This is a genomic window from Anaerotruncus sp. AF02-27 (genome assembly GCF_003465835.1).
Lineage (GTDB): Bacteria > Bacillota > Clostridia > Oscillospirales > Ruminococcaceae > Anaerotruncus > Anaerotruncus rubiinfantis.
The window spans coordinates 168197-282292 of record NZ_QSBX01000002.1 but is presented as its reverse complement, the minus strand read 5'-3'; the positions used below and the strand labels follow the sequence as shown (position 1 = coordinate 282292).

The 114096-nt window shown below is 54.5% G+C and carries 114 protein-coding genes and 3 pseudogenes (2 of these 117 only partly in view); 83 read left to right on the top strand and 34 right to left on the bottom strand.

Annotated elements, in window-relative coordinates:
- From guaB to DWV16_RS03435, 3 genes are all read left to right on the top strand, one after another.
- On the top strand, positions 1-516 hold the end of the coding sequence (gene guaB / locus DWV16_RS03445; RefSeq protein WP_066459184.1) for an IMP dehydrogenase. Its footprint begins 957 nt before the window's first position; 516 of the gene's 1473 nt are visible here — the last part of the coding sequence; the start codon falls outside the window, past its left edge; the stop codon is at positions 514-516.
- A 120-nt stretch (positions 517-636) separates the two neighbouring features.
- On the top strand, positions 637-1416 hold the full coding sequence (locus tag DWV16_RS03440) for an NAD(P)-binding domain-containing protein (protein WP_158572766.1): 780 nt from the start codon (positions 637-639) through the stop codon (positions 1414-1416).
- An 11-nt stretch (positions 1417-1427) separates the two neighbouring features.
- Complete coding sequence (locus DWV16_RS03435; protein ID WP_066459187.1) at positions 1428-2414, top strand: diaminopimelate dehydrogenase; 987 nt, start codon at positions 1428-1430, stop codon at positions 2412-2414.
- A gap of 46 nt (positions 2415-2460) precedes the next feature.
- On the opposite strand, the gene DWV16_RS03430 is transcribed toward DWV16_RS03435, so the two are convergent.
- From DWV16_RS03430 to DWV16_RS03420, 3 genes are all read right to left on the bottom strand, one after another.
- A complete protein-coding gene (locus DWV16_RS03430) occupies positions 2461-3606 on the bottom strand; it encodes an alanine--tRNA ligase-related protein (RefSeq protein WP_118477784.1) in 1146 nt (381 codons plus the stop codon).
- A 178-nt stretch (positions 3607-3784) separates the two neighbouring features.
- Positions 3785-4531 carry a glycerophosphodiester phosphodiesterase family protein gene (locus DWV16_RS03425; protein ID WP_158572765.1) on the bottom strand — a complete coding sequence of 249 codons (747 nt, stop codon included), beginning with the start codon at positions 4529-4531 and terminating at the stop codon, positions 3785-3787.
- A gap of 168 nt (positions 4532-4699) precedes the next feature.
- Positions 4700-5908, bottom strand: a complete 1209-nt coding sequence (locus DWV16_RS03420) for an MFS transporter (protein WP_066459191.1) — start codon at positions 5906-5908, stop codon at positions 4700-4702.
- Between the two features lie 344 nt (positions 5909-6252).
- Between DWV16_RS03420 and DWV16_RS03415 the strand changes: the two genes are divergently transcribed.
- The 11 genes from DWV16_RS03415 (at position 6253) to DWV16_RS03365 (ending at position 19889) form a co-directional block, all read left to right on the top strand.
- Positions 6253-6801, top strand: coding sequence for a M48 family metallopeptidase (locus DWV16_RS03415; RefSeq protein ID WP_118477782.1), 549 nt, complete (start codon positions 6253-6255; stop codon positions 6799-6801).
- Positions 6802-6979: 178 nt separating this feature from the next.
- Positions 6980-9589 carry a bifunctional acetaldehyde-CoA/alcohol dehydrogenase gene (gene adhE / locus DWV16_RS03410; protein WP_118477781.1) on the top strand — a complete coding sequence of 870 codons (2610 nt, stop codon included), beginning with the start codon at positions 6980-6982 and terminating at the stop codon, positions 9587-9589.
- 150 nt (positions 9590-9739) lie between these two features.
- Complete coding sequence (locus DWV16_RS03405) at positions 9740-9985, top strand: (2Fe-2S) ferredoxin domain-containing protein (protein ID WP_066459193.1); 246 nt, start codon at positions 9740-9742, stop codon at positions 9983-9985.
- Between the two features lie 3 nt (positions 9986-9988).
- Entirely contained in the window at positions 9989-11683 is a 1695-nt protein-coding gene (locus DWV16_RS03400) for a [Fe-Fe] hydrogenase large subunit C-terminal domain-containing protein (RefSeq protein WP_066459194.1), read from the top strand.
- On the top strand, positions 11683-12861 hold the full coding sequence (locus DWV16_RS03395) for a SpoIIE family protein phosphatase (RefSeq protein ID WP_066459195.1): 1179 nt from the start codon (positions 11683-11685) through the stop codon (positions 12859-12861). Before DWV16_RS03400 ends, DWV16_RS03395 begins: the two co-directional genes overlap by 1 nt.
- Positions 12862-12876: 15 nt before the next feature.
- Positions 12877-14316 carry a 4Fe-4S dicluster domain-containing protein gene (locus DWV16_RS03390; RefSeq protein ID WP_066459196.1) on the top strand — a complete coding sequence of 480 codons (1440 nt, stop codon included), beginning with the start codon at positions 12877-12879 and terminating at the stop codon, positions 14314-14316.
- A gap of 155 nt (positions 14317-14471) precedes the next feature.
- Positions 14472-15344 carry a MurR/RpiR family transcriptional regulator gene (locus DWV16_RS03385; protein WP_118477780.1) on the top strand — a complete coding sequence of 291 codons (873 nt, stop codon included), beginning with the start codon at positions 14472-14474 and terminating at the stop codon, positions 15342-15344.
- A gap of 5 nt (positions 15345-15349) precedes the next feature.
- Positions 15350-16576, top strand: coding sequence for an NAD(P)/FAD-dependent oxidoreductase (locus DWV16_RS03380; protein ID WP_341423467.1), 1227 nt, complete (start codon positions 15350-15352; stop codon positions 16574-16576).
- A 19-nt stretch (positions 16577-16595) separates the two neighbouring features.
- Positions 16596-17270 carry a (d)CMP kinase gene (gene cmk, locus DWV16_RS03375; RefSeq protein WP_066459201.1) on the top strand — a complete coding sequence of 225 codons (675 nt, stop codon included), beginning with the start codon at positions 16596-16598 and terminating at the stop codon, positions 17268-17270.
- Entirely contained in the window at positions 17260-17859 is a 600-nt protein-coding gene (locus DWV16_RS03370; protein ID WP_118477779.1) for a 1-acyl-sn-glycerol-3-phosphate acyltransferase, read from the top strand. Before cmk ends, DWV16_RS03370 begins: the two co-directional genes overlap by 11 nt.
- Positions 17856-19889 (top strand): bifunctional 4-hydroxy-3-methylbut-2-enyl diphosphate reductase/30S ribosomal protein S1, encoded by a 2034-nt coding sequence (locus DWV16_RS03365; protein ID WP_066459209.1) that lies wholly within the window; start codon positions 17856-17858, stop codon positions 19887-19889. The genes DWV16_RS03370 and DWV16_RS03365 overlap by 4 nt, the downstream gene beginning before the upstream one ends.
- A 509-nt stretch (positions 19890-20398) precedes the next feature.
- Here the strand turns inward: DWV16_RS03365 and DWV16_RS18965 are convergent.
- Complete coding sequence (locus DWV16_RS18965) at positions 20399-20614, bottom strand: helix-turn-helix domain-containing protein (protein ID WP_158572764.1); 216 nt, start codon at positions 20612-20614, stop codon at positions 20399-20401.
- A 168-nt stretch (positions 20615-20782) separates the two neighbouring features.
- Between DWV16_RS18965 and recJ the strand changes: the two genes are divergently transcribed.
- The 6 genes from recJ to DWV16_RS03330 all read left to right on the top strand — a co-directional run bounded on the left by recJ (position 20783) and on the right by DWV16_RS03330 (position 28249).
- On the top strand, positions 20783-22852 hold the full coding sequence (gene recJ / locus DWV16_RS03355; protein WP_118477777.1) for a single-stranded-DNA-specific exonuclease RecJ: 2070 nt from the start codon (positions 20783-20785) through the stop codon (positions 22850-22852).
- A 59-nt stretch (positions 22853-22911) separates the two neighbouring features.
- Positions 22912-25104: a bifunctional (p)ppGpp synthetase/guanosine-3',5'-bis(diphosphate) 3'-pyrophosphohydrolase gene (locus DWV16_RS03350; RefSeq protein ID WP_118477776.1), complete on the top strand. Its 2193-nt coding sequence runs from the start codon at positions 22912-22914 to the stop codon at positions 25102-25104.
- 32 nt (positions 25105-25136) lie between these two features.
- Positions 25137-25595, top strand: a complete 459-nt coding sequence (dtd, locus tag DWV16_RS03345) for a D-aminoacyl-tRNA deacylase (RefSeq protein ID WP_066459220.1) — start codon at positions 25137-25139, stop codon at positions 25593-25595.
- 30 nt (positions 25596-25625) lie between these two features.
- Positions 25626-26255, top strand: a complete 630-nt coding sequence (locus DWV16_RS03340; RefSeq protein ID WP_118477775.1) for an MBL fold metallo-hydrolase — start codon at positions 25626-25628, stop codon at positions 26253-26255.
- Positions 26252-27700, top strand: a complete 1449-nt coding sequence (hemZ, locus tag DWV16_RS03335) for a coproporphyrinogen dehydrogenase HemZ (RefSeq protein WP_118477774.1) — start codon at positions 26252-26254, stop codon at positions 27698-27700. Before DWV16_RS03340 ends, hemZ begins: the two co-directional genes overlap by 4 nt.
- 105 nt (positions 27701-27805) lie before the next feature.
- The gene (locus DWV16_RS03330; RefSeq protein ID WP_118477773.1) at positions 27806-28249 is read left to right on the top strand and encodes a zinc ribbon domain-containing protein; all 444 of its coding nucleotides are present in this window, start codon (positions 27806-27808) and stop codon (positions 28247-28249) included.
- Positions 28250-28304: 55 nt separating this feature from the next.
- On the opposite strand, the gene DWV16_RS03325 is transcribed toward DWV16_RS03330, so the two are convergent.
- The gene (locus tag DWV16_RS03325) at positions 28305-28760 is read right to left on the bottom strand and encodes a flavodoxin domain-containing protein (protein WP_118477835.1); all 456 of its coding nucleotides are present in this window, start codon (positions 28758-28760) and stop codon (positions 28305-28307) included.
- A 210-nt stretch (positions 28761-28970) separates the two neighbouring features.
- On the opposite strand from DWV16_RS03325, the gene DWV16_RS03320 reads away from it, so the two are divergent.
- Complete coding sequence (locus DWV16_RS03320; RefSeq protein ID WP_066459228.1) at positions 28971-30350, top strand: MATE family efflux transporter; 1380 nt, start codon at positions 28971-28973, stop codon at positions 30348-30350.
- A 52-nt stretch (positions 30351-30402) separates the two neighbouring features.
- Here the strand turns inward: DWV16_RS03320 and DWV16_RS03315 are convergent, their stop codons facing one another.
- Positions 30403-31080, bottom strand: coding sequence for a 5'-methylthioadenosine/adenosylhomocysteine nucleosidase (locus DWV16_RS03315; RefSeq protein WP_066459230.1), 678 nt, complete (start codon positions 31078-31080; stop codon positions 30403-30405).
- A gap of 122 nt (positions 31081-31202) precedes the next feature.
- On the opposite strand from DWV16_RS03315, the gene DWV16_RS03310 reads away from it, so the two are divergent.
- The 17 genes from DWV16_RS03310 (at position 31203) to DWV16_RS18815 (ending at position 47874) form a co-directional block, all read left to right on the top strand.
- Positions 31203-32945: a polysaccharide biosynthesis protein gene (locus DWV16_RS03310; protein WP_066459232.1), complete on the top strand. Its 1743-nt coding sequence runs from the start codon at positions 31203-31205 to the stop codon at positions 32943-32945.
- A gap of 47 nt (positions 32946-32992) precedes the next feature.
- The gene (gene mazG / locus DWV16_RS03305) at positions 32993-33832 is read left to right on the top strand and encodes a nucleoside triphosphate pyrophosphohydrolase (RefSeq protein ID WP_187116735.1); all 840 of its coding nucleotides are present in this window, start codon (positions 32993-32995) and stop codon (positions 33830-33832) included.
- 24 nt (positions 33833-33856) lie between these two features.
- On the top strand, positions 33857-34135 hold the full coding sequence (locus DWV16_RS03300) for an HU family DNA-binding protein (protein WP_066459234.1): 279 nt from the start codon (positions 33857-33859) through the stop codon (positions 34133-34135).
- 72 nt (positions 34136-34207) lie between these two features.
- Positions 34208-34450 (top strand): RNA-binding S4 domain-containing protein, encoded by a 243-nt coding sequence (locus tag DWV16_RS03295; protein WP_118477772.1) that lies wholly within the window; start codon positions 34208-34210, stop codon positions 34448-34450.
- Between the two features lie 122 nt (positions 34451-34572).
- Complete coding sequence (locus DWV16_RS03290) at positions 34573-34854, top strand: YabP/YqfC family sporulation protein (RefSeq protein ID WP_066459238.1); 282 nt, start codon at positions 34573-34575, stop codon at positions 34852-34854.
- Positions 34855-34893: 39 nt separating this feature from the next.
- Positions 34894-35427, top strand: a complete 534-nt coding sequence (gene yabQ, locus DWV16_RS03285) for a spore cortex biosynthesis protein YabQ (protein WP_066459240.1) — start codon at positions 34894-34896, stop codon at positions 35425-35427.
- A gap of 15 nt (positions 35428-35442) precedes the next feature.
- A complete protein-coding gene (locus tag DWV16_RS03280; protein ID WP_066459242.1) occupies positions 35443-35733 on the top strand; it encodes a septum formation initiator family protein in 291 nt (96 codons plus the stop codon).
- Positions 35734-35800: 67 nt separating this feature from the next.
- A complete protein-coding gene (locus tag DWV16_RS03275) occupies positions 35801-36310 on the top strand; it encodes a S1 RNA-binding domain-containing protein (RefSeq protein WP_066459244.1) in 510 nt (169 codons plus the stop codon).
- Between the two features lie 64 nt (positions 36311-36374).
- Positions 36375-37526: an amidohydrolase gene (locus tag DWV16_RS03270; protein WP_066459246.1), complete on the top strand. Its 1152-nt coding sequence runs from the start codon at positions 36375-36377 to the stop codon at positions 37524-37526.
- A 2-nt stretch (positions 37527-37528) separates the two neighbouring features.
- Positions 37529-38365 (top strand): fumarate hydratase, encoded by an 837-nt coding sequence (locus tag DWV16_RS03265; protein WP_118477771.1) that lies wholly within the window; start codon positions 37529-37531, stop codon positions 38363-38365.
- A gap of 149 nt (positions 38366-38514) precedes the next feature.
- A complete protein-coding gene (gene hpf, locus DWV16_RS03260) occupies positions 38515-39051 on the top strand; it encodes a ribosome hibernation-promoting factor, HPF/YfiA family (protein ID WP_066459249.1) in 537 nt (178 codons plus the stop codon).
- Positions 39052-39567: 516 nt separating this feature from the next.
- Positions 39568-40839: a sensor histidine kinase gene (locus tag DWV16_RS03250; protein WP_118477770.1), complete on the top strand. Its 1272-nt coding sequence runs from the start codon at positions 39568-39570 to the stop codon at positions 40837-40839.
- Complete coding sequence (locus DWV16_RS03245) at positions 40836-41645, top strand: response regulator (protein ID WP_118477769.1); 810 nt, start codon at positions 40836-40838, stop codon at positions 41643-41645. Before DWV16_RS03250 ends, DWV16_RS03245 begins: the two co-directional genes overlap by 4 nt.
- 142 nt (positions 41646-41787) lie before the next feature.
- Entirely contained in the window at positions 41788-42267 is a 480-nt protein-coding gene (locus DWV16_RS03240) for a response regulator (protein WP_066459255.1), read from the top strand.
- Positions 42264-46433, top strand: coding sequence for an InlB B-repeat-containing protein (locus tag DWV16_RS19510; protein ID WP_243007266.1), 4170 nt, complete (start codon positions 42264-42266; stop codon positions 46431-46433). The genes DWV16_RS03240 and DWV16_RS19510 overlap by 4 nt, the downstream gene beginning before the upstream one ends.
- 163 nt (positions 46434-46596) lie before the next feature.
- On the top strand, positions 46597-47538 hold the full coding sequence (locus tag DWV16_RS03230; protein WP_147349419.1) for a class B sortase: 942 nt from the start codon (positions 46597-46599) through the stop codon (positions 47536-47538).
- 54 nt (positions 47539-47592) lie between these two features.
- A complete protein-coding gene (locus DWV16_RS18815) occupies positions 47593-47874 on the top strand; it encodes a hypothetical protein (protein WP_147349418.1) in 282 nt (93 codons plus the stop codon).
- A 115-nt stretch (positions 47875-47989) separates the two neighbouring features.
- Here DWV16_RS18815 and DWV16_RS03220 read toward each other — a convergent pair whose 3' ends face one another.
- Positions 47990-49279 (bottom strand): dicarboxylate/amino acid:cation symporter, encoded by a 1290-nt coding sequence (locus tag DWV16_RS03220; RefSeq protein WP_243007265.1) that lies wholly within the window; start codon positions 49277-49279, stop codon positions 47990-47992.
- Between the two features lie 14 nt (positions 49280-49293).
- Positions 49294-50169 carry a dTDP-4-dehydrorhamnose reductase gene (rfbD, locus tag DWV16_RS03215; protein ID WP_207734357.1) on the bottom strand — a complete coding sequence of 292 codons (876 nt, stop codon included), beginning with the start codon at positions 50167-50169 and terminating at the stop codon, positions 49294-49296.
- Between the two features lie 327 nt (positions 50170-50496).
- Here rfbD and DWV16_RS03210 point away from each other — a divergent pair, with 327 nt between their 5' ends.
- From DWV16_RS03210 to DWV16_RS03200, 3 genes are all read left to right on the top strand, one after another.
- Positions 50497-51285 carry a hypothetical protein gene (locus DWV16_RS03210; protein WP_147349417.1) on the top strand — a complete coding sequence of 263 codons (789 nt, stop codon included), beginning with the start codon at positions 50497-50499 and terminating at the stop codon, positions 51283-51285.
- A gap of 213 nt (positions 51286-51498) precedes the next feature.
- Positions 51499-52587, top strand: coding sequence for a tRNA 2-thiouridine(34) synthase MnmA (gene mnmA / locus DWV16_RS03205; protein WP_255420044.1), 1089 nt, complete (start codon positions 51499-51501; stop codon positions 52585-52587).
- Positions 52584-53012, top strand: coding sequence for an EamA family transporter (locus DWV16_RS03200; RefSeq protein ID WP_066459267.1), 429 nt, complete (start codon positions 52584-52586; stop codon positions 53010-53012). Before mnmA ends, DWV16_RS03200 begins: the two co-directional genes overlap by 4 nt.
- 75 nt (positions 53013-53087) lie before the next feature.
- On the opposite strand, the gene DWV16_RS03195 is transcribed toward DWV16_RS03200, so the two are convergent.
- The 4 genes from DWV16_RS03195 to DWV16_RS03180 are packed head-to-tail and all read right to left on the bottom strand — an operon-like array spanning position 53088 to position 55681.
- Positions 53088-53609 carry a hypothetical protein gene (locus DWV16_RS03195; protein ID WP_118477765.1) on the bottom strand — a complete coding sequence of 174 codons (522 nt, stop codon included), beginning with the start codon at positions 53607-53609 and terminating at the stop codon, positions 53088-53090.
- 19 nt (positions 53610-53628) lie between these two features.
- Positions 53629-54165, bottom strand: coding sequence for a hypothetical protein (locus DWV16_RS03190; protein ID WP_066459271.1), 537 nt, complete (start codon positions 54163-54165; stop codon positions 53629-53631).
- Between the two features lie 26 nt (positions 54166-54191).
- Positions 54192-54806 (bottom strand): DnaJ domain-containing protein, encoded by a 615-nt coding sequence (locus DWV16_RS03185; protein WP_066459273.1) that lies wholly within the window; start codon positions 54804-54806, stop codon positions 54192-54194.
- A complete protein-coding gene (locus DWV16_RS03180; RefSeq protein ID WP_118477764.1) occupies positions 54806-55681 on the bottom strand; it encodes a DUF5685 family protein in 876 nt (291 codons plus the stop codon). Before DWV16_RS03180 ends, DWV16_RS03185 begins: the two co-directional genes overlap by 1 nt.
- Positions 55682-55963: 282 nt before the next feature.
- On the opposite strand from DWV16_RS03180, the gene DWV16_RS03175 reads away from it, so the two are divergent.
- From DWV16_RS03175 to DWV16_RS03145, 7 genes are all read left to right on the top strand, one after another.
- The gene (locus tag DWV16_RS03175; protein WP_066459277.1) at positions 55964-57256 is read left to right on the top strand and encodes a phenylacetate--CoA ligase family protein; all 1293 of its coding nucleotides are present in this window, start codon (positions 55964-55966) and stop codon (positions 57254-57256) included.
- Positions 57257-57293: 37 nt separating this feature from the next.
- Positions 57294-59039 (top strand): indolepyruvate ferredoxin oxidoreductase subunit alpha, encoded by a 1746-nt coding sequence (iorA, locus tag DWV16_RS03170; RefSeq protein WP_187116734.1) that lies wholly within the window; start codon positions 57294-57296, stop codon positions 59037-59039.
- Entirely contained in the window at positions 59039-59620 is a 582-nt protein-coding gene (locus DWV16_RS03165; protein ID WP_066459279.1) for an indolepyruvate oxidoreductase subunit beta, read from the top strand. The genes iorA and DWV16_RS03165 overlap by 1 nt, the downstream gene beginning before the upstream one ends.
- Positions 59621-59675: 55 nt before the next feature.
- Positions 59676-60980 carry a phenylacetate--CoA ligase family protein gene (locus DWV16_RS03160; RefSeq protein ID WP_118477763.1) on the top strand — a complete coding sequence of 435 codons (1305 nt, stop codon included), beginning with the start codon at positions 59676-59678 and terminating at the stop codon, positions 60978-60980.
- 97 nt (positions 60981-61077) lie between these two features.
- Positions 61078-61509 (top strand): ACT domain-containing protein, encoded by a 432-nt coding sequence (locus DWV16_RS03155; protein WP_066459282.1) that lies wholly within the window; start codon positions 61078-61080, stop codon positions 61507-61509.
- A gap of 23 nt (positions 61510-61532) precedes the next feature.
- Positions 61533-62012 carry a YbaK/EbsC family protein gene (locus DWV16_RS03150; RefSeq protein ID WP_066459284.1) on the top strand — a complete coding sequence of 160 codons (480 nt, stop codon included), beginning with the start codon at positions 61533-61535 and terminating at the stop codon, positions 62010-62012.
- A gap of 20 nt (positions 62013-62032) precedes the next feature.
- On the top strand, positions 62033-62851 hold the full coding sequence (locus DWV16_RS03145; protein ID WP_118477762.1) for an aldo/keto reductase: 819 nt from the start codon (positions 62033-62035) through the stop codon (positions 62849-62851).
- Between the two features lie 20 nt (positions 62852-62871).
- Here the strand turns inward: DWV16_RS03145 and DWV16_RS03140 are convergent, their stop codons facing one another.
- The 4 genes from DWV16_RS03140 to DWV16_RS03125 form a co-directional block, all read right to left on the bottom strand.
- Positions 62872-63717: a metallophosphoesterase gene (locus tag DWV16_RS03140; RefSeq protein WP_118477761.1), complete on the bottom strand. Its 846-nt coding sequence runs from the start codon at positions 63715-63717 to the stop codon at positions 62872-62874.
- A gap of 12 nt (positions 63718-63729) precedes the next feature.
- Positions 63730-64065 carry a PqqD family protein gene (locus tag DWV16_RS03135; RefSeq protein ID WP_118477760.1) on the bottom strand — a complete coding sequence of 112 codons (336 nt, stop codon included), beginning with the start codon at positions 64063-64065 and terminating at the stop codon, positions 63730-63732.
- Positions 64066-64122: 57 nt separating this feature from the next.
- The gene (locus DWV16_RS03130) at positions 64123-66009 is read right to left on the bottom strand and encodes an OPT family oligopeptide transporter (protein WP_341423468.1); all 1887 of its coding nucleotides are present in this window, start codon (positions 66007-66009) and stop codon (positions 64123-64125) included.
- A 133-nt stretch (positions 66010-66142) separates the two neighbouring features.
- Complete coding sequence (locus DWV16_RS03125; protein ID WP_118477831.1) at positions 66143-67411, bottom strand: Sapep family Mn(2+)-dependent dipeptidase; 1269 nt, start codon at positions 67409-67411, stop codon at positions 66143-66145.
- 199 nt (positions 67412-67610) lie between these two features.
- Between DWV16_RS03125 and DWV16_RS03120 the strand changes: the two genes are divergently transcribed.
- The 4 genes and pseudogenes from DWV16_RS03120 to feoB form a co-directional block, all read left to right on the top strand.
- Positions 67611-68921 carry a putative DNA modification/repair radical SAM protein gene (locus DWV16_RS03120; protein ID WP_118477759.1) on the top strand — a complete coding sequence of 437 codons (1311 nt, stop codon included), beginning with the start codon at positions 67611-67613 and terminating at the stop codon, positions 68919-68921.
- Entirely contained in the window at positions 68900-69727 is an 828-nt protein-coding gene (locus tag DWV16_RS03115; protein ID WP_066460454.1) for a TIGR03915 family putative DNA repair protein, read from the top strand. The genes DWV16_RS03120 and DWV16_RS03115 overlap by 22 nt, the downstream gene beginning before the upstream one ends.
- Positions 69728-69934: 207 nt before the next feature.
- Positions 69935-70174 carry a FeoA family protein gene (locus DWV16_RS03110; protein ID WP_066459296.1) on the top strand — a complete coding sequence of 80 codons (240 nt, stop codon included), beginning with the start codon at positions 69935-69937 and terminating at the stop codon, positions 70172-70174.
- A gap of 19 nt (positions 70175-70193) precedes the next feature.
- A pseudogene (feoB, locus tag DWV16_RS03105) lies at positions 70194-71609 on the top strand (ferrous iron transport protein B); the annotation flags it as partial.
- 97 nt (positions 71610-71706) lie between these two features.
- Here the strand turns inward: feoB and DWV16_RS03100 are convergent.
- The 11 genes and pseudogenes from DWV16_RS03100 to DWV16_RS18960 form a co-directional block, all read right to left on the bottom strand.
- Positions 71707-72012 carry a hypothetical protein gene (locus DWV16_RS03100; RefSeq protein WP_118477757.1) on the bottom strand — a complete coding sequence of 102 codons (306 nt, stop codon included), beginning with the start codon at positions 72010-72012 and terminating at the stop codon, positions 71707-71709.
- On the bottom strand, positions 71991-72542 hold the full coding sequence (locus tag DWV16_RS03095) for a hypothetical protein (RefSeq protein WP_066459302.1): 552 nt from the start codon (positions 72540-72542) through the stop codon (positions 71991-71993). The genes DWV16_RS03100 and DWV16_RS03095 overlap by 22 nt, the downstream gene beginning before the upstream one ends.
- Before the next feature lie 298 nt (positions 72543-72840).
- Entirely contained in the window at positions 72841-73683 is an 843-nt protein-coding gene (locus DWV16_RS03090) for a tyrosine-type recombinase/integrase (protein WP_066459304.1), read from the bottom strand.
- Positions 73684-74055: 372 nt separating this feature from the next.
- Positions 74056-74736 (bottom strand): zinc-ribbon domain-containing protein, encoded by a 681-nt coding sequence (locus tag DWV16_RS19505; RefSeq protein ID WP_255420045.1) that lies wholly within the window; start codon positions 74734-74736, stop codon positions 74056-74058.
- Positions 74737-74851: 115 nt separating this feature from the next.
- Complete coding sequence (locus DWV16_RS03080; protein WP_243007269.1) at positions 74852-75697, bottom strand: hypothetical protein; 846 nt, start codon at positions 75695-75697, stop codon at positions 74852-74854.
- Between the two features lie 252 nt (positions 75698-75949).
- A pseudogene (locus tag DWV16_RS19500) lies at positions 75950-76021 on the bottom strand (zinc-ribbon domain-containing protein); the annotation flags it as partial.
- Between the two features lie 50 nt (positions 76022-76071).
- On the bottom strand, positions 76072-76458 hold the full coding sequence (locus DWV16_RS03075; RefSeq protein WP_066459311.1) for a hypothetical protein: 387 nt from the start codon (positions 76456-76458) through the stop codon (positions 76072-76074).
- 53 nt (positions 76459-76511) lie between these two features.
- Positions 76512-77606 carry a zinc ribbon domain-containing protein gene (locus DWV16_RS03070; RefSeq protein WP_118477754.1) on the bottom strand — a complete coding sequence of 365 codons (1095 nt, stop codon included), beginning with the start codon at positions 77604-77606 and terminating at the stop codon, positions 76512-76514.
- 13 nt (positions 77607-77619) lie between these two features.
- Positions 77620-78216, bottom strand: a complete 597-nt coding sequence (locus DWV16_RS03065; protein ID WP_158572763.1) for a zinc ribbon domain-containing protein — start codon at positions 78214-78216, stop codon at positions 77620-77622.
- Between the two features lie 193 nt (positions 78217-78409).
- Positions 78410-78781 carry a hypothetical protein gene (locus DWV16_RS03060; protein ID WP_118477753.1) on the bottom strand — a complete coding sequence of 124 codons (372 nt, stop codon included), beginning with the start codon at positions 78779-78781 and terminating at the stop codon, positions 78410-78412.
- Position 78782: 1 nt separating this feature from the next.
- Positions 78783-78923 carry a hypothetical protein gene (locus DWV16_RS18960; protein ID WP_154018892.1) on the bottom strand — a complete coding sequence of 47 codons (141 nt, stop codon included), beginning with the start codon at positions 78921-78923 and terminating at the stop codon, positions 78783-78785.
- Between the two features lie 339 nt (positions 78924-79262).
- On the opposite strand from DWV16_RS18960, the gene DWV16_RS03055 reads away from it, so the two are divergent.
- The 3 genes from DWV16_RS03055 to DWV16_RS03045 are packed head-to-tail and all read left to right on the top strand — an operon-like array spanning position 79263 to position 82680.
- Complete coding sequence (locus DWV16_RS03055; RefSeq protein WP_147349416.1) at positions 79263-80642, top strand: extracellular solute-binding protein; 1380 nt, start codon at positions 79263-79265, stop codon at positions 80640-80642.
- 33 nt (positions 80643-80675) lie between these two features.
- Positions 80676-82361, top strand: coding sequence for a response regulator transcription factor (locus DWV16_RS03050; RefSeq protein ID WP_118477751.1), 1686 nt, complete (start codon positions 80676-80678; stop codon positions 82359-82361).
- Positions 82342-82680, top strand: coding sequence for a helix-turn-helix transcriptional regulator (locus DWV16_RS03045; RefSeq protein WP_118477750.1), 339 nt, complete (start codon positions 82342-82344; stop codon positions 82678-82680). Before DWV16_RS03050 ends, DWV16_RS03045 begins: the two co-directional genes overlap by 20 nt.
- A 62-nt stretch (positions 82681-82742) precedes the next feature.
- Here the strand turns inward: DWV16_RS03045 and DWV16_RS03040 are convergent, their stop codons facing one another.
- Positions 82743-82937 (bottom strand): hypothetical protein, encoded by a 195-nt coding sequence (locus DWV16_RS03040; RefSeq protein ID WP_066459326.1) that lies wholly within the window; start codon positions 82935-82937, stop codon positions 82743-82745.
- A 160-nt stretch (positions 82938-83097) separates the two neighbouring features.
- On the opposite strand from DWV16_RS03040, the gene DWV16_RS03035 reads away from it, so the two are divergent.
- Entirely contained in the window at positions 83098-84780 is a 1683-nt protein-coding gene (locus DWV16_RS03035) for a recombinase family protein (protein ID WP_370218703.1), read from the top strand.
- Positions 84768-85502, top strand: a pseudogene (locus DWV16_RS03030) (nucleoside recognition domain-containing protein); the annotation flags it as partial. The gene DWV16_RS03035 and the pseudogene DWV16_RS03030, both read left to right, overlap by 13 nt.
- Before the next feature lie 59 nt (positions 85503-85561).
- Here DWV16_RS03030 and DWV16_RS03025 read toward each other — a convergent pair.
- On the bottom strand, positions 85562-86242 hold the full coding sequence (locus DWV16_RS03025) for a TIGR00266 family protein (RefSeq protein WP_118477748.1): 681 nt from the start codon (positions 86240-86242) through the stop codon (positions 85562-85564).
- Positions 86243-86438: 196 nt separating this feature from the next.
- On the opposite strand from DWV16_RS03025, the gene DWV16_RS03020 reads away from it, so the two are divergent.
- Positions 86439-86714: an HPr family phosphocarrier protein gene (locus DWV16_RS03020; RefSeq protein ID WP_158572762.1), complete on the top strand. Its 276-nt coding sequence runs from the start codon at positions 86439-86441 to the stop codon at positions 86712-86714.
- A 53-nt stretch (positions 86715-86767) separates the two neighbouring features.
- Positions 86768-87181: a hypothetical protein gene (locus DWV16_RS03015; RefSeq protein ID WP_066459335.1), complete on the top strand. Its 414-nt coding sequence runs from the start codon at positions 86768-86770 to the stop codon at positions 87179-87181.
- Positions 87182-87258: 77 nt separating this feature from the next.
- Here DWV16_RS03015 and DWV16_RS03010 read toward each other — a convergent pair whose 3' ends face one another.
- From DWV16_RS03010 to DWV16_RS02995, 4 genes are read right to left on the bottom strand one after another with little or no spacing between them, the layout of a single operon-like run.
- The gene (locus tag DWV16_RS03010) at positions 87259-88233 is read right to left on the bottom strand and encodes a hypothetical protein (protein WP_118477746.1); all 975 of its coding nucleotides are present in this window, start codon (positions 88231-88233) and stop codon (positions 87259-87261) included.
- Positions 88226-88819: a hypothetical protein gene (locus DWV16_RS03005; protein WP_066459339.1), complete on the bottom strand. Its 594-nt coding sequence runs from the start codon at positions 88817-88819 to the stop codon at positions 88226-88228. The genes DWV16_RS03010 and DWV16_RS03005 overlap by 8 nt, the downstream gene beginning before the upstream one ends.
- Positions 88806-89282: a hypothetical protein gene (locus DWV16_RS03000; protein WP_066459341.1), complete on the bottom strand. Its 477-nt coding sequence runs from the start codon at positions 89280-89282 to the stop codon at positions 88806-88808. Before DWV16_RS03000 ends, DWV16_RS03005 begins: the two co-directional genes overlap by 14 nt.
- Positions 89279-89788, bottom strand: a complete 510-nt coding sequence (locus DWV16_RS02995) for an RNA polymerase sigma factor (RefSeq protein ID WP_066459343.1) — start codon at positions 89786-89788, stop codon at positions 89279-89281. Before DWV16_RS02995 ends, DWV16_RS03000 begins: the two co-directional genes overlap by 4 nt.
- Positions 89789-89986: 198 nt before the next feature.
- Here DWV16_RS02995 and DWV16_RS02990 point away from each other — a divergent pair, with 198 nt between their 5' ends.
- The 10 genes from DWV16_RS02990 to DWV16_RS02945 all read left to right on the top strand — a co-directional run bounded on the left by DWV16_RS02990 (position 89987) and on the right by DWV16_RS02945 (position 98873).
- Positions 89987-90763 carry an HAD family hydrolase gene (locus tag DWV16_RS02990; RefSeq protein ID WP_158572761.1) on the top strand — a complete coding sequence of 259 codons (777 nt, stop codon included), beginning with the start codon at positions 89987-89989 and terminating at the stop codon, positions 90761-90763.
- A 10-nt stretch (positions 90764-90773) separates the two neighbouring features.
- Positions 90774-91637, top strand: coding sequence for a radical SAM/SPASM domain-containing protein (locus tag DWV16_RS02985; protein WP_118477744.1), 864 nt, complete (start codon positions 90774-90776; stop codon positions 91635-91637).
- Between the two features lie 19 nt (positions 91638-91656).
- Positions 91657-92439 (top strand): biotin--[acetyl-CoA-carboxylase] ligase, encoded by a 783-nt coding sequence (locus tag DWV16_RS02980; protein WP_158572760.1) that lies wholly within the window; start codon positions 91657-91659, stop codon positions 92437-92439.
- Positions 92436-92864: a DUF3842 family protein gene (locus tag DWV16_RS02975; protein ID WP_066459352.1), complete on the top strand. Its 429-nt coding sequence runs from the start codon at positions 92436-92438 to the stop codon at positions 92862-92864. Before DWV16_RS02980 ends, DWV16_RS02975 begins: the two co-directional genes overlap by 4 nt.
- A gap of 170 nt (positions 92865-93034) precedes the next feature.
- Positions 93035-93919 (top strand): amino acid ABC transporter substrate-binding protein, encoded by an 885-nt coding sequence (locus DWV16_RS02970; protein ID WP_066459357.1) that lies wholly within the window; start codon positions 93035-93037, stop codon positions 93917-93919.
- A gap of 172 nt (positions 93920-94091) precedes the next feature.
- Entirely contained in the window at positions 94092-94748 is a 657-nt protein-coding gene (locus tag DWV16_RS02965) for an amino acid ABC transporter permease (protein WP_066459359.1), read from the top strand.
- 13 nt (positions 94749-94761) lie between these two features.
- The gene (locus DWV16_RS02960) at positions 94762-95511 is read left to right on the top strand and encodes an amino acid ABC transporter ATP-binding protein (RefSeq protein ID WP_066459361.1); all 750 of its coding nucleotides are present in this window, start codon (positions 94762-94764) and stop codon (positions 95509-95511) included.
- 114 nt (positions 95512-95625) lie between these two features.
- Positions 95626-96147, top strand: coding sequence for a DUF4358 domain-containing protein (locus DWV16_RS02955; RefSeq protein ID WP_066459365.1), 522 nt, complete (start codon positions 95626-95628; stop codon positions 96145-96147).
- Positions 96148-96299: 152 nt separating this feature from the next.
- Complete coding sequence (locus DWV16_RS02950; protein ID WP_118477743.1) at positions 96300-97679, top strand: MBOAT family protein; 1380 nt, start codon at positions 96300-96302, stop codon at positions 97677-97679.
- Positions 97680-97691: 12 nt separating this feature from the next.
- Entirely contained in the window at positions 97692-98873 is a 1182-nt protein-coding gene (locus DWV16_RS02945) for a DHHW family protein (RefSeq protein ID WP_079988285.1), read from the top strand.
- Positions 98874-98886: 13 nt separating this feature from the next.
- Here the strand turns inward: DWV16_RS02945 and DWV16_RS02940 are convergent, their stop codons facing one another.
- Positions 98887-100125 (bottom strand): prenyltransferase/squalene oxidase repeat-containing protein, encoded by a 1239-nt coding sequence (locus tag DWV16_RS02940; protein ID WP_118477742.1) that lies wholly within the window; start codon positions 100123-100125, stop codon positions 98887-98889.
- Between the two features lie 298 nt (positions 100126-100423).
- On the opposite strand from DWV16_RS02940, the gene hprK reads away from it, so the two are divergent.
- The 14 genes from hprK to DWV16_RS02870 form a co-directional block, all read left to right on the top strand.
- Positions 100424-101383, top strand: coding sequence for an HPr(Ser) kinase/phosphatase (hprK, locus tag DWV16_RS02935; protein WP_066459375.1), 960 nt, complete (start codon positions 100424-100426; stop codon positions 101381-101383).
- A gap of 38 nt (positions 101384-101421) precedes the next feature.
- A complete protein-coding gene (locus DWV16_RS02930; RefSeq protein WP_066459377.1) occupies positions 101422-102144 on the top strand; it encodes a phosphatase in 723 nt (240 codons plus the stop codon).
- 44 nt (positions 102145-102188) lie between these two features.
- Complete coding sequence (locus DWV16_RS02925; protein WP_118477828.1) at positions 102189-103145, top strand: ROK family protein; 957 nt, start codon at positions 102189-102191, stop codon at positions 103143-103145.
- A gap of 21 nt (positions 103146-103166) precedes the next feature.
- Positions 103167-104087: a UDP-N-acetylmuramate dehydrogenase gene (murB, locus tag DWV16_RS02920; protein ID WP_066459382.1), complete on the top strand. Its 921-nt coding sequence runs from the start codon at positions 103167-103169 to the stop codon at positions 104085-104087.
- Positions 104088-104132: 45 nt separating this feature from the next.
- The gene (rapZ, locus tag DWV16_RS02915) at positions 104133-104999 is read left to right on the top strand and encodes an RNase adapter RapZ (protein WP_066459384.1); all 867 of its coding nucleotides are present in this window, start codon (positions 104133-104135) and stop codon (positions 104997-104999) included.
- A gap of 2 nt (positions 105000-105001) precedes the next feature.
- A complete protein-coding gene (gene whiA / locus DWV16_RS02910; protein WP_066459386.1) occupies positions 105002-105910 on the top strand; it encodes a DNA-binding protein WhiA in 909 nt (302 codons plus the stop codon).
- Positions 105911-105923: 13 nt separating this feature from the next.
- A complete protein-coding gene (locus tag DWV16_RS02905) occupies positions 105924-106244 on the top strand; it encodes a putative heavy metal-binding protein (RefSeq protein WP_066459387.1) in 321 nt (106 codons plus the stop codon).
- A gap of 20 nt (positions 106245-106264) precedes the next feature.
- On the top strand, positions 106265-109729 hold the full coding sequence (locus DWV16_RS02900) for a DNA polymerase III subunit alpha (protein ID WP_118477741.1): 3465 nt from the start codon (positions 106265-106267) through the stop codon (positions 109727-109729).
- Between the two features lie 172 nt (positions 109730-109901).
- Positions 109902-110891 carry a 6-phosphofructokinase gene (gene pfkA / locus DWV16_RS02895; RefSeq protein WP_066459393.1) on the top strand — a complete coding sequence of 330 codons (990 nt, stop codon included), beginning with the start codon at positions 109902-109904 and terminating at the stop codon, positions 110889-110891.
- Between the two features lie 90 nt (positions 110892-110981).
- Positions 110982-111512, top strand: coding sequence for a hypothetical protein (locus tag DWV16_RS02890; protein WP_118477740.1), 531 nt, complete (start codon positions 110982-110984; stop codon positions 111510-111512).
- A 3-nt stretch (positions 111513-111515) separates the two neighbouring features.
- Positions 111516-112229 carry a 2-C-methyl-D-erythritol 4-phosphate cytidylyltransferase gene (ispD, locus tag DWV16_RS02885; protein WP_066459395.1) on the top strand — a complete coding sequence of 238 codons (714 nt, stop codon included), beginning with the start codon at positions 111516-111518 and terminating at the stop codon, positions 112227-112229.
- 2 nt (positions 112230-112231) lie between these two features.
- Entirely contained in the window at positions 112232-112729 is a 498-nt protein-coding gene (ispF, locus tag DWV16_RS02880) for a 2-C-methyl-D-erythritol 2,4-cyclodiphosphate synthase (RefSeq protein ID WP_118477827.1), read from the top strand.
- Positions 112730-112821: 92 nt separating this feature from the next.
- Positions 112822-113049: a DUF3343 domain-containing protein gene (locus DWV16_RS02875; RefSeq protein ID WP_066460459.1), complete on the top strand. Its 228-nt coding sequence runs from the start codon at positions 112822-112824 to the stop codon at positions 113047-113049.
- 4 nt (positions 113050-113053) lie between these two features.
- Positions 113054-114096 carry the 5' portion of an aminotransferase class V-fold PLP-dependent enzyme gene (locus tag DWV16_RS02870; protein ID WP_118477739.1) on the top strand. It continues 106 nt past the right edge of the window, so the window shows 1043 of its 1149 coding nt (coding positions 1-1043); the start codon lies at positions 113054-113056; its stop codon lies beyond the right edge, outside the window.

Here is a 114096-nt window from a genome sequence, read left to right as displayed (position 1 = left end):
CCGCAGCTCACCGCGGTTTACGACGCGGCCTGCGCTGCGGCCAGGTACGGCATTCCGGTCATCGCGGACGGCGGTATCAAATATTCGGGCGATGTGGTCAAGGCGCTGGCGGCGGGAGCCTCCACCGTTATGCTCGGATCGCTGCTCGCGGGCTGTGCCGAAAGCCCGGGAGACATCGAGATCTACCAGGGCAGGAGCTTCAAGGTTTACCGCGGCATGGGTTCGCTCGCCGCGATGAACGAGGGCTCTGGCGACCGCTATTTCCAAGAGGACAAGAAAAAATTTGTCCCCGAAGGCGTCGAAGGCCGCGTGCCATACAAGGGACCTGTTTCGGATACAATTTACCAGCTGGTCGGCGGCTTGCGCGCTGGTATGGGCTATACTGGATGCGCGAATATCCTTGAGATGCACGAGAAGGCGCAGTTCATCAAAATCACCGGCGCCGGCCTTAAGGAGAGTCATCCGCACGACATCTATATCACAAAAGAAGCTCCGAACTATTCGATCAACCCGTAAGAGGGCTTATGGCGAAGCCAAAAGCCGCCGCAAATTTTTTGCGGCGGCTTTTTCCGGTCTTTTCGGCGGCTGGAAAATCTGTTATACTGAATACATATGGATAAAAGGGGGGCAAATGGGATGAATGTGGGGATCATCGGGCTTTCCCGTGACGGGAAAGCCGTGGCGGAGCATCTGCTCGGCAAGACCGCGTGCAACCTGTTTGCCTACGATCCGGACGGCCGCGCCCTGCCGGACGGCCTGCGGATGCTGCCGACGGCGGCGGAGCTTATTGACCGGTGCGGCAGGGTAATCCTCGCGCTCGAATCGCCGCGGGAGCTGACCCTGCTTTTAAATAGCGTGGCGGAATACATCCGGGAGGGGAAGATCTTTATCGACCTGACCGACACAAGCCCGGCGCTGGCACATATGATTGCCAATGAGATGCGCAGGCGCGGAGCGCTTTATCTCGACTGCGGCGTGTTTGGACGGGACGGGCTGGCAGATGATTTTCTCTGTTTCGCGGGCGGCAGCAGCAGGGCCTTTGCCGAAGCGCAGCCGCTCATCCGCTGTTTCGCGCCCGGTTGCCGCTATATGGGGCCATCTGGACGCGGCCGCGCGATGCGGCTGCTGTGCCGGTCGCTTGCGGCGCAGCTGCGGCGATCGGTCGGGGAGACCGGTGAATTGGCCGCGTCGTTCGGCATTGGGGAAGAATATCTGCTCGAGTGCCTTTCCGGCTTTGAGCGGATCGCTGACCCGTTGGCTGTCCTGCGCGGGGAACAGCCGCCGATGCCGGATGCTTTACTGGCGAAGGATGTGCGGCTGGTCGCGGAGATGGCGCGTCGGGCAGGCTTGGAATTGGGCGGCCTTCGATCGGCGGAAGAAGCATACAAATCCATGGACCCCATGGAATACAGATAGGGAGGAACTATATGGAAAACAAAATTCGGATTGGCATTGTGGGTTATGGCAACCTTGGACGCGGCGTTGAGCTTGCCGTCACGAAAAACCCGGACATGGAACTGACTGCGGTGTTCACCAGGCGCGACCCGTCGCAGGTGAAGCTTGCGGTAACAGGCGTCAAGGCGCTGCATGTGGATGACGCGGCGTCGATGCGGGATAAAATTGACGTAATGATCCTCTGCGGCGGTTCGGCAACCGACCTGCCGGAACAGGGCCCGCGGTTTGCAAGGGATTTTTGCACGATTGACAGCTTCGATACCCATGCGAAAATTCCGGAATATTTCGCGGCGGTGGACGCGGCGGCCAAGGAAGGTAATCACATTTCCATTATTTCGGTGGGCTGGGATCCGGGCCTTTTCTCCTTGAACCGCATCTATGCGGAATCGATCCTGCCGGACGGCGACACCTATACCTTCTGGGGACGCGGTGTCAGCCAGGGCCATTCGGATGCAATCCGCCGGGTGAAAGGGGTCAAAAATGCCGTTCAGTATACCGTCCCGGTTCCGGAAGCGATCGAAGCGGTCCGTTCCGGTTCGCGCCCCTCGCTTTCCACCCGGCAGAAGCACACCCGCGAATGCTTTGTGGTTGCGCAGGAAGGCGCTGACCTTGCGCGGATTGAAGCGGAGATCAAGGAGATGCCTAACTACTTCGCGGATTATGACACCAGCGTGACTTTTATCACCGAGGAAGAACTCCAGCGCGATCATGCAGGCATCCCGCACGGCGGCTTTGTGATGCGTTCAGGTGAGAGCAAAAGCGGCACCCGCCAGCTGATCGAATATTCACTCACTCTCGATTCGAACCCAGAATTCACCTCGAGTGTGCTCGTGGCCTATGCCCGCGCGGCCTTTCGGCTCGCGCAAAAGGGTGAGTCCGGCGCGCGAAGCGTGTTTGATATCGCACCCGCGCTGCTTTCTCCGAAAAACGGGGAGGAGCTGCGCAGGACGCTGCTTTAACCGGAAAAGGAAAGGCGTCTCCCAATAGAATCGGGAGACGCCTTTTTTATGTCCGAAGAAAGGATTCGATCGCTTCCCCGCGGCCTTGCAGGGAACCCTGCGCCAGCACGGCGGTGCCGCCTCCGCGGCCGGAGAAAGCTCCGTTCAATTTTTTGCAGAGCACGCGCACGTCCTGCGATTTTGAACCGAGCGCATATTTCCATCCGTCTGTTTCATTTCCGGACAGGACCGCGGCAAACCCGCCGCAGCGCTCAGAAAGGATCAGACAGAATCTGCGCAGTTCACCAGGCGTACAGTTTTCTTCAAAAACAACCAGATTTTCCGGTCCGGCCAGGCGGTCCGCCTTCAGCATGAAAAGCTGCTCCTGCAAAGCGGAGAACTCCTGTTTGCGCGCGGAAAGCTCGTCCGAAAGACGCACGACCGCATCGTAGGCTTCCGCGGGCTTTACCGAAAGCATGGCCGCGATGCGCGAAACGGTGGAGAGTTTCTCCTCGTAATCATTTACGGCGCGTTCACCGCAGAGTAGCCAGACGCGCAGGCCCCCTTTGTAGCGTTGAGAGGAGATCAGCTTGAGAATTCCAACCTCGCCGGTTCTGGCGCAATGCGTGCCGCAACAGGCGCAGATGTCGCTGCCCGGGATGGTCACGATACGCACCCTGCCAGAGAGCTCTTTTTTACTGCGGTAAGGCAGAGTTTCCAATTCCGTCGGAGAGGGATAGGAAACCTCTACGGGGAGGTCCGCGTAGATGGACTCATTGGCAAGCAGTTCCGCTTTGCGGAGCTGTTCGGCATTCAGCTCGCCATTTAAATCAATCGTGACTGCATCGTGTCCCATGTGAAAGCCGACATTATCAAGCCCGTAGAGCCGGTGCAGAATTCCGGAAACGATGTGTTCTCCGGTGTGATGCTGCATAAAACCGAAACGCCGCGCCCAGTCGATTTCACCTGTCACAAGATCGCCAGGCGTAAGCGGCCCGTCGGTATAATGGACGATCTCGCCGTCCTTTTCATGTACGCCGCACACCCTGACGCCGCCAAGCGTGCCGGTGTCGGATGGCTGTCCACCACCTTCAGGGTAGAAGGCAGTGCGGTCGAGCGTGACCGCGTAACCGCCCTCGCGCGGCGCGCAGCCGGTCACCGCGGCAGTGAAGGTTTTGCAGTAAGCATCCTGATAGAAAAGCTTTTCGGTCATGTCATTGATCATCCTTTGTTTGAATGTTTTTGGCGAGGGATTATTGCGCTTTGGGACGGCAGCGCCGCGGGCACGAATTTTCCTACGCATAAAGTGAATTGGCCATCGGGCAGGAAGCCGGAGCACCGGCGTATCTGCCTGGCCATAAGCCCGTGGTATAATAGCCGCTCTGCGGCTATTATACCACGGGATGCAAGGGCGTTTTTTCGTAAAGTTCCCGCGTGTAAGCGGGACGGTCAGTAATAACCGCCTGCACGCCTTTGCGGCGGGCGAAGAGCAGATCGCGGTCATCTTCGACCGCCCAGGTGTGCAGCGCGATGCCATATCGTTTGCAGTCCTCGGTAAAGCCGGGTTCCTCCAGCGCGTAGACCGGCGGATGCAGCGCATTCGCCGCAAGACGCAATGCAAACTGCTGCGCGTCAATCCAGCCGCCGATATAAAGAAATCCAATTTGGGCCTGCGGATCCTGTTCCCGCAGCCCCATCAGCGTGTATGGATTAAAAGAAGAATAGAATACGCGGCCGCGCATGCCCATCTGCCGTTCGAGTGCAATGAGTGTTTGCTCAAAGGCGGGATATGTGGTAAGACCACTTTTGACCTCCACGTTTATGATTAAACCAGTTGGATTTATAAGCTCGTAAACTTCCGCAAGCGCCGGGATACGGGCGATCCCGTAACCGGGGATTGGATTCGACACATCCAGCCGTTTGAGCTGTGCGAGTGTCCGGTCGTGCACCAACCCGATTTCACCGCTGACCCGCTCAAGGGTGCTGTCGTGAATGACGACGGGGATTCCATCCGCGCTCAGATGTACGTCCAGTTCGATTCCATCGGCCCCTTCACGAACAGCCTGTTCAAACGCTTCCATGGTATTTTCAGGCGCTTTTGAGGACGCGCCTCGATGTGCCCAGATTTGAGTAGCCATCGTTTGCCTCCGCTCATGATGTAATCCTGCCATTCTATGCGGACACGGCGCGTGAGGTGCGCCGGGCTGCCCCGCGGTCCCGGGTGGGACCGCGCAGGCGGCTGAGACGCCCGTAAATATTGGCCCCGGGTAAAAGGCATTTTACCCGGGGCCAATATCAGGGCAGCCCTATTGGTCGCAGTTGCGCACCGAAGGGACAAAGATGCACAGAACGCCGCTTGCGAGGACAACGATTCCAGCAAGTAAAAACCAGTTTTCAAGGCCGATGATTTCCGCAGTCGCGCCGGAAAGCGCCAGGCCGAGCGGTGTGGCGAGGGTCAGGATGCTTGTGGAAAGGGACATCACCCGGCCGAGATATTCCGGCTCCACCTTTTCCTGAAAAAGCGCGATCGAAACACCCGAGAAAAATGGACAGGCGAAGCCCATGACAGCCGAAAGAAAGGCGAAAATGACAAATCCGGACGGCGGAAGCAGCCCGGTGAGCACAAGCGCCACCCCCATGAGGAAGATCGAACCGATAATTGAAACGATTTTTCGGGAAAAGCCTCCCCACGCGCCGAGCAGGATCGAACCAGCCATCATCCCGACCGAAAAGACGATCTCCGCAATGCTTGCGTGGGTGGCAGTCCCGCCAAAATAATCCATCGAGAGCAGCGGGTAGAGCGCGCCGGCCGGGGAGAATGCCAGGAAGAAAAGCGCGCTCACAAGCAGAAGCCCGTAAAGCCCCTTATGCGAACGCAGGACGCGCAGGCCATCGAGCGCTTCCCGGATGATATGGGGCCGTTCGGTATGCCGCATCTCCAGTTTGGGGATGGTGCAGACGGCAAGAGAACCCATGCCGACCAGCGCGCCGAGCACGTCGAGAAAGACGATCGCTTCCAGATCCCACGCCGCATAAAGCATCGCGGCCAGCGCGGGCCCGATAATCATCGATACGGACTGCAGGGTCTGCGAGTACCCCGCGCATCGGGTGAGCTGATCCGCGGGGACGAGCAGCGGGGTGACGGCGGAGAGCGACGGCGCATGGAATGCCGAACCGGCCGACCGGATAAATAGGACAAGCAGGAAGAGCCAGAGCGGCAGGTCGGCGAAGATCCCGACAATCACGATCGCAAGGCAGGCCATAGCGATACAGAAGTCGGAGGTGAGCATGATCTTTTTGCGGTCCCACCGGTCGACCAGAACGCCGGCGAATGGCCCGAGCAGCCCCTGCGGCAGAAAACCGAGCAGGTAACCGACTGAGAGGACCATGGGAGAGCGGGTGGTATCGGTGAGATAGAGGACGATCGCGAACTGCACGATCGAGCTGGTCAGCAGAGAGACGGCCTGCCCCGACCAGATGGTGAAAAAGGTGCGTTTCCAGTGTGTCTGGTTCATAAAACTCCTTTGCGGGCGCAAAAAAAGCGCAAACGATTCCCATGCGGGCCCGCTTACGCATACCGGTCAAAAGACAGAAAGAGACAGCATTCCCATGAAGCGGTCAGCCGCGCTGATTCTCTGCTGAAATTTCCCGGATACGTAAAACAACAAAACCCGTCACAGGCCTTTTTGGTGTATGTACGGCGAGGAAACTTAGAAGAACCAGAATTGCAATGCCATCATAAACTCCTTCACGGTGAAATGTAAGGGATATTATAACTGAGGGGAGCTGTTTTGTCAATCCCGGTTGACAGAGTTTAATGGCAAGGTTTAAGATTGTAAAAACAAGGAGGGGGATCGCGATGCGGCGCAGCGTTGGCACAATCACTTATGAACTTACCTATAAGCGGGTCAAGAACCTGAACCTGCGCGTCACCGGGGAGGGGGAGGTGCGCGTCTCCGCGCCCAAACGCGCGCCGACCGGGGAAATCGACCGGTTTGTCGCCTCACGGGCCGCGTGGATCGAGGCGGCGCGCGCCCGGATCGCCGTGCGGAAGGCGCAGGCGCAGGCGGCGGACACAGAATATACCGACGCCCAGTGCTTGGCCGCGTTTAACGCGGTGAGTGATGAAATTTATCCGCTTTTCGCGGATATCCTGCCGGGGAAACCAAAGATCCAGGTGCGGCAGATGAAGACCCGTTGGGGCGTCTGCCATGTGGCAAAAAACTGCATCACCCTCAATAAGCAGCTGATAGCAAAACCGAAGGCGGCGCTCGAGTATGTGGTGCTGCACGAATATGTGCACTTTCTGCATCCGGATCACCAGAAAGGGTTCCACGAAACGATGGCCAAATTGATGCCGGACTACAAAGCGCGGCGCGCATTGCTGCGGGCGGTTCCAGTGAATTGAATTGTGCAAAGTTCCTATAAATAAAAACATATATTTGTTTATTTGTCTAATTGTCAAAAGTTTAACAATATGATATTATATTGACAAAGAATTAACAATCTCATTTTACAGCACCCCTGTTAATTCTGATAAAAAGAATTTGATTTCCGTTTATATCATTTTTAGGAGGAAGCATTTCATGGAAAAGGCAAAAGCAGCACAGAAGCCCGAAATTGACATCAACGCGATGATCAATGAGCTGGTGGAAAAGGCGGATGTCGCACTCAAACAGTATATGGAACTCAGCCAGGAGCAGGTGGACCAGATCGTCCACGCAATGGCGCTGGCAGGGCTTGACAATCACCAGATGCTTGCAAAGATGGCGGTCGAGGAGACCGGCCGCGGCGTCTACGAGGACAAGATCACCAAGAATATCTTCGCAACTGAATATATCTGGCATTCGATCAAATACGAAAAGACGGTCGGCGTGATCGACGAGAACGACCTCGAAGGCTATGTGGAAGTCGCGGAGCCGGTCGGCATCGTCGCGGGCGTCACTCCGGTAACCAACCCGACCTCCACCACCATGTTCAAGGCGCTCATCACCCAGAAGACCCGCAACCCGATCATCTTCGGCTTCCATCCCTCCGCGCAGAAATGCTCGGTTGAGGCGGCCAAAATCGTGCGTGACGCGGCCGTCAAGGCGGGCGCGCCGGAAAACTGCATCCAGTGGATTGAATATCCGTCGATCGACGCGACCAGCGCACTGATGCACCATCCGAAGGTCTCCCTGATCCTTGCCACCGGCGGCGCCGGCATGGTGAAGAACGCCTACAGCTGCGGCAAACCGGCGCTCGGCGTCGGCCCGGGAAACGTCCCCTGCTACATTGAGAAAACCGCGAACCTCGAGCGTTCCTGCACCGACCTGATGCTCTCCAAAACCTTTGACAACGGCATGATCTGCGCCTCCGAACAGGCGGTCATCGTCGACGAGGAGATCGCCCCGACGTTTGAGGCGTTCATGAAGAAGCACCGCTGCTACTTCCTCAATGACGAGGAGACCCTGAAGGTCACCGATTACGTCATGCCGGCTGAACGCGGCGCGGTAAACCCGGTGGTCGTCGGCAAATCGCCGGCCTGGATCGCTGAGCAGGCGGGGATCAAGGTCCCGGCTGATACCAAGATCCTGATTGCGAAGCTCCCCGAGCCTTCCCGGGAATACCGCCTCTCGCTTGAAAAGCTTTCTCCGGTGCTCGCTTACTTCACTGTCAAGGACGCCAAGCAGGGCTTCGATTATGCCAACCGGATGCTGGAGCTGGGCGGCCTCGGCCATTCAGCGGTCATCCACACCTCGGATATGGAGCTTGCGCGCGCGTATGGCGAAGCGATGAAGGTCGGCCGCGTCATCGTCAACTCCCCGTCCTCACAGGGTGCGATCGGCGACATCTATAATACCAACATGCCCTCTCTGACGCTCGGCTGCGGATCGTTTGGCCACAACTCCACCACTTCAAACGTCTCCTCGGTCAACCTGATCAACAAAAAGCGCGTCGCAAAAAGGAGAGTCAATATGCAGTGGTTCAAGATCCCGCCGAAGATTTACTTTGAGAACGATTCGATCCAGTATCTTGAAAAAATGCCGAACATCAGCCGCGCGTTTATCGTCACCGACCCGATGATGGTGAAACTCGGCAATGTCGATAAAATCCTCTACTATCTGCGCAAACGCCAGGAATACTGCCATGCGGAGATCTTCTCGGAGGTTGAGCCGGACCCGTCGGTCAACACCATCAAACGCGGCGTGGCGGCAATGAACGCCTTCCAGCCGGATGTCATCATCGCGCTCGGCGGCGGTTCCGCAATGGATGCCGCGAAGGGCATGTGGCTCTTCTATGAGCACCCGGACACCTCGTTCGACGGGCTGAAACTCAAATTCATGGATATCCGCAAGCGTACCTACCACTTCCCGAAACTTGGTGAAAAGGCGCAGCTGGTCTGTATCCCAACCACCTCCGGAACGGGCAGCGAGGTCACTTCCTTCTCGGTCATCACCGACAAGGAGCACGGCAACATCAAGTATCCGCTCGCTGACTATGAGCTGACCCCGGATGTTGCGATCATCGATCCGCAGTTCGTCATGTCGCTGCCGAAATCCGCGACCGCGGACACCGGCCTCGATGTGCTGACCCATGCGATCGAAGCGTATGTCTCGGTGCTTGCCTCCGACTATACCGACGGCCTGGCCATCAAGGCGATCGAGCTGGTCTTTGAATACCTGCCGCGCGCCTATAAGAATGGGGATAAGGATTTCGAGGCGCGTGAAAAGATGCACAACGCCTCCTGCATCGCCGGTCTTGCGTTCACCAACGCATTCCTTGGACTCAATCACTCAATGGCGCACAAGCTGGGCGGCGAATACCACATTCCACACGGGCGCGCCAACGCGGTGCTGCTGCCGCATGTGATCGCTTATAACGCTTCCGAACCCACCAAGTTCACCATCTGGCCGAAGTATGAAAAATTCATCGCGGACGTAAAATATGCCAAGATCGCCAAATATCTTGGCCTGCCCGCTTCGACCACCGAGGAAGGCGTCCAGAGCCTGATCAAAGCAATCCGTGATCTGATGAAGGAAGTCAACATGGTCATGAGCATCCAGGAGTGCGGTGTGGATGAGAAAACCTTTATGGCCGGCGTCAGCCAGCTCGCTGACCGCGCGTTTGAGGACCAGTGCACCACAGCCAACCCGCGGCTGCCGCTCGTGAGCGAGATCGCTGAAATTTACAAGAAGGCATACTACGGAAAATAAGGTTTTCTGAGAGAAAGATCCAGGGAAAAACGCTTGAAGAAACGGTAAGTTTGTAGTATCCTAAATAATATGGATGAGGGAAGCCGCATTGCAGTTGAATAGGTTGTAATGCGGCTTTTTTCTGCGAATAACGGCCACGGAGGAAATGGTATGGAAATTTATGTATGCATCGGAAGCTCCTGTCATCTGAAGGGTTCCTACGACATCATCAATGCATTCAAAAAACTGATCGCGGACCATGGGCTTGAGGAAAAGGTGAGCCTGAACGCTTCCTTCTGCCTTGGGCACTGCCAGAACGGCGTTACCATCAAGATTGGCGAACAGATCGTCACCGGGCTCAACCCGCAGAACGTGGAGCAGATCTTCAACGATATGGTTTTAAAGGAGCTGCAGTAACCGATGACCGATGTTTTGAGCCTCAAAAAGGCAAACTGTAAAAACTGTCACAAATGTATCCGCGCCTGCCCGGTCAAGTCGATCCGGTTCGCGGACGCACAGGCCAAAATCCTGCCGAACGAATGTATCCTCTGCGGGCGGTGCGTCGTCGTCTGCCCGCAGGACGCCAAAAAGCCGCGCAATGATCTGACCGAGGTCATCGGCGCGATTGGGGAAGGCAGGCGCGTGATCGCCACGGTCGCGCCCTCGTTCATCAGCCATTTCGATGTAGCGGGTATCGAGGCGTTTGAAGGGTATTTAAAAAAGCTCGGCTTTTTCAAAGCGTATGAGACCGCCGAAGGGGCGTATATCGTCAAAAGCGAATATGAAAGGATCATCGCCGAAAAAAGGCAGGAGGTCATCATCTCCTCCTGCTGCCACACGGTCGTGTCGCTGATCCAGAAATATCATCCGCTTTGCATCCCGTACATAGCGCCGGTTATCTCCCCGATGCTGGCGAGCGCAAAGAAGATCAAGGCGGAATATCCGGACGCTTATGTCGTGTTCATCGGCCCGTGCATCTCCAAAAAGGATGAGATCGCAAAGATCCCGGGACCGGTCGACTGCGTGCTCACCTATGAGGAGCTGGACCAGTGGTTCCAGAAGCGGGAGATCGTCCCGGAGCGAGAGGAAATTTCTGCCGCAGAGGGGCGCGCTTCGCGCTTCTTCCCAAAGACGGGCGGCATCATCGAATGTATGCACACCGAAGGCACCGATTACCATTACCTCACGGTCGATGGGGTGGAAAACTGCATCTCGGCGCTCCAGGAGATCGAGCGGGGCGGCCTCAAGGGATATTTTATCGAGATGAGCGCCTGCGAGGGCAGCTGCGTGAACGGCCCGTCCACCCGCGGCTTCGCGCATTCGATCCTGCGTTCGCGCGTGCGGGTGGACGAATACGCCCAGCCCGACCGTTCTGCGAAGCCGGACTTCGACATCACAGAAAAGATCGCGCTTACCCGCAGCATCCCGAGCGAATTTGTCAAGGAGGTCGAGCCGCCCGAGGAGGCGATTCGCGAGATTCTCCAGAAGATGGGCAAGACGAAACCGGAGGACGAGCTCAACTGTTCGAGCTGCGGCTATGCCACCTGCCGCGAAAAGGCCAAAGCGGTCTACAACGGCAAGGCGGACATCACCATGTGCCTGCCCTTTCTGCTTGCAAAGGCCGAAAGCTTTTCGGACAACATCTTTAATGTCAGCCCGAATGCGATCATGGTGCTGGACGAAAACCTCACCATCCAAAAGATGAATATGCCGGCCTGCCATCTCTTCAACATCCCTTCCCCAAAGGCGCTGCTGGGTTCGATGATCGTAGAGCTTCTGGATCCGAACGATTTTGAAGACGTGCTCGAAACCGGTAACGATATAATCGACAAACGGGTCTATCTTTCGGAATATAAAAAATTTGTCGAGCTGAGCATCGTGCGCGATGAGGAACATAACGCACTCTTCGCCATTCTCAAGGACATCACCGCCGACCACAACCGCCAGGAAAAATATAAGGAGCGCCGCGCCAAGACGATCGACATCACCGACAAGGTGGTCGAGAAGCAGATGCGCATTGTACAGGAGATCGCCTCGCTGCTTGGGGAAACCACCGCCGAGACCAAAGTCGCGCTCACCCAGATCAAGAATACGGTTCTCTCGGAGGACGAATGATGGACAGACTCTTTATGGAAAACGGCTACATCAGCCTGAACAAGATGGGGGAGGAGCTCTGCGGCGACCGGGTGGAGGTCAAGCCCGTAAACGCGAACGGCGACTTCACAATGGTGCTGGCCGACGGGCTTGGCAGTGGTGTAAAGGCGAATATCCTGTCAACGCTTACTTCAAAGATTATCGCGACCATGATGGACAGTGACATGCCGATTGAGGAATGTGTCACGACCATTGCCCAGACCCTCCCGGTCTGTTCTGTGCGGCAGGTGGCCTATGCCACTTTTACGATCATCAAGGTCTACCGCAACAAGGACGTCCATCTCATCCAGTACGACAATCCGGACGTCATCTGCCTGCGGGACGGGAAGAACTTCGATTACCCGAAGGAAGAAAAGGTGATCGCGGGCAAAAAAATCTATGAATCCCTCTTTAAGATCAAACTGGGCGACCTGTTCATCGCAATGAGCGACGGGGTCATCCACGCGGGGGTTGGGCAGTCGCTCAATTTTGGCTGGGAACGCCCAAATGTTATCGAATACGCTGAAAGCCGTTACCAGCCGGACATGTCCGCCAAAGCGATGGCTTCGGTCCTCAGCGACGCCTGTAACGACCTTTACATGGGAAAGCCGGGCGACGATACGACTGTCGCGGTGCTGCGCATCCGCGAGCGGCAGCTCGTGAATCTGATGATTGGCCCGCCGGTTGACAAGGCGGACGACGAAAAGGTGATGGAGCTCTTCTTCTCGAAGGAGGGCAAGCACATTGTCTGCGGCGGCACCACCTCGACGATGGTCGCGCGGTATCTCGGCACGACCGTCAAAACCAAGATCGATTATCTCGATCCGTCGATCCCGCCGATCGGCTACATCGACGGCGTTGACCTTTGCACCGAGGGAGTGCTCACGATGGGCCGCGTGGTCGAGATCGCAAAAGCGTACGCTTCGGCCACCACCGACGTCTCGACCGAATGGATCGGCAAGCGGGACGGCGCGTCGCTGATTTCACAGATGCTCTTCGAGGATGCGACCGACGTCAATCTATTCGTGGGCCGCGCGATGAACCCGGCGCACCAGAACCCGAACATGCCGATTGACCTTTCGATCAAGCTGCGGCTGATCGAGGACCTTGCCAAATATCTGGAACAGATGGGCAAGCATGTGAAGGTGAGCTTCTACTAAGGAGGAGGGACCCCTATGGAACCGACACGCAATTTTGATACAAACGTACAGCTTCTCAAATATAAGATTCTCAAATCGGTCGTCCGGCATTTTGACGACGGGACGCTGCGGGAGGCCTATCATGATATTCCCCTGGAAATTATTCCCGGACCAAAGCCGACCATGCGCTGCTGCATCTATAAGGAACGGGCGATCGTGGGGGAACGGCTCAAGATGGCGCTGGGCGGAGACCGGAACAATCCGAATGTGATCGAGGTCATCTCGATCGCCTGTGACGAGTGCCCGGTCAACCGTTTCCACATCAGCCGCGCCTGCCGCGGCTGTATTGCGCACCGCTGTGAGCACGCCTGCCCGAAGGGCGCGATCCATGTGGTCGACGGCCGCGCGCGCATCGACCAGGACAAATGCATTGAATGCGGGCGGTGCGCGTTTGCCTGCCCGTATTCCGCCATTATCGAATACACCCGGCCGTGTGAGAACGCCTGTAAGATCAAAGCGATCAGCATGGACGAGAACAAAGCGGCCAAAATTGACAACGACAAATGTATCTCCTGCGGCGCATGCGTTTACCAGTGTCCGTTTGGGGCGATCGTGGACAAATCCTTCCTGCTGGATGCGTTGCAGCTGCTGCGTGACAGCGCCAGCAACCGGAATTATCGGGTTTACGCGGTGGTCGCGCCGTCGGTTTCGAGCCAGTTCTCCTATGCAAAGACCGGTCAGGTGGTTACGGGCCTCAAGCGGCTCGGTTTCCACAGTGTGGTCGAAGCGGCGCTCGGCGCGGACATGGTGGCTTGGGAAGAGGCCGCGGAGCTTGCGGAAAAGGGCTTTTTGACCAGTTCCTGCTGTCCGGCGTTTGTTGCTTATATCAGAAAATCCTTCCCGCAGATGGCCGACAAAATTTCGCACAACCCATCCCCGATGGTGGCGATTTCGGATTTCATCAAAAAACTTGATCCGGGCGCAAAAACGATCTTCATTGGGCCTTGCACAGCGAAAAAGTTGGAATTCCAGGAGGAACCGCTGCACGCGGTCGATTGCGTGCTCACCTTCGAGGAACTGCAGGCGCTGTTCGACGCGCGGGGAATTGAAATCGAACACTTGGAGGAGGACCTGCTCGACAACGCCTCCTATTACGGCAGGATCTTCGCGCGCAGCGGCGGGCTTTCCGACGCGGTGGCCGAGGCGCTCAAGGAGCGCGGGATCACGCCGGAGCAGTTTGAGGTAAAGCCCCTTGCGTGCGACGGTATTGAGCAGTGCAAGGTGGCGCTCTTAAAGGCGAGCAGAAACCTGCTGCCTGAGAACTTTATCGAAGGCATGGCGTGCGTCGGCGGATGCATCGGCGGGGCCGCCTGCGTTTCACATGGGCCGAAGGACAAAAACGAAGTCAACAAATATGGCCAGCAGGCGCTTGAAAAGTCGATAACAGATGCGATTGCGGTCACAAAAATGATGTAAAATGCTCTGGAATGGGGAAATGAATGCAGGATTTTGCGAAAAATCCTGCATTTTTTCGTGCTATTTTCGGTTTCTCGCTTGATTTTCCAAGGGGTTTACGGTATCATATGAAAGGAAATTTGCTTTGCAAAAATTGAAACGGGAAGGGACAGACGATGGGCAAGGATTTGTTGACGGTAATCGGCCGGATGACGCCGGAATTTTCAAAAGGCCAGCGGCTGATTGCATCCTACATTATAAATCATTTTGATAAGGCGGCGTTCATGACCGCCTCGAAGCTGGGAACCACGGTCGGCGTGAGCGAATCCACTGTGGTGCGGTTTGCGTCGGAGATCGGTTTCGCGGGTTATCCGGAATTACAGAAGGCTCTGCAGGAGCTGATCCGCAACAAGCTGACGACCGTACAGCGCATGGACGTCACCAGCGACCAGTTGGAGAACACCAATGTGCTGGCCAAGGTGCTCAACAAGGATATCGAAAAAATCCGCCGGACGCTGGAAGAGGCGAGTGAAACCGACTTCGACTCGGCGGTCGAAACGATCTGCCGCTCGAAGGCGATCTATATTATCGGCGTGCGTTCAGCGGCGGCGCTCGCACAGTTTATGAGCTTTTACTTCACTCACATCTTCCCGAATGTGAAGCTCATCAACACCACAAGCCGCGCCGAAATGTTCGAGCAGATCATGCGTATCGGCCCGGACGACGTATTCATCGGGCTTTCGTTCCCGCGTTATTCAAAACGTACGGTGCAGGCGTCCCATTTTGCGCGCGCGAACGGCGCGAAAGTCATTGCCATCACAGATTCCCAGAAATCCCCGCTGGCGGACGTGGCCGACCACGTGCTTATCGCCCGCAGCGACATGGTTTCGTTCATCGATTCGCTGGTTGCGCCGCTTTCGCTTGTGAATGCGCTGATCGTGGCGGTCGGGCTCAAAAAGCACGACGAGGTTGCCAAGACCTATGAGCGGCTCGAACAGATCTGGGATGAGTACGAAGTCTACGAAAAACACGAGGAAGAGAAAATTTGAGCAATGTGATCGTGATCGGCGGTGGCGCGGCCGGGCTTCTCTGCGCGGGTTTTGCCGCGCGGGAGGGCTGCGCCGTCACCGTCCTTGACAGAAACACGCGGCCCGCGCGCAAGGTGATGATCACCGGCAAAGGCCGCTGCAACGTGACGAACAACTGTGCACCGGACGATTTCATTAAAAATGTCCGTACGAACGGGCGTTTTTTATATAGTGCGGTCAATGCCTTTGCGCCGCAGGACGCGATGGCGTTTTTTGAGGGCCTGGGGGTCCCGCTCAAAACTGAGCGGGGCAACCGGGTATTTCCGGTTTCTGATAAAGCCGTGGACATCGTTGACGCGATGACCCGCTTTGCGAAGGATGCGGGCGCAAAGTTCCTGCTTGGGGAGCGCGCGGTCGCGGTGGAGCGGCAGGATGGCCGGGTGAGCGGCGTGCGGCTGGAAAGCGGGGAGCTTCTTCCCGCCGGCGCGGCCGTGATTGCAACCGGCGGCCGCAGCTACCCGCTGACCGGGTCGGACGGAGACGGCTACCGGATGGCAAAAGCGCTTGGGCACACGATCGTGCCGCCGCGTCCGTCGCTGGTACCGGTCATTTGCCGGGAGAGCTTCTGCGCCGAATTGATGGGGCTTTCGCTCAAAAACGTCACGCTGACCCTCAAAAACCAGAAGGGCAAGGCGGTTTATTCGGAACTCGGCGAGATGCTGTTCACCCATTTCGGCGTGTCCGGTCCGCTGGTGCTTTCGGCTTCGGCCTATATGAAGGATGCGCCCGAAAGCTACCGGTTCGCAATCGACCTCAAACCGGGGCTCAGCGAACAGCAGCTGGACGCGCGGCTCCTGCGGGATTTTGCGGAGTATCAAAACCGCGATTTTGACAACGCCTTGGATAAACTTTTACCGCGCACGCTCATCCCGGTGGTGGTGAGGCTTTCCGGGATTCCGGGGGGCACGAAGGTGCATTCGGTCACAAAGGAGCAGCGGAAAAAGCTCGCGGGACTCATCAAATCCTTTCCACTTACCCCGAAGGCGCTGCGCCCGATCGATGAAGCGGTCATCACTGCGGGCGGCGTTTCAGTCAGAGAGGTAGACCCCAGAACAATGCGGTCGAAGCTTGTGCCGGGGCTCTATTTTGCGGGTGAGGTGCTCGATGTGGACGCTTTCACCGGCGGCTATAATTTACAGATCGCATATTCCACGGCATTCCTCGCGGCGCGGGGAATCTGTGCGGAAGAATAATTTTATTGGAGGTCCAGGGATGATCTCAATCGCAATTGACGGGCCGGCGGGCGCCGGCAAAAGCACCATCGCGCGGGCAATTGCCCGTGAGCTGGGCTATATCTATGTGGACACAGGCGCACTTTACCGCGCCATTGGGCTGTTCGCGACGGCCAACGGCGCGAACACCGCCGACGCCGGGCAGGTGGCAAGGCTGCTTTCGGGTGTGAAGGTGGAGCTGCGGTTTGTGAAGGACGAGCAGCGGGTGTTCCTGAATGGATACGACGTTTCGGAGGATATCCGCCGGCCTGAAATCTCAATGGCCGCGAGCAATGTCAGCGCCATTCCGGAGGTGCGCACCTTCCTGTTTGCTTTGCAGCGCAATATGGCCCAGGAGCACAATGTGGTCATGGACGGCCGGGATATCGGAACGGTTGTGCTGCCGCAGGCGCAGATCAAGATCTATCTGACCGCTTCGCCGGAGGAACGCGCGCAGCGGCGGTACGAGGAGCTCATCGCAAAAGGGCATCAGGTGGATTACGAGAAGCTTCTTGAAGAGGTGAAGCTGCGCGACCACAACGACATGACCCGTCCGATCGCACCGCTCAAACAGGCGGAGGATGCCGTTCGTGTGGAAACCGACGGCTGCACGCTGGAAGAAGCGGTTTCGAAAATGATGAAGGTCGTGAAGGAGAAGCTGAAAGATGCTGTATAAAATCGGCTGGTGCGCCTGCATGGCGCTGATCCGCATCCTGTTTGGCGTCCGCGTCACCGGCAGGGAAAATATTCCGAAAGATCAGGGCTATATCCTTGTCGCGAATCACCGCAGCAATTTTGACCCGCTTTTTGTGGCGGTGGGGATTCATAAGCAGGTCCACTATATGGCGAAGGCAGAACTTTTCCGCAACAAGCTGCTTGGATGTCTGCTCAAAGGCTTGGGCGCGTTTCCGGTTGAACGCGGAAAAGGCGATTCGGGCGCGATTGAATGGGCGGAGGAACTCATCCGGGAGGGACGGGTGCTTGGGATGTTCCCGGAGGGCACCCGCTCGAAAGACGGGAAGCTGCAGCGTCCGCGTTCGGGCGCCGCGCTCATTGCGATGCAGACCGGCGCGGATGTGCTGCCATGCGCGGTCTGCTACGGCGACAGGCTCGGGTTTCGCACCAAAGTGACCATCTGCTACGGGGAGCTTATCAAAAACGAACGGTTCGGTTTTACGCCGGGAGTCAATTCACCGCGGGAACTCAAGGATGCAAGCCATCTGATCATGGATGAGATTGTCAAGCTGATGGAGGGGATCGTTTGAAGATACGGGTAGCGGATACGGCAGGATTCTGTTTCGGCGTGCAGCGCGCGGTTGACGCGGCTTTCGCCCAGGCGAAAAGCGGGGAGCCGACCTGCACGCTCGGGGAGATCATCCACAATCCGCAGATTGTGCGGCAGCTGTCGGAACTGGGAATCCATCCGATTGAGAAGCTTTCTGATAACACGGATGGAAAATGCGTCATCATCCGTTCGCATGGCGTGTCAAAAGAGGTGTATGAGGAGCTCTCGCGGATGGGCTGCCGGGTGATCGACGCGACCTGCCCGTTTGTAGAGAAAATCCACCGGATCGCGGCGGAATATTCCGGGGAAAATATTCTGCTGATCGCTGGGAATCCGGAGCATCCGGAAGTGAAGGGGATTGCTGGATTCTGTCATGGCAAGATGATTGCGTTTCGTTCCGCGCAGGAATTGGAGGAAAAGCTCCCAGAAATTAGGGAAAATTGCGATAAATCGTTTACATTGGTAGCACAAACTACTTTTTCCCTGCTGGAATGGGAAAAATGTGTAGAAAAACTAAAAAAGGTGTGTACAAAACTCAAGATTTTTGATACAATATGTATTGCTACGGAAAAACGCCAGTTGGAAGCAAAGCGTCTTGCGGCCGAAAGCGATGCCATGATTGTGGTGGGCGGACGCAACAGTTCAAATACCCTGAAGCTTGCGCAGATCTGTGAAAAGTGTTGCGATACTTTCTTAATTGAAGATGCGCGCGAACTGTATGATCTCCATCTGGGCGGTTATAATAGCATTGGTGTTACGGCCGGCGCGTCGACTCCGGCTTGCATAATTAAGGAGGTACATAGGACAATGAGTGAGATTTTAAAAGATCAGGACGAGCTTTCTTTTGAGGAGATGTTGGATCAATCCTTCAAAACAATATATAACAGGGAGAAGGTAACCGCGGTCGTTACAGGTCTTGCGCCGAATGAGATCTCAGTGGATATCGGTACGAAGCATGCCGGTTATGTGCCTCTTTCTGAGTTGACGGATGATCCGAACGCGAAGGTGGAAGACCTCGTCAAGGTCGGAGATGAAATGGAACTGCTCGTCGTCCGCGTAAACGACGTGGAAGGAACCGTAATGCTCTCGAAGAAACGCCTCGATGCGATCGCGGGCTTTGAAAAGGTGATGGGCGCCGCTGATACCGAGGAAATCCTTGAAGGTACGGTTGTGGAAGTCATCAAGGGCGGTATCCTTGTCCTGACCAATGGTGTCAAGGTCTTTATTCCGGCTTCTCAGGCAACTCTTTCCCGCAATGACAACCTGGAAGACCTGCTCAAGCAGAAGGTCCAGTTTAAGATTCTGGAAGTCAACCGCCAGCGCAAGCGTGCCGTTGGTTCGATTCGTGCCGTTCTGCGTGAGCAGAAGAAGGAGCTTGAGGACAAGTTCTGGCAGGAAGTCGAAGTCGGTAAACATTATACCGGCGTTGTAAAATCCCTCACCAGCTACGGTGCGTTCGTCAATCTGGGCGGCGTGGATGGCATGGTGCATATTTCCGAACTGAGCTGGAACCGCATCAAACATCCGTCCGAGGTTGTAAACGTCGGTGACAGCATCGAAGTTTACATCAAGGATATTGATGCTGAAAATAAGAAGATTTCGCTTGGCTACAAGAAATCTGAGGATAATCCTTGGGAGATCATGAAAAACAAATATGATGTGGGAACCGTCTGCACCGTTAAGGTTGTTTCGATGACCCCGTTCGGCGCGTTTGCTCAGATCATTCCGGGTGTTGACGGTCTGATCCACATCAGCCAGATTTCCACCGAGCGGATCAATAAGCCTTCCGACGTGCTCGCAATCGGCCAGGAGGTCGAGGTGAAGATCACCGAGCTCGATACCGAGAAAAAGCGCGTCAGCCTTTCGATGCGCGCGCTGCTTGAAGAGGAAAAGAAAGCGCAGGAAGCCGCCGCTGAAGCGGATGTCCAAGCTGCTGAGGAAGCATCCGCGGTTGTGTATGAAGCCGGCCCGGACGGCGCCAAAGGCGAGGTCCCTGCCGAGGCTGAATAAGATGAAAAAGCCCTGCTCGAAAGAGCGGGGCTTTTTGCGTTTTGCAGTCGATGGGAATGCCTCCGGCGGCCCCATTTCTTGCTCGTGCAAGAAATGGGGGAAAGAACACGCGCGGGGACACCCCGCAACCCCGATCTACGGCCTAAGAGCCGCCGCTTTGCGGCGGTTGGCCTCCGAAATACTCGCTGCGGCTCGTAATGCGCGCCGTGAAGGCTGCCTTCGGCAGAAACGGCGCGCAATCTGCTTAGACAAAACGCGGTGTTCCGCGTGATAAAAAGCACGCGGGACGGGTTTTCGCAACCTTGCGAAAACCGGCTGCGCCGAAAGAGGACGAACGGATTGAAATGCGCTGCGCGCACAGCCAAAAGCTTTGATCAAACTTTCTCGAAAGTTTGCGGGGGAATGGGGGCTGCGCCCCCATAGCTTGCGCCACAGCGCCCCTTCAGGCGTTTTTTCGGTTCCTTTTTCAAGAAAAAAGGAACGAAAGGCGCGGCCTGTGGCCGCGCCTTTCATTTTGAGTAAGGACTCAGACTATCGGTCAAATCGAGAAGATAGTCGGCACTGACCTGATAGAAATTGCACAGTTTTAAAAGAGTATTGGAAAAGATCTCTTTTTTACCGCTTTCATATTTCTGATAGGTCTGAATAGTGCATCCCAAGGCGTCTGCAACTTCCCGTTCGGTAAGTCCGTGTTCTAGGCGCATTTCTTTCAGGCGTTGATACATTGGGCCACCTCCTAATCTGAATATTACCATAATTTTACTTGGAGAAGGACAATATGCCACTAGAAGGTGGCATATTGGAATGTGATCGGCAGCCGTTATTGTAATTTTCTGCAAAAAGTGGTACAATAAAAAATAGTCTGAAATTCTGTAACTACGGAGGAATACCAGGTGCCGATCAAACATTGGGATTTAAAACCCGGCGACGACGCGGCTGCGGGACAGCTTGCAAAGGAACTCAAGCTGCCGCTCATTGTTGCGCGGGTGCTTTTCGGCAGGGGATACGACACGGCGGAAAAGATGGCCGGATTTTTCCAGCAGTCGGAACAATTTTTCGATCCGTTTCTGCTGAAAGATATGGACCGGGCGGTAACGCGTATCCGCCGGGCGATAGAGAACGGCGAGCGGATCGCCATTTACGGAGATTATGACTGTGACGGGATCATGGCCACCGTCCTGCTTTACAGCTATCTTGAATCAGTCGGGGCGGATATCTGTTATTACATCCCGCAGCGCGATAAGGAGGGCTATGGGCTCAATCTTGACGCATTAAAGCTGATCCGTGACGACGGTGTTGGGCTGGTTGTCACGGTGGATAACGGCATCACCGCCATCGGAGAGGTCGAATATGCCAGCTCCATTGGCCTTGATATCGTGATCACCGACCATCATAAACCGCGGGAAGTTCTTCCCGAAGCGGTTGCGGTGGTTGACCCGCACCGTCTTGACGATGAGAGCGGCTGTGATTATCTCGCGGGCGTGGGCGTGGCTTTCAAGCTGGTCTGTGCGCTCGAGGAGGACGACGGCGGCATGATGCTTGATCGTTACGGCGATATCGTCGCGGTGGCGACCATTGCGGATATCGTGCCGCTGGTGGGAGAAAACCGGCTGATTGTCCGGCGCGGCCTGCAGATCCTTCAAAATACCGACAACGAAGGTCTCGCGGCTCTGATCCGCGTCTGCGGCATGGCGGATAAATCCCTTTCCTGTGAACAGATCGCCTATGGGCTGGTGCCGCGGATCAATTCCGCGGGACGGTTTGACAGCGTGGACAGCGCGATCGAACTGTTTGTGGGCGAGGGCGAAGGGCTTGAGGAACTTGCAAGCGGCATCAATTCGCTCAATGAGCAACGCCGCGCGGTGGAGGATGAGATTGTCACCGAAATCCTGGCGCAGCTGGAAAACGACCCGCAGGCGCTTTCCCAGCGGGTTGTGGTAATCCACGGGGAGAACTGGCATCACGGGATCGTCGGCATTGTTGCGTCGCGGATGGTCGAACGGTTCGGAAAGCCGTGTATTGTGCTTTCGGTCGAAGGCGATACCGCGCGCGGCTCGGCCCGCAGCGTGGAGGGCTTCTCAATCATCGATGCAATCAATGCCTGTTCACAGTATCTGGTCCGCTACGGCGGGCATAATCAGGCGGCGGGACTCACGGTGCGCGGCGGAGAACTTGAGAACTTTATCGCGGCCATCAACGAATGGGCGGCGCAGAACTACCCTGAAATGCCACAGCAGACGATCCACATCGACTGTGAGGTTTCCCCGAACGAGCTTGAAGTGAAGGATATCCTGCCGCTCTCCCAGCTTGAACCGTTTGGTTCGGGCAATGAGCTTCCCGTTTTTGCAATCCGGAACTGCACTGTCCAGGGGATCTATCCCATCGGGGATGGAAAACATCTGCGGCTGCGGTTTGCGGGGGACGGCACGGTTTTCTTTGCGGTCTATTTTGGAATGACCCAGAAAAATTTCCCTTATGCCGTGGGCGAAGTGGTCGACCTCGCGGTAACGGTGGATGTGAGTGAATGGAACGGGGAACAGCGGGTTTCCATCAAGGTGAAAGATATCCATCTCTCCGGGATGGATTATGATAAAATTCACCATTCGGAACAGGCGTACCAGCAGCTGATGCGCCGGGAAACACCGGCGCTGCCCGGGCGGGAAGCGCTGGTGCCGGACCGGGACGATATTGCGGTTGTCTACCGTTACCTGCGCGCGAAAGGGAACCTTTCTGCGCCGGACGAAGTGATTTATGCAAAACTCAGCGGGAATATCTCCTGCCTTTGCAAGGTGAAAATTGCAATCGACGTATTGGACGAGATGCAGCTCATCACCCGCAGGCAGGCGGGCGGCGCGAATCAGTTTTCGGTTGTTCCGAACCCGGCCAGGGTGGATATCTCCCAATCCAGGATTCTAAAAAACCTGCGGTCCGAAAACATGGACCCTGCCTGTGAAACAGGCTGATTCCCAGCGACGGGAAAGCGATGCTGGTTGCGGGCAATCGCCCGTGATGGAGGAACGCGATGAAATATTATGTGATAGATGAACTTTTGGAGAGCATCCAAAAGAGCGGAAAAAGCTATGACCGGGAAAAGATCATGGCTGCCTATGAGCTTGCATACGCGGCGCACGAAGGGCAGTGCCGTGTTTCCGGCGAGCCGTATATCTCCCACCCGATCGCGGTGGCGATCATTCTGGTGGACCTTGGCATGGACAGCGAGTGTATCACGGCGGCGCTTTTGCACGACGTGGTTGAGGACACCGAGACATCGATCGAACAGGTGCAGAAGCAGTTCGGCGAGGATGTCGCGCTGCTTGTGAACGGCGTGACCAAACTGGGCAAGATCAGCTTCACCTCCCGGGAGGAACAGCAGGCCGAAAACGTCCGCAAGATGCTGCTCGCGATGGCGCAGGATGTGCGCGTCATTATTATAAAGCTGGCCGACCGGCTGCACAATATGCGCACCATCGAGGTTATGCCGGAACAGAAGCGCCGCGATAAGGCGCTTGAAACGATGGAGGTCTACGCGCCGCTGGCGCACAGGCTTGGTATCCGCGCGGTCAAGGAGGAACTTGAGGATATCTCGCTGCGCTACCTTGATCCGGTCGCCTACCATGAGATTGAAAGTATGCTTGACCTCAAGAAGGCCGATCGCCTGCATTTTCTGGAAAAGATCAAGCAAAAGATCCGCGAGCGCCTTGAGAGCGAATACAGCGACGTCTATATCGACGGCCGCGTCAAGAGTGTCTACGGCATCTACCGCAAGGTCTATATCCAGGGGAAATCCTTTGAGGAGATCTTTGACGTCTACGCGGTGCGCATCATCGTCGATTCGGTGTTCGAGTGCTATAATATCCTCGGCATCATCCACGACCTGTTCCGGCCGATCCCGAACCGGTTCAAGGACTATATCTCGACCCCGAAGCCGAATATGTACCAGTCGCTCCACACGACGGTGATCGACAAGGAAGCAATCCCGTTCGAGGTGCAGATCCGCACTTGGGATATGCACCACACGGCGGAATACGGCATCGCGGCGCACTGGAAATACAAGGCTGGCATCACCGGCCGTGACAAGCTCGAGGAGCGGCTCGCCTGGATCCGCCAGCTCATCGAGAACCAGAAGGAATCTGACGACGTGGAGGACATCGTCCGTTCGATCAAGAGCGACCTGTCGCCGGAGGAGGTCTACGTATTCACCCCAAAGGGAGATGTTATCAGCCTGCCGGTCGGCTCGACCGTCATCGATTTTGCCTATGCCATCCACACCGCGGTCGGAAACCGGATGGTCGGCGCAAAGATTGACGGGCGGATGGTCGCGCTCGACACTGAGGTGAAAACCGGGCAGATCGTCGAAATTGTGACCACAAACGCCAAGGATCACGCGCCGAGCCGCGACTGGCTCAAGATCGTGCGCACTTCGGAAGCGCGCAACAAGATCCGCAACTGGTATAAAAAGGAGCGCCGCGAAGAAAACATCGTGCAGGGAAAAACCGAGCTCGAAAAGGAATTCCGACGCAACATGATCAATCTGCCAGAAGGCAAGGACAAAGAATTTCTCAGCATCATCGCCAAGAAACAGAAATTTGAAACAGTGGACGATTTCCTCGCGGCGATCGGGTACGGCGGCGTTCTGCTTTCAAAGATCATGCCGCGCGTCAAGGACGAATTTGTGCGGCAGTACCGCACAGCTGAGCCTGTGGACCCGACCGAGCGGGTGCTCACCAAGCAGCCGAAGAAGGGAAAGGGCGCCTCAAGCGGCGTAATTGTCGAAGGGCTGGACAGCTGCCTTGTGAAGTTTGCGCGCTGCTGCAACCCGCTGCCGGGGGACGAGATCATCGGTTTTGTCACACGGGGATTCGGTGTTTCGATCCACAAAAAGGACTGTCAGAACGTCCTTTCTTCGATCAGCGACCCAAATAACGCGGAGCGCTGGGTGAAGGCCGAATGGGCGATGGAATCGGCCAAAAAGGAGCATTTCAAGAGCACGATAGAAATTGTGACCGACGACCGCATCGGCGCGCTGGCCGATATTTCGGTGGCGCTTTCTTCGATGCGCATCTCTATTTCCACACTGATGGCGCGCGAGGTCAAACAGGGGATCAACATCGTGAGCGTGACCTTCACAGTCAGCGATATCGAACAGCTCAATTTCATTATCGGGCAGCTGCAGAAGATCCCGGGTGTGGAAAGCGTCACGAGGTCTGTGCAGTAACCTCCCTGAATAAACTTTTTAAAGGAGCTTTTATGAAAGCGGTATTGCAGCGTGTAAAAAGCGCGAAAGTGACCATCGCGGGAGAAACGGTGGGGGAGATCGGGCAGGGGCTCGCAATTCTGCTCGGCGTTGTGGACGGCGACGGCGTGGATGAGGCGGATTTTCTTGCGGAAAAAACAGCCAATCTGCGCATCTTTGAGGATGAAAACGGCAAGCTGAACCGTTCGCTCCTGGATATTGGCGGCGGGATGCTGGTGGTGTCGAATTTTACCCTCTGCGCCGATGCGCGGCATGGGCGGCGTCCGTCCTTCACCAACGCGGCCAGGCCTGAAACCGCCAATTCGCTTTATGAGCGGTTTGTGGCCGCGGCAAAGGATGCCGGCGCCGGCCTAGTACAGACCGGTTCTTTCGGGGCGGATATGCTCGTTTCGATCGAGAACGACGGCCCGGTGACCATCATTCTCGACACCAATGAGATCATGAAAAAATAAACGCATCCCATACGGACAGGAGGCATATGGATGAAACTTTATATCAAACCGGTCGGCCCGCTTGGGACCAACTGTTATATCGCAGCGGACGACAGCGGCAGATGCGCTGTGATCGACCCGGGCGCGCAGGCGGAAAAACTCATCTCATTCATCGAGGCAAAGGGCCTCACGCCGGAATATATTCTGTTCACCCATGGGCATCACGACCATATCGGCGCGGCGAAAGCGGTTGCGGAGAAATTCGGCTGCAAGCTGGCGATCGGGGAAAACGATGCGGAGCAGCTTGCCGACCCGGCGAAGAGCCTCGCACGCTCTCATGGCATGGGCGGCGCATATGTGATGACCCCGGATGAACTGCTGAAAGAGGGCGACGCCATCACAGTGGGTGAGCTGCGCTTTGAGGTTTTTGATACCCCGGGACATACCCGCGGCGGTGTGACCTACCGGTGCGGCGACCTGCTTTTCACCGGCGACACGCTGTTTTTGGAGGACATCGGCCGCGCCGACCTCTACGGCGGCGACTATGCGACCGAAATCCGTTCGGTTAAAAAGCTGGCGGCGCTCGACGGTGACTACCGGGTGCTGCCTGGCCATGGCCCGGAGAGCACCCTTTCCCACGAGCGTAAGTATAACCAGTACCTGCGGGAAACAATCGAATGATTCTGTATATTGAAAACCACACATTTGGTTACGAGCTGCAGCGGGTGGCACAGATGTTTTTCCCAGGTGAGAAGGTCACGGTGAGCGAAGGCGCGCCGCCCGCGGACGACAGGGACAGCCTCTGTACACGGCTTGCGGACGGCCTGCTCTTGGCCGAATGCCGCCGGTGGGGGCTTTCGGAGTTTGATGACCTGTCGCCGGCCGACCAGCCTGCGGATATTGAACACAAGTTCGGCGTGCTGCTTTACCAGATCCTTTCGCGGGCGACCGGCATCCGGCCGCAATGGGGCGTTCTGACCGGCATCCGACCGGTGAAACTGTTCCTATCGCGGATGGACGCGGGCATGGACGAAAAAGCGCTGCGCCGTCATTTCATTGACGGCTGCCTTCTGAGCGAAGAACGTTTTTCGCTCGTGCGGGAGACCGCGCTGGCCGAACGGCCGCTGCTCGCGCGTTCGACGCCGGACAGCTTTTCGCTTTACGTCTCGATCCCGTTCTGCCCGACCCGGTGCGCTTACTGTTCATTCGTGTCCCACACGGTGGAAAAGGCCGCGAAGCTGATACCAGATTATGTGGACCGGCTCTGTGAAGAGCTGATCCATACGGCAAAGATCGCTTCCGACCTGCATCTCAAGCTGCGCACTGTCTATTTCGGCGGCGGCACGCCGACGACCCTTTCCGCCGCGCAGCTTGGACGGGTCATGGGCGTGATCGCGGATCACTTCGACCTGCGGGAGCTTTGGGAATACACGGTGGAGGCCGGCCGGCCGGATACGATCGACGCGGACAAGCTCTCGGTCATCAAGGCGGCGGGCGCGGATCGAATCAGCATCAACCCGCAGACCCTTTCGGATAAGGTGCTGGGGGCAATCGGCCGCAAACATTCCGCCGCCGAGGTGCGCGACGCCTTTGCGCTGGCGCGGAACTGTGGTTTTGACAATATCAACATGGATCTGATCGCGGGTTTGCCGTCTGACACGCCGGAAGGGTTCCGGGCAAGCCTCGACGGTGTGGCCGCAATGGAGCCGGAAAATGTCACAGTGCACACGCTGACTGTCAAACGCGCTGCGCGGCTGGCTTTTGAGGAGGCGAAAAGCGAGCTTATGCTTGTAGGCGGCATGGTGGATTATGCACGGCGAACGCTCGCAGCGGCAGGATATGGGCCGTATTACCTCTACCGGCAGACCGGGTCGCTTTCGAGCCTTGAAAACGTCGGGTACGCCAAGCCTGGCAGAGAAGGGCTCTACAATATCTATATCATGGACGAAACCCACACGGTCCTTGCGGTAGGGGCGGGTGCGTCGACCAAACTGCGCCATCCCATGACAGGGGAGATCGAGCGGATTTACAACTACAAATATCCCTATGAATACATCGCCCGGCCTGAAGCCGCGCGGGAACGCAAGGATCGGGTCCGCGCCTTTTATGGACAGGGCGGGATCTGACAGGATCTGTGATAAAAGTTTACATTTTGCAGGTCATCGGTCCCTTGTATTGGCAGATGCGGTAGGGTATAATGTAACTAGAAAAATAATGGGAGGTCAACATAGATGAGCGGATTTGACGAACTGTTTTTGAAAGCGAAAGAACTGGCCAATGTGGCCGGAAACAAGGCGCAGGAACTGACCGAACTGGCAAAGCTGCGGATGCAGGCCACCCAGCTCAAGTCGGATATTGACGCGAATTACCTGAAGCTCGGTGAAATTATCTATGAGCTCAATAAGGCGGGTGCGGAGAATGAGGAACTGATCGACATGTGCATTGCGGAAATCACTGCACAGCTTGAGGAACTCGAGGCGCTCAACGCAAAGATCGATGAGATGAAAAACGTTGTAAAATGTCCGAACTGCATGGCGGCAAATCCGATTGGCGCGATTTACTGCGCGCGGTGCGGCGCGGCCCTGAAGACGGAAGAGAAGGCGGAGGAGCCTGCCCAAGAGGAACAGCCCGCTCCGAAAACAGATGCGCAGGATACGTCCGGCGCGGAGGAATAAACCGCGGTTTGAAAAGCGAAAAAGGCTTCGTCCCATGGGACGAAGCCTTTTTGTATCAAAGAAAGTGTAAAACCTGCTCCCGCATAAAATCGATTAAATCGTCGGCATCCTGTTTTGATGGGCGTCCTTTTGCAATGCCGCCAATCAGCTTCCACGGCCCGAAGGTATCGTACCCCTTACATTGGAAGGTCCCCAGGACCTGCAATCCCTTTTCACGCAGAGCCGCTTCAAATTTTGCGGCATATTTTTTCCCGCCGCTCCCGCTCGTATAGGCAAGGAAGGTTTTGGGGGGAAGAAACGGGTTTTGCGCCAGATAGGCATCGAGCGATTTATGGAAAGCGGACATGTAAATGCCGGATGCGAACCCGACTGCTTTGTAATGGGACAGATCCAGCGGGCAGTCCTGCGCGGCGTCATAGAGGTCGATTTCGAGCATCTGCGCGGCTTTTTCCAGCAGCTTTTTGGTGTTTCCGTGGTGGACCGATGCATAGACGATTGCAATATCAGCCATTTTTTCCTCCAGATCCGGATCTTCCGGCGGCATATTTGGGGTGCGGGACGGACGGGGCCAGGCCGGCGCCCTGCGGCTATGATACCACACCGTCCGCCGGTTTGCAAGGCAGGCCCCCTGGTGCGCGGAGCTTTCTGGAAAACAGTTTCTTTTTCTATGCGGCTATGTTATAATATATTGCCACTTATAGAAAAGAGGATTGGAAAAGGAATGGAAGAGAGAAAAGAAAATAAGATGGGTGTCATGCCGGTCGGGCCTTTGCTGCTGAGCATGTCGCTGCCGATTATCGGTTCGATGCTGGTGCAGGCGCTTTATAACGTTGTCGACAGCGTCTTTGTGGCGCAGATCAGCGAAAACGCACTGACTGCTGTTTCGTTGGCGTTTCCGGTGCAGAACCTGATCATTGCGGTGGCGGTCGGCACAGGTGTTGGGATCAACTCGCTCCTGTCCCGCAAGCTGGGTGAACGCAATTTTGCCGATGCAAACGCCACCGCGGAAAATGGTCTGCTGCTCGGATTGCTCAGCGGGCTGGTTTTTGCGGTGGCGGGACTGCTCTTTGCCGAGCCCTTTTTCCGCATGTTTACCGACAATGCGGAGATCGTTTCGATGGGAGCCGATTATCTGACCGTCTGCACGGTGATGTCGTTCGGCGTGTTTATGCAGTTTGCAGTGGAACGTATTATGCAGGCCACCGGCAATACGATTTTTTATATGCTCACCCAGGGCGGCGGCGCGATCACCAATATCATCCTGGACCCGATTTTTATTTTCGGGCTCTGCGGTATGCCGAAAATGGGGGTAAAAGGCGCCGCGATCGCGACGGTGGCGGGCCAGATCTTTGGGATGGCGCTGGGGCTTGTGCTGAATCATTTCTACAACCGGGAGATCAGGCTTGACTTCCGGCATTTTCGTCCAAGCGCGCGGATTATTGGGGAAATCTACAAGGTTGGCGTCCCTTCGATCATCATGCAGTCGATCGCGACGGTGATGACAATTGGGATGAATAAGATCCTCATTCCGTTCACCGAAACCGCCGCTGCGGTTTTCGGTGTCTATTTCAAACTGCAGAGCTTTGTTTTTATGCCGATTTTTGGACTTAACAATGGCCTTATCCCGATTGTGGCGTATAATTTTGGGGCGCGCAAAAGGGATCGGATCACAGCGGCCGTCAAACACGGGCTTTGCTATTCGACCTGCATCATGGCAGTGGGGACGGTGATATTCCAGATTTTTCCTAGGCCGCTTCTCCAGATTTTCAATGCATCCCCGGCGATGCTCCAGATCGGCGTTACAGCGCTTCGGATCATCAGCATCAGCTTTTTGGGCGCGGGAATCAGCATTGTCTTTTCCTCGGTGTTCCAAGCGGTTGGAAACGGGATGTTCAGCCTGCTCATGTCGGTGACGCGGCAGCTGGTCGTCATCTTGCCGGTAGCGTGGCTGATGGCAAAATGGATTGGGCTGGACGGCGTGTGGATCGCCTTTCCAGTCGCGGAGATCGCTTCACTTTTGATGGCGCTTGCCATGTACCGTTCGCTTTACAATAACCGGATTCGTGACCTTGTTCCGCTGGAAGAAACCGGCTGGGTCTAAAACGGTTCCAAAACATAGAAAAGTGCGCTTATTTTTAAGCGCACTTTTTTTGTCAGATCCGTTCAATCAGGGCAAGGGTGAGCTTTGCACAACGTTTGGCGGCATGTCCGACAAAGGTGTCATAATCCATATCCCCCTGGTCGTCCGCGCCGTCCGAAATGCACCGTACGATTGCAAACGGCACCTCGTTTAGATAGCAGACATGTCCCACCGCGCAGCCTTCCATTTCGATTGCGTCCGCGCTGGTCGCGGAAAAGATCCGATCCTTCACGGCGGAATCGGTGACAAACTGGTCCCCGGAGGTGATCCGTCCGGTGATGCAGGGGATCTGCTGTCCGGCGCAGATTTCCTGAACGAGCGCCTGCAAGCGTTTGTCCGCCTTGAAACGTCCGCAGCGCGGGAAATAATTTTCGAGCAGCCGTTCTTCCAGATCGTGATAAACAAGTTCGTCCGCAACCACGATGTCGAGGATATGCAGCCGTCCGGAAAGCGCGCCCGCTACGCCGCTGTTGAGAAAGTAGTCGGGCCGGTAGCCGGAGATGATCGCCTGCGTGCAGGCAGCGGCGTTTACCTTGCCCACGCCGCACAGGGAGGCGACCACCCGTTTTCCGCCATATTCCGCCACATAGAAAGTGAAACGCCCGGAGGTTTCGGTCTTCCCATGGGAGCAGGCCTGCTTGATGAGATCAAATTCGCTGTCCATTGCACAGATAATGCCGATTGTAACCATGTTTTTGCATCCTTCCAATTGTTCAGTGGTATCATTTTAACCGATCAAGCCGGGGAATGCAATCATAATTGCCGCTGTGCGTTCATAAAGCTATATTATCTTTTTCAGGCGGAGGGAAACGGATGAACCAGCAGCACAAACAGGGCTATCTGTACGGCACCATGGTGCTGGCGGCGGGAACGATGACTGTCAAAGTGATCGGGGTACTGTTCAAGATCCCGCTGACCAATATCCTCGGCGGTGTGGGCATGAGCTATTTCAATGTTGCTTATGACCTCTATTATCCGCTTTATGCGCTGTTTGTGTCGGGCGTACCGGTAGCGGTTTCAAAGCTTGTGAGCGAGAGCATCGCTTGCGGGCGTGCGCGGGACGCGCGCAGGCTCCTGCGTGTTTCCGCAACCGTATTTGTCTCAATTGGGAGCTGCGGAACAATCCTGATGTTTGTTGGGGCGCGCTGGTTTGCCGGCCTGGTTGACAACCCGGACGCCTGTTATGCCATCTGGATGCTTGCGCCCGCACTTTTTTTCGGCTGTGTGATGGCGGCTTTCCGAGGCTACTGGCAGGGGCTGCAGGACATGGTCCCGACCGCGGTCTCGCAGATTGTGGAAGCGGTGGCCAAGCTTATTTTTGGGCTGGCGCTGGCCTATCTGATCACCCTGGCCGGGATGCGTGAATTCGCACGGGCAGGGACGGTGTTCGGGACGGCCTGCCCATCGTCGGAGCAAGCGCAGCTCGCGGTGCTGCCGTTTGCGGCGGCGGGAGCGATCCTTGGCGTAACCCTCAGCACGGTTTGCGGCGCGCTTTATATGGTGGCGCGCCACAAACTGGGAAAGGTGGGAATCAGCAGCGGCCAGTGGCGGGCCGCGCCGCACAGTTCCCCGGCCGGGACGCTGGTGCGGCGGCTGCTGGCAATCGCCCTGCCGGTCTGTGTGGCATCGGTCATTGCGAATCTAACCACATTCATCGATCTTATCTCGGTTATGAACCAGCTGAATGAAGCGATTGCGGAAAACGCCCCGCTCATCACCGGGATGTATGCGGGAGCGATCCCGGAAGGGGTGGGGCTCGATAAGCTCGGCTCCTACCTCTACGGCTGCTATTCCGGCCTTGCGGTTCCGATTTATAATCTGGTGCCGTCGCTGACCACGACGATCGGAGTGAGCCTGCTTCCGGCGGTTTCGGCGGCATGGGCCTCCCGCGACCGTGTCCGCCTGACCCGCAACGTTTCCTCCGCTCTGCGCATCGCGTCGCTGATCGCGATGCCCGCGGGTTTTGGCATCTGCGCGCTGGCGGAACCAATCATGCACCTGCTCTATTTTACAAAACCGATGGAGGTTGCCGTGATCGCGCCCGCACTGCGCGTCATGGGGATCAGCGCGATCTTTGTGGCGCTTTCGCTGCCGGTCAACGCGATCCTGCAGGCGCTCGGCCATGCGGATCTGCCGGTGAAGCTGCTTTTTATCGGCGGGCTTCTCAAGCTTGCAATGAATTATCTGCTGGTGCCGGTTCCGCAGCTCAATATTCAGGCAGCGCCGATTGGAACACTGGGGTGTTACGCATTTGTTCTGCTGGTGAGCCTGTGGGTGCTCATCCGGACAACCGATGTTGAAATCCCGGTAATCGGGGTATTTGGCAAGCCGCTTTTTGCCGGAATTTTGTGTGGAATTGCGGCAAAATTAAGCTGGGAAATGTTGGCAAGTTTGCTTCCGGAGCGGCTTTCGACGCTGGTTTCCATCGGAATTGGGGGCATTGTGTACCTATTTATCATATTATTCACAAAAACATTGACAAAAGTCGATTTTTTAATGGTGCCGGGCGCAGAAAAGTTTGCGAAGCTACTTGAAAAGCTGTCCCTTTTAGGGTAGAATACTAATCGTAGCTGTAAAAGCGGCTGGGAAAGGACTTTGAGCGGATGCCGGTGGATTTTCAGAAGAAAACTTCGTATGATATAAACGACCTCGTTGCAATCATGAAGCTGCTGCGTTCGAAAGACGGGTGTCCTTGGGATGCAAAGCAGGATCACCACACCATCCGCAAGAACTTCCTGGAGGAAACCTACGAGGTTTTGGAAGCGATCGACACGCAGGACGCGGAGCTGCTCAAAGAGGAACTCGGGGACGTGCTCCTGCAGATTGTGTTTCATTCCCGCATTGAGGAGGAAGCTGGCCGTTTTGCGTTTGACGATGTCTGTGACGGAATCTGTAAAAAGCTGATCCTGCGTCATCCGCATGTGTTCGGTGAAACGCGGGTTTCCGGGACCGACGAAGTCCTCACAAACTGGGACAAGATCAAGGAAGCGTCAAAAGGGCAGACCACGGCGGCAGAAACGCTGCGGAGCGTTCCAGCGGTATTCCCGGCGCTGATGCGCAGTGAAAAGGTACAGCATCGCGCGGCAAAGGCGGGGTTCGATTATCCGGATACCGGTTGGACGATACGGGTTTTGGAAAGCGAGATCGCGGAGCTTAAGGAGGCGGTCGCACAGGGGAATCAGGCGCATATCGACGAAGAGCTGGGAGACCTCTTGTTCGCGGCGGTGAATGTGGCAAGGTTCGTGGGCAGCGATCCGGAGGACGCGCTCGCAAAATCCTGCGACAAGTTTATCGGGCGGTTTGAGCGGGTGGAAAAGCTGGCGAAAGAACGAGGCGTGGATATGAAGGCTTCGTCCATCGAAATACTGGACGGGCTCTGGAAGGACGCCAAAAACAATAAGGACGTATTATCACAGGCAAAATTGTCTGAAGATATAAATTAAAATTATATAACGGAGGTCATTAATATGACAAAAGCAGAGCTTATCAATGCGGTTGCAGAGAAATCCGGGCTTTCCAAGAAGGATAGCGAGAAGGCAGTCGGCGCGGTTGTAGACGCGATCACCGATGCGCTCAAAGCCGGTGAGAAGGTCGCACTGGTCGGTTTCGGCACCTTCGAGACCAAGAACCGCAACGAGAGAAAGGGCATCAACCCGATCACCAAAGAGGAGATCACCATCGCTGCTGCGACTGTTCCTTCCTTTAAGGCTGGTAAGGCTCTGAAAGACGCCGTTGCTGGTAAATAAAAACATTTATTTGGGAAAAAGGGACCTGCCGTATCAAAGATGCGGCGGGTTTTTTCTTTGGAAGGAGGCCCTATGAGGCTTGATAAATATCTCAAAGTAACCCGCCTGATCAAACGCCGCACAGTTGCGAACGAGGCGTGCGACGCGGGCCGGATCGTGGTGAACGGCAAGGTTGCCCGTGCGTCCTACGACGTGAAGGAGGGCGACCTCATCGAAATCAATCTCGGACAGCGACCGCTCAAGGTCAAGGTGGTCAAGGTGAGCGAATACGCCACCAAAGATACCGCTGCCGAAGGGTACACGGTTGAGGAATAGATCTGAAAGCAAAGCCGCCGGCATCTGCCGGCGGCTTTTTCCATGGGATTGTCCCGCGGGCGGTATATGCGGCGCGGCGCGCGCATAAATATTAGGGAATATCGTTATGGGAGGAAGCGGACATGGCGGAAGAGAAAAAAATTCCAACGCAGCACAATATCATTATGGAAGGCCGCAAGCGGCTTACCATTTCGGGCGTCACCGATATCGACAGCTTTGACGAACAGACGGTGGTCCTGTTTGTCGAGACCGGGGAACTGGAAATCCGCGGAGAGGGGCTGCACATCAACCGGATCGATGTGGACACCGGAGAACTCAACCTGGAAAGCGAACGGATCGACGCGCTCAGCTATGCGGACAATCATCCGGTACGGGGTGGTATTTTCGGCAAATTATTCCGGTAAAGCGTGGTATGATCGATTTCACGAGAGGAAGGGGATCGAATGGAGATCACGATTGCCGGACAGACCTGGATGTTCCTGTCATCGATCGTGCTGGGGGCGCTTTTGGGCGTGTGCTATGATATCTTCCGGATCATCCGGATCGCGGTCTATAACCCGCCCGCCGTGGTGGTGGCGGAGGATGTGCTGTTTGCAGGCATCTGCACGGCATCCACCTTTTTGTTTTTCATCATGATGGACTGCGGACAGATCCGGATGTTTGTCCTGATCGGGGAAGTTGTTGGTTTCACACTTTATTACTGCACGGTCGGTGCATTCATCATTGGGGTCAGCCGCAGGATCATTGCAGGCGTCAAATGGGTATTCCAGACCATCTGGCGGCTGTTGATCGCACCGGTTTGGCGCCTGGTAGAAAGAATTGGAAGATTTTCAGGTAGAATCATGAAGAATTTGGCAAATTGGCTAAAAAACAAAGCGAAAAATTCCAGGATGCACTTGAAAAAGCACAGCAGTTTATTGTATAATCTAAGAAAGCCGCCGAAATGGAAGCGGCAAAGGAAAAAGGTTGAGGGGTAGGGCAAAAAGCAGGATATGAAAACGACAAGAGCGCGAAAAAAGAATCTGTTGATCCGTCTCTGTGTATTTGCATTTACTGCATATGTCGTGGTTTCTCTGGTATCGCTGCAAATGGAGATTACCTCCAAGCGCAGTGAACTGGCCGGCCTGCAGACTCAATTGGAGGCGCAGCAGACCGCGGTGAAGGATATCGAACGCCAGCTCAGCTATGGTGACGACGAGGATTTCCTTGCCCGGATCGCGCGCGACAAGTTGGATATGGGCCGTTCGGACGAGCGGGTCTTTCGTGATGCCTCCGGTTCCTGAAGTATTCTATCGCGGATGCGATTCATGTATAAAACACCAGATCGTTAAGGAGGCAGCGTAACAGACTATGCAGCTTGAGGTTGGCAGTATTGTAGAGGGAAAAGTTACCGGCATTACCAAATTCGGGGCGTTTATCGAGCTACCAGGCGGCAAAACCGGAATGGTACATATTTCGGAGGTGGCTTCGTCTTACGTCAAGGAGATTTCCGATCATCTTTCCCAGAATCAGATGGTTAAGGTGAAGATTATCGGTATTACACCGGAAGGAAAAGTGAGCCTCTCGATCAAACAGGTCGCGCCTGCACAGCCCGTGCAACAGCCTGCTTCACGTCCTTTCAATCAGAATGGGCCGAATGCGCAGGGCGGCGAACGCCCGCAGCGTCCGGCTTTCCAGCGCCGTCCGCCGCGCGAGGTTTCCTATGGGTTTGACCGCCGGCAGGCCATTTCCAGTGAGAATATGTCCTTTGAAGATATGATGAGCAAGTTTAAGCAGACCAGTGAGGACAAGATCTCCGACCTGAAGAAGTACACGGACGTCAAACGCGGGACTTCCCGGAACAGGAACCCGCAGAGATAACGCAATGGAGAGGCGCTTCGGCGCCTCTTTTCGTGTATAAAAAAGGAAAGGCTGGGAATATGTTATGGTTATCATAAACGCAGATATCCGCACGATGGCTGGGAAAGATTATCCGTGGGGATATATCCAAATAGATGGAACAAAGCTCGGCGCGGTCGGCCCGATGCAAGCGTGTCCAAAGGACCCGGAAGTATTCGACGCGAAAGGCGCGGTTGCTTTGCCGGGGCTTATCGACCCGCATAGCCACATCGGCATGTGGGAGGACGGGCTTGGCTTCGAAGGCGATGACGGCAACGAGGATACCGATCCGTGCACGCCGCACCTGCGCGGCATCGACGGGGTGAACCCGTTCGACCGCGCCTTTTCGGAGGCGCTCGACTGGGGGGTGACCACCGTTGTCACCGGGCCGGGAAGCGCCAATCCGGTGGCTGGGCAGCTTTGCGCCGTCAAGACGTACGGCCGCAGGGTGGACGATATGGCGGTGAAGGCGCCGCTTGCGATGAAATTCGCGCTGGGTGAAAATCCCAAAACCAGTTACCATGAAAAGCAGCAGGGCCCGGCGACCCGTATGGCGATTGCGGCGCTTATCCGGGAGCAGCTTCATAAGGCGCAGAAATACCGGCAGCAGATGGACGAGGCGGCGCAGGATGAAGAGCTGGACGAGCCGGAATACGACGCGAAATGCGAAGCGCTGCTGCCGCTCCTGCGTGGGGAAATCCAGGCGCATTTCCATGCGCACCGCGCGGACGACATCTTTACAGCAATCCGCATTGCGAAGGAATTCTCGCTCGACTACGTGATCATCCACGCGACCGAGGGACATCTGGTGGCCCAGGAGCTTGCCGCCGAGCGTGCATCGTGCATTGTCGGGCCGCTCATTGGCGCGCGCACCAAGCCGGAGCTTGCGAAAGCGGACGCGGCGGGGGGAGGAATCCTTACAAAAGCGGGTGTGTCGGTCGCAATCTGCACCGACCATCCGGAGGTGCCGCAGCGGTATCTGCTCATGAGCGCTCAGCTCGCCGCCGATGAGGGGATGGACCCGCAGGCGGCGTTAAGAGCGGTCACCTGCGAGGCGGCGCGGATGGTACGGCTGGAAAACCGGATCGGCACGCTGGAGGCTGGCAAGGACGCGGACATCGTGCTTTTTGATGGGGAACCGATGCAAACCCATGCGAAACCCGTGGCGGTGTTTATTGACGGAAGGAAGGTGCGGTAAAGATGCGTGAAATCGATCGGAAATTGGTGATTGAAACGGTGAAGGAGCTGTGTATCGAGGCGAACAGGATTCTGCCGGAGGATATGAAGGACTGTCTGCGGGCGGCCTGCGGGCAGGAGGAATCCCCGCTCGGCCGGGAGGTGCTCGGCGACATCGTCCGCAACTTTGAAGTGGCGGAACAGAAGCAGATACCAGTCTGCCAGGACACCGGCATGGCAGTTGTATTTGTGCGCCTCGGGGAGGACGCGCATGTCAAAGATCTGCCCGGTGCGGTGAATGAAGGGGTCCGGCGCGGCTATCTCGACGGGCTGCTGCGCTGTTCGGTCGTGAGCGATCCGCTGAGGCGGGTTAATTCCGGCGATAACACCCCGGCGGTTCTGCATCTGGAGATTATACCGGGGGACCGGCTCGAAATCACGGTGGCGCCAAAGGGCGCGGGCAGCGAAAATATGTCCGCCATTAAGATGATGACCCCGGCCGCGAGCGAGGAGGACATCATCAACTTTGTGGCGCACACGGTTGAAACGGCGGGCGGTACCCCCTGCCCGCCGGTCGTGGTTGGCGTGGGGATCGGCGGGAATTTCGAAGGCAGCGCTCTGCTTGCGAAAAAGGCGCTCTGCCGCAGCACGGCTGTGCGCAATCCGGACCCGCTTTACCGGGATCTGGAGGAACGGATGCTAGAAGCGGTCAACCGCACCGGTGTCGGCCCGCAGGGCTTTGGCGGGCGTGTGACCGCGCTGGCGGTCAATATCGAAGCTGGCGCGACCCACATCGCATGCCTGCCCGTGGCGGTGAACATGGGGTGCCATGTGACGCGGCACGCGCACAGGGTGCTTTGATGCCGCCCATATATTGTGTCTAAAAAGTAAAATTTGGCATACCTATTGTAAAATCGACGAATGTGGTGTATACTATAGACAAGAAATCTAGCCACTTTGTTAAAAACAGGGACAAACCTGTTTTGATATAACGCAAAGGGGTTGAATGTATGAACGTCACCATTACAGCGCGTAAGACTTCGGTTCGTGATTCTTTTAAGGATCGGATCGAGAAAAAACTCCAGAAGCTCGATCGCTTTTTCGATGACACTGCGAAGGCGATCGTGACCGTGACCAATGAGGGTGACCGGGAAACAGTGGAGGTAACAATTCAGTCGCAGGGGATGTTCTACCGCGCGGAGAAAACGACCGCGGACCGCTTTGATTCGCTGGAGGCCGTTGTGGACTCCCTGTTCCGCCAGATTGTAAAGAATAAAAACAAGCTTGGCAAACGCCTGCGTGCATCGGCGTTTGACCCATCCAATCTGGAAACCGGAGAACAGGAGGAGAGTCCGGTGGGTGAGTATGAGATCGAACGCGTCAAGCGTTTCGTCATGCGCCCGATGGATGTCAAGGAAGCGATCCTTCAGATGAATCTGCTGTCCCATGAATTCTTTGTTTTCCTCAACGCGGAGACCAATGAGACCAATGTTGTCTATAAACGCCACAACGGAACCTATGGTGTGCTGGAGCCCACAAAAGGCTGATAGATGGAAAATAGAACCCCCGGGCCCAATACAAGTGGTCATAAAGACAAATTGTGAACCGAGGGTTTAAGGTAATCTAAATACAAAAAAACAAAGGCGCGTCAAGAGTAATTTTGGCGCGCCTTTGCTTTTACAAATTAAATATATGACAAATGGTTATTAGCGCATATTTGTTAGATAATTGGGTATCTGTCCTTTCTCATGAAAACCTTGAGTGTGAAAAAATTATTGCAAAAGGATCAGCGTAAGTTGTTTTCTTGTGCATATTCAAATATTCGTATATAATATAGTTCATATCATTATGTTTATGGAGGTTGAGCAAGTGCGCGGCTATATTTCAATTCGAGAAGCCTCCTGCAAATGAGATGTTTCAGAAAGGTGAGTAACACAATATTGTGCAGCGGAGCGTATTCCAGGTGTTTCGTACTTTGGGCGATTATGGTGCATTCCTGCCAATGCCGAAAAGTTCACTGATCCACAAAAGGCGAAGTACTTCCGCAAAGGAGATATAACACTTTGATCGGCAAAAGAAAAATGCAAGATAGACTGAATTACTGGCGTTATCTGGGATACAGCAAGGAAGTTCTTGCTCTCTATGACAGCCGGGTCGCGGCAGACAATCTGCAAATATTAAGCGGCGCGCTTGCTGTCGCGGTATCCGTAATTCTGCTGGAGCTGGCAGTTGTAAATTGGGGAGTGATCCGGATGGCGGGCACCGCAAACGTAGTTTCCCTGCGTAGCTCCGCAAAGGTACTCATTATGGCGGCCGTTGTCTGTGGCGCTATGCTTCTTGTTACTAAGGGAGTACGCCGCAGACAGCCGATGCCCTTTTATTCCAGAATACTTACCACGCTTTTTCTTTTCATATGGGTCTTGACATATAATATGATAGGTACGGTCCTTTATCCGCAAGATTGTGCGGTGATTGCCTGCGGAATGCTTTTGCTGGTACAGGTTGTTTTTGATTCATATCCGCTGGAGAACTTAGCGTTTGCCACCTTCGCCTATCTGCTTTTTATCACAATGAGCTTTCTTGTCAAGCCGTTTGAAATTTTTATTTATGACATATTTAACGCCATGCTCTTTTATCTGATTGGTGGATTTCTCTCGTGGATCAAATCTCGTTCAAAATGGTCGGCACTTATTCATGCGGATGCTATGGTGCAGTTTGAAACACAGAAGCTTGAAAACGAATTGACACAATTCCGTATTGTCGTCATGCTCAGCCAAATACAGCCGCATTTTCTCTATAACGCCCTCAGTTCCATTCAATGCTTATGCAGGGACGACCCAGCTGCGGCCGAAAAGGCTACCGCGGACTTCTCCATGTTCCTGCGGGGGAATATGGACTCGCTGACGATGGACAAGCCTATTGGCTTTGCCAAAGAATTGGAGCATACCAGGCATTATCTTTCGCTGGAAAAACTGCGTTTTCCGGATAAGCTGCATGTGGTCTACGATATCAGAACCACCTTGTTCCATCTGCCCACGCTGACCTTGCAGCCGATTGTAGAAAATGCCGTGCGCTACGGGGTCACAAAAACCAAAGTGGGCGGCACGGTGAAAATCTCCACCCGCGAGACGGATACGGCCTTTGTTCTGACTGTGGAGGACAACGGTGCGGGGTTCGATCCGATGAAACATCATGACGATGGACGCACCCATATCGGCATACAAAACGTCCGCGACCGCCTTGCCCGCATGAGCGGCGGTACGCTGACGGTTGAAAGTACACGGGGTGTTGGCACGGTTGCCGTGATTACAATTCCGAAGGGGGAAACGCCATGATTTTTTATGCAGTAGACGACGAGCCGCTTCAGCTGAAAATGCTGACTCGTGCGATTACCGACGCCGAGCCGAACTGCGAGTTGCACAGTTTTACCTATGCCGAGGAGCTGCTGACGGCAATGGACGAAGGATGTTCTGCCCCGGAGGTCGCATTTCTCGACATTGAGCTGCCCGATATGGGCGGATTGGAGCTGGCGTACCATATCAAGAAGCGAGCGCCGAAAACAAATATTGTGTTTGTCACCGGTTTTTCTCAGTATGCGCAGGAGGCCTATGCGCTCCGGCCCAGCGGTTACGTGATGAAACCGGTGTCCAAGGAAAACATTCGGACTGAGCTGGAGAATCTGCGCCATCCGCCTGATCGAACAGTCCCCAATAAGCGGATTCGCATTCAATGCTTTGGCTCGTTTGAAATTTTTGTGGACGATGTACCGGTATCCTTTAGCCGGACGAAATCCAAGGAGCTACTGGCTTATTTGGTTGACCGGCGCGGGACCAAATGCACGGCGGGAAAGCTGGCGGATATTCTGTGGGACGACGGGCTATATGACCGTTCACGGCAAAAGCAGATTGCCGCTTTTCGCAGTGAAATGATAAAATCGCTGAAAAAGGTGGGCGCGGCTCATATAATAAATGAAACAAACGATTCAATTATCATGGATCCGGAACAGTATGATTGTGATTACTATATGGCGCTGGCAGGCGACACGGTTGCAATCAACAGCTTTAACGGCGAATACATGACGGACTATTCCTGGGCGGAATTTACAGCGGCTGCATTGATGTCAAAGTTCGGTGAACAATAGTCGCTTCGATACAAAAAAATTTACGTAAGCCCTCGATTTCACAAGAAATCGAGGGCTTTTTGTTGTCGTTTTGTTGTCATGGCTCATTAGAATAATATAAAATGACTATCAATATTTGCTCTATGGGAAGGGGTGAAATTTTTTGATTATTCTTGCTGTTGATGCTGATCATGGAGCGCTGGAACAGCTCGAAGACAGTCTAAAAAGTGTGTTTACCACGGTGGAAGTCCAAACTTTCGATAATGCTCTGAACTCCTTCCGGTATTATCTCAGCCAAAAAGAAGAAGTTGCCGCCATCTTCTTTCCGCTGGCCATTAAGCCGTTCGATGGCTTTAAGTATTCCGAGCTGGTGATGCAATCTTCCTCGTCAGTTAAAATCGTTTTCACCACCCAGACAGACAGTGAGGAAATCAGAGAGCTGATTCGGCTCAATGGCGGCAATCGACATATGGTAAAGCCTGTCACGCCAGACAAAATTCAAATGATGGCAATACAAGAGCAGGAAATTTGTCTTGATGAGTCAGTCGAAGATGCCGATGGAAAATGTCAACGCTGCATTTACCACTGGTGCAAAAACTGGAAGAAAAATAAGAGTATCTTTGGCGAGGAGATAAGGATATGATGAAAAAGTTTTTAAGTAGTACACTTACACTTTGTATGATGTTGAGCTTGCTGCCTGCGGCGGCATTTGCGCAGGAGACGCAAATGGACAGCGGCGTACCTGCCAAGGCCTGTATATGTGAAAATAAGTGTATCGAAGAAAATGTGAAAAGCGAGTGTTTGGTTTGTTCAGAAAGTTATGCTGCGTGCACAATGCAGGCGCCCCCTGAAGCAGAGGATGGCGGACAACAGGCCGCATCAGACACGCAGACATCGGAAACGCAGGAATCTGTTTGTAGCTGTGAAAGAAAATGCAGCGATGAAAGCGTGAACAGCGCATGCGCGGTTTGCGCAGAAGGCTATGCTGCCTGCACAGCGCAGTCATCCTCTGAAGCAGAGGGTGGCGGACAGCAGGCCGCATCTGACCCACAGACACCGGAAACGCAGGAACCTGTTTGTAGCTGTGAAAGAAAATGCAGCGCTGAAAACATAAACAGTGACTGCGAAATCTGCAAGGACAGTTTTGATCAGTGTGAATTTATAGGAGAAATCCCCGTGGAAGAAACTTCCTATGAAAAAGCTGTGCGGCTGTTCCAAGCACTGCCAAGCGCGGACAGCATTGCTGTGGACATGACCGATGAGGAAAAAGATAAAATTCTGTCATTGGGGCAAGCGGCAATGGACGCCTATGAGAATCTCACTTTGGCCGAGCAGGAACTATTTGACACAGAGCATGGGAATTTGCTTTTGGCGGCGATGGCTCTGAATGATGTATTGACAGACCGTACAGCGGAGACTTTGGAGGCTGGCAGCGTAACGCTCTATGTTAACAGTGCTGCCCAAGACGATAGCGCCGCGCGTACCGAGGGAGCGGAGTATAAAACGCTTGGCGGCGCGATTGACAAGGCGGTGTCTGGAGACGCCATCGTTTTCCGCTCAGATAGCGCTGCAAGCAGCGTTTTTATAGAGACCAATCTGACCATCGATTTTAACGGTTATGTCCTCACCTTGAGCAGTAGCTCATACGGAATCGACGTCTCCGGCACAGCCAACCTCACCTTGAAGGACAGCTCCGGCGATAACAGCGGTGGCGCTACTCACACCAGAACATCAACGGAATGTATCCTGGTGGAAGACTCGGCAAATGTCACCATCGAGGGCGGCTCTTATACATCGCAGTACGGTTATTGTGTGGAGGCAGTCGGCACCGGACAGGTGGTAATAAACGGCGGCTCTTTTGCGGCAGTGACTTCCTGCGTATATAATGATAGCCGCAGCGCAAGAATTTTTCTGAATAACGGCACGTTTTCCGGGAACATCAATGGCGCCAGCGGCGGCGTCTTGCTGACGCCGGAGGTATTTGACCAGGTCTACACCCGAAATAGATTGTATAACAATATTTATATCCATTTTCCAAGCGGACAGCATAAACTGCAAAAAGACCTTGACCTTCGCGACTGGCAGCTGCGTATTCTGGAGGGTGAGGATACCACCATCGACCTGAATGGTTTTAACATTACGGGAAAGGGTATGATGGAAGCTCCCACAGAGGGCGGCACTGTTTCAACGGGCGGCGTTCAGAATCTCGCCTGCTTGATTCAGATACATGAATCCGGAAAGCTGACCCTTGAAAACACCGGCGCTTGCAATGCTTCCCGCGGAAGAATTTATAACACAAACGATAAACTGCGGTATACCATAAAAAACTACGGCGAGCTGGTTTTAAACGGTAATCTGAGAATCGAGGCCGAGCTTAATGCGCTTGTTACCACCCCATACGTATTTTCTGGAGCCATATATATGGAATCCGACTTTGGCGCCGCTGACCCGCAGGTAACGCTGACCGTCAATGAGGGCGTTGAGATAACCGCTAAAAAGGCGGGGACTGCAAATTCCGAATATCCGTGCGCTATACTTTCCTACTCGTCACAGAGAGTGGATACCGGCGATCAGGATAAAATCGACATCACTATCAACGGCGGCAGCTTTTGCGGCGATTATTGCGCCATGCAGCTGTGCGGAAAGCTGACCATCAACGGCGGAACCTTCGCAAATTCTCAGGACAGCGCCGCCGAGGTCTTTTACATCGGCTCTCCTGACGCCAATCTCACCGGGATATCCAATGCGAGCTTTGTTGGAAAAAATAAAGGAATGTACATCGGCAAGACGGCGTTCCATGGCAATATCGTCACGCTGCATAATACAACGATCAGCAACATCGGAGGCGCCCCGGTCGCCCATGCCGTGGCACAGCAGGGGGAAGGCAAAAATGTGGTCGTGACGGGGAAAGACACCTTTTGGGTGGCCGATGAGCTGACATTTACCAACAATTATTGCAAGGGAACGATTCAAATTCAATCCGGCATTTTCAGCGTTGACCCGGCGGACTATGTGCCGGATTCCAATAGCGACAGCATCAAGGATTACGCTGTTTTGGATTACAGTAACGACACCGTTTCCCAATATTTTCTGGTTGCCCCCTGGACAAGGGTGGGCGCGGACAATGTTGTCAGCCTTTACTATGCGGCAGGCGCGACCGCCGCCTCCGACCATGTAAGTATCCTGGCCCTGGACGACATCGAGAGCATTATCTCCGATTCCACACGGGTGCAGTCAAGGCACTTTACCCTGTCCGCTTACGAAGATGGCTTTACGGAGATTCCAGGCCTTAGTGTGACCGGGTTCCAAAACGGAAACCGGCTTACCGTGCAAAAAACCAAGGATTGCGCCGCATCGGAGGCCTATGTATGGTACGGCGGCAGGAGTATAGGGAAAATTATCATAGAGGACAAAAATAAACCGGCCTTTGACGTCGGCGGCGAAATCACTGGTGCGGGCGAGAAACCCACAGCCTATCTGATTCGGGACGGCGTGAAATACTATGCCGTCGTGACCGGCGAGGCGGATCCTTATGAATATATCGTGAAGAACGTTCCGGCTGGAATCTATAATCTGGTGGTTTCCTCCAAGTCTGGAGAGCATACCATCACGACCACCGTAATGGTGGATATTGTCGACCATTCCATTGCACAGAACGTGCGTCTGCCGGGCGGCATATACAACAGCGTCGTGACCACCAAGGGTGAAAAAACACCAAACGTGGAGGCCGGCGGCCTGGATGACATTGCCAAGACCATTGGCGCACCCAGCGCAAATACCCATGTTCTGATAGAATTGAAGGTGGAGGAAAACGAAAGCTCCACCCACGCCAGGGAAGTAAAAACCGCCATCTCTGACGACGGCATGGTCAAGGGCATTGTCATGGACACGGATATTTTTAAAACTATAAACAACGGGCAAGAGGAAAAAATCACGGTAATAGACGAAAGCAAGCACGGCGTTTCTCTTATCACAGTGGTGTTCCATTTGCCGGAGGATTTGCGGGGGAAAGACAGCTACGCCATATTCCGTTATCACGGGACGCAGGTAGATAAGATTATGGAGGTTCCCAACGAAAACGGCGAGTATATGACGGTCAACCCTGAAAAGGACACCATTACGGCATATTTGAGTAAATTCTCTACCTACTCTATTGCGTACACCCAAAAATATACGGTCATATTTAACGCCAACGGCGGCAGCGTGACCGTTTCCAGCGCCGAGACCAATGCCGCGCATAAGCTAGATATTCTGCCCACTCCAACCAGAAGTGGTAGCTACCGTTTTGATGGCTGGTACACCGAAGCAAAAGGCGGCACAGAAGTCACCGCCAATACAGTATTTGTAAGCGACAGTACAATCTATGCTCATTGGACTTACACCGGCGGCAGCGGTGGTGGCAGCGGCAGCGGTGGTGGCAGCGGCAGCGGTGGTGGCAGCGGCAGCGACAGCGGTGGCGGCAGCTATCATTACTACACCATCACAGCAACGGCAGGCACAGGCGGTAGCATCAGCGCCGGAAAATATGTTTCTGTACGTGAGGGAGACAGTGCAGGCTTCACCATTACGCCAGACAAAGGCTATGTCATTGCCGATATTAAGGTGGATGGCAAAAGTGTGGGTGCGATTTCAAAGTACACCTTTACCAATGTGAGAGCAAACCACACCATTGAGGCGACCTTTAAGGCTTCCGTCAGTCATAGCAATCCGCAGACCGGCGTGGAGCTGAACGTCACCGATCATTTTGCGGCCACAACACAGGGGCATTTGACACAGATAACAACACGACCCGTGACGAGGACATCGTGATTCTCTCCTGCTTGCTGACCGAGCAGATGAATATGAATACGACATATGCTTTCTCTTTGCTCGAGCCGAGGTGGTGACTGTTGCCCACGATTATACTTCCGATGCAGCCGGCGAAATTTGGACAGCTCTGCAATAAACTGTGTGATAGAAAAATCCGCATAAGGTGAAATCGTTCAAACTGGCGGCGGTGAGCAAATTGCTTGCCGCCGCCTTTTATCAACCTCATTCGGTGACTGCCAGTGTCACAGAAAGAAAAATAATGAAACAGCTTTATAAAATAATAACCGTTCTGCTTTGTATTCTGCTTTTTGCATCCTGTCATGGCAATACGGCGGATGTGAGCCAAGGTAAAACAGACGATCCCCAAATCAGTGTCGGTGAAAACAGCAGCCAAACCGAATCGTCTGCAAAGGAGCGGACTGTCAATGGTGAAGCAGAAAAAGAGCCTGTCTTGCACAAAAGATTTACACAGCTTGCATCTGCCAAAGAAGACAACTCCGACACAGTAGCTTGGCTGCGTATTCCCAGTACAGATATTGACAATCCTGTCATGCAGACTGCCAACAATGAGGACTATCTAAAGAAAAATGAAAATGGCAGGTACGATATATGGGGCTGCTACTTTGCCGATTATTACAGTGTTTTGATAGACCGTAGCAGCCTAAAACAAAATACTGTGATTTACGGACACTCCGAAAGTACCGAAAAAACCGATGGTAAGCGATTTACTCAGCTCTTTAAATATTTGGACATTGATTTCCTGAGGGAAAACCCCAATATTTATTTGACGATTGGTGAAGAAACCTTAATGTTTGAGGTGTTTGCCGTATTCTTCACAGATACGAATTTTTACTATATCGACCCAAATCCCTCGGACCAAGGCTTTGAAAATTTTAAAAAAACAATAGCGGAAAAGAACGAGTTTTTCTTTTACAGTAATTTGAGCGAGCAAGACAAGCTGCTTACCCTCTCCGCCTGTGCCTATCGGTACGACACAGAGAAAACAGGCGATCACAGACTTGTGGTAATGGCAAAGCTGATGCCGGAGGGCGCAGTTCCGCAAGCCGTGGCCGTTACTGCGAACCCGAATCCGCAAAGACCGTAAAAATTAGTAGCTGCCATTCATTGCAGGCAGCGTGTCATTGGATAAATTCAACACTTGGGTGGCGCACTGCCTCTACGGGGATGTTTGAATTCCCCATCATATTTGATTTTTCCAAAACAGCAGGGTAAATTCCTGCAAGGTATTGAACTTTTCAGCGGTTCTTTTGGTTCCCTCAAGCATAGCCATCGCACTGCATCGCAGAACATTTGGATTCATTGCCGTGATATCGGGATACTGAACGATGTAAATGCAGAATTTGACATCACACCAATTGAGGATATCTACGGTAATGACTTCGAAATAGTGTACGCAGAGCAACTTCCACAAGCGATTTAGGATGCAGCAAAAGGTGAACAGCTGAAACGGTCCGTCTTTTGTCCCGCATCTTAGGGTGGTTCACAAAGTATCTTTTTGAAGCTCGCTTAATGGTTCGGTAGTTTTTCGCTTTTTCTTATCTTCCTGTATCGGAATGTTCTGTCATGCGTCGGAACCGCTCCCGATCGACCGCTCTTTCCTGGGAAGCGACAATGGTGGTGCAGACCGCGTCGCCGGTTACGTTTACGGCGGTACGGGCCATATCAAGCAGCCGGTCGACTCCCATGATGAAGCCGATTCCTTCGACCGGCAGGCCGATCGAGGCAAACACCATCGAAAGGGTGATCAGCCCCACCCCGGGCACGCCTGCTGTGCCGATGGAAGCAAGCGTCGCGGCCGCAATGACCGTGAGATAGTCGGTGACAGCGAGCGGGATGCCGTAGGCCTGTGCGACAAAGACAACAGCCACCCCCTGCATAATGGCGGTTCCATCCATGTTGATCGTTGCGCCGAGCGGGATGGTAAAGGAGGATATTTTTTTGGCCACGCCCAATTTTTTGGTGAGCGTGTCGATCGAAAGCGGAATGGAAGCGTTGGAGGTGGCGGTCGAAAAGGCAAAGCCCATAACCGGGAAAAACTTGCGCAGAAAGGCGACAGGACTCAGTCCGGTGAGGCCCTTGAGCATTGCCATATAGACCAGAAAGCACTGCGCGGCCAACGCGAGAAGTACCGCGAACATATATTTTAACATTGCGCCGAGCGCGGAAAAACCGATGCCGGCAAAGGTTTTGGCAATCAGGCAGAAAACCCCGGCAGGTGCAAACCGCATAACCATCAGGGTCATTTCCATCATAATGTCGTTGCACTGGCTGAAAAAATTAGATACGCCTTCAGCGCGTTCGCCAAGTTTGGCGAGAATGACGCCGACAATGAGCGCGAAGAGGATGATCTGGAGCATTTCTCCCTTGGCCAATGCTTCGATGGGATTTTTCGGGATAATACCAAGCAGCGTGTCGGTGAGGCTGACCGTTTCGACCGGCGCGATTTCGACCGGCTGGAGTTCGGCCAGGTTCAGCCCCAGACCCGGATTGATCATCCGTCCAATCCCGATGGCGAGCGAAATGGCAACCGCGGTGGTAAGAAGGTAGAGCAGAAGAATTTTCCCCCCGATCTTGCCGAGCTTTTTGGTGTCGCCCACCGCCATGCTGCCGCAGACCAGCGAACAGAATACAAGCGGGACCACGAGCATCTGCATGGCGCGCAAAAAGCCGTTCCCAACGACATTGAGCACTCCGCCGACAAGAATCTGGTCCCGCAGTTCCCCTGCGGGCATGAATTCGTGCAGCAGGACGCCTGCCAGAGCGCCAAGCAGCAGACCTATGAAGATTTGTGCTGTCAGGGGGAAATTTTTCATTTTTTGATCCATGGATAGGTTCTCCTTCATCGTCCGCGGGGCAGGCGTTCCAAGGGCATTTCCTGTAAATATTCCCGAAGAGCGCTTTGCCAGTCTGCCATCCGGTGAAGCCCCGAAATACGCAGCATAAAGTTATCGAGCGCCGTATAGGCAGGCCGGAAAATGTGTTCCGACAGTTCGTGCGCCGCTGGGACCAGAAGGAGATCCTGTCCGGAAAGGCGCAGGATCTCCTTTGCGAACGCGAGACGGGTACAGGAGCCCTCACAAGCGGCATGATAGGTTCCGTATTCAGAGGTGTCCATCAGCCGGACAACCGCCCGGGCGAGCTCCTTTGCGCTGGTGGGGCAGCCGGTTTGATCATCTGCAACGGCGACAGGCTGACCCAATGGCACCTGCTGCAGAAGCCAGGTAACAAAGCTGTGTTCGTTTGCCCCATATACCCATCCGCTGCGGATGACGATATGCTTGGGTGCAAGCTCCCGCACAAAGTTTTCCCCCGCGAGCTTGGAGCGGCCATAGACGGTTATGGGGCAGGGGATGTCAAATTCGGTATAGGGCTGGTCCGCACCGTTTCCAAATACATCGTCAGTCGAAAGATGGATCAGCCGCGCGCCGATCTTGCGTGCGGCGATTGCGACGTTTCGCGCGCCCAGCGCATTCACCCGGAAGGCGCGTTCCGGGTCCTGCTCGCAGGCGGCGGTATCGGTCATGCCTGCGCAGTGGATAATGCGGTCTGGATGATTTCGGTCGGCAAATCCGAGCACGTCTTCCACATTGGTGACATCGACATCGTCGCAATCGGTGTCGAGCAGTTCAAATTCCCGCTGGTTGAGCATTCGGTTGAGCTCACTGCCGAGGCGTCCTTCGGCGCCTGTGATCCAGACCTTGGAGATAATTGACATATGGATGGGCTCCTCTGCGTGGATTTCATTCTTGTATGATGGGCCGGATTATGGTACAATAGCCGCAGAGCGGCTGTTATACGGGGGCTTATGGCCAGGCAGATACGCCGGCGTTGCCGGCTGCCTGCCCGATGGCCCATTATCCCACCGCGCGCTTTGCGCTTGTGGTATAATAAACACAATAGCAAGCGGCGCAAGCCGCTTGCCTCCCGCGTAAAGCGCGGATACGCCGCCGCGGTGATTTATTCACCGGGATCGCAGAAGGTGCCATTTTGGCGCTCTGCGGCTATGATACCGGCCTTATCAGTATGAACCGAAAGTGGGGAAATGATCCGCATGGTTTGCAAAAACTGTCAGAACAACGTCAAAAGTGATTTCAAATACTGCCCATATTGCGGTGCGCGGATCATCAGCGACTTTCAGGATCACTATGAAAACCTGACCCCGCCGCCGGTGCTCGCGGACGAAGCGGAGGATGCACAGGATCCGGCCGCGGCATTCTATGCCGCAGCGCAGGAAGAAAGCGAACCGGAATTTAGCCCGGAGGATGATCCGGAATATTATGAAGGCTATCCGATTTATGAGTATGAGCCGCCGCACAGCGGCAACCGGCCGGAGGAGGAAAAGCTGGAACCGCCGGCCGCGCCAAAAGCGCCTGAATCAGACGGGCCCGCGCCGTATTTTGTCTACTATCCGGACGAGCCGGTTCAGCCGTTTGCGGCTCCGCAGCCCATGGAGCAGGGGCCGTCCGCGCATTTTGCACAGGATGTCCCGCGGATTGATGACGAGTCCTCCCGCAGTGCCGCGCCGCCGCGCGATGGGGCGTTTGAGCGCGCTTATGAAGACCCATACCCGCCCGTACCGCAATATGACGAACCGCCGGTTTTGTCGCGTTATGACGACAGCTTTGACACGGGAACGCAGGTATTTTCGACGATCCCGCGTATCGACGACGCGGACGACCTGATTGCTTCCGCCGCATATGTTCCGCCGTCTCCGGAAAAGCCGGAAAATTCCGGCCCAGGGATTGGGCTCAAGCTGCTGGTGGTGGTATTGGTGGTTGCGGCGGCGGTTATAACAGGTTATTTTGGCTATCAGTGGTTTCTTGCACCGTGAAACATCGAAAAATACGTCTGATCCGCGCCGGAAAGAAAGTTTACACGATGTAAATTCTGTCGAAACCTATTGCAAATTGACAATACAGAGTGTATAATATAAATGAACCACATATGACCAACTGGAGATTCGGAGGGGGGCTTCCGCAGGGAGGCAGCCGAAACGCATGACTTCATATGTGTGTAAAAGGAACAGGCGGAAACCGTGTAATCAATGCGGGTTTCCGCCTGTTGCGTTTTGCTGGTCAGGGAGGGAATTATGAAGAAGAAAAAGGTTTTGGTCGCAATGAGCGGCGGCGTGGACAGCTCGGTTGCCGCGCTGCTTTTGCAGCGGCAGGGATACGAGGTCGGCGGTGCCACTTTTGAACTTTTCGACGGCTGCAATGAGGATAACGCCGGGGACGCGAAACGGGTCTGCGAAAAGCTTGGAATCCCGCATTATCTGTTCAATTACCGGGAAATTTTTGCAAAGCGGGTGCTCGATTACTTTGTCGAAACCTATGCCGCCGGCGCGACGCCAAATCCCTGCATCGCCTGCAACCGGAACATCAAGTTCGGAAAATTCCTGGAGGACGCGGACCGGCTCGGCTACGAATATATCTCGACCGGCCATTATGCCAGCGTGCGTTTTGACGCCCAAAGCGGTCTTTATCAGCTTTGGCGCAGCGCACAGGAGCGCAAAGATCAGTCTTATGTGCTCTATCATCTGACACAGGCGCAGCTCTCACGGCTGATCCTGCCGATTGAAAGTTATACGAAAGATGAGGTGCGCGCGATCGCGGCGGCTGCGGGGCTTCCGGTGGCGTCGAAATCGGACAGCCAGGATATCTGCTTTGTGCCGGATGGGGATTATGTTTCCTTCATTGAACGGTATACGGGCAACGCGTGCGTACCAGGGGACTATTTAGATGAAACCGGGAAGGTGATCGGCCGTCACAAGGGCGTGCTGCATTATACCATCGGCCAGCGCAAAGGCCTGGGTGTGAGCTTCGGAAGGCATCGGTTCGTGAGCAGGCTCGATCCAAAATTCAATACAGTCACCCTTTCGGATGAAAGCGCGGTCTTTTCAGACACACTCCTGGCGGGAGATCTGCGGATGATCGCGCCGGATGGCGCGGGCGCGCCGTTTGCGGCGCAGGCAAAAATCCGCTATGCCCATAAACCGGCGCCCGCAGAGGTTTACCCGCTTGAAGATGGCCGGGTTCAGGTGCGGTTTGAAGCGCCGCAGCGCGCGGCCACAAAAGGGCAGGCCGTCGTCTTTTATGACGGGAACCGGGTGCTGGGAGGTGCGACCATCGTATGAGCTATCTGATTCCGATTGTGATGATTGTGGCGTCAAACGTCTTTTATAACCTGTTCACCAAGGGAATGCCGGAAGCCGCAAACCCATTCGCGGCATTGGTTGTGACCTATTTGAGCGCCGCGGCACTTTCGTTTTTGCTGCTGCTGATGGATGTGCGGGGCAAAAGCGATGTGCTCACATCCTTCGGCGCGGTCAACTGGGTGAGCATCGGATTGGGGGTTGCGATCTTCTGGCTGGAGCTTGGGTACATTTTGGCGTTTCGCGCCGGATGGAACATCAGCACCTGCTCGCTGGTCGCGAACATCGCGCTGGCAGTGATCCTGTTGTTTATCGGGATGCTGTTCTTTCAGGAGAAACTCACCGGAAATCAGTTTATTGGAATTGCGCTGTGCCTTGTGGGGCTCTTTTTTATCAACCGCCACTGAAAAACGTGTGGTGTGGCTGGGCCGCGTATTGGCGTGGATACGAAAAAATGGACCGCTGCATGCGCAGCGGTCCATTTATTTAATTATGAGGTTCAACCGGCATTCAAATGCTTCCACGAGGTCAAGTGTTTTCGGGTCGACCGCGTTGATATACGCGGTGGCGGGATAGCCGCCGCTCTCCAGCGGCTTTTGCAGATCGATCTTTTCTATGTACTGGTTGGGTGCCAAAAACTGCGACTGGTAGAGAACATCACCGTTTTCGTCCGCGATTTCGAGCACCATGAGGTAATTGTTGAAGGCGGGATTCTGTACCAGGATGTTGCCTCCGGTGCCATCTGAAGCAAACGACGGGTTTAAATTGATCCGGTAGCCGAACTGGTCTGGGCCGGGGGATTTCTCATTGCGCGGCGTGCCGGGCATCCGGCCGGTCTGAGCCGCCGGGTCAAGTCCTTCCACACGGAAGGCGGGTTTAACCGTGTCGTCTCCACCGAGATTTCCCATGGCAAGATAGGCGGCGACCGCGACCAGCACGACGCAGAGGAAGGAAAGGAGGATCACAACAACCGGATTGGTTCGGGATTTTTGGCGAAGGCTCATGAAAGGCACTCCTTTCGGGTCAGGTAATTTTGCGCAGGATTTTGGGACGGAACCACGCGCGATAGATGTGCAGAACCTGCGTCAGGAGAAAATCGTACATCACAAAGGTAAAGTTGACCATCCCCATTGCGATATAAGCGGTAAATTTGCCAAAATCGCCCCATCCTTCGAGCAGATCGGGCAAGCCGAGGATGTAAAGGGAGACATAATAGAACGCGACGACCATGCCGTTGACCAGTATGAGCTTGACAAGCCAGGCAAAGACCGCCGGCAAACGCTCAATGATCGGCTTGAGGATGGGGTAGTAACCGAGCAGCATGATAAAAAGGGTCTTAGCTTCCGGATCAGGCACAATGAACATCGACATCACCGAAACCGCCACATAAACCATCAGAGCCGTTTTTTTGCCGTTTTCCTCAGCCACCGCGATAAGGACGATGCCCGCGAAAGCGGGGAAGGCATATGAAGAAAACGGGATCAGCCCGGTCATAAACATCATTAACAGGCACAATGCGGCGGATAAACCGCCGATGGCGACCTGTGTGCTTTTTTTCATAATATCATCCTATTTGTTCATTCGGCTCAGAAGCAGCCGGTGCCGCAGTCCATACAGCAGTTGGCGCAGTACATTGCGGCGCAGATGTCGCAGCAGCTGCAGCCCCCGACCTGGTTGGCCTGGTAGGGCCCGCCGCCATACTGCGGCCGGCCGGTCTGGCGCTGCCAGACGAGCTGGTTGTAGGCCGCGGCATATTCCTGGTTCTGGGGGTTCATGGTGCAGGCTTTCTGGAAGGACTGAAGCGCGTCATCGAGCCATCCGCGCGAATAGTAGATGCTCCCTTTGAGAAAATACCATTCAGCGTCGCGGCTGCCGGCGGACACGCCGTCGAGAAGCTCCTGCGCTTCGGCAAGCCGCCCGGCATTGATCATCCGGCGGATGTCCGAGAACTGCGAAGTGCCGCTGTAGTAAGATCCGCCCGAACCATAACCGCCCTGCGGCTGGCCGCCGCCCCGGCGCTGGTTCACAATGGTGTCGTAAGCCTGGTTGATTTCCTGCATCTTCTCCTCAGCCAGGTCGGAAAGGGGATTGCCCGCGTAATTATCCGGATGGTATTTCTTCGCAAGCTCCCGGTATGCGGCTTTCACCTGTTCATCGGTGGCGTTCGGGGATACGCCCAAAACCTTATATGGATCTGTCATCAGTGTTCAGTCTCCTTTTTTGGCAGAAGAATTCTTAGGACGGTATCATGAAGGCCGAGCTGGATCACGTTGTCCAGGATCGGTTTATAGCGATGAAGTTCCAAAAGCTCATAGGCTTTGATCAGTTCCCCGATGGTGAGGAAAAGCGAACCTTTTGCGTTTTCCCGCACCCGGGCGAGATCTTCCGGGTCAGCCCGGGTGATCTTGTCGCGCAGCAGGAAGGCGTTGTAGCTGTGATTTTTGAGATCCTCCTCGAGGTCATCGAGCGCGTCGCAGAGATAGACATACCGCCCGAGCAGATAGCCGAACCGTTCCAGCACCCTGCGCTGGTTTTCGTCGCGGGCAAGCAGCCCACAGATGCCGGAAAGCGCGAGGGCGGTCGGTTCACTGGCCTGATCCACGCTTTCACAGTTTTCTGCTTCGATGGCGCTCTGGCGGCTGATCGTTTCGTAAATCACCTGGGCCGCCTGCGGATATTGGTCAGCAGCCTTTTTATAGGCATGGCGCGCGAATGGCAAAAACAGAAACGACAGAACCTTCGAGCCGAAACCGGCGTCATTGAGATTATCGAGCGCCTTGTAGTAAAACATGATCATCGCAACGCCGGAAGAAAAGGAAAGCTCGCGGCAGTCGCCGCAGCACGGCATCTTTTTGAGGGGATTTAAAAGACAGCGTTTGCGGGCAAAGTCCTGCTCCTCTTGCGAAAGAGACATGTCCAACAGCGCGAGAAAGGTGAAGTCATAGCTCAGGGTAAAGCGCGAAAAGGGGCCGTATTGCTTCCCGAGCTGTTTGCAAAGCCCGCAATAGACCGCCTTATAGAGTTCATATTCACAGACCCGCAGCTGCGGCTTGCACGGCTTTATATAACCAAACATAGTTTGCTCCATTATTGCGCGTTCACGCCGGGAAATCAACAATATTTAACTTTATTAGTTTACACGAAAAGGGTGTCAATTTGTTTAATAATTTATGAATTCGTATGATTAATCGGAAAAATAGCCCTTCAAAAGCGCAAAATGTCCCCACAAGGGTTGATTTTAGCAGGTTTTCGCGGTATGATGAGAAGAACGGATTTAGCGAATAAATGCGTTGAAGCGCGGCAGTGCCTGTGCGCGGTAAAATGGACCCTTAACAAATGAAACGGAGTGAACGAATCCATGATTTTCAACAAAGAAGCGGAAACAATGTCTCGCAGCGGCATCGAAGCGCTCCAGCTCGAGCGCCTGAAGCGTCTTGTCCGATACTGCTATGACAATGTGAAGCTTTATCACGACCGGTTCGACGCGATCGGGCTGGATCCCGATAAATTCCGAACTCTCTCCGATATCCAGTATATCCCGCCGACAACCAAGGCCGACCTGCGCGACACTTATCCGTTCGGAATGTTTGCCGTTCCCAAAAAGGAGGTTGTACGCATCCATGCCTCCTCCGGCACTACCGGCAACCCGACCGTCGTCGGCTACACAAGGAATGACCTCGAAATGTGGAGCGAAATCATGGCGCGCATTATCGCCGCGGCCAACGTAACCGATGAGGATATTGCCCAGATCTGTTTCGGCTACGGCCTGTTTACCGGCGCGCTTGGCCTGCATTACGGACTCGAGAAGATTGGAGCAGCGGTTGTGCCGTCTTCCTCCGGCAACTCGGAAAAGCAGATCAAGCTGATGAAGGATTTTGGCACCACTACCCTGATCGCTACCCCCAGTTATGCGCTTTATCTTGGGGAGCTTGCGCATGAGATGGGCTATCAGCTTTCGGACTTCAAACTGCGTATCGGGCTTTTCGGCTCGGAGGGCTGCACCCCTGAAATGCGCGCCAAGATCGAAAAGAAGCTCGGGCTTTTCGCCACTGACAACTACGGTATGAGCGAGCTGGTCGGGCCGGGGGTCTCAGGCGAATGTGAATATCGCGACGGTTTACATATCAATGAGGATCATTTCCTGACCGAAGTGGTCGATCCCGAAACGCTTGAAGCAAAGGCGGAAGGGGAGGTCGGCGAGCTGGTCATCACGACCCTCACCAAGGAAGCGCTGCCGCTGCTGCGCTACCGTACCCGTGACCTTTCACGCGTCGTTTATACGCCCTGCAAATGCGGGCGGACCACCGCGCGCATGGATAAGGTCATGGGCCGCAGTGACGACATGCTCAAAATCAAGGGCGTCAATGTGTTCCCGTCCCAGATTGAAAGCGTGCTGATGCCGATTGCGCAGATCAGCCCGCATTACATGCTCTATGTCCGGCACGAAGGCTATACCGACACACTCGAAGTCAAGGTCGAGCTGATCGACGGCAGCCTGCTCGAACGGTATTCCGATCTGGAGAAGCTCACCCAGGATATCCGCCACAAGCTGCGCACGGTGCTCGGCATCGATGCGAAGGTCACGCTCGTTGAACCCAAGACGATTGAACGCTTCGCAGGCAAGGCAAAACGCGTGGTGGACCTCAGATAGTTTTTTGCAGAATTGAAGATAGAAAGGTAGAAAGAGTTTGAAACAGTTGATGTTGGGCAACCAGGCGGTTGCCAGAGGGCTTTACGAAGCCGGATGCAGGGTCGTTTCGAGTTATCCGGGCACCCCGTCCACCGAAATCAGCGAATTTGTCAGTACCTATGAAGAGGTTTACGCCGAATGGGCTCCGAACGAGAAGGTAGCCTGCGAGGTCGCGCTCGGCGCGTCGTTCGGCGGCGCGCGTTCCTTCTGCGCCATGAAGCATGTGGGACTTAACGTCGCGGCCGACCCGCTGTTCACCGCGTCGTATACCGGCGTGAACGGCGGCTTTATCATCGGCGTGGCTGATGACCAGGGGATGCACTCCTCCCAAAACGAGCAGGATTCCCGCCACTATGCGGTGTCCGCCAAACTGCCGCTGGTCGAACCCGCCGATTCGCAGGAGTGTGTCGATTATGTGAAGGCAGCGTATGAAATTTCCGAAACGTACGACACGCCGGTCATCTTCCGCACCTGCACCCGTGTCGCGCATTCCCAAAGCATTGTGGAGCTTTCCGAGCGTATGGAGCGGCCGCTCAAAACCTATGAAAAGAACCCGAAAAAATATGTCATGATGCCTGGCAACGCGATTGGACGGCATGTATTTGTGGAAGAACGGATGCGCAGGCTCGCGGAATTCGCCGAAACCACGCCGCTCAACCGGGTGGAAATGAACGATCCGAAAATCGGCATCGTCACCGCCGGCATCTGCTACCAGTATGTGAAAGAGGCCTTTCCGGATGCGAGCATTCTGAAGCTCGGACTGATTAATCCCTTGCCGGTAAAGTTGATCGCGGATTTTGCCGCGAAAGTTGAGAAACTCTATGTTGTGGAAGAACTCGACCCGGTCATCGAAACCCACCTGCGCGTACATAACATCCCGGTAGCGGGCGGCAAGGAACTCACCGGACTGCTCGGCGAACTTTCCCAGCGCAAGGTTGCGGCGGCGTTCGGCAAGGCGGTTCCCGCGCCGGAAGGTTTTGGCGAGCCGGTGCCGGTGCGCCCTCCGGTGCTCTGCCCGGGCTGCCCGCACAGAGGGCTCTTCTATACGCTTGGCAAGCTGAAGGTGATGGTCAGCGGTGACATCGGCTGCTACACGCTTGGCGCAATGCCGCCGCTCGGCGCGATGGACACCACCATATGCATGGGTGCTTCGATCTCCGGCCTGCACGGCTTCAATACCGCGCGCGGCGGTGATTCCGCGAAAAAATCGGTCGCGGTCATCGGTGACAGCACCTTTATGCATTCCGGAATCACCGGGCTCATCGATATCACCTATAACCGCGGCAATTCGACCGTGATCGTGCTCGACAATTCGATCACCGGCATGACCGGACATCAGCAGAACCCGACCACCGGGCTCACACTCAAAAACCAGCCGACCCCGCAGGTTTCGATTGAGAAGATCTGCGAGGCGGCGGGTGTTAAGCGCATCCGTGTTGTCGATCCAAACGAGCTTCAGGAGCTCGAAGCGGTCATCAAAGAGGAACTTGCGGCCGACGAGCCCTCGGTCATCATCGCCCGGAGGCCATGCGCACTCTTAAAATACGTTAAGCATAACCCGCCGCTTGCGATCGACCAGGACAAATGCAAAAACTGCAAAATGTGCATGAAGATCGGATGCCCGGCTATCAGCGCCACCAGCGGCAAGGTCGTCATTGACGATACACTTTGCGTCGGCTGCGACCTTTGTAAAAAGATGTGCGGCTTCGGCGCGATTAAATCTACCGCGGAGGTGGCGAAATAATGTCGAATGTAAAAAGTATTATGATTGTCGGCGTCGGTGGGCAGGGTTCACTGCTCGCCAGTAAGCTCATGGGCAATGTGCTCATGGCGCAGGGCTTTGATGTGAAGGTTTCCGAGGTGCACGGTATGGCTCAGCGCGGCGGTTCGGTTGTCACCTATGTCAAATATGGAGACAAGGTCTATTCGCCGGTCATTGCGGAAGGCGAAGCGGACGTCATTGTTTCGTTCGAGAAGCTTGAAGCCGCCCGCTGGCTGCCCTTCCTCAAGGAAGGCGGCAAACTGATCGTCAACGACCAGGAAATTGACCCGATGCCGGTCATAACCGGTGTGATGCCTTATCCCACAGAAATCTTTGAGAAGCTCACGGCAAAAGGGGTGCAGCTCGTGGCGCTCGACGCTTTGAAGCTCGCGCATGAAGCGGGCAGCGCCAAAGCGGTCAATGTCGTGCTGATCGGCGTGCTCTCGTCAATGCTGGACTTCTCGGATGAAGTCTGGCAGCGGACGATCGAAAAGACCGTCCCGGCAAAGTTCCTTGAACTCAATAAAAAGGCGTTTGCGCTTGGCCGCAGTTACAAAGGTTAAATTTTTACGGCAGCAGGCCGTTTTAGAAGACTAGAAACGAAAGGACGAAACATAAGTGGCAAACTATTACCAGCCCGAGATCGAATGCGCTTCCCGGGAACAGATCAAAGCCTGGCAGGATGAAAGACTGGTGGAAACGGTCAAACACGTTTACAATAATGTGCCGTACTACCGCAAGAAGATGCAGGAAAAAGGCTTAACGCCGGACGACGTGAAATCCACGGCGGACCTGCATAAGCTGCCGTTCCTCACAAAAGCCGATTTGCGCGATGCGTATCCATATGGGCTGCTGGCGGTTCCGCTCGAAGAGGCGGTGCGCATCCAATCCACCAGCGGCACCACCGGAAAACGCGTGGTCGCATTCTATACGCAGGACGACATCGAACTTTGGGAGGACTGCTGCGCGCGCGCGATCGTTGCGGCCGGCGGCACCAACAAGGACGTCTGTCAGGTCTGCTATGGATATGGACTTTTCACAGGCGGGCCGGGCCTCAACGGCGGTTCCCACAAAGTTGGCTGCCTTACCTTGCCGATGTCCTCGGGCAATACCGACCGGCAGATCCAGTTCATCCAGGACCTGCATTCCACCATTCTCTGCTGCACGCCGTCCTATGCGGCTTACATCGCGGAAACCTTCCAGGACAAGGGCATCCCGCCGGAGGAGATCAGCCTCAAGGCAGGTATTTTCGGCGCGGAAGCCTGGACCGAGGAGATGCGTCACGATATCGAGCAGAAGCTCGGCATCAAGGCTTACGACATCTATGGACTCACCGAGCTTTCCGGGCCGGGCGTTTCATTTGAATGCTCCGAGCAGACCGGCATGCACATCAACGAGGATCACTTCATCGCGGAAATCATCGACCCGGTCACCGGGGAGGTGCTCCCGGACGGCGAGAAGGGCGAATTGGTTTTCACCAGCATCACCAAAAAGGCCTTCCCAATGATCCGTTACCGTACCCGCGACATCTGCGTGCTGAATCACAAAGAGTGCTCCTGCGGGCGCACCCATGTCAAGATGTCCAAACCCATGGGCCGCAGCGACGACATGCTGATTATTCGCGGTGTCAATGTGTTCCCGTCCCAGATCGAGACGGTGCTCTTAAACCACGGCTATCCCGCGAACTATCAGATCTTGGTTGACCGTGTGCGCAACAGCGATACGCTCGACGTCAATGTCGAGATGACCCAGGAAATGTTCAACGATACGGTGAAAGGGATCGCTTCGCGCGAGCGCGAGCTGGTGGAAAGCCTCAAATCGATGCTGGGCATCCATGCCAACGTTCATCTTGTCTCCCCCAAAACGATCGAGCGCAGCGAAGGAAAAGCAAAACGCGTTATCGACAAACGGCATCTCGTGTGATATAATTACAATAAAGAAGGGGAATTTTCCCTTTCTTTTGGTCAGTATCATCATGAAACCAAATTTTAGCCAGTTAGGGCAGATTGGATGTTGAGATATGGCAAAGCCAGTGAAACAGTTATCGATCTTTGTGGAGAACCAGCCCGGAAGAACGGCGGAGATTTGCAATATCCTTGCCGAGCATGATATTGACATCCGTGCGCTTTCGCTTGCCGATACCACCAATTTTGGCATCATGCGGCTGATTGTCAACCACCCTTCCCGCGCGGAGTCCGTGCTCAAGGAGCAGGGATATACCGTTTCCCAGACCAACGTCATCGCGGTGGGCATTGACGACAAGCCCGGCGGTCTGGCAATCGCGCTCAATGTACTGCGGGACGCGGACATTGCCGTCGAGTATATCTACGCATTTGTTTCCCGCTCGGAAAAAACGGCGTTTGTCATCCTTCGTGTGGAGGACAATGCGGTTGCAATTGAGGCGCTGCAGGCAAAAGGTGTGCGGATCCTCGCGGGCGAAGAGATCTACTGATTCCCAGAAGGAGAAGTTAAAAAGTGTCTATCGAAAAGGTAAAAGCTTATTTTGCCACGGTCGGCCGGGAAGGGGATGTTTTGGAATTCCCGGTTTCCAGTGCAACAGTGGAATTGGCGGCGCAGGCCGCAGGCGTCATCCCGGCTCGGATTGCCAAAACCCTGTCCTTTAAGCGGCATGAGGATGGCTGCATCCTCATTGTCATGGCCGGAGATGCGCGCATCGATAACAGCAAGTTCAAACAGGAATTTTCGATCAAGGCAAAGATGCTTTCCCCGGATGAGGTGATCGCTTATACAGGATGTTCGGTGGGTGGTGTCTGTCCGTTTGCCATTGAGAACGAAGGTGTGGAGGTTTACCTCGACATTTCTCTCAAACGGTTTGATACGGTTTTCCCATCCGCAGGCAGCAGCAATTCCGCAATTGAGCTTTCCTGCGAGGAGCTGTTCGAGTATTCCAAGGCGCTCAAGTGGATTGACGTCTGCAAAGATTGGCAGGAATAAAGCGGGGGAGATGAAGCAGAATGCAGGAAGTTTCACTGAATAATGGCGTGAAAATCCCACAGTTCGGTCTGGGCGTTTTTAAGACGCCGGAAGGCGAACAAACGGTCAGCGCGGTGAAATGGGCTTTGGAAGCCGGTTATCGCCATATTGACACCGCAAAGGTCTATGGAAATGAGAAAGGTGTCGGCCTGGGAATCCAGGAGAGCAAAGTCCCCCGGGAAGAGATCTTCCTCACGACTAAGCTTTGGAACGATGATATCCGCGCGGGGCGCACCCGGGAAGCGTTTGCAGAAAGCCTCGCGGCGTTACAGACCGACTATGTGGATCTGTATCTGATCCACTGGCCTGCGGACGGTTATGAAAGGGCCTGGGCGGTTATGGAGGAGCTTTATCAGGAAGGCAAGATCAAAGCTATCGGCGTGAGCAATTTCCAGAAACGGCATTTGGAATGCCTGGAGAAAACCGCGAAGATCGCGCCCGCCGTCAACCAGATTGAGGCGCATCCGTATTTCAGCAACCAGGAGCTGATCGATTACTGCAAAGCCAGAAGGATCGTGGTGGAGGCTTACCGCCCGCTCGGCGGAACCGGGGGAAATCTGCTGGAGGATGAAACGCTGCGTGCGCTCGCCCAAAAGTATGAAAGGACGCCGGCGCAGATCGCTTTGCGCTGGGCGATTCAGCGCGATACCGTCGTGCTGGCCAAATCGACCCACCAGGAGCGGATCGTCTCAAACATGAAGATTTTCGATTTCGTGCTTTCGGATACCGATATGGAGACCATTGACGGTCTCAACCGCAACACCCGCCTGGGTTCGGACCCGGACAATTTCAATTTCTGAAAAATAAAAAGAACAGCCGCTCAGCGGCTGTTCTTTTTATTTTTGTCCGTTTTTTCCAGCGTCACAATTACCAGCTCCGGCCGGTTGAAAATTCGCAGCGGAAAAAGGCTGTTGCCCAGACCACGGCTCACCACAATCTGGGAGCCGGCTTTTTGGTGCAGGCCGCTGGTGAGCGGCGGGAAAAAACCCTGGGGCGGGGCGAGAATCCCGCCGATTCCCGGCAGGCGGATCTGCCCGCCGTGCGCATGCCCGGAGAAGATAAGATCCACCTTTTCGGCCGCATAGAGACTGAAAAGGTCAGGACGGTGGGCAAGTAGGACCCGAAAGCCGTCATATCGGCAACATAGATTGGAAAGGATCGGCGGAACGGCATCGCGGATGGCTTTGCGCAACGCGGTACGGTCCATCAGGCCGATGAGCGAAATGGCGCCGTCCGCATGGGAAAAGCTTGTCCCGCAGTCGTCAAGATTTTGGATGCCGAGCTCCTCCATCCTGCGCTTCAGCAATTCGTAGAGCGCGGGCCTGCGCTGTTCGTGGTTCCCACAGACATATACAACCGGCGCGATTTTGCGGGCGCCGGCCAGAAATTCAAAGGCAGGGGACATCCTGCGGGCAGCGGTGCGGCGCTTGTCGATGAGGTCGCCGGTGACGACGATGAGGCCGGGATCGGCCTCGCTAAGCTTTTGGAGCAGGCGTTTTTGTCCTTTACCAAAGCGTTTGTTGTGCAGGTCGGAAATCTGCGCGATCCGGAACTGATCAAATCCGTCTGGAACTTTAGGACTCTGGACCGGAATTTTGGTGATGGCGATGGCGTTGTCCTGCCACCAGAGGAAGGCCCCGGCGGCCAGAAGGATCATCCATTGCATAAAGGTTTCTCCTTATTTCCAGGTGATGAAGCGATTCTGCCTGAGGGTGATAAAAAAGGTGGAAAGACGTTCAAAAAGCGGCTCGGCGGCTTTCCCAAACTGTTTTTGTACGAGCAGCCCGATTTCATAGACCGTGCGCTGCCCGTCGATCTGCAGCCAGATAAAGGAGCCGAATTTGTCGAGACTGATCAGGCTTTGCGTGGGCTTATGAAACAGAAGTTGCGCAAGCCTGTCAAAAAAACCGGTGTGAGGGACGGTGACCGTGACCAGTCCATTCTCCTGCTGCTGAAAGGAAAAGGCGCGGATCGGGATAAAATCCAGAAGGTTCTGCTGTGCTTTTTTTGCCATAAAGGCCTCCGGTCTGAATTGGGCGCAGAACCGGCCGGTCCTGCGCCCGCATATTCTTTACTTTACAATTTTATCCTTTTTCCAGGCCGTACTCCGCAGAAGCGCCAGAATCAGCAGCGCAAAGAAACAAAGGCTTCCAATACTGCCCAGGGTGAACCGGTCGGAGATATCGAGGAAAGCGGCAAATGTGGATGCGGCCCCGTCCACTGTCATCGGGATGATGGCGCAGATTGCAAGCAACACCCCCAAAAGTCCTTCCCCGGCGATCATACCGGATGTATAGAGGATGCCGTTGTCAATCGCCGTCTTGCGGGTTTCCTCCTGCCGCAGCCGGCGGCGCTCCAGCCACAGGCGAACAAGGCCGCCGATCATGATCGGCATGGACAGGTAAATCGGCAGATAAAGACCGACCGCAAACGGCAGAACAGGAATTCCCAGCAAGGCTACTACAATGGTGATCCCAATTCCGGCGAAGATGAGCGACCATGGAAGGTTTCCATTCATGACACCTTCGACCAGCATTTTCATAAGCATCGCCTGCGGAGCTGGCAGGTCAACCTTGCCGAAACCGCCCCAGGCGGCATTGAGCAAGTATAACACGCTGCCAATGGTGAGCGCGGACACCAGCACCCCGATGAGCTCGCCTATCTGCTGCTTGCGCGGGGTTGCGCCGAGGATATAACCGGTTTTGAGGTCCTGCGAAGTATCGCCGGCGATTGCCACAATGATGCAGATGACCGAGGAGATTTCGATCGCTCCAACCATTCCGCTCGGCCCGGTATCCCCAAAGACTTTGAGCAGCAGCGCTGAGAACAGAAGCGTCACCAAGCCGATCCCGGAAATCGGGTTATTGGACGAACCGATCAAGCCGACCAGCCGGGAGGAAACCGCCGCAGAGAAAAATCCGAAAACAACGATAATCAGCGAACCGACCAATGTGACCGGAACCGCGGGTGAAATCCATACAACCATAATGGTGACGATGATCCCCACAACACAGTAGCGCATCGGCAGGTCGTCGTCGGTACGCAGGCCGCTTTGCTGCTCGCCATAACCGAAATAACCTTTGATCGCGCGGGCAAAGGTGCGCAGCAGCAGGGGTGCGAGTTTGAGCAATGTGATGATTCCGGCGGTAGCGATGGCAGCCGCGCCAATATAACGAATATAATTTTCCCATATATTGGTGGCGGACATGTCCGCAATCGACATGCTGGCCGGGAAAATGACCGTATCCCCGCCGAACAGCGAGATGAGCGGCATAATGATGAGCCAGCTGAGTATGCCGCCCGAAAATATGTAGGAGGAAACCTTCGGGCCGCAGATATAACCAACGCCAAGCAGCGCGGGCATCACGTCGACGCCGACGGCAGCGCCTTTATATCGGACGGTGCTTTCAAAATAGACGCGGCTCGGGAAGATATTGAGTCCATCGGCAAACAGCTTGTAAAGCGCGCCGATCCCCATGCCGGCAAAAACAGTGGAGGCTTTCGATCCGCCTTCCTCGCCAGCGAGCAGCACTTCGGAGCAGGCGGTGCCTTCCGGGTAAGGGAGCACGCCATGGTCGCGTACGATGAGCGCGCGACGCAGCGGGATCATGAACAGCACGCCCAGCACACCGCCGGAAAGCGCGATCAGAAAAATACCGATCTGGGATGGCCCCACATCATAGCCCCATTCGTTCATCCACATGAACAGGGCGGGGAGGGTGAAGATCGCGCCCGCCGCGACTGATTCGCCAGCCGAGCCGATCGTCTGAACCATGTTATTCTCAAGGATCGAGTCCTTTTTCATGATGCCCCGCAGTACGCCCATCGAGATGACCGCTGCGGGGATCGAAGCGGCGACGGTGATGCCGACACGCAGGCCGAGATAGGCATTCGCGGCGCCGAACACGACAGCGAGCAGGCAGCCAAGCAGCACCGATGTGAAGGTAAACTCGGGCATGACCTTCTCGGCCGGGACAAAAGGTTTGAATTCGTTTTCATTTTTCAGGAAAATCAGTTTTCCCTGGTTTTCATTCTTCAACGGGTACACATCCTCATAATTACGATATCGCGCCGGAAAACGGCGCAGGGCGCTATTGCGCCAGAGCGATCACGGCATTCGCCATGATCGTAAGATTTTTCTGCATCGAAGAGAGTTTCCATCGCTCGTTGGTCTGGTGGTAGGTGATCTCGTCGCCGGGCAGAAGAGCGCCGAACGAAACCGCATTCGGGAAGGCACGCGCATAGGTTCCGCCGCCGGTCATCGCGGGCGGATCGTCATAACCGGTGCAGGCGTGATAGACCTCCTGCAATTTTTGCACGAGGTCGGAATCCCGCTTTACATAAAGCGGTGGGGTGCAGCTCGTTTCCTCTACAGAGAATCCGAGCGGCGCAACCGCTCTGGCGATCGCTTCCAGTACCCGTTCGGTTCCCACCGTGACCGGTACGCGGATGTCGCAGGAAAGCTCGGCGGAGGTTTCGTCAACCTTTGCAATCGATGGGTTGATGGTGAGCCTGCCGGAAGCTTCGTCCTCAAAATCGATGCCGAGCGAACCGGCGTCCGCCATTGCACAAAGATCGATAAACGGATGTTTGACCCCGTTTTCAGAAAGATTTCTACAAAGCTTTAAGAGCGCGTTGTCACCTTTATGGGGTTCCATCGCATGGGCGGCCCTGCCTTCCGCGGTGTAGAGGACGCCGTCCGTGCGCGCCGAAGCGAACGCGGGCACGACGTTGATCGCCTTTCCACAGGACAAAGTAAGCGGCGTGATCCCCGCGCCGAGTGTGCGGAAGATCCGCACGCGCAGAATTCCTTTCTCCGCGTAAGTGGTCGGATAGGCTGCGTCGGGCGTAAAGGCGCAAGCCGGGATTTCTTCGGTCTGCTTATAGCGCTCCATACAGCGCCATGCGCCGCCTTCTTCGTCGCCGCCAAGGATGAGTCGGACACGTTTTGTGAGCTTTATGCCGCTGTCCGCGACCGCTTTCATTGCGTAGAGCGCGAGCAGAGCCGGGCCTTTGTCGTCGCTCACGCCGCGGCCGTAGATGCAGCCGTCAATGAGCGTGGCGCCGAATGGTTCGGCTGCCCAGCCGTCATCGACCGAGACGGTGTCGAGATGCGCGAGAATGCCGGCCATTTCGTCCCCTTCACCCATCTCAATCCAGCAGCAGTAGCCATCAACATTTTTGGTCCTGAAACCAAAACGGGTTCCGATTGCCATCATATAATCGATGGCGCGGGAAACCCCTTCGCCGAGCGGCGCAAAAGGGGAAACCGGGCCGCAGTCGCCGTTGACGCTCCTGATCCGCAGAAGGCCCGCCAGATCCTGCAGAAAAGCCTGTTCGTCAAGTGTGAATTGCTTCATGATTTTGCTCCCTTTTTCGATGTTCGCTTTGTTTAGAGACAATAAAGTTCCATGATCATTATATTGCCTCCAAAAACGTTTGTAAACCCTAAAGACGCGAAAAAACTTCCCAGCGGCCATTTCCGTGAAGATCGTTGACAGGACAGCGGGTTCGTGATAAACTGTAAAAAGAACAAATGTTCTTTTGGAGGCGGATACCATGGAGCTTATGGATAAACTGGAAATTCTGTCGGATGCGGCAAAGTATGATGTCGCATGCACCTCGAGCGGCGTTGACCGGCCTGCGCAGAAGGGCGGCATCGGCTCCTGTGTCAAGGCCGGCATCTGCCACAGCTTTGCTGCGGACGGCCGCTGCATCTCGCTGCTCAAGGTTCTGATGACCAACAGTTGCATTTATGACTGCAGATATTGCGTCAACCGCCGCTCGAACGATACACGCCGGGCGGTTTTCTCACCGCGCGAGCTTGCGGAGCTTACCATCCAGTTTTACCGCCGCAACTATATCGAAGGCCTGTTCCTATCCTCCGGCGTTCTGAAAAGCCCGGATTACACCTGTGAACAGATGATCATTGCGCTGGAGCTTCTGCGCAATGAATACCGCTTTGGCGGTTATATCCACGTCAAGGCGATTCCCGGCGCGGATGACGCGCTCATCACCCGCCTGGGGATGCTGGCCGACCGCATGAGCATCAATATCGAGCTGCCGAGCCAGAAGAGTCTTGCGCTTCTCGCGCCGGACAAGTCGAAAAACTCGATCTTGGGCCCGATGGGTTTTATCCGCGACGGCATCAAACAGAACAGTACTGACCTCGTCCGTTACCGCCACGCGCCGAAGTTCGCGCCTGCCGGTCAGAGCACCCAGATGATTATCGGAGCGACTCCGGATACCGACTACCAGATTTTGAACCTTACCCAGGGGCTTTACAAGAAATACAGCCTCAAGCGGGTGTTCTTTTCGGCCTATATGCCAGTGCAGGCGGACAGCCTTCTGCCCGCGATCGATACAAAACCGCCGCTTCTGCGGGAACATCGGCTCTATCAGGCCGACTGGCTGCTGCGCTTCTATGGGTTCGACGCGTCTGAACTGCTCGATGAGCAGCATCAGAGCTTTAATCCCCTGGTAGACCCGAAATGCAACTGGGCGATCAACCATATGGAACAGTTCCCGGTGGAGGTGAATACCGCGCCGTACGAAATGCTGCTGCGGGTCCCGGGCATCGGCGTGAAGAGCGCCCAACGGATTCTCGCGGCGCGCCGGAACAGCGCGCTCGATTTCGACGGGCTCAAAAAAATCGGCGTGGTATTAAAACGCGCGCAGTATTTCCTGCTCTGCCGCGGGAAGATGGCTGAGGGGCTCAAGGTCACGCCTGACGGGGTTTTGCGGGCGCTCATCTCCGAACGTGACTTCGAGCGTGCCCGTTTGCCGGAGGAAGCCCCGCAGCAGCTTTCGCTTTTTGACCGCAGCCCGACGAAGGAGGATTTTGCCCAATGCCTGACCGGACAGATTTAGCTTACAGCTTTGACGGAACCTTTGCCGGGGTTCTGTGCTGTATCTTCGACAGCTACACCCGCCATGAAATCCCGGCGGCAATCCTGCTGGACGGCGAGCCTTCCCTCTACCCGGTGCATTCGGTCATGACCGACCAGGCGCATGCCGCGCGGGTCTGGAAATCGCTTCTCAAGATCGGCGGGGAGGTGCCGTGGTGGACGTCCGACGCTTGGCTTTCCGGCGCGGACGGACGGGAAGAGGCGATCTGCGCTTTCGTACGCCGCGCCTATCAGTGCGGCGTACGGGTGACCGGTATGTACGCCGACCCGGCGGTGGACCGGATTTTTAAGCTTTCACGTGCGGTGCGCAACGAAGCGCATTATTATAAAGAATTCCTGCGCTTTTCGGATTATAACGGGGCGCTGGTGTCGGAAATCGAACCGAAGGCGATGGTGTTGCCGCATATCCGGCGGCACTATGCTGAGCGCCTGCCGGAAGAGACCTTCCTTATCTTCGACCGAACGCACGGACAGGCGCTGTTTTATCGTCCCTATGAGGCTGTGATCCAAGAAGTGGAGGATCTGGAGCTTCCGCCCGCAGACGAAACTGAACAGGCATTCCGAAAACTCTGGAGGCATTATTATGACACCATCGGCGTCGAAGGCCGTTATAATCCCGAATGCCGCCGCAACCACATGCCAAAGCATTTCTGGAAACACATGACCGAGATGTACGACAAGCGAGGGCTGCCGGAAAGTCCGCGCGCACCAAGGCCGCTGGAAGGGACAATGCTGCGCGGGCTTCCAGAGAAAGGGCGGGCCAAATGAATTTCTGCACCGTCCGGATTGCCAAAAATAAAAGATCACTGTGAAAACCGCGTGGCTGATGCCTTCGAGCCACGCGGTTTCTGCACACAGGCGTTTTAATAGGGCGGTTATTGGCAGGGCGGAATGGCAGTGTCAATCCCGCCTCCGGCTGAATAGCTTACTAAGGGGTAATACATCCCGAAAAATTTACGAGTGGAGATTATGACAATGAATCAAGATATGATACCGCTGAGTGCTGTCCCAGAAGGCAGCGTGGCAAAAGTGATCAATCTTTTTACAACAGGAAGCATGCGCCGCCGCCTGCAGGATATCGGCCTGATTGAGGGAACGGATGTGGAATGCCTGCAGAAAAGCCCCTCGGGCGACCCAGTCGCATATTACATTCGCGGGGCTGTGATTGCGCTGCGTTCGGAGGATTCCAGAAACATATTGGTTCAGTATCACTAACGCATGAGGGGGAATTACAGTGGGATTGACATCCTTTTCCACCGGCAAACATGCGGTGGACGGCGAATTCATCATTGACAGAAGAGAAGGGCAGCGTGTGATTGCCCTCGCGGGTAATCCGAACGTGGGAAAAAGTACTGTTTTCAATGAACTGACGGGCTTAAACCAGCATACGGGAAACTGGCCGGGAAAGACGGTCACAAACGCACAGGGCCGGTATACCCACAAAGGGACCGATTACATTATGGTGGATATTCCTGGTACCTATTCTCTTCTGGCCCATTCGGTGGAGGAGGAGGTCGCACGGGATTTTATCTGCTTCGGTTCCCCGGATGCGGTGATTGTCGTATGCGACGCGACCTGCCTTGAACGCAATATGAACCTTGTCCTTCAAACGCTGGAAATCACCGGCCGAGTGGTCGTCTGTGTGAATCTTATGGACGAGGCGCGTAAAAAACGGATCCGGATCGACTTTAAAAAGCTTTCCGAGCAGATCGGTGTGCCGGTAGTCGGCACAAGCGCCCGCTCACATGAAGGTCTGGAAGAGCTGATGGACCGGGTAGGGGAGATTGTGGAACATCCGGACTGCGCCGCGCGCCGTCTGCGATATCCGAAAGTGGTGGAACAGACGATCGCATTGCTGCAGCCCGCTATAGACGATCTGCAGATAGCGGGAATCCCATCCCGCTGGATCGCCCTAAAGCTTCTTTCTGAGGATACCCAGCTGATTGAAGCACTCAACAATTCCATGCAGATTGATATCCGTACGGATGAAGCTGTTTCCTGTGCGCTGGGAGAAGCGCGGGAACTGATGAATGAACAGAAGATTTCAGTGGAAAAGTTGCGTGACATCATCGTTTCTTCGATTGTCCTCCAAGCGGAGGAGGCCTGTGCCGATGTGGTATCCTTTGACAAGGCAGGTTACAATGATGGAGACCGGCGGCTTGATAAAATTTTTACCAGCCGCGCGACTGGAATTCCAGTGATGCTCCTTCTTCTTGCCCTAGTGTTCTGGCTGACCATCACAGGCGCGAACTACCCTTCACAGATGCTTTCCACCGGGCTCTTCTGGATTCAGGACCGGCTGACCGATTTCTTCCTTTGGCTTGGGACGCCCGCCTGGGTCGAGGGCGTTCTTGTTCAGGGAGTCTATCGGGTTTTGGCATGGGTTGTCGCAGTAATGCTTCCGCCGATGGCAATTTTTTTCCCGCTGTTCACGCTTCTGGAGGATTCCGGTTATCTGCCGCGCGTGGCGTTTAACCTGGACCGCAGCTTCAAACGCTGCTCCGCGTGCGGAAAGCAGGCCCTGACCATGTGTATGGGATTTGGATGTAATGCCGCGGGGATTACCGGAGCGCGCATTATAGATTCCCCGCGTGAGCGTTTGATCGCGATCGTCACCAACAATTTTGTCCCCTGCAACGGTCGATTGCCGCCACCATCGCCGTGGCAACAAAGTTGCAGGCTGCGGCTGGCAAGACGGCATCGCTGTCTGCATTACGGCTCGCGCCCTCATCGGCGGATATCACGTTTCAGCGCGTCTTAACGGTATTTTGGGGAAGATTTGCGTTTCCTGTGTATTCGGCCAACGCCCGCGTCAAGAATTGATAGGCCTGTGCCGCAGTGGGAAAGTCAGCGGGTTGTCCCAATATGTATCCGATCGCACGGTTCCACTCGCTGACGGAATAATCCTCAGCTGGAATCTGGGGCAGGACGAGGAAGAGGGGATAGCGGTAATACGGACAATGGCGCAGGTCGGAAAGATATTCGCATCCAGCCAGCTTTGCCAGATCATCCAGCAGACATCCGTTTCCTTTTAGTGGCAGTCTGATTTGCATACTATGGCACCCCCATCTTTTTTCGCTGTGATTGTATGAATCGCTTCTGCCGTCAGCTTTAAAAATTGCAGGGCGCTGACATAGTTGGCCGTTTTGCCCAACTGAGGGCAGCGGACAGTGCCCTGCCAACTGCCATTTTGCCGATAGCGCGTCTGAACAACCAATGTGAGCCCCGCTCTACCGTGTAAGTTCGGCGTGCTGCGCTTAAAATAACGTGGCTGATACGGGGCGAGCCGGTCATACTTCGGCTGTTTTTTCCAGGCGAAGGTCCGGTCCTCCCGGGTTGCCTGCGGAAAATCTAAAAAGTCATAGATTTGATCCATCTTGAGAAGCATGTCGCTGAGTCCGGTGAAAGAAACCGGTTTTTGGAGAAAGGCGTTAAACAGCTTTCCGGAAGGGATATCCAGTCCGCCGGCATCCATGCGAACAATGATATAAGCGGCATATTCCGGCAGGCTTTTGCGCTCGATTATTGACAGCGTCTCCGACTGGACATGTGTGCGAGACTTACTGGCGGATGTTGCTCCCATATTCAAACCCGCTCCTTGTTTTGTTACAAAATCAGTATTTTGAGATTCATCTGCACGTTTAATTAAAATACATACGATATAATTCGCATTTATTATATCATTTTATACTGACACCGGCAAGATCTTTTCGATTTCGGGCATAAAAAAACAGACCACAAAAGTATCTGCGCTTTGTGGCCTTACCCTTCTGATGCCTTTTTCTGTTTGATCAGTCTAATTTTGAGAAGCTGCTTATCGATTTTTCAAAAGAAGGCGAATGATTCTTCCGCAAGTAAATCTCAAAATACTGATTTCGTACTTAATGAACCAGTCCGAGCTGCTCCAGCTGTTTCACATGTTCCGCGCCGGTGGAAATCAGATAAATCCGGGTGGTTTCAATACTGGAGTGTCCCAGTATATCCGCGAGTTTAGCGATATCTCTGCACACTTTATAAAATGCTGTGGCGAAAAGATGCCTGAGATTGTGTGGGAATACCTTGCTGGCTTCAATTCCTGCGTGCCTGCACAGCTGTTTCATCTCATACCAAACCTGTCTTCTGGAAATTCCCCTTCCGCTTCTGGTGAGAAAGAGCTCACCGGAGGCGATTTTATTTTTTTGCGCATATTTTTGCAGCTTGCGGCAGAGCTTTCCTGGCAGCAGAATGGTGCGGATTTTTCCCTTGAGGGAGATCTGCGCCCGGCCAGTGCGGACCGCTTCTAGTGTGATATACTTCAATTCGCTCACCCGAATACCGGTGGCGCAGATCGTCTCCATGAGCAGATGCAGACGGAAATTTCCATGCGCTTTGGCGGCCTGCAGCAAGCGTTCATAGTCATTCCGGCTCAGGTCACGTGCCGGGTCGCGAAACAGATGGCGCTGAATCCGCAGAAACCTGACGCGGCAATCCTCCCGTCCGATGAAGCGCAGAAATCCATTGACCGCAGAGAGCATCGAGTTGATGGTGACCGGCATATATCCCGCGGCAAGCAGGTGCTCCTTCCAGCTTGCTGCCGATTCCTTATTGAGTTCTTGGTTATTCAGCCAGGAAGCAAACCCTTCCACGTCCCGCAGATATTTCTCGATGGTGCCTTGGCTGCGCTCTTCCGCTGCCAAGGCCTTTCCATACGCCTGGATCATATCTTTTTTTAAATAACTGCCCATAATAAAGCCTCCCAATAATGGTTTTTTGCTATTATGTCCAATGGCACAGAGATCATGAGCTGCCGCCAGGATCGAAAAATAATAAAGAAAGGCGCTGCGGGAGTATCCCACAGCGCTGTCAATTCTGTGTAGCCGAATGATGTCGTTGCCATTTTAAAAACTGGGGTAGAGAGAACGGTTGGCTTAGCTTTATTATAAAAAAACTTTGACAGTCATGCAATCACATATCCCTATCGATTCATATCTTAGGATGGATACTTATACAGGGAAATAATGAAAGATGAATCTGCCTGTGCGGCAGGTGGAAACCGCCGCTGCAAATTGGCAGGACAAAAACAGGCGGGACAAGACCGCCCCACCTGTTCACAGTACTTATTTCAGAATTTTGATTCCGCCGATAAGCGGCAGGGGTTTCATCTCGCCTTTACAGGCGTGGACGATGCCGATGATTGCAAATACGGTGAACACCCATCCAACCAGCCCCAGGATACCGGTCACGGCCAGTCCAAGCTGCCATGAGATAGCAAACAGGATGCCGCTGAGGACGCTGAACAGGACTCCATAGATGATCGCCCCGATCACCAGGATGATACCCTGGTTGGTATGAAACCGCGCGAATTTTGAATCTTTTGCCGCGAAGAGCGGAATCAGGAAAATGATGTAGGCCAGCACCGCCATGACCTTGTTGTCCTGCGCGTCCTGCAGGTCGGCCTGCATGGGCGAACCAGGTGCGGCCGGCTGCTGGTGTGCCGCAGGCGCCGCCTGCGGGGGAGCGTGGGTAGCGGTGGCTGCCGCCTGCCTAGGAGCGGCGCTTGCAGAGGGCGCCCCGCAGGAGGGGCAAAAGCGTGCCCCGTCTTCAAATTTTGTACCGCATTTTCCACAGAATGCCATTAGAATTCCTCCTCTCAAATTAAAACCGGGAACCGTACCGTCCGCAGAATTAGTGTCCCGCTTCAGCTTGGCTCCGCAATTTGTACAGATCCAAAAGCTTTTATCCGATGATTCTTTTTCGGCGCGTCTCGTTCTTTCTTCTCCGTTGCCGACGTTTTGAATTCGGCCGCTGTGAGGTTTGCCTGGATCAGCTTCATGTGTTCCGACGCGTCTCCAGAAGATTCCTGTAGTTTTATGAAATTAGGAATCGAAGTATCAGGAAGATCCCGGTTTATGCTCAGCCGCCCATCATTTCCATCAGGCTTTCCATCGTGGGCTTTTCGGTGAGATAATCCACAGTGACGACGCCGTCATAGTAGGAGATGCTGATATAGAGTTTTCCATCGGTAGCCCACCAGCCGTCCATCGAGCTGAGCATCTCCTCCTCGGTAAATCCGAACTCCAGAAAATCCTGGAAGACAAAGCCGTCGCTCTTGAGTGAACCGATGTAGGAAACCATCTCTTCACGGCTGGTTCCGCTGATCTCCGTGCGGTAATCCATCGGCTGCGAAACGTTTCCAAACGGATAGGGCCGCAGTCCTGCGGGCCAGCCTTTGGTGACTGCTCCGCCGCCGGAAGTCCCGTCGCCTATTCCATTGCCGGACGCGCCTTCCGCCGCATCAGCGGCGCCGGCGAGTGCGTTCAGGGCTTCCAAATCGAGGCCAGAGCCACCTTCACCGCCGGAGAGGGCTTCCAACCCGCCTAAAATACCGAGCAGGGAAGAAAGTTCGTCGAGGTCACTGGCTCCACTGTCATCGCTGCTGTTACTGCCATTTCCGCCCAGTCCGCTGAGCGCGCTCAGATCGCCGGCCCCGCTTTTTTTGCTTTCGTCTGCATCCCTGCCACCCAATAGACCGCTTAGGCCGGAGACTGCGGAAAAGCCGGATTCCTGAGCGGCCACGTCGATGGCTTTGTTGATAAAGCTGCGGGCCATCAGCCCAATGGCAAGGCTGAGGACAATTCCGACCGCCATCAAAATCAGGCTGGCACGTGCAAAGCTGCGCTTGGTGACCTTTTTGCAGCCGCCGCAAGCCCATACGATCAGTAGAATGATGTTCACGATTGGAATCAGCATCAACAGCATGATTCCGATCCATCCTCCCAGCCCAATAGGTGCGTATTTACTTCCTGCGGGGGGCGGAAGATCGCTGTCTGCGGCAGAAACCGGTATTGGGGCAGGCGGAGGGGGTGGTGTCTGCTGATAAACGGGTTGAGGCTGCTGATATAACTGGTAAGGAGGCTGTGCGGGCATGGGGTCCGGGGAGTGTGTCTGTGCTCCGGAAACAGCGGCGGCGGCCATTGCGGGTTCTTGTTCTGGTTTTCCCTCCGCTGGAGCCCCGCAGCTGGTACAGAACTTTTTATCATCCTCCAGCTGCGCGCCGCAGGACGTACAAAACCGATTTGCCAAAAGAATTCCTCCTCTTCTCGAAATGGATATACTTGTGGGGGAGGCGTATGTTATTTCAGACGTTTGTAGGTGGCGCCGTCGAAGACGAGCGTATCGCCATTAAGGGAGTAGCTGACCTCAATGGTTTCTTTTCCACCCAGCCCCATCAGAGCACTCATTGTAACCTCGATCACACTGTCACTTTTGATCTTGTATTTCATGCTCATGATAGCGCCCAGTCCCTTCATCACGTCGGCATATTCGTCGCTGTCCTCGAGCCCTGGGATGCCGAGCGTCAAGGTTCCGTCCTTTTCAAAGGTAAATCCCAGCCCAAATGTGGCCGATTCGCCGTCAGTCAGCTCCCAGCTGCCCACGATCGCTTTTTTGTTGCCGCTGCCGCAGGCGGCCAGTGTCAGGATCATCACAAGTGCCAAAGCGAAAGCCAGTATCTTTTTCATTCTAAATACTCCCTTTCCTATCAAACAGTTTTTGGGTTATTCCTCTTCTACAATTAAAGCTTTGCACCGCAGGAACCGCAGAACTTGGTACCGGAATCGTTTCGCGTGCCGCATTGGCCGCAGAACAGCGGTTTTGTTCCTCCCGCTGCGGCTGTCGCTGGCGTCGATGCCGCCGAGACAGCAGGGGTTCTCATGGCAGGGGCTGCGGCGGGTGCACCGCCGGCACCTGCCGTAGCGTAAGCCGGCTGCGGGCCGCCTTCCTCCTTGCCTTTCTGGAACAGCTCCCTAAATTTGACGGACAGGCCGCAGAGCTTGCTGTAAAGATCAAAGGTGATCCGGGTGGAAGGCGCAACCTCCATATAGGAGACCATCATCTTGATCATGATCCAGCTGTCGACAAACGCGAATTTGATGGTGAAAGCGACGAAGCAGGCCAACAGGAACGCCGCCAGCGGGCTCCAGCCCAGAAGCTTGAATATCAGTCCCAGTACGACGAACACCCCGATGATGATAGCGCCAGTGAGCAAAACGACCATGAGCATTGTTTTTGCCGCGCTTTTCAAAAGGTGTTTCCAGTTCTGCGCATAGATTACAACGCCGTCCGCCGCGCTTTTGAAGGCGCCCTGCTCCGTTTGATAGAAGGTCCAGCCGAGACAGCATTCGTCGATGTAACCAAGCGAGATTTCAATGAAGAATTTGCCCATTCCGGTGACTGCCTGCATACCAGGAATGAAATCGAGCGCGTTGCCTACCTTCTGCAGGGAATTCTGAAGCTGTTTGACCGCGCCGGACACAAGTTTATCGATGAGAAAATAGACGTTCGAGGTGGCAAAGCGTTCGATGACTTTGGCTTTGCCGTATGCCACCTGATTGTCCGGTACGCGGCCGGTTGCAATTGTTTCACTGATGACCGCGATATGCCCGGCCTTGACGAGGTATCCCATATAGTGCATGATGGCAAAGCGTATAAAGCCAGTGGCGCTGATCCAGATGATGAAGCTGATCAGCATGCCGTTTTCACCGAAGAGCCAACCGATTCCCATGAGGACAGCGAACAGCACTACAGAGATCAGAACCGTTGCGAGCCCCAGCAGCAGCTTTGCCCAGACGAAGGGCATGGTTTTGGAGAAGATTTGTTTTGCGGTCATTGTTAATGCCTCCTTATCCGATTTTAGTTCCACATTCGTTGCAGAACTTTATGCCCTGTTCAGCTGCGGTGCCGCAGTTTGGACAGATCCGCCGTTCTGGAACTTCCAGCTTGGAACCGCATTCGCAGCAGAATCTGGTATCGGGGGCGTTGGCCGCTCCGCATGCGGGACAGATGTCTTTGGAAGGTTCCGGGGGAGCTGGGGATTCCAACTTGCCGCCGCATTCGCAGCAGAACTTGGTACCGGGGGTGTTGACCGTTCCGCAGGCAGGGCAGATCGGTTCGCCGGAATCATCAGTGGAGGCGGGAATGGGATCTGCAGCAGCTTGTGCCGCTTCATTTTCCGCTTTGATGCGGTCGATTTCCGCTTGTGCCTGTGCTGATGCATCGTAATGAGCCTTGGCGTTTTGACAGAATTCCAGCACCTCCGGTGCCGCAGCGCCGTCCGTTGCAAAGAGCTCATAATAATACGCGCCTATTTTTTTTAATTCTTCACCCGCTGCGGCGTTTTCCGTGTTAATTTTGCTGTTCAGCTTATTGGTTTCAATTGCGTCTGAAGTCTTATCCCCGATATTCTTTGCCAGATCCCCCAATTTGTCGAAAAATGCCATAACAAAAACCTCCCAATATTAAAATTTAATTTTTCTCGATGACTTCGTGTCCGCAGCGGATGAGGCTCCGCCGGTTTCTGACTTGCGGCCAATGGCGGCGCAGACAGACGTTTTCACGCCGTTTATGTTCCGGGCCGGCAGCCGCAAACCGAAAAAACAAGGAGACGGCTTGTCAGAAAGACGGCCGCTTCTCTCATCCCGCGGCCACACGATTGCCCGGCTGCCGTCCGCATCGGGGACAGCGGTCCGTTCCGCTTTCCAGCGGGGAACCACAGTCGGTGCAGAAGCGCGGTATGATTTTATTAGGCGCGCATTCGATGCATTTCATTTCGTCGATGTTATAGGCTTCGTCCCGGATCCATCTCCCACATTCACTGCAGCCGTTAAAATAGGAGCGGGCCTGTCCCCAAGCAAGCAGCAATTCTGTTTCGGGAGAATCCGCACAGACCGGACCGGTAGTGAAAACCGCAGTCTTTGAGACATCACAGTAGAAGCAATACCGCCTGCCGTTCGCGGTCTCTTCCACAATTTTATACTGGCTGGTGGAGTGCAGTTTTTCAAACAACTCATTTCACCTCCATGCCGTTACCCTTTTGTTTTTGAAGCAGACTGAGAAATTCCAAAGTCTGCTTCAGTTCTTCCCGGTTCATCGATTGGACTTGTTCAAGAATTACCTCTTTCAAACCCTGCTTTTCGTTTTCGGTCATGGAAAACCACCCCCCATCTTTCTGCGAGCATCAAAAATCTTGTTTGAATAAAGGCTTTTGAGTCACAGGATTGTTTTTGTTTTCTGCACTTATTTTACGCTGTAAGACCGGAGAAGTCCCCACCCAACCGGTAAAAAATGGGGTGGTTTTCTGAAAATTGGACTGATTTTTGAAGTAAAAATGTAATTTAAAGATAAAATATGAATAAATAATTTTTTGAAATTACAAATCTGTCTCCTAAAAAAATATTGTTTGAAACAATATGATGTGCTATACTAAAACAGAGAGGGGAGTCTGCTGAAAAGAAAAACCTGTATTATCGAGAGGGAGGGACTCGAATTGAAAAGTAGATTGAAGCATTTTACAGTTCTGCTTGTTGCCCTTGCGCTGCTGACCGCCGGATGTGCGAAGGCCGCGGGGAAATCCCCACTGAACCCGAAGGAACCTGTGACTGTTTCCATGTGGCATAATTTTGGCGGCGAAATGCAGACGACCATAGATGCCTTGATAGATGAATTCAACAGTACCGTGGGCCGGGAACAGGGGATCATTATTAATGTCACGGCCATCACATCCAGCGCAGAGCTGCAAAAAAGCCTGAATATGATCGCATCGGGCGATCCGGGGGCTCCGGCAATGCCTGATATCGCAACTGCCTACCCCAAGACGGCGATCCTTTTTCAGCAGAAGGGGATGCTTGCCAATTTGGATGACTATTTCACAGAGGAAGAACTGGCTGGTTATGTGCCGCAGTTTGTGGAAGAGGGGCGTATAGGCGATGGCCTTTACGTCTTTCCAATTTCGAAATCAACCGAAATTTTATACCTGAATCAGACCCTGTTTGACCAGTTTGCGGTGGAAAACCAGGTTACGATGGAGTGTTTTTCCACATTCGAAGGGTTGGCGGACGCGGCACAGAAATATTACGATTGGACCGATGCAAAAACGCCGGACGTTCCCAATGACGGCAAGGCCTTTTACGCGGCCGATTCCTGGGTGAATCTGGCGCAGGCGGGCATGCGCCAGCAGGGAGATTCCCTGTTTGATGCGGAAAATCTAAACCTGGATGGAGACTCCTACCGCCGCATATGGGAAGCGGTCTGCCCGCCCGCCATAACGGGGGCGTTCGCTATTTATGACGGCTATTCCTCCGACCTTTCAAAAACCGGGGATCTGGTCTGTTCCACGGGATCCTCCGCGGGGATTCTTTTTTATGGGGACACCATCACCCATCCGGATGGACGGGTGGAGCGGGTGGAATACAGCATTTTGCCGTTTCCGGTGTTCGAAGGCGGGGAAAAGATCGCCATTCAACGCGGAAATGGTATGATGGTGTCCAAAAGCGATTTGACGCACGAATATGCCAGCGCGGTTTTTTTGCGCTGGTTTACTGCCCCAGAACAGAACATGCGGTTCATTGCATCCACCGGGTATCTGCCGGTAAGCAAGGAAGCCTTTGAAAACCGAATGGAAACGGAAATTGAACGTGTAGAGGACTACCGCATCAAAAAGATGCTGGTTGCGGTCACCGAAATGTACCGGGACTATCAGTTTTTTGTTGCGCCTGTCTTTGAGGGGTTTGACAGTATGAGCAAGGCCTATGAGCAGGATTTTAAGCAGCGAATGGTTTCACTGCATGAAAAGTGGATCGTGTCCGATGGAGAAGCGTCTCTGGAGAAGATGACCGCTGAAGCGCTGCGGGAGTGGCGCGGCCGTTAAACGACCCGGATAGCCGGCAAAGGAGGTGGAAGGATGGTTCAGGATGCGCTTGCCCTATGGAAAAAGATCAAAGCAAAAGGGGAGAGAGGAACTACCCTTTACCTGCGCCTGTTTGTGTTTTTTGCTTTTTTTGTGGTTGCGCTGGTGCTTGCATTCCTGCTGATCTTGAATATCGCTGGCGTTTTTCATATCGGCATCCATAAAAGCCAGGCGTGGTTTGAAAATGAATTGGAGCATCTTTCCCAGGACATTTCCAATGATTATGGAAATCTTTCGGTCCATGGCGTGAACCTTTCTGAAAAAATTTCCAAAAGCATGGAGAGCTATCTGAAAGAAGCACGGGTCGCGCCTTCGGGCCTGGCGGATCATCCGGAGCTATTGGAAGAACTCCTGTCCCTCCAGATGCCGGATCTTCTTTCTGCCCTGCAGAATAACAAATGCGGCGGCGCCTTTCTGATTCTGGATGCGAGCGTCATACCGCAGGCTCATATGCGGCAGCGCGCCGGTCTCTTTCTAAAACGCACCGAGCCCAATACAGTCGGCACTATGGGTTCCAAATTACACTGCCTGCGCGGCCCCGCAAACATTGCCCGTGAGAACAGTATTGAGCTGTTGGGGCAATGGCAGATGGAGTTTACCGGCTCGGAAACGGATTTCTTCAGCCTCGCGGTTGAAACCAGCCGTAAGCGTTCGGAATTGCCGCTGTCCCGCCTTTATTACTGGAGTCCCAGACGTTTGCTTTCCGGAAACAGCGAAGCCGGGATGCTTCTGTCGGTTCCGCTGATTACCAGTGATGGGACGGTTTTGGGCATCTGCGGCTTTGAGGTATCCAGTATGCTGTTCAAACAGTCCTACAGTCCGGACAACTCCGTCTATGCCCGGGTGTTTTCGGTTTTGGCCCCTGTAAAGGAAAGCGGCCTTCACATGGATGGAGGGCTGTTGGCGGGAAACAGTTATCTGAACAGTGCGCTGGGCGGAAATATCGCCGTAATCAGCGAAGAAGATGCTCCGTTCAATCGCTACCGGTCTGGGGAACAGGGAGATTACAGCGGCGTCCAGCGGACGGTGCGGCTCTATCCGGCGGGTTCCCCCTATCAGGAGGATATCTGGGCGGCGGCGGTGATGGCTCCCCGCGAGGATATGCAGGCGGCGGCTCGGAAAGGGATACTTGGCTTGCAGTTGGGGATCGGGGTTCTTTGTCTGTTGAGTCTGCTGGCGGCGGCTTTTGTCAGCCGCAGGTATATCTTGCCGGTGCTCAAAACGCTTGAAGGGATCAAAAATGGAAGCGGTTATGCCGCCCTTCCCAAAACGCAGTATCAGGAGATTAACGACCTGCTGGAATTTTTGGCGGCGCAGGACGAGGCGGTCAGCGCCGCGCTGGCTGAGGCAAAAACCGGAAAGACGCCGGCCTCTGTCGGGACAGAGCGGGAGAATTTAAAGCCGCCCGACCTTGACCCGGAACAATACCAGCGGTTCTTAAAATGCCTCGAGACGCTGTCGCCTGCTGAGCGCCGGGTATTTGACCTGTATGTGCGGGAATACCGCGCGAAAGATATCGCCGCCGAGCTGCATCTTTCGATGAATACCGTAAAATACCACAATGGAAATATTTATGGAAAGCTGGAAGTCGGCTCCCGCAAGGAGCTATTGAGCTATATCCGGTTTATGCATTGTCAGCAGAAACGGGAGGAGGAAGAGCATGATGAACACCTTAGCTGACCGGCTGAATCAAATTATTGCTGAGCAGAAGATCACCAAACGGGAGTTCGCCCAGCGTATCGGCGTAGGGGAAACCTACGTGTATGTAATCACCGGGGGCGGTCGCAAAAATAACCTGAACAAGAATATCTCTCCGGCTCTTGCCCGGGTGATCGGGACGGAATTCGGCTATGATCCCGACTGGATTTTGCATGGCTGCGCGCAGGATGCCAAAAATCTCGAGCAGCTTCGGCAGGATACGATTGGGCAGGTGGAAAAGCTTGGTCCGGAGGATTTGATTGCCCTGCAGAGATTTTTGTCGAAACTTCGGGAGAGGTGACAGGATGAAATAGATGAAACAGACGGAATAAGAAGCCCCCCGCCAGATTGGCGGGGGGCTTCTTATTCCGGGCTTTCAGAAAGCCGCTTTCTTATTTCAGAGAGCAGCTGTGCCTGTACATGCGCAGGAAAGCCGCTCCGGTCAAGCTGCCGTGCAACCGCCTGCGCATGGAAACGGTTCAAACGATCTGCGACCGTCCCGCCGTCCGGCGAGGGGAGAATGTGGACGCAAAGCTGCCGGATTTGATTTTTCTTCATCCCACCGCCTCCTTGCCTAAACCTATGCGAAGCGGATTTTGTCCCATGCGCAAGGACAGGCGCGTATGCAGAACTTTTTAAAGAAAGGGTTCCGAATTGGTGCGACAGGATTTCCCTTACTTTCCGCCCGTTTGCATGGTACCATTTTCGATAGGGGGTGATGTCTGTGCGGATTGCCGTCTATAGCCGAAAATCGGTCTGGACCGGCAAGGGTGAATCGATCGAAAACCAGGTGGAGATGTGCCGCCAGTATATCGAAAGCCGAATCGAAGGCGGGAAAGAGGCGGAAGTTTTTATCTATGAGGACGAAGGCTTTTCGGGGAAGAACCTTGACCGGCCGCAGTTCCAAAAGCTGCTGGCTGATTCCAAAAAGCAGAAGTTTAACTATATTGTCTGTTATCGGCTTGACCGTATCAGCCGCAGCGTTGGAGATTTCGCACCGCTTGTGGAGGATTTGATCGCCCGCGGGATCGGTTTGGTCTGTATCAAGGAACAATTTGATACGGCAACGCCAATGGGCAAGGCGATGATGTATGTTGCCAGTGTGTTTGCCCAGCTGGAGCGGGAAACCATTGCCGAACGGGTACGGGACAACATGATGCTTCTGGCGCGGTCGGGACGCTGGCTGGGCGGTACGCCGCCGACCGGATTTCTGTCCGAGCGGGTTGGGGAAGCGGTTTTGGAAGGGAAAGTCAAGACCTCCTGCAAACTTAAACCGAATCCAGCCGAAATCGGGGTGGTCAGGCTCATGTTCCAAAAATATCTGGAGCTGCGTTCATTGACCGGGGTGTCAAAGTTCCTGATCCAAAAAGGGATCAGGAATCGAAGTTTAGCCCCCTATTCGGTTCCGGGGATCAAAGACATCCTGCGAAACCCGGTCTACTGCATTGCGGATCGGGACGCACGGGATTATTTTATCAGCAGCGGCTCGGATGTCTGTTTCCCGGAAACGGAATGTTCCAAAACGCGAGGGCTGCTTTCCTATAACAAACGCAGTTACAGCCGTAAAACCGTTTCCCGGTTGGATAAATCCCAATGGATCATTGCAGTCGGAAGGCACCGCGGGATCGTGTGCGGTGCCGACTGGGTGAAGGTGCAGCGGCTTCTGAAGGAAAAAGCCGAGCACAACCCTCAAAAGCCGCCGCAGAGCTTTAACGGCTATTCTCTGCTCTCGGGACAGATTTTTTGTGCCAAGTGCGGTTCCCGCATGTTTGCCAAAAAACGCAGCAACAGTGACCTGCTGTTCGATTACATCTGTGGCAGCAAGTTGCGATCTGGAAACTTGTGCAGATGCCAGAATCTTGGCGGGCAACAGGCGGACGGTCTGGTTTGCGATTATCTGCTCGGATTTGCACACGGGGATACCGGAATTTTGGATCTGCTGGACGACCTGCAAAGAAAGTTCCAAAATGGAGATTCGGAGGCTCCTGTGCAGTTTTTGGACGCATTAATTGAAAAAACCTGCCGTGAGATGGACAGCCTGGTTGCGGCACTGGTTTCGGCAGGGGCAAGCGAGCCGCTCGTACGGCGGGTCAGCGCGCGGATGGAGCAGCTGAATGCGGAACTAGACAGGATGGAGGAAGAGAAAAAAAGGCTGGAGGCCGCGCAAAATTCAGGGAAACCGTCTCTTGCGGAACTTTCCGCCGCGCTTGCCAATTTTCCGGACTGCTTTGCACAGATGACCATTCACGAGAAGCGGGATTTCGTCCGTCTGTTTGTGGAGAAGCTCGTTTGGGATGGGATGGATCTGCACATTTACCTCTATGGGGATCCGCTGCGCGGAGCGGGTGAAATTACAAAGCAAAAAGTTTCTGTTTCCCGGGAGTGGCATTCCCAACGCTGATTGCAATCATCACGATGTTCTTTATCGGTGGGAGCACGGGGACATTTGCATCCGTCGCGTCGACCGTTCTGCTGACCGGCGTGATCGTCCTGGGCGTACTGATGACCTTTGCAGTCTCCGCGTTGCTTTCCAAAACAATCCTGAAGGGGGTTCCGTCCTCCTTCACTCTTGAGCTTCCGCCTTACCGCACGCCGCAGATCGGTAAAGTGATCGTCCGCTCGATTTTTGACCGGACGCTGTTCGTATTGGGCCGCGCGGTGGTGGTGGCGGCGCCGGCGGGGATGGTGATCTGGATTCTGGCGAACGTCACAGTGGATGGAGCGAGCCTGCTGTCGCTCTGCTCTGGGTTCCTGGATCCGTTTGCATCGCTGTTCGGGCTGGACGGGGTGATCCTGATGGCCTTCATCCTGGGCTTCCCGGCAAATGAAATTGTTGTCCCGATCATCATTATGGCGTACCTTTCGACTGGGGCAATTCTGGAGCTGGATGATCTCGCTCAATTGAAAAGCCTGCTCCTGGACAATGGATGGACCTGGTTGACGGCGGTGAATACGATGTTGTTTTCTCTGATGCACTGGCCTTGTTCCACCACCTGCCTGACGATCAAGAAGGAGACGCAGAGCCTCAAGTGGACGCTGGTGTCCTTTGCGGTCCCGACGGTGATAGGGCTGTTGGTTTGTCTGCTTGTCGCAACGGCCGCAAGACTTTTGGGTTTGGTGTAAATAACGATAAAAGGGGCCCCGCAATTGCGGGGCCCCTTTTATCGTTATAGGCGTAAATCCTATTTGGAGGCGGGGAAGAAGGGGCGCAGCGTGCCGGCGACGGCACTGATCGGCATGGTCTGCAGGATGACCTGCCCGGGACCCTTGACCACTGTGTTGAAAATGCCTTCTCCCCCGAAAAGCATATTCTTTACACCGGGGACCGAGACAATCTCGATGCCGCAGGAGGCGTCCATCGCCGCGAGATAGCCGGTGTCGACGATTATCTGCTCGCCCGCCGCAAGGTTATACTCGATGGCATGACCATCAATTTCGACAAAGGCGGTACCGCTGCCGGAAAGTTTCTGCATGATGAATCCTTCACCGCCAAAAAAGCCTGCGCCGAGCTTTTTCTGGAAAAAAACTGAGAGCTCCACAGTGGTTTCGCTCGCAAGGAAAGCGCTTTTCTGGACGATCATTGGGCGGTCAGGCAGGATGGAGAGGGCGCGGATCGAGCCCGGAAAGCTTGAAGCGAAGGCGATCATTCCCGGCCCGCCCTGTGCGGTGTAGCGGTTCTGGAAAAGCGCCTCGCCCGCGAACATCCGGCCGAGCGCCTTGCCCACGCCGCCGCCCGAGATGGTTTCCATCTTCATATTCGGGCTCATCCAACTCATGCTTCCGCGTTCGGTGATCATCTGTTCATTGGCCTGCAGGTTGCAGATAACAACCGGCAGCGGGGTTCCCTCGATCTGATACTGCATTATGAAATCCCTCCTGATAAAATCTGTTACCGTATCCATTTTACGCACAAAGAGACCCAATTGCAATAAATGAGACTATAAAAGTATGAAAAACCGCGTGAATACTGAAATGCAAAGGCTGATTATTTCCTTTATATGAGGCGCAGACTAAATAAAAAAGGACAGAAAAAAAGATTGCGAAAGGAAGTATCCACATTTGATCAATGAAAATATAAAGACGACCGCTTATCTGATCCGTTCGCCGTACGACCTTTATGGACGCAATGCCCAGCGTTTTCACAGCAAGGTTCATGAACTGGGCGGCGTTATCCTCATTGGAAAACCGGAAGAAAACCGCACCTGCCGTGCGGACAGCCTGCTGGGAATTTTATCCCTCGGTGTACACAAGGGTGATACGATCGAGCTGGTGGTGCGCGCCGACAGCGGCGTGCGTGCTGCGGAAGCCCTTTGGGAGATTTCGGAATCGCTTTAAAAAGGCATATTCCGCTCTGCCCCGCAAAGGATAATGCGGGGGGTGAATGGAAGATGACCAAATTGAAAGAATATGCGGCGGTCTGTACGGTCGGTTCGATGGGCTACAGCCTGATCGAAATTGTCTGGCGTGGGTTTACCCACTGGACGATGGCCGTCACCGGAGGAATTGGTTTTCTGCTGCTCTATCTGACCAATCTGCGCATGGCCGGGAAAACATTGCTCAGCCGCTGCGCCGCTGGCTGTGCGGTGCTCACTTCGGTGGAGTTTCTCGCGGGCTGCATCGTCAATAAGCTGTTCGGCCTGCAGGTCTGGGATTATTCAAAGGAACAGGGAAACCTGATGGGGCAGGTATGCCCGTTATATGCAATCCTCTGGTTTTTGCTCTGTGTGCCGGTGATGCCGTTGGCAAATGCCATCCGGAACAGGCTGTCACCGCCGCCGGCCAGCTGTGAGATCATCACCTGAAAAAATCTTTTTGCGAAACGAAACCGGCAGGGAAAACTCCTGCCGGTTTCGTTTTGGAGAGATTGGGAAAAATGATGTTATGCGGCCAGGGAATTGTCTGGAGCGTCCATTCCTTCGGGGGAAGCTTCTGTCGCCGCGGCGACGGGTGCTTCCGAGGATACGCCACTGGAAGATTCGGTGGTTTCCGGGATGGAGGCATCGGATTGCGGTTCCATATCTTCGTATTCCTCGTCGCTGTATTCCTCTTCATCATATTCATCATAGGTGCGTACCTCGACCAGTTCGGCCAGAGCAGAAGTTTTGAGGTTCAGCTGGAACTTGTCGTGCAGGTCGAGGGAGTATGTTTCGCCGTGATTGCCGCGGTCGTTGAAGTTAATCTGCCGGATACGGTAAGCGGTATCCGGGATCTTGTCCAGGATGCTGCGGCATTCGCGGGCGAAGTCCTTTTCGTTGCTGAAGGATCCTGCCAGTGAAATGGATATATAGGCGTTTGTTTTATCGGTGAGTGCAGCAGGATCCTCTTTGTAGTTAATCCGTTCATAATAGGGAAGTTCAATATTTACGTAGAGTGAACGGATATTTCCGTTCGTCTGTAGCCGTTCGTAAAGGTCATCCTCGATCAGATCGCTCACCTGATCACGTACGCGCCAGGTGTCGGGCCCGAAGTAGTCCCAGAAGGTGGGAATCAGGGACAGCACAACTCCGCCGCAGATGAGCACAAAGCAGACAAAACCACTGAGGAAGTCATATTTAAGCTTTTCTCCCTTATGGCGGAAATATCCGATGAGGATTTCAAGGCCGAGGAAAACAAAGATGATTGGAGACAGCTTCAGAACTGTAAAAATATCGAAGGCGGGATAAAAAGTCGCAACCAGGGCAATGATTCCGGTCACGATGAGCGCAAATCCCATCGTGAGGGTGCCGATACGGCGCGTGCGTGGAAGCGGCGGATAGGAATAAGAGTCCTGCGGCGTGGGAGGGGTCTGGGCCGGGTCTTCCGGCGTCTGCGGCGCGGCCGCTTCCTGGTTGGGATCAAAATTTTCGTTATTCATGGTTTTCTCCTTTATACTCTACGAAATCAGCTTCAGCCTCCACGGGAAGCTTCTTTTTGCCGCGCACCAGATGCACGCCCAACAAGATGACCGCGACCGATACGACGGTGCTGGGAATGTTGCGGGTCAGGTAGTGCAGGATCCAGATATTCTCAATGCCGATATATTCGAAAATGGTTTCAAAAATTGGCAGAAAGAAATTGTTCAGCACCAGATAGATTCCCAAAAGGACCAGTCCCCAGCCAACCAGCAGGTGGCGTTTTTCAATAATGGCTTTCATTTTTCCGGTTTGGACGGCAATGCCATCCCCAAACAGAGAGGCCCGGACCCGCTGTGCAAACACGCGGTCGGCGGTTTCGCGCTGTTCGAGCGAGAGCCATTTGATATTGAAGGTGTCAAAAAAAGAATAGCACCAAATCACCGGTAAAAAGAAAAACAGAAAGCTGAGCTGAAAAAAGCCGGCGATACAGATCAGCCCCCAGAAGGTTCCCATAATTGCCAGGCCCTTGTTCATCATCCCCAGATACATTTCGCCTGCGCCGGGGATAAAGGCGAAGCAAAAGGTTAAAAAGCTACTTTTTCTCATCTTTGTTGATACCCCTCTCGAAAGATATGTTGTTTACAAATTCATGAAATGCTTTGGAAATATTGTCAGAAACCTCAAAGGCCTTTTCGCTGATGCTGTAGGAGTGGTCGGTCATCTGGTTAAGGAACTTGCTGTTTCCGTCGACGTCAATATTGAATACGCCGATATTCCAGAAGACAATGGCGAACGAAGCGGCCACCACTGCTGTCGAATACTTGTTGATGAAGATTTTACGCGCGCGCTGCCGCAGGCGCTGCATGACGCCGGGGGCAAGCGGTTCCGGGGAGGAAACGAGCAGGGCATCGTCCGCGAGCAGGTCGGCATATTTGGCTACGCACTGATCGCAGAACGAAAGATGTTCGGCAACTTCCAGACGCTGTAATTCATCAAGCGGTTCATCGTGGACCAGGCAGCTGAAAGCATAGTCGCTCAGATGTCCGTCTTCCAGAAAGAGATCCTTCATATCTGCGTTTCCTCCTTTAATATTTTTTGAAGCATCTGCCGGGCTCGGTAAAGCTGGGTCTGCACAGTTTTCTTGGGGCGGTCGAGCTGTTCGGAGATTTCGTCCACCGTCTGTTCCTTGAGGAAAAACAAGACGGCGACTTTGTGGTAAGGCTCCTTGAGGTTCAGGATGGTCTGCCGGATGGCGCCTTCGCCCTCGTCAGATATGTATAGTCGTTCGGGTGAGCTTTCCGAACGGAGCATATCAATTTCGCTCATATCTTCGCTGAGGCTGACGCGCCGGTTGTAAGCGCTTTTCAGATAATCCTTCGCTTTGTTGGTGGCGATACGCGCAAGCCATGCGCGCAGGTTTTGTTCCTTCACGTTGTCAATGTGCGCAAAAGCGGAAACAAAAGTGTCCTGTGCGAGATTCTGCGCCTCGTGATAGTCGCGTACCAGCTGATAACAGATGGTAAACACAAGACGCTCGTTCTCTTCCACCAGTTCTTTGAATTTTTCGTTTGTCATCTAGTCTTGCGCTCACCACCTCAACAGCCTTACGTTTATTGAAACGAACGGATCGCTTCTTTGTCTTCAAATATGATACAATAATTTTCAGAATTTGTCGATTGGTCCCAAAAGTCCAAATTGACCCGTTTTTCCCCGTATGCTATAATATTTCTTAATTGCCGCGGAGCTTATTTAATAAGGAAAGGGGACGGCCGCGTGTCGAAGCTTTTGGCATTGGATCTGGATGGAACGACTTTTGGAGAACATACCGTGCTTTCGGAAAGAAATCGTGGCTGCCTTGTAAAAACACGGGAAAATGGGACGGTCGTCTGCTTTGTTACCGGGCGAAAGAGCCTGCGCCAGATTGGCCATGTTGCGGATCTCTGTGATTATATCGTGCTCAGCAACGGCGGAACCGCACTCAAAATGCCTGGGGAAGAACTTCTCTATACGACGCTGGTCGACCCTGCCGACTTGGAAAAACTGGTTGATTTTTGTAATCGTGAGCGGATTGTTTTACATATTATGGATGAAAACTATTGGGGTGTCAACTTTTTTACCGATCAGGTGCGTGAGCAGGAAGTCCGCTACCAGAACCGGGCGGTCCTCTACCGCGCGTTCCAGGATGTCCCGCTCAAGGCGGTGGACGGTTTCGTCGCAAATGGAGATTGGCGTGTGCTGGAACGGTTTATCAGAGCGGAGAAGCTGAATCTCTGCTGTGTCGCGACGGCGAAGAACATGGTCGATATCATGCCTGCCGGGGTTAATAAATGGCAGGGCGTACAGCGTGTGGCTGAGCGTGAGGAAATTTCTCCACACGAGATCATCGCCGCCGGAAACTATTATAACGATCTTGAAATGATCATTGGCGCGGCGGTCGGCGTCGCGGTGCAGAACGCGCCGGACGACCTGAAGGCACAGGCAGATTATGTAACCCGCGCCACCAACCGCGAAGATGCGGTTGCGGAGATCATTGAAAAGTTCCTTCTATAAAGGAGAGAAGATGCAAAAGCCGTTTCGCAAAGTGTACATTGAGATCACCAACGTCTGTAATCTGAACTGCTCATTCTGCCCCGGTACCCGCCGGGAACCATGTTTTATGCGGCCGGAGGTCTTTGCGCGGGCGCTGGGGCAGGTACGGCCCTATACAGATTACATCTACCTGCATCTGATGGGGGAGCCGCTGCTGCATCCGCAGCTCATACAGTTTTTGGACATGGCGGAAAGAGTGGGATTGCGGGTAAATCTTACGACCAACGGCACATGGATTGCAAAAGCGGGCGATAGCCTGCTTTTGGCGCCGGCCCTGCGCAAGGTGGGATTTTCGTTGCACAGTTATGAAGCGAACAGGTACGACCGGCGTTTGGAAGACTATCTGGCGGATATTTTTGCGTTTGTGGACCGGGCGAAGGAACGCGGGGTCATCTGTGAGCTGCGTCTGTGGAATCAGGACGCTTCGGACAGGACCGGTGCAAACGCCCTCAATGAAACAGTCGTGCGGATGGTGAAGGATCGATTTGGGACCGAAACAGAGCGCTGCCGCCGCGGCAGTGAGAGCCTGCGCTTGCAGGAGGGTGTCTATCTGGAGTTTGCGCCGGTATTCGACTGGCCGGATGGGGAAGCCGCGCCGGGCGGCAGAGAGGTATTCTGTTTAGGCCTGCGTGACCACATTGGAATTCTGGCGGATGGAACGGTGGTGCCGTGCTGCATGGATGCGGAGGGCTCGCTTGCATTGGGAAATATTTTGGACGAACCGCTTGCGGAAATTCTGCAAAAACCACGTGCGCGCGGGATATATGAGGGCTTTTCGGCGCGCACTGCCATAGAGCCGCTTTGCAGGCGCTGTGGATATGCGCGGCGCTTTTGAAAAAGGAGTGGGGAGAACGATGGGAGAAATCACCGAACAGGAAATCCAAAAATATCTGACTGGTTCGTTCGGTAGGGAACTGGTTCTATACGATGAAATCGATTCGACGAACAATGCGGCAAAGCTGCTTGCAAAAAACGGCGCGCCGCACGGCGCGGCGGTGATCGCACGCCGGCAGACCGCGGGAAAAGGCCGACTTGGCCGGCGTTTTTATTCCCCGGCCGGAAGCGGGATCTACCTGACGGCGATCCTGCGTCCGGAAGTTTCGGTGGAACAGTCGATTTTGATCACCTCTGCGGCGGCAGTGGCAACCGCGCGCGCCATTGAGGAGGTTTCCGGGGTGCAGGTACGGATCAAATGGGTCAACGACCTTTACCTCGACGGAAAAAAGCTTTGCGGCATTCTGGCGGAATCAGCGCTGCGGCCGGAAGGCGGGCTTGCATATCTGGTGGTCGGCATCGGGGTGAACGTCACCTCCAGCGCTTTTCCGCCCGAGGTTGCGGATGTAGCGACTTCGCTCTCGGCGGGAACAGGGCGGTCAATCGACAGGAACCGTTTGATTGCCTCTGTGCTGAACCATCTCGAAGCGGTGTATGGGCAGCTTGCTTCCCGGGAATTTATGAAGGAATATCGGGAACGGTCCTGTGTGATCGGCCGGGAAGTGCGGATGATCCAGGGGGAACATGCCGAGCAGGCGACGGTATTGGACATTGACGAGGACGCGCGCCTGATTGTGCGCACGGCGGATGGAATAAAGACGGTCAGCACCGGGGAAGTAAGCCTCAGGGGGGATTTTAGATGACAGTTTATGTGATAGACGGACAGGGGGGCGGAATCGGCCGCAGCCTGATTGAACGTCTGCGCGGTGAAAAATTTGGCGCGCAGATTGTCGCGCTGGGGACGAACTCAGCGGCTGCCGCCGCAATGCGCAAAGCGGGTGCGGACGCTGGCGCGACCGGGGAGAATGCGGTTGTGCACTGCTGTGCGAAAGCGCGGGAAGAGGATCTGATCGCAGGGCCGCTCGGCATCATGATCGCAAACGCCATGTATGGGGAGATTTCGCCTGCGATGGCCCGTGCGGTCGGTGAGAGCGACGCGCATAAGATCCTGGTACCGGTGAGCAGGTGCCATGCGTCGGTGGCGGGCGCGGGGGAAAAATCCCTGAACGAATATATTGAGGACGCGGTGCGGCTGATACAATCTTTTAGGGAAGATCCCAAACGGTAAAATTTGTGTAAGAACGTGAGGAAATCGAAGGATTTACAAGAAAAAATGAGAAAGTCCCGGGAAATGCAGGATAATAGCAAATTACAAAGGTAGCAATTTACCATAATAAAGTGTAAAATGTACAAAGCGGTTACTCTTCCGCAAAACACTGAAATTATGGGAGAATGAGAATGAAAAAATTATTTGCTGCTGTTTTAGCGATTATGATGTGCGTTTCCGTTGCGGCCTGTGGCGGCAACAGTGCGGCCCCTGCTTCGAGCGCGGCGCCGGCTTCTTCCGCTGCGGAACCTGCTTCTGAGCCTGCCAGCGAACCCGCTTCCTCGGAAGCAGCGTCCGCCGCCGATACAACCCTGCCGGAAACACTGGTGGTTGGTCTGGACGCCTCTTTCCCCCCAATGGGATTTATGGATCAGAACAACAATGTCATCGGTGTGGATATCGATCTGGCCAAGGCGGTTTGCGAAAAGCTCGGTATCGGCTTTGAGGCAAAACCGATCGATTGGGATGCGAAGGACATGGAGCTTTCCTCTGACAAGATCAACTGCATCTGGAACGGTCTGACGATCACCGACGAACGTCTGGAAGCGTACGAGATGAGCCCAGCCTATATGGACAACGAGCAGGTCATCGTTGTGATGCAAGATTCCGAAATCAAGGCCAAAGCCGATCTCGCTGGCAAGACCGTCGCTGCGCAGAAGGATTCCTCCGGGCTTGAGGCGCTGCAGGGCGATGAGATCTACGCTTCGATTAAAGATGGCGTTGCCAAGGAATACGGCAACTATGTTGATGCGATGACCGACCTGGAAATTGGCCGCTGCGACGCGATTGTCATGGACTCGATCGTTGCGAACTACTACATCACCATGAATGCAAAGCCGATGGTTGTGCTGGAGGATAAGATGTCCTCCGAAGAGTACGGCATTGCTTTCAAGAAGGGCAACACCGCGCTGAAAGATGCTGTCTGGGGCGCCCTCAAGGAGCTCAAAGAAGAGGGCAAGATCGCGGAGATCTCGAACGAGTGGTTCGGCCGCGATGATATGATTATCATTGAATAAGAAAACTCTTCTGCATTTCACACAATCAAAACTGCACTCCCGCCTGTTTTTCAGGTGGGAGTGCGGGTTGTTTTATGGGGCCAATCGATTTAAAGCGGTATTTTATTAGCACCATAAAAGAACCCGCGGACAATGGACAATACAGGAAACAAAAAATTAGGAGCGTGCTTTTATGGCTTGGAGCGAAATTGTTGTTGTAACGCAGGCGCTGCTGCAGGGACTTGGGACGGTTTTGACCCTGTTCTTCGTGGTGATGATCGCCTCGATGCCGCTGGGGTTTTTGCTGACTCTGGCGTCGCGGTGCAGGTTTGCGCCGCTGCGGTGGGTGGTGAACGCTTACATCTATGTCATGCGCGGTACGCCGCTCATGCTCCAGCTTTTTTTCATCTATTATGGTTTGCCGTTCGTTTCGGACTTTTTCAAGATGGTGCTCAATTCGGCAATGGTCTGCGCGCTGCTCGGCTTCTCGCTCAACTACGCGGCCTATTTTGCGGAGATCTTTCGCGGAGGTCTGCTCGCGGTGGACAAGGGGCAATATGAGGCTTCGCAGGTACTGGGCCTCAGCCGTGTGCAGACAACGGTGCGCGTGATCCTGCCGCAGATGTTCCGCGTGGCGCTGCCCTCGATCACCAACGAATCAATCACGCTCATCAAGGACACGGCGCTGGTCTTTTCAATCTCGGTGCTGGAGATTCTCTACTACGCCAAAGCGGCCGTGACCCGCACCGGAAACGTGTTCCCATATGTGATTGCGTTCTTGATCTATCTGCTCCTAAACACCGTTCTCCAGCTGTTCTTTAACTGGCTCGAGAAAAAGCTTGATTATTGAGGAGGGCGTGCAGATGGAATTGATCCGTGTGGAAAATTTGAAAAAAGGCTTTGAAAATGTAAAGGTCCTCACCGATGTGAGCTTCACTGTCAATAAGGGTGATGTCATCGCTGTCATCGGTCCGTCAGGCGCGGGCAAAAGTACCATGCTGCGCTGTATCATCAATCTTGAAAAGATGGATGGAGGGACGGTCACGGTGGAAGGGGAGGACCTGATCCGGGATGGAGCCTACGCCACCCCTGAAAAGGTGAAAACCATTACAGCAAAGATGGGGATGGTTTTCCAAAGTTTCAACCTGTTCCCGCATCTTTCGGTGCGCAAAAACCTGACCATGCCGTTTGTGGTGGTGAAAGGCGCGACACAGGCGCAGGCCGACACGCGCGCGCAGTCTCTGCTCGAAAAAGTTGGACTCGCGGACAAGATTGATACGATGCCGGGAACCCTTTCGGGCGGGCAGAAGCAGCGGGTCGCGATCGCACGCGCGATGATGCTGAATCCCGACATCCTGCTGTTCGACGAGCCGACCTCGGCGCTCGATCCGCAGCTGACCGGCGAAGTGCTCAACGTCATGCGGCAGCTGGCACAGGAGCATGTCACGATGATTGTCGTGACCCATGAGATGTCGTTCGCGCGGGATGTCGCGAACAAGGTGCTCTTTATGTGCGACGGAGAGATTGCGGAATCCGGAACGCCGGACGAGCTCTTCAGCCATCCAAAGGATCGCCGGACAGCGGATTTCCTGGGAAAAGTATTCGAGGGATGAGTTTGGTATAATTTTTGTAAATTTTTTATATTCCTTGAAGTAAAAGCAAATATTGGGCACACTGAATAATAGCGCCCGGGAAATTTGGGCAAAATACTGCAAGGAGATTCGAAAATGAAAAAATCTGTAACATTGTTTTTGGCGGCAATCCTGTGCTTGGGGCTTTTCGCGGGCTGTGGGAAGGATACTTCCTCATCGGGCGATGGTTCGGCCCAGATGAAGGACGGCGAAAGCGTACAGACGGTTGTGGATAAGATTGTGGATGAGATTGGCATGCAGATGCCCAGCGATATCGACGACGGTATCTATAAGGATCTGTTCTACATTGATACGGCGGCCGACTGTGAGGAATACTATGGCAAGATGGCAATGACCATGACCAGCGCGGACAATGTCGTTGCAATCAAGGCGAAACCTGACAAAAAACAAACGGTTGTCGACGGGTTGACCAAACGCCTGGAGGATGTGCGCAATTCGTTCGCGCAGTACCTGCCCGACCAGAGCGAAAAGGCGCAAAAGGGTCAGGTGATCGAGAAGGGCGACTATGTATTCCTGTTGATTCTGGGCAGCGATGTGGAGAAATTTGACGCGGAGATGGAAAACGCGGTCAAAATCATCAACGAAGCGTTTGCCTAAAAGTCCGTTCATAAATTTGCACTTGTAAAAAAGGGCTGTATTTGGTAAAGTGTACTGGATAATAATTTCATGGCGGCTGCGCGGCGACCTTGCCGCACAGGCCCCATGGATTTATTCAGTACATTTTTATTTTCGACGAAGGAGCGGGTTCTGTGGTATTCAGCAGCATCCTTTTTCTGTTCCGGTTTCTGCCGGTGGCATTTTTGGCATACTACCTCACCCCGAAACGCCTGAAGAACCTCACCTTGCTGATTGCAAGCCTGGTGTTTTATTCCTGGGGCGAGGTGCGGTATTTTCCGATTATGCTTTCGGTGATCCTGGTGAACTACCTGGCGGGGCTGGGGATCGAGCGCTTCCGGGAAAGAAAGAAACTCTGCAGATCAATTCTGGTTGTTTCGCTTGTGTTCAGCCTGGGATTTCTGGCATTTTTTAAGTACACCAATTTTCTGCTGCAAAATCTGAACGGGATCTTCGGGCTGTCGATCCCGTATCTCGGCCTGACGCTTCCGCTTGGTATCAGCTTCTATACCTTCCAGATCATGACCTATACGATCGACGTCTACTTCGGTAAAATTGAAACCGAACACAACATCATTAATTTCGGCACCTTTGTGGTGTTGTTCCCGCAGCTGATCGCGGGCCCGATCGTGAAGTTTTCGGACATCAGCGCCGAGCTTAAGGATCGTACGATCACCCCCAAAATGGTGCAGGACGGCATCGCGCTGTTCATCCTGGGCCTGGGGAGCAAGGTGCTTCTGGCCAACGCGATCGGCTCGCTCTGGACCGAGGTCGAAACACTTGGCTTCACGGCGGTTTCAACGCCGCTCGCGTGGCTGGGGATCATCGCGTTCACCCTGCAGATCTACTTCGATTTTTCCGGCTATTCGCTCATGGCGATCGGAATGGGCAAGGCGCTGGGATTTACCTTCCCGCAGAACTTCAACTACCCGTACATCTCCCGCAGCATCACCGAGTTCTGGCGGCGCTGGCACATGACCCTGTCCGGGTGGTTCCGGGAATATCTCTATTTCCCGCTGGGCGGTAGCCGGGTAAAGCCGCTGCGTTCCTACTTCAACCTGTTTGTCGTCTGGTTTGCGACCGGGCTCTGGCATGGCGCGAGCTGGAACTTTGTCCTTTGGGGGCTTTACTTCTTTGTGCTGATTTCGCTGGAGCGGCTTTGGCTGAAACCGTTTCTGGACAGGCACCGGCTTTTTTCCCATGTCTATCTGCTGTTTGCGGTGGTGATGGGATGGGTGCTTTTTGCGATCACTGACATGGGCAGGCTTGGCGTTTTCGTAGGACGGCTTTTTTCGTTTGTGCCGGGCAGCGACTGGATCTTTTACCTGCGTAACTACGCGGTGATTCTCGTCCTTGGGATCGTCTTTTCGATGCCGGTGCTCAATAAGATCCGGGACAAATGCCCGAGAATCACCAAGTGGTTTGCCATCCCGTTTCTGGCTCTGGTGTTCCTGCTTTCGACGGCATATCTCGTCGATTCGTCCTACAACCCATTCTTGTATTTCCGTTTTTAAGGAGGAAGGCAGATGCAGATTTTGAAAAAATACCCGCTGCTTATTTTGTTTGCGGCTTTCCTCATCATTACAAGCATCGCGGACATGTTCGTTTCCCGCCGGGAATTCTCCGAGATGGAAAACCGCTATCTGGAGCAGCGCCCGAAGTTCAGTTTCGCACAGCTCTGGCGCAACGAATACACCCCCAAATATGAAAAATACGTCAATGACCAGTTTATTGGCCGCGACGGCTGGATCACGCTGAAGTCGGTGAGTGAATCAGCGCTCGGCAAGATCGAGAATAACGGAATTGTCTATGGCAAAGAACATCATATGTTCGAATACTACCGTACCACCGACGAGCGCAGGATCGAACTGAACACCGGTTTCATCAACAAATTTATCGGGCAGTATGGTGAGAAAACCCCCATTACCGTTTCGATTATCCCAAACTCGTATGAAATTCTTGACGACCTCATGCCGGCGGGCCTTGAGAACATCGATCAGCAGGCGGTGATTGCCAAGGTCTACAGCGAGCTGGACAGCCGTGCCAAGACGCTCGACCTGGAGCCGGTGATGCGGCGGGCCGTTGCCGAAGCGAAAAAGAATAACCCGCAGAGTTTTCCGGGAACCGAATCACAGATTTATTATCGCACAGACCACCATTGGACCACGTTGGGCGCTTACCATGCTTACCGGGCGTTTATACAGTCGCGCGGTTTGCAGGCGGTTGAACTCGGGGCTCTTGAGCCGCTTGCTTATTATGTGGATGGTTTCTATGGCAGCTATTACAGCAAATGCAAGCTCTTCTCAGCGGTGCCGGATACGATTGAGGTTTATGATATTCCGTTTGATTCCATCACCATCGACGGGGAAGAAAAGTCTACGCTGCACGATCTGTCGAAATGGACGGTGCGCGACAAGCACGCGGGATTCTTATGGGGCAATAACGGCCTCACAGTGATCAAATCGGAAAACAACCTGAACCACGCGGAAGGCGAGACCTCCCGGGTTCTGCTTATCAAGGACAGTTACGGCAATCCGTTCGCGCCGTTTTTGACCTATAGCTACGACGAAGTGTGGGTGATCGACCTGCGTTCGCTGCCGCAGAAGATGAGCGAACTGATGGAGGAAAACAGCTTCGATGACGTTCTTATTCTGTATAATTTCATGAACTACGCGAGCGACACCAACGTGGCGTTCATGACCTACTGAAAAAACCCACCGGCTATTCGCCGGTGGGTTTTTCTTCGGAGCTTTTTGGCCGATTCGTTTCTTGGCGAGATTTCGCTTCATCCTTAATAATTTCGTCAATGTCCGGAACCTGCGCTTTCATCGGGATGTGGATTTCAAAGGTTCCGGTGTCACCGCCGGCATCCCGGCTGTCTTCGGGAGCTATCTGGGATTTTTGCCGTTTTCGATCAATCATTTTTGCGAGTTTCGGGGTTATGATAACAATGAAATAAAGAATTGCAAGAATCCCGATAAATTTCAAGAAAAAGATGGTATAGGTGATAAACGGATCGGGCTGTTCCGCTTCCGGCTCTGCGTAGCCAGGATATGCGGAAGGGGACAGATACGGCGCCATGCCGTTTTGACTGGTAATCCGTGCAATGACTGCGAGCTCGGTCGCGGCAGGATTGGAGCTTTCGCCAAAATAGGATTCGTAACCACCGTCGGTATTTTCAAATAATGCGAGTGCGTCGAGCAGGTCGGCGTTGTTTTTTACAAAACGCGGGTCGTCGAGCGGCACGCCGCAGACCCGCAGCGCAATCAGCACACTTGCGGTATTTTCACAGTTTGGCTTTTTCTGCGCGGAGAAGGTTGCATTTGCATTTTGCTGGGCGGAAAGCCAGTCGATCGCCTTTTCTACGCTCGCGCTGACATAAGGAAGTTCCCGCGAGGGGGCCAGCGCGGCAATGGCCTTTGCGGTCATAAGCACATCCGGATCACGGCCGGTTGTCAAAGCAAAGCCTCCGGAACGCGTCTGGGAGGAAACAACATAATCGATCACGCCGGACGGAGCGTTGCGCGCGGACTCCGGGATTTTCTCCCCCACCGCATCGTAAGCCATCAGTGCGAAAAGCGCACCGTCCAGCCCATCCGCATAGAGATTTTCATGGGTGTACAGGCTTGAAAAGAGGTTGACTTTTTTATAGTCCTGCGGATCCTGACCGAGCTTAACCAGTGAAAGAATGCCGCGTTCCAGATCCACTGCAGAAAACCCGGAAGCAATGCCCGCGTCGAGCAAGGCATGGACCTGTTCCTGCACCTGCTGTTTCTGTGGACGCTGTCCGAGCGAATAGGCAATGGCACTGAAACTGCTTGGCGGATTCGCGTCGAGGTAATCCCAGGTTTGTTCTGGAACAGGGAACGTTTTTTGCGTCGTGTCGGCTGCCAACGCGGGAAGCGCCGCATAAACCATCAGGATGGCGCCCGTGGCAAAGGCCAGCAGTCGTCTTAACAAACAAAGATCCCCCTTCCAGATAAAAACATCAGGACATTAGTATAATACATCCAGGACAAGAATGCAACCATCCCCATGGGACTGGCGCGGCAAAAAAATAGTGTTTGAAAGAAAGCTCTATTTACGGTATAATAGCCGCAGGGCGGCCTGTTATACCAATGGCCGACGGTCTTACTCCGCACCATCAGCTGACGGCAATTTGCACAGCGGCAGATGGCGGACCTGAATGTGCGATATGGGCGGGCGCATACGGAAAAATACGGCCTGGTGACCTTAAACTGAGAGGAAAGATGCGAAAATGGCGACAAAATTTATAGTGCCCCTGCAAAAGCTGATCAAAGATTTCAACCTTGAGGTTTTATATATGCCCGAGGATGTAAGCACCATTGAAATCTCCACACCCGAGGTGAACCGTCCGGGTTTACAGCTCAGTGGCTTTTTTGATTATTTCGACAGTCAGCGCATCCAGATCCTCGGCAAAAGTGAATTTGCATTCCTCGACCGATTCAACGACGAGGAGCGAACCGCGCGTGTAAATGCCTATTTTGAGACGAAGCCGTCCGCGGTTGTCATCACCCGCAATATCGAGGTCCCTAAACGGATGATCAACGCCGCGACCAGCAACAAGGTCCCTCTTCTGCGCACCGCGGATGGCACCAGCCAGTTCATGGCAGGTCTCATCGCGGAGCTGAACGTTGAACTCGCTCCGCGTGTTACGCGTCACGGCGTACTGGTCGAGGTGTACGGTGAAGGAATCCTGCTGCTCGGTGAGAGCGGGGTCGGTAAGAGTGAAACGGCCATCGAGCTTGTCAAGCGCGGCCACCGGCTGATCGCGGACGACGCGGTTGAAATCCGCAAAGTCTCCAACAAAACGCTGGTCGGGTCCTCGCCGGAAAATATCCGCCACTTTATGGAGCTGCGCGGGGTGGGCATCATCAACGCTCGGAGGCTCTTTGGTATCGGCGCGGTCAAAATGACTGAGAAAATCAATATGGTCGTTCAGCTGGAGCTTTGGGATGCCACGAAGGTCTATGACCGTATGGGTATGAACGACGAATATATCGAGATGCTTGGCATCGAGGTGCCGTCGCTCACCATCCCGGTGAAGCCGGGACGTAATCTGGCAATTATTATCGAAGTCGCGGCGATGAACAACCGTCAGAAAAGGATGGGATACAACGCCGCGCAGGAACTGCTCGAAAAGCTCGGCATGGTTGAGCCCGACGAGATCACAGATACAGACTGGAACGCATTTTAATGACATTTTGTCATCTTAGGAAAGGAATTTGGCAGCCAATGGAAATCATTGCGGAACCCCACAGCCACACAGTGGCCTGCAGTCACGCCTACAGCACCCTTTATGAAAATGTGCAGGCGGCAAAACAAAAAGGCCTTCGATTCCTCTGCTCGACCGAGCACGGCTCGGCCATGCCGGGCGCGCCTGAGCCGCTCTACTTTGGAAACCTGAAGACGTTGCCGGACGTAATAGATGGCATCATTGTTTTGAAGGGAGCGGAAGCAAACATCCTGGATTACGAAGGCAGCCTTGATGTGAAGCCTTCGCATCTGGAGAAACTTGGCTGGGTGATCGCTTCCTACCACGACGTCACCTGCCCGCACGCGTCCATCGCGGATCACACCGCCGGATGGATCGCGGTTGCAAAAAATCCGCTGGTCGATGTGATCGGGCACTGCGGAGACGAACGGTTCCGCTTTGATTACGAAGCGGGCGTTCAGGCGTTCGCCAAATATGGAAAGATTGTGGAAATCAATGCGCACTCTTTTGATTGCAGGCCGGGGGCATCGGAAAACTGCCGGGAAATTGCACTGCTCTGCAAGAAATACCGGGTTCCGGTGGTCTGTTCGTCCGACGCGCATTTCTTCACCCACATTGGTGAAACGAAAGCTGCGGAGGAGATGCTTTGTGAGATCGATTTTCCAGAGGAGCTCATCCTGAACGCAAATTATGACCGGTTTCTCTCGGTGGCGCGGGAAAAAACCGGCAGACAGCTCGTATGATGGAGGCAAGGCTGTAATATACTAAACTGAGCGAGGTGCATACCATGGGCTATTATGTGGGAATTGATCTCGGTGGGACAAATGTCGCGGTGGGGATCGTTGACGAGGAATATCGGATTATCGGGAAGGCGAACACAAAAACCAAGGCGTTCCATCCGGCCGAAGAGATTGCGGACGATATGGCCGCCACCACCTTGGAAGCGGCGAAAAACGCGGGGATTTCGATGCGCGAGGTCACATGGATCGGCGTGGGGACGCCCGGAACGGTAAATCCGGAAACCGGTGTGGTGGGGCTTGCGGCGAACCTTGGCTTTCACGATACGCCGCTGGCAAAGCTCGTTTCAGAGCGGCTAAAAAAGCCGCTCTACATTGAAAATGACGCGAACGCCGCCGCTTATGGCGAAATGATGGCGGGCGCGGCCAGCGGGCTCGAATCGGTCATCATGATCACGCTGGGCACCGGCGTCGGCGGAGGCATTATCATCGGTGGAAAGATCTATTCGGGTTTTAACTATAAAGGCGCGGAACTCGGCCATCTCGGCATGGTTTATGACGGCGTACCCTGCACCTGCGGGCGGCGCGGCTGTATCGAAAGCTATTGCTCGGTGACGGCGCTTATCCGGATCACGCGTGATGCGATGCAGCTCAACGCGAAATCGAAGATGTGGGAGCTGGCGGGCGGCAGCCTTGACAAGGTGAACGGCCGGACCGCGTTTGACGCCATGCGTGCCGGGGACCCGGCGGGCACAGCGGTGGTCGATCAGTATATCGACTATATTGCCTACGCTGTTTCGGGGATTATCAACCTGTTTCAGCCGCAGGCGGTGGTCATCGGCGGCGGCATCAGCAAAGAAGGCGAAACGCTGTTCGGACCGGTGCGGGAACGGGCCTATCCGCAGACTTTCAATCACGACCCGGAGAATTGCACCCGGATTTTGCAGGCAAAGCTTGGCAACGACGCGGGCATCATTGGTGCGGCGCTGCTGGGCAAACAATATTAATTTTATCTGACGGGGGAAAGCATGGAACAATTAAACGAGCTGGCAGCCTACTGTGCGGAAATCGGATGCGCCTGCTGGAAAGACGAACCGATGTCCGCGCACACCTCGTTTAAAATCGGCGGAAACGCTGACCTGATGATGAAACCGAAGGACGGAGAAATGGCGGCACTCCTTCTGCGCCGCGCAGGGGAGCTCGATGTGCCGGTTGCGATTGTTGGAAAGGGTTCCGACCTGCTGGTTTCCGACAAAGGGATTCGCGGCGGGGTGCTGTCGCTTGACGAACAGGCGGCGCAGCCAAAGCTGCTTGGCGAAACAGAGATCTCCTGCCCAGCGGGCGCGAGCCTCACGGCGCTTTGTGTCTTTGCGCAAAAACAGGGTCTTACCGGGTTGGAATTCGCTTATGGCATTCCTGGAAGTGTGGGCGGCGCGGTTTATATGAACGCGGGCGCTTACGGCGGGGAAATCCGTGACGTACTGGAAAAAGTGGATTATCTTGACACGGATGGGAATGCTTTGGAAAAAACAGCGGAGGAGCTGACGCTTTCCTACCGGCACAGCTGGTTCACTGACCATCCGGGATGTCTCATCACCGAAGCGGTTTTTTCGCTTCAAAAAGGCGGACCGGCTGCGATTAAGGCAAAGATGGATGATCTGATGCAGCGGCGTGTCGCCAAACAGCCGCTTGAATATCCGAGCGCGGGCAGCACCTTTAAGCGGCCGTCAGGCGCTTATGCTTCGGCGCTGATCGACCAGTGCGGACTCAAGGGTGTGCGCGTCGGCGGCGCGATGGTGAGCGAAAAGCACGCGGGCTTCCTCATCAATTATGACCACGCGACCTGTGAGGATGTCCGCCGTCTCGTGCGGCTGGTGCAGAATACGGTACAAGAAAAGACCGGTTACCGGTTGGAATGTGAAATTAAACTTTTGGGCGAAGACGGCTGAGTCCGGCTGCGCCGCTGCCCCAATCCGGGGCGCAGGGAGGCGGGTATGGAATTTGTAATCATCACCGGCATGTCCGGTTCGGGAAAGTCCCGTGCGATCGCGGCGATGGAGGATATCGGCTACTATTGTGTCGATAATTTGCCGCCGAAGATGGTGCGGGCGTTCACCGATCTCTGCATGCAGGCCGACCAGAAGGCCGAAAAGGTCGCGATCGTCATCGATGCGCGCAGCCGGGAGATTTTCGGAGATATTTTCGATGAGCTGGAAGAATTTTTTGAGTCGGCAAGCGGTTTTCGCATCCTGTTTCTTGACTGCGACGACGCCACCCTTATCCAGCGTTATAAGGAAACACGCCGCCGCCATCCGTTGATGGATGAACAGAACACTTCGATTGAGGAGGCGGTCGCGCAGGAGCGCAGTCTGCTCGAACGAATGCGGCAGAATGCGGATTATGTGGTCGATACCACCTACCTTTCGGTGAATCAGCTGCGGGAAAAGATCGTGGCAATGTTTCTGGACGACAAAAACCAGTCGATGCTGGTCAACTGCATGTCGTTCGGTTTTAAGTACGGTTTGCCGAAAGAGGCAGATCTGGTTTTCGACGTGCGCTGTCTGCCGAATCCGTTTTATGTCCCGGAGCTCAAATCCCAGACCGGGCTGGATGCGCCGGTGCGGGAGTATGTGCTCCAGTGGGAACAGGCGCAGAACCTGATTCCCAAGCTCTTTGACCTGGTCGATTATCTGCTGCCGCTCTACCGTGACGAAGGCAAGACCCAGCTTACGATAGCGGTCGGCTGCACCGGAGGAAAGCACCGTTCGGTGGTGTTCGCGCAGCTTTTGGGGGAACATATGAAGGAGCAGAAGGTGCGCACCACCGTGACGCATCGGGATATCGCAAAACATAAGGAGTAGTCATGTCATTTGCGTATCATGTGAAAAATGAAATCTGCCAGAACAGGCCGTTTCGCCAGCGCAGCCGCAAAGCGTTGGCCTACGGCCTTTTGCTGTTTGGAAAAACCTTTGGGGAGGAGAGTATCTCGATCCACACCGAACATAAGGTCGTGGCACGGCTTTATGCCGACAGTATCACCGACCTTGTGGGCCTTTCGGAGAGCATCACGATGCGGGAGGTCAAACGCCAGGATCGCCGAAGCGTCTATATCGTTAATGTGGACGGGCTTTCCGACCGGATCGCGGTGCTTTCCTATTTCGGCTGCAAAGCCGGCGAGGATTGTATGCGTATCCGGGAGGGGCGGCTTTCGGAACGCGAACGGCCGGTTTTCCTTGCGGGGGCGTTTTTGGCCTGCGGCGGGATTGCCGATCCGGAAAAGAGCTATCAACTCGAATTTGCGATGCCGCAGAAAGAGCTCTGCGACGACCTGGAGGCATTTCTGACCGAATACCTTTCGGAACCGAAGCGGACGACTCGCCGCAATGATTATCTGCTCTATTATAAAGAAAGTGAACACATAGAGGACCTGCTCACCTATATTGGCGCGCCAAAGTCCGCTCTGGAGCTGATGGAGGTGAAGATTGTCAAGGAGGTGCGCAACCGGGTTAACCGGGAGACCAACTGCGAGACCGCCAACATCGGCAAAACGATTGACGCCGCGATGCCGCAGGTCGAAGCGATCGGCCGGATTGCGGCCACCTGCGGGTTTGGGGCGCTCGACGAGGATCTGCGGGAGCTGGCGCAGCTGCGGCTTGACAATCCGGAGATGTCGCTGCGGGAATTGGGCGCGGCGCTTTCCAGCCCGATCTCGCGCTCCGGCGTGAACCACCGGCTTCGGAGAATTTTGGAGTTTGCAAAAACAATTGGATAAAGGAGGGCTATCTGTGATTTTAACGACTACGCCTTCGATCGAAGGCAAAGCGATCAAAGAGTATAAGGGTATTGTGTTTGGGGAGGTGGTCTCTGGGGTGGACTTCGTCAAAGACTTCACGGCGGGACTTTCAAACTTTTTCGGGGGGCGGTCCGGCACCTATGAGGAGGAGCTGCTGCGTGCGCGGGAAGAAGCGATGAGCGAGCTTTCCGAACGGGCGCGCGCGCTCGGAGCGAACGCGGTGGTCGGAATCGACATCGATTATGAAGTGCTTGGCGCAAACAACGGTATGCTGATGGTGACCGCATCCGGTACGGCGGTTTGGTATGAATAAAATCCGGGAGGGATTTTCACATGGGCGATTTTGCACATCTACACGTACATACGGAATACAGCCTTTTGGACGGCGCCTGCCGGATTGAGCGGCTGATCGAACGCGCTAAAGCTCTGGGGCAAAGTTCGATCGCGATCACGGACCATGGTGTGATGTTCGGCGTGATCGATTTTTATAAGTGTGCGAAGAAAAGCGGCGTCAAGCCGGTGATTGGGTGTGAGGTGTATGTCGCGCCGCGCACCCGCTTTGACAAGGTGCATAAGGTGGATTCATCACCGTACCATCTGGTGCTGCTCTGTAAAGACAACACCGGCTATCAGAACCTGATCAAAATGGTCTCAACCGGTTTTGTGGAGGGCTTCTACGGCAAGCCCCGCATCGACCGCGATCTGCTCGAAAAATACCACGAGGGGCTGATCTGCCTGTCCGCCTGCCTGGCGGGAGAGGTGCCCCGGCTGCTGGCCGCCGGGGATTACGAAGAAGCGAAGAAAACCGCCCTCTGGTACCGCGACCTGTTTGGACCGGAGGACTACTTTATCGAGATCCAGGATCATGGGATCCCGCTGCAGCGGCAGATCCTGCCGGACCTTCGGAAGCTCGCGCAGGAGACAGGCGTTGGGCTTGTGGCGACAAACGACGCGCATTATATCGAAAAAGAGGACGCCAAGATGCAAAGCGTCCTCATTTGTATCCAGACAAATACCACGGTGGACGAGCCAGGCGACCTGGAATTTGAAACCGAAGAGTTCTACATCAAATCTCGTGAGGAGATGGAGGATCTTTTCAAAAATTTTCCCGGCGCAATTGAAAATACCCTGAAAATTGCACAGCGGTGCAACGTCGAATTTGAATTCGGCAATACCAAACTGCCGCTTTTTGTTGCGCCGGGTGGGGAGGACAACCGCGATTATTTCCGACGGCTTTGCTACGAAGGGCTGCGCCGTTACTATGGAGAAAACCCCGAGCCGGAGATCGCGCAGCGGCTGGAATATGAGCTCGGAATCGTCGAAAAGATGGGATATGTGGATTATTATCTCATCGTTTTCGATTTTATCAACTATGCGAAAAGCCAGGGCATCCCGGTTGGGCCGGGGCGCGGTTCGGGCGCGGGAAGCCTCGCGGCCTACTGCATCGGCATCACCGGAATCGACCCGATCAAATATAACCTGCTGTTCGAACGTTTTTTAAACCCGGAGCGGATCAGCATGCCCGACTTCGATATCGATTTCTGCTACGAACGGCGGCAGGAGGTCATCGACTATGTTGTGCAGAAGTACGGCCCCGATCATGTGGCGCAGATCATCACCTTTGGTACAATGGCCGCGCGCGGCGCGATCCGGGACGTGGGGCGCGCGCTCGGTATGCCGTATCAGCAGGTGGACGGCATCGCAAAACTGGTGCCCAACGAGCTCAAGATGACGCTTGATAAAGCGATTAAGGTTTCAAACGATCTCAAGGAGTCGATGAACCAAGACCCGAAGGTCCGCCAGCTGCTGGACATGGCGCGCAAGATCGAGGGTATGCCCCGCCACGCCTCAACCCATGCGGCCGGCGTGGTCATTACCCGTGACCCGGTGGACACCTATGTACCGCTTTACAAGGCGGAGGAGACGATGCCGGTCACCGAGTTCACCATGACGACGCTCGAAGAGCTGGGGCTGCTTAAAATGGACTTCCTGGGGCTTCGTACGCTGACGGTCATCAGCTATGCGGAAAAGGAAGTGCGCAAATACAGTGCAGGTTTCAATATCAATGAGATTCCATTGGACGACCCGGACACCTTCGCAATGCTCACAAAAGGGCAATGCGTAGGCGTCTTCCAGTTCGAGTCCGCGGGCATGCGGGGTGTGATCGCACAGCTGCACCCAACCTCGATCGAAGATCTCATAGCGGTCATTTCACTTTACCGGCCAGGCCCTATGGATTCGATCCCGATCTATATCCGCAACCGCCACAATCCCGAGCTTGTCACCTATAAACATCCGCTTTTAAAGCCAATCCTGGAAGTTACACACGGCTGCATTGTCTATCAGGAGCAGGTTATGCAGATCTGCCGTGAGCTTGGCGGCTATTCCTACGGCCGCGCCGATCTGGTGCGGCGCGCAATGAGTAAGAAAAAGCATGACGTGATGGAGAAGGAACGGGGAGTCTTTGTCGAGGGATGCCTGAAGAACGGCGTTTCTGCCGAAATTGCAAACCAGATTTTTGACGAGATGAGTTCGTTTGCGTCCTACGCATTCAATAAATCCCACGCGGCGGCCTACGCGTTTGTTTCCTATCAGACGGCGTACCTCAAATGCCATTATCCAAAGGAATTTATGGCGGCGCTGCTCACCAGCGTGCTCGACAATACCGACAAGGTGATCGAATATATCGGGGAATGCGGCAAGCTTGGCATCCGGGTGCTGCCGCCGGATGTGAATACATCGGGTGAAGGATTCACCGTGACGGAAGACGGGATCCGGTTCGGCCTGCTCGCGGTCAAGAATATCGGCCGCGGCTTTATCCGCGAGCTGCTTGCTGAGCGGGAAAATGACGGAAAGTTCAAAACCTTTACAGATTTTGCGGAGCGGATGTACGGCAAGGAAATGAACAAGCGCGCTGTTGAGAGCTTCATCAAGTCGGGCGCGCTCGACTGTGTCTGTCCGAACCGCCATCAGATGCTGGAAGGTTATGAAAGCGTGCTGGATGACATCGATGCGGCGCAGAAGCGCAATATCGCGGGTCAGATCAATCTCTTTGATGCACCGGCGGCGAGCGCGCATCGGGAGCATGTGCTCCCGGATGTGGAGGAGCTGGAACCCGCGAAGCTGCTTGCAATGGAAAAAGAGACGACTGGCCTTTATATCAGCGGGCATCCGTTGGCACGGTATAACGACCTGATTGGCCGGCATCACTGCACGTTGGTCGCGGATATTTCCCAGTCGGAGGAACGGGGCAGCAATATCCGCGATGGCGAAACGGTCTATGTCGCTGCGATCGTCAATTCCAAACGGCTCAAATCTACCCGCGGCGGAGAAATGATGGCCTTTATCCATCTGGAAGACACGACCGGCGGCATCGAAATGCTCACCTTCCCGAAAGTCCTGGCGCAGACCTCCGCAAAGCTTACGGAGGGAACGGTTGTGGTGGTGAGGGCCCGCGTTTCTATGCGGGAGGAGGAAGAAGCCAAGTTGATTTGCGAAGACGCCTGGCTGCCGGAAAACTTTACCCGCACGCCGGCGCAGCAAAAGCCCGCCGCAGGACAGAAACGCAGCAAAAACCCCGGGCTTTACCTGCGGTTGGAAAGCAGCGAAACGCCGGTTTTTGAAAGGGTGAAGAATCTGCTCTCCATCTTCGATGGAGTCAATGCGGTGTATTTCTTTTTTCAGGATACAGGAAAATATAATGTTGCGGCCAAGACGCTTTGGGTTGACTGGAATCCGGTATTGGAGCGGGAACTGAAAAAATTGTTGGGCGAAGCAAACGTAGTTTTCCGAGTATGAATAGAAAAGCTTTGAAATTGTATGATAATATAGTAAAATTTGATAAAGATGAATGTGATCGCTTGAACAGGATAACGAGATCCAGTATAATGATACACGGTCAACAAGATTGTTTTTTCTGTATCAATCTACGCTAGAATCGGGCGGGAAATCCGCAGGGAGGACGCGAACTATGGAAAACAGGCAAAAGACGATTGGCGTTTTAACGAGCGGCGGCGACGCACCGGGTATGAATGCGGCAGTCCGGTCGGTTGTCCGAAGCGCACTTTACAAGAATATCCGTGTCATTGGTATCCGGCGCGGATATACCGGCCTTTTGGCGCGCGACATGGTGGAAATGAACCTGCGCAGCGTCTGCGATACGCTGCACCGCGGCGGCACTGTGCTCTACACCGCACGCTGTCCGGAATTTGCAACTGATGAGGGCGTGGAGCTTGGCAAGCAGGTCTGCGAGGAGATCGGTATTGACGGCCTTGTCGTCATCGGCGGTGACGGTTCTTTCCGCGGCGCCCGCGACCTGTCGCTCAAAGGAATTCCCTGCATTGGTATTCCCGGTACCATCGATAATGACATCGCATCCAGTGACTATACGGTCGGTTTTGATACGGCGGTCAATACGGTCATGGATATGGTCGATAAACTGCGCGACACCTCCCAGTCCCACGACCGCTGTTCGGTCGTCGAGGTGATGGGCCGCCGCTGCGGCGACATTGCCCTGCACGCCGGTATCGCCTGCGGCGCGGTTGCGATTCTTGTGCCGGAGATGCCCTTCACCATAGAAGGCATTGTCGAAAAGATGCAGCGAACCCTGCGTACCGGAAAAAAGCACTTCATTGTCATGGTTGCGGAAGGAGTGACCCATGCGGGTGGCATCGGCTCGGTGCATGATCTTGCTGAGGAGATTGAGAAACGCACCGGCGTGGAAACCCGCGCGACTGTTCTGGGGCATGTGCAGCGCGGCGGCGCACCGACCGCCCGGGAACGTGTGCTCGCGAGCGAAATGGGCTTTCATGCGGTTGAGCTGCTGGAACAGGGTATCGGAAACCGTGTCGTGATCAGCCACGAAAATAAGATTGTCGATTATGATATTCTGGAAGCGCTGAATATGAAAAAAGATTTTAATAAGCGCCTTTACGAGATTGCGGACGCCATCTCGATTTGAGGAAGGAAAAGCTCCTGTTTTGGCAGGGGCTTTTTTGATTGCGGTTTTGTCTGTTATTTGGTACAATGGCAGGGTATGGAGGTGGTTCAAATGAACAAAAAAATTTGGCGGGTTTTGCTGTTGTCGCTCGTCACCGGGCTTATCCACACAGTAGTTACGCATTTTGCGGTGCAGGCCATGGTAAGGGGAACCAGCGAATGGACGCCTGAAATGGGGAACCGGCTTTTCGTCCTGACCTTTTCGCTGGCCATACTTTTAATTCTCATTTCCGGGATTCTGGGCCTGCGGGGATTCACCCGCAGAGAGGCTGCAAAGTCAGCCGCGCTGATGAGTGGGTATTACCTGATCTGTTTCCTGCTCGAACAGGGGTCCCAGCAACTCGGGCTTTTCGGAGTAATGTCATTTGTCGATCTGTTCCTGTTCATTCCGTTGGCGGTCTATACCGAGATCTTTTCGCTGCTGATGCGGCTGACCGGTTTGAGCGCTTATCTTTTGGTATGGCCGTGCTTGCTGCTGCCGTTTCTCTATGCCCTTTTCGCGCGCCCGGGGAAAGCCGTCCCCCAAAATGCGGCAGAAATGCCGGACGGGCTGTGCTATCATGAAAAGGACAAGGGGGAGTAAAAGATGTTTTGGAAGAAAGCGCTGGAAAAGCCATATGTCGCCTGCATTGTCCCAGCGGCGGGAAATTCGACCCGCATGAATGGGATTGACAAGCAGTTCGAGGAAATTGAAGGCATGCCGGTCATTGTGCGTACGCTGCAGGCGCTCTCCTGGAGCGACTGGATCGATGAGATTGTCATCGTAGCGCGGCAGGCGGACATCCCGGATATGCTCGCGCTGATCCGCGCTTATGCGATCCCAAAGGTCCGATCGGTCGTGACAGGTGGAGACACTCGCCGCAAGTCGGTCGAATGCGGGCTGGCGGCGGTGAGCGAGCAGACACAGTATATTGCCGTCCACGACGGCGCGCGGCCGCTGGTGCCGCAGCAGGTGATCGCGGATGCGGTGATGGACGCTTTTCGCTGCGGCGCGGCTGCGGCCGCGGTGCCGGTGGTGGATACAATCAAGGTTGCGGACGCGGACCGCAAAATCGTCGACACGCCGGACAGAAGGCGGCTATACGCGGTACAGACGCCGCAGGTGTTTGAGATTGCGCGTTACCGGCAGGCTGTGCGGGAGGCAAAGGGCGATTTCACTGACGACTGCCAGATGCTGGAATCGATCGGGCAGCCGGTTTATCTGACCAAGGGAGACTACATAAACCTGAAAATTACGACGCCGGTCGACCTGCTGACAGCGCAGGCGATCGTACTGGCACAAGAGGGAGAACGGTTATGAAGATGCGGATTGGACATGGATACGACGCACATCGGCTGGTGGAAGGCCGGAAGCTGGTTCTCGGCGGGGTTGAAATCCCATATGAAAAAGGACTGCTCGGGCATTCGGACGCGGACGTGCTGACCCACGCGGTGATGGATGCGATCCTCGGCGCGCTGGCAATGGGGGATATCGGTACGCTATTCCCGGACAGTGATCCGTCCTATAAGGATGCGGACAGCGTCCGCCTGCTCACAAAGGTGCGGATGCTGATGGAACAGATGGGCTGGCAGCTCGGTAATCTCGACGTGACGGTCATTGCGCAGGCGCCGAAGCTGAAGCCGTATATTTCGCAGATGCGGGAAATCATCGCACAAACCTGCGCCGCACAGCTTGCGGATGTGAACATCAAAGCGACGACCGAGGAAAAGATGGGTTTTACCGGCAGCGGCGAAGGAATTTCGGCGCACGCGGTCTGCATTCTGGAGGCGGCGGGGGATTCGCTTCAAACAGGCCGGTAGGAGCGGCCAGGCGACAGGGACGCGCCTTTGCGCATAAGATGATACAGCGGTATTGCATGCCGCTGTATTTTGTTATGTTAGGGGAATTTTTTATGGCAAATATAGATCATCCGCTTTTGGTGGTGCGTTCGATCACCAACGCGATGAGAGGACAGAAGATACTGGAACAGAACGGAATCCCGGCCTATGTGCAGCGCAATACCCTGCCAAGCAGCAAACAGGGCTGCGGCTATGCCCTGAAGATCACCGGCAGCGTGGAGAAGGCGGTCAATCTGCTCGCTGCCGCTGACATCAAGGTGACTGAGATACAGGGAGGTTAAGCGGATGACCTATTTTGACAACGCCGCTACAACCTTCCCAAAACCGCTTGCTGTCAAGGCGGCTGTCGACCAGGCTCTGGTGCGGTACGGCGCGAACCCGGGCCGCAGCGGACACGACCTTTCGGTGGAAACGGCCGAACAGGTATTTGGGGTGCGCACCAAAGCGGCCGCTTTCTTCGGCGCGGCGGATGAATCGCAGATCGTTTTTACCCAGAACTGCACCTACGCGGTCAACATCGTGATCAAGGGACTTCTCTGCCATGGCGATCATGTGATCATCTCGGATCTCGAACACAATGCCGTCCTGCGTCCGGTGCACGCGCTGGCGACCCGTGGGGTCATCACCTACAGTATGGCAAAAACCTCGCTCGACGACGAGGAAACGGTCGACGCTTTCCGGCGGCTGATCCGTCCGAAAACAAGGGCGATCATCACAACGCACGCGTCGAATGTGTTTGGCGTTAAAATGCCGATTGAAAAGCTGGCGGTTCTCGCGCGGCAATATGGGTTATACTTTATCGTGGATGCCGCGCAGACGGCGGGCGTGGAACCGATCGACGTGTCCGGCATGGGGATCGATTTTCTCTGTACCGCCGGGCATAAAAGTCTCTACGGCCCGACCGGAACCGGGCTGCTTATCACCGCGCTCGGAAGCCGGCTTACACCGTTGGCGGAAGGCGGCACAGGCAGCGTTTCGGCGGACTATAACCAGCCGGATTTCATGCCGGACCGGCACGAATCCGGCACGCTCAACACGGTCGGTATCCTTGGGCTTGGCGCGGGGATTGACTTTGTAAACCGTCACGGAATCGGGCGCATCGCGCATTATGAAACAATGGTCGCACGGTGTATCTATGATGAAATCAGTACGGAACCGAATGTGGTTCTTTATACGCCCGCGCCGCAGCAAGGTGTGAACCTGCCTGTTTTAAGCTTCAATATCAAAGGAAAGTCTTCAGAGGAGACGACCGGGCTCTTAAACCAGGCGGGCTTTGCGCTGCGCGGCGGACTGCACTGCGCGCCGTCCGCGCATGAAAAGTACGGCAC

Excerpts from the sequence above, each read along its gene's own strand:
- DWV16_RS03440 (WP_158572766.1), top strand. The coding sequence starts at position 637 with ATGAATGTGGGGATCATCGGGCTTTCCCGTGACGGGAAAGCCGTGGCG.
- DWV16_RS03435 (WP_066459187.1), top strand. The coding sequence starts at position 1,428 with ATGGAAAACAAAATTCGGATTGGCATTGTGGGTTATGGCAACCTTGGA.
- DWV16_RS03430 (WP_118477784.1), bottom strand. The coding sequence starts at position 3,606 with ATGACCGAAAAGCTTTTCTATCAGGATGCTTACTGCAAAACCTTCACT.
- DWV16_RS03425 (WP_158572765.1), bottom strand. The coding sequence starts at position 4,531 with ATGGCTACTCAAATCTGGGCACATCGAGGCGCGTCCTCAAAAGCGCCT.
- DWV16_RS03420 (WP_066459191.1), bottom strand. The coding sequence starts at position 5,908 with ATGAACCAGACACACTGGAAACGCACCTTTTTCACCATCTGGTCGGGG.
- DWV16_RS03415 (WP_118477782.1), top strand. The coding sequence starts at position 6,253 with ATGCGGCGCAGCGTTGGCACAATCACTTATGAACTTACCTATAAGCGG.
- adhE (WP_118477781.1), top strand. The coding sequence starts at position 6,980 with ATGGAAAAGGCAAAAGCAGCACAGAAGCCCGAAATTGACATCAACGCG.
- DWV16_RS03405 (WP_066459193.1), top strand. The coding sequence starts at position 9,740 with ATGGAAATTTATGTATGCATCGGAAGCTCCTGTCATCTGAAGGGTTCC.
- DWV16_RS03400 (WP_066459194.1), top strand. The coding sequence starts at position 9,989 with ATGACCGATGTTTTGAGCCTCAAAAAGGCAAACTGTAAAAACTGTCAC.
- DWV16_RS03395 (WP_066459195.1), top strand. The coding sequence starts at position 11,683 with ATGGACAGACTCTTTATGGAAAACGGCTACATCAGCCTGAACAAGATG.
- DWV16_RS03390 (WP_066459196.1), top strand. The coding sequence starts at position 12,877 with ATGGAACCGACACGCAATTTTGATACAAACGTACAGCTTCTCAAATAT.
- DWV16_RS03385 (WP_118477780.1), top strand. The coding sequence starts at position 14,472 with ATGGGCAAGGATTTGTTGACGGTAATCGGCCGGATGACGCCGGAATTT.
- cmk (WP_066459201.1), top strand. The coding sequence starts at position 16,596 with ATGATCTCAATCGCAATTGACGGGCCGGCGGGCGCCGGCAAAAGCACC.
- DWV16_RS03370 (WP_118477779.1), top strand. The coding sequence starts at position 17,260 with ATGCTGTATAAAATCGGCTGGTGCGCCTGCATGGCGCTGATCCGCATC.
- DWV16_RS18965 (WP_158572764.1), bottom strand. The coding sequence starts at position 20,614 with ATGTATCAACGCCTGAAAGAAATGCGCCTAGAACACGGACTTACCGAA.
- DWV16_RS03350 (WP_118477776.1), top strand. The coding sequence starts at position 22,912 with ATGAAATATTATGTGATAGATGAACTTTTGGAGAGCATCCAAAAGAGC.
- dtd (WP_066459220.1), top strand. The coding sequence starts at position 25,137 with ATGAAAGCGGTATTGCAGCGTGTAAAAAGCGCGAAAGTGACCATCGCG.
- DWV16_RS03340 (WP_118477775.1), top strand. The coding sequence starts at position 25,626 with ATGAAACTTTATATCAAACCGGTCGGCCCGCTTGGGACCAACTGTTAT.
- hemZ (WP_118477774.1), top strand. The coding sequence starts at position 26,252 with ATGATTCTGTATATTGAAAACCACACATTTGGTTACGAGCTGCAGCGG.
- DWV16_RS03330 (WP_118477773.1), top strand. The coding sequence starts at position 27,806 with ATGAGCGGATTTGACGAACTGTTTTTGAAAGCGAAAGAACTGGCCAAT.
- DWV16_RS03325 (WP_118477835.1), bottom strand. The coding sequence starts at position 28,760 with ATGGCTGATATTGCAATCGTCTATGCATCGGTCCACCACGGAAACACC.
- DWV16_RS03320 (WP_066459228.1), top strand. The coding sequence starts at position 28,971 with ATGGAAGAGAGAAAAGAAAATAAGATGGGTGTCATGCCGGTCGGGCCT.
- DWV16_RS03315 (WP_066459230.1), bottom strand. The coding sequence starts at position 31,080 with ATGGTTACAATCGGCATTATCTGTGCAATGGACAGCGAATTTGATCTC.
- DWV16_RS03310 (WP_066459232.1), top strand. The coding sequence starts at position 31,203 with ATGAACCAGCAGCACAAACAGGGCTATCTGTACGGCACCATGGTGCTG.
- mazG (WP_187116735.1), top strand. The coding sequence starts at position 32,993 with ATGCCGGTGGATTTTCAGAAGAAAACTTCGTATGATATAAACGACCTC.
- DWV16_RS03300 (WP_066459234.1), top strand. The coding sequence starts at position 33,857 with ATGACAAAAGCAGAGCTTATCAATGCGGTTGCAGAGAAATCCGGGCTT.
- DWV16_RS03295 (WP_118477772.1), top strand. The coding sequence starts at position 34,208 with ATGAGGCTTGATAAATATCTCAAAGTAACCCGCCTGATCAAACGCCGC.
- DWV16_RS03290 (WP_066459238.1), top strand. The coding sequence starts at position 34,573 with ATGGCGGAAGAGAAAAAAATTCCAACGCAGCACAATATCATTATGGAA.
- yabQ (WP_066459240.1), top strand. The coding sequence starts at position 34,894 with ATGGAGATCACGATTGCCGGACAGACCTGGATGTTCCTGTCATCGATC.
- DWV16_RS03280 (WP_066459242.1), top strand. The coding sequence starts at position 35,443 with ATGAAAACGACAAGAGCGCGAAAAAAGAATCTGTTGATCCGTCTCTGT.
- DWV16_RS03275 (WP_066459244.1), top strand. The coding sequence starts at position 35,801 with ATGCAGCTTGAGGTTGGCAGTATTGTAGAGGGAAAAGTTACCGGCATT.
- DWV16_RS03270 (WP_066459246.1), top strand. The coding sequence starts at position 36,375 with ATGGTTATCATAAACGCAGATATCCGCACGATGGCTGGGAAAGATTAT.
- DWV16_RS03265 (WP_118477771.1), top strand. The coding sequence starts at position 37,529 with ATGCGTGAAATCGATCGGAAATTGGTGATTGAAACGGTGAAGGAGCTG.
- hpf (WP_066459249.1), top strand. The coding sequence starts at position 38,515 with ATGAACGTCACCATTACAGCGCGTAAGACTTCGGTTCGTGATTCTTTT.
- DWV16_RS03245 (WP_118477769.1), top strand. The coding sequence starts at position 40,836 with ATGATTTTTTATGCAGTAGACGACGAGCCGCTTCAGCTGAAAATGCTG.
- DWV16_RS19510 (WP_243007266.1), top strand. The coding sequence starts at position 42,264 with ATGATGAAAAAGTTTTTAAGTAGTACACTTACACTTTGTATGATGTTG.
- DWV16_RS03220 (WP_243007265.1), bottom strand. The coding sequence starts at position 49,279 with ATGGATCAAAAAATGAAAAATTTCCCCCTGACAGCACAAATCTTCATA.
- rfbD (WP_207734357.1), bottom strand. The coding sequence starts at position 50,169 with ATGTCAATTATCTCCAAGGTCTGGATCACAGGCGCCGAAGGACGCCTC.
- DWV16_RS03210 (WP_147349417.1), top strand. The coding sequence starts at position 50,497 with ATGATCCGCATGGTTTGCAAAAACTGTCAGAACAACGTCAAAAGTGAT.
- mnmA (WP_255420044.1), top strand. The coding sequence starts at position 51,499 with ATGCGGGTTTCCGCCTGTTGCGTTTTGCTGGTCAGGGAGGGAATTATG.
- DWV16_RS03200 (WP_066459267.1), top strand. The coding sequence starts at position 52,584 with ATGAGCTATCTGATTCCGATTGTGATGATTGTGGCGTCAAACGTCTTT.
- DWV16_RS03195 (WP_118477765.1), bottom strand. The coding sequence starts at position 53,609 with ATGAGCCTTCGCCAAAAATCCCGAACCAATCCGGTTGTTGTGATCCTC.
- DWV16_RS03190 (WP_066459271.1), bottom strand. The coding sequence starts at position 54,165 with ATGAAAAAAAGCACACAGGTCGCCATCGGCGGTTTATCCGCCGCATTG.
- DWV16_RS03185 (WP_066459273.1), bottom strand. The coding sequence starts at position 54,806 with ATGACAGATCCATATAAGGTTTTGGGCGTATCCCCGAACGCCACCGAT.
- DWV16_RS03180 (WP_118477764.1), bottom strand. The coding sequence starts at position 55,681 with ATGTTTGGTTATATAAAGCCGTGCAAGCCGCAGCTGCGGGTCTGTGAA.
- DWV16_RS03175 (WP_066459277.1), top strand. The coding sequence starts at position 55,964 with ATGATTTTCAACAAAGAAGCGGAAACAATGTCTCGCAGCGGCATCGAA.
- DWV16_RS03165 (WP_066459279.1), top strand. The coding sequence starts at position 59,039 with ATGTCGAATGTAAAAAGTATTATGATTGTCGGCGTCGGTGGGCAGGGT.
- DWV16_RS03155 (WP_066459282.1), top strand. The coding sequence starts at position 61,078 with ATGGCAAAGCCAGTGAAACAGTTATCGATCTTTGTGGAGAACCAGCCC.
- DWV16_RS03145 (WP_118477762.1), top strand. The coding sequence starts at position 62,033 with ATGCAGGAAGTTTCACTGAATAATGGCGTGAAAATCCCACAGTTCGGT.
- DWV16_RS03140 (WP_118477761.1), bottom strand. The coding sequence starts at position 63,717 with ATGCAATGGATGATCCTTCTGGCCGCCGGGGCCTTCCTCTGGTGGCAG.
- DWV16_RS03135 (WP_118477760.1), bottom strand. The coding sequence starts at position 64,065 with ATGGCAAAAAAAGCACAGCAGAACCTTCTGGATTTTATCCCGATCCGC.
- DWV16_RS03130 (WP_341423468.1), bottom strand. The coding sequence starts at position 66,009 with ATGCCCGAGTTTACCTTCACATCGGTGCTGCTTGGCTGCCTGCTCGCT.
- DWV16_RS03125 (WP_118477831.1), bottom strand. The coding sequence starts at position 67,411 with ATGAAGCAATTCACACTTGACGAACAGGCTTTTCTGCAGGATCTGGCG.
- DWV16_RS03120 (WP_118477759.1), top strand. The coding sequence starts at position 67,611 with ATGGAGCTTATGGATAAACTGGAAATTCTGTCGGATGCGGCAAAGTAT.
- DWV16_RS03115 (WP_066460454.1), top strand. The coding sequence starts at position 68,900 with ATGCCTGACCGGACAGATTTAGCTTACAGCTTTGACGGAACCTTTGCC.
- DWV16_RS03110 (WP_066459296.1), top strand. The coding sequence starts at position 69,935 with ATGAATCAAGATATGATACCGCTGAGTGCTGTCCCAGAAGGCAGCGTG.
- DWV16_RS03100 (WP_118477757.1), bottom strand. The coding sequence starts at position 72,012 with ATGCAAATCAGACTGCCACTAAAAGGAAACGGATGTCTGCTGGATGAT.
- DWV16_RS03095 (WP_066459302.1), bottom strand. The coding sequence starts at position 72,542 with ATGGGAGCAACATCCGCCAGTAAGTCTCGCACACATGTCCAGTCGGAG.
- DWV16_RS03090 (WP_066459304.1), bottom strand. The coding sequence starts at position 73,683 with ATGGGCAGTTATTTAAAAAAAGATATGATCCAGGCGTATGGAAAGGCC.
- DWV16_RS03080 (WP_243007269.1), bottom strand. The coding sequence starts at position 75,697 with ATGCTGTTGATGCTGATTCCAATCGTGAACATCATTCTACTGATCGTA.
- DWV16_RS03075 (WP_066459311.1), bottom strand. The coding sequence starts at position 76,458 with ATGAAAAAGATACTGGCTTTCGCTTTGGCACTTGTGATGATCCTGACA.
- DWV16_RS03070 (WP_118477754.1), bottom strand. The coding sequence starts at position 77,606 with ATGACCGCAAAACAAATCTTCTCCAAAACCATGCCCTTCGTCTGGGCA.
- DWV16_RS03065 (WP_158572763.1), bottom strand. The coding sequence starts at position 78,216 with ATGGCATTTTTCGACAAATTGGGGGATCTGGCAAAGAATATCGGGGAT.
- DWV16_RS18960 (WP_154018892.1), bottom strand. The coding sequence starts at position 78,923 with ATGACCGAAAACGAAAAGCAGGGTTTGAAAGAGGTAATTCTTGAACAA.
- DWV16_RS03050 (WP_118477751.1), top strand. The coding sequence starts at position 80,676 with ATGGTTCAGGATGCGCTTGCCCTATGGAAAAAGATCAAAGCAAAAGGG.
- DWV16_RS03045 (WP_118477750.1), top strand. The coding sequence starts at position 82,342 with ATGATGAACACCTTAGCTGACCGGCTGAATCAAATTATTGCTGAGCAG.
- DWV16_RS03040 (WP_066459326.1), bottom strand. The coding sequence starts at position 82,937 with ATGAAGAAAAATCAAATCCGGCAGCTTTGCGTCCACATTCTCCCCTCG.
- DWV16_RS03035 (WP_370218703.1), top strand. The coding sequence starts at position 83,098 with ATGTCTGTGCGGATTGCCGTCTATAGCCGAAAATCGGTCTGGACCGGC.
- DWV16_RS03025 (WP_118477748.1), bottom strand. The coding sequence starts at position 86,242 with ATGCAGTATCAGATCGAGGGAACCCCGCTGCCGGTTGTTATCTGCAAC.
- DWV16_RS03015 (WP_066459335.1), top strand. The coding sequence starts at position 86,768 with ATGACCAAATTGAAAGAATATGCGGCGGTCTGTACGGTCGGTTCGATG.
- DWV16_RS03010 (WP_118477746.1), bottom strand. The coding sequence starts at position 88,233 with ATGAATAACGAAAATTTTGATCCCAACCAGGAAGCGGCCGCGCCGCAG.
- DWV16_RS03005 (WP_066459339.1), bottom strand. The coding sequence starts at position 88,819 with ATGAGAAAAAGTAGCTTTTTAACCTTTTGCTTCGCCTTTATCCCCGGC.
- DWV16_RS03000 (WP_066459341.1), bottom strand. The coding sequence starts at position 89,282 with ATGAAGGATCTCTTTCTGGAAGACGGACATCTGAGCGACTATGCTTTC.
- DWV16_RS02995 (WP_066459343.1), bottom strand. The coding sequence starts at position 89,788 with ATGACAAACGAAAAATTCAAAGAACTGGTGGAAGAGAACGAGCGTCTT.
- DWV16_RS02985 (WP_118477744.1), top strand. The coding sequence starts at position 90,774 with ATGCAAAAGCCGTTTCGCAAAGTGTACATTGAGATCACCAACGTCTGT.
- DWV16_RS02980 (WP_158572760.1), top strand. The coding sequence starts at position 91,657 with ATGGGAGAAATCACCGAACAGGAAATCCAAAAATATCTGACTGGTTCG.
- DWV16_RS02975 (WP_066459352.1), top strand. The coding sequence starts at position 92,436 with ATGACAGTTTATGTGATAGACGGACAGGGGGGCGGAATCGGCCGCAGC.
- DWV16_RS02970 (WP_066459357.1), top strand. The coding sequence starts at position 93,035 with ATGAAAAAATTATTTGCTGCTGTTTTAGCGATTATGATGTGCGTTTCC.
- DWV16_RS02965 (WP_066459359.1), top strand. The coding sequence starts at position 94,092 with ATGGCTTGGAGCGAAATTGTTGTTGTAACGCAGGCGCTGCTGCAGGGA.
- DWV16_RS02960 (WP_066459361.1), top strand. The coding sequence starts at position 94,762 with ATGGAATTGATCCGTGTGGAAAATTTGAAAAAAGGCTTTGAAAATGTA.
- DWV16_RS02955 (WP_066459365.1), top strand. The coding sequence starts at position 95,626 with ATGAAAAAATCTGTAACATTGTTTTTGGCGGCAATCCTGTGCTTGGGG.
- DWV16_RS02945 (WP_079988285.1), top strand. The coding sequence starts at position 97,692 with ATGCAGATTTTGAAAAAATACCCGCTGCTTATTTTGTTTGCGGCTTTC.
- hprK (WP_066459375.1), top strand. The coding sequence starts at position 100,424 with ATGGCGACAAAATTTATAGTGCCCCTGCAAAAGCTGATCAAAGATTTC.
- DWV16_RS02930 (WP_066459377.1), top strand. The coding sequence starts at position 101,422 with ATGGAAATCATTGCGGAACCCCACAGCCACACAGTGGCCTGCAGTCAC.
- DWV16_RS02925 (WP_118477828.1), top strand. The coding sequence starts at position 102,189 with ATGGGCTATTATGTGGGAATTGATCTCGGTGGGACAAATGTCGCGGTG.
- murB (WP_066459382.1), top strand. The coding sequence starts at position 103,167 with ATGGAACAATTAAACGAGCTGGCAGCCTACTGTGCGGAAATCGGATGC.
- rapZ (WP_066459384.1), top strand. The coding sequence starts at position 104,133 with ATGGAATTTGTAATCATCACCGGCATGTCCGGTTCGGGAAAGTCCCGT.
- whiA (WP_066459386.1), top strand. The coding sequence starts at position 105,002 with ATGTCATTTGCGTATCATGTGAAAAATGAAATCTGCCAGAACAGGCCG.
- DWV16_RS02900 (WP_118477741.1), top strand. The coding sequence starts at position 106,265 with ATGGGCGATTTTGCACATCTACACGTACATACGGAATACAGCCTTTTG.
- pfkA (WP_066459393.1), top strand. The coding sequence starts at position 109,902 with ATGGAAAACAGGCAAAAGACGATTGGCGTTTTAACGAGCGGCGGCGAC.
- DWV16_RS02890 (WP_118477740.1), top strand. The coding sequence starts at position 110,982 with ATGAACAAAAAAATTTGGCGGGTTTTGCTGTTGTCGCTCGTCACCGGG.
- ispD (WP_066459395.1), top strand. The coding sequence starts at position 111,516 with ATGTTTTGGAAGAAAGCGCTGGAAAAGCCATATGTCGCCTGCATTGTC.
- ispF (WP_118477827.1), top strand. The coding sequence starts at position 112,232 with ATGCGGATTGGACATGGATACGACGCACATCGGCTGGTGGAAGGCCGG.
- DWV16_RS02875 (WP_066460459.1), top strand. The coding sequence starts at position 112,822 with ATGGCAAATATAGATCATCCGCTTTTGGTGGTGCGTTCGATCACCAAC.